The sequence below is a fragment of the Streptomyces sp. NPDC127190 genome, assembly GCF_042672505.1.
Classification (GTDB): Bacteria; Actinomycetota; Actinomycetes; order Streptomycetales; family Streptomycetaceae; genus Streptomyces.
The window spans coordinates 235,825-317,430 of sequence record NZ_JBHXVE010000002.1 but is presented as its reverse complement, the minus strand read 5'-3'; the positions used below and the strand labels follow the sequence as shown (position 1 = coordinate 317,430).

General features: G+C 71.4%; 60 protein-coding genes. 24 read left to right on the top strand and 36 right to left on the bottom strand.

Annotation, left to right across the window (positions count from 1 at the left end; translation table 11 throughout):
- Nucleotides 1-115 precede the first annotated feature (115 nt).
- Nucleotides 116-1,405, top strand: a complete 1,290-nt coding sequence (locus ACFVIU_RS04655; RefSeq protein WP_385840593.1) for a ribonuclease D — start codon at nt 116-118, stop codon at nt 1,403-1,405.
- Nucleotides 1,406-1,463: 58 nt separating this feature from the next.
- On the opposite strand, the gene ACFVIU_RS04650 is transcribed toward ACFVIU_RS04655, so the two are convergent.
- From ACFVIU_RS04650 to ACFVIU_RS04640, 3 genes are read right to left on the bottom strand one after another with little or no spacing between them, the layout of a single operon-like run.
- Entirely contained in the window at nt 1,464-2,294 is an 831-nt protein-coding gene (locus ACFVIU_RS04650) for a carbohydrate ABC transporter permease (RefSeq protein ID WP_385840591.1), read from the bottom strand.
- Entirely contained in the window at nt 2,291-3,154 is an 864-nt protein-coding gene (locus ACFVIU_RS04645) for a carbohydrate ABC transporter permease (protein ID WP_385840590.1), read from the bottom strand. The genes ACFVIU_RS04650 and ACFVIU_RS04645 overlap by 4 nt, the downstream gene beginning before the upstream one ends.
- The gene (locus tag ACFVIU_RS04640) at nt 3,154-4,473 is read right to left on the bottom strand and encodes an ABC transporter substrate-binding protein (RefSeq protein WP_385840588.1); all 1,320 of its coding nucleotides are present in this window, start codon (nt 4,471-4,473) and stop codon (nt 3,154-3,156) included. The genes ACFVIU_RS04645 and ACFVIU_RS04640 overlap by 1 nt, the downstream gene beginning before the upstream one ends.
- Before the next feature lie 156 nt (nt 4,474-4,629).
- Here ACFVIU_RS04640 and ACFVIU_RS04635 point away from each other — a divergent pair, with 156 nt between their 5' ends.
- The 4 genes from ACFVIU_RS04635 (at nt 4,630) to ACFVIU_RS04620 (ending at nt 11,517) form a co-directional block, all read left to right on the top strand.
- Nucleotides 4,630-7,014, top strand: a complete 2,385-nt coding sequence (locus tag ACFVIU_RS04635) for a glycoside hydrolase family 2 protein (protein WP_385840587.1) — start codon at nt 4,630-4,632, stop codon at nt 7,012-7,014.
- Entirely contained in the window at nt 7,014-8,072 is a 1,059-nt protein-coding gene (locus ACFVIU_RS04630) for a LacI family DNA-binding transcriptional regulator (RefSeq protein ID WP_385840586.1), read from the top strand. Before ACFVIU_RS04635 ends, ACFVIU_RS04630 begins: the two co-directional genes overlap by 1 nt.
- Before the next feature lie 101 nt (nt 8,073-8,173).
- Complete coding sequence (locus ACFVIU_RS04625) at nt 8,174-9,391, top strand: thiolase family protein (protein ID WP_385840585.1); 1,218 nt, start codon at nt 8,174-8,176, stop codon at nt 9,389-9,391.
- Nucleotides 9,388-11,517, top strand: a complete 2,130-nt coding sequence (locus ACFVIU_RS04620; RefSeq protein ID WP_385840583.1) for a 3-hydroxyacyl-CoA dehydrogenase NAD-binding domain-containing protein — start codon at nt 9,388-9,390, stop codon at nt 11,515-11,517. The genes ACFVIU_RS04625 and ACFVIU_RS04620 overlap by 4 nt, the downstream gene beginning before the upstream one ends.
- Nucleotides 11,518-11,580: 63 nt before the next feature.
- On the opposite strand, the gene ACFVIU_RS04615 is transcribed toward ACFVIU_RS04620, so the two are convergent.
- The 3 genes from ACFVIU_RS04615 to ACFVIU_RS04605 all read right to left on the bottom strand — a co-directional run bounded on the left by ACFVIU_RS04615 (nt 11,581) and on the right by ACFVIU_RS04605 (nt 15,225).
- Complete coding sequence (locus tag ACFVIU_RS04615) at nt 11,581-12,597, bottom strand: hypothetical protein (protein ID WP_385840582.1); 1,017 nt, start codon at nt 12,595-12,597, stop codon at nt 11,581-11,583.
- A 109-nt stretch (nt 12,598-12,706) separates the two neighbouring features.
- Nucleotides 12,707-14,110 carry a C4-dicarboxylate transporter DctA gene (dctA, locus tag ACFVIU_RS04610; RefSeq protein WP_385840581.1) on the bottom strand — a complete coding sequence of 468 codons (1,404 nt, stop codon included), beginning with the start codon at nt 14,108-14,110 and terminating at the stop codon, nt 12,707-12,709.
- Entirely contained in the window at nt 14,107-15,225 is a 1,119-nt protein-coding gene (locus ACFVIU_RS04605; RefSeq protein WP_385840580.1) for a PrpF domain-containing protein, read from the bottom strand. The genes dctA and ACFVIU_RS04605 overlap by 4 nt, the downstream gene beginning before the upstream one ends.
- A gap of 147 nt (nt 15,226-15,372) precedes the next feature.
- Between ACFVIU_RS04605 and ACFVIU_RS04600 the strand changes: the two genes are divergently transcribed.
- Nucleotides 15,373-16,278, top strand: a complete 906-nt coding sequence (locus tag ACFVIU_RS04600) for a LysR family transcriptional regulator (RefSeq protein ID WP_385840578.1) — start codon at nt 15,373-15,375, stop codon at nt 16,276-16,278.
- Nucleotides 16,279-16,293: 15 nt separating this feature from the next.
- Nucleotides 16,294-16,677, top strand: coding sequence for an NTP pyrophosphohydrolase (locus tag ACFVIU_RS04595; RefSeq protein ID WP_385840577.1), 384 nt, complete (start codon nt 16,294-16,296; stop codon nt 16,675-16,677).
- A 7-nt stretch (nt 16,678-16,684) separates the two neighbouring features.
- Here the strand turns inward: ACFVIU_RS04595 and ACFVIU_RS04590 are convergent, their stop codons facing one another.
- From ACFVIU_RS04590 to ngcE, 9 genes are all read right to left on the bottom strand, one after another.
- Entirely contained in the window at nt 16,685-18,208 is a 1,524-nt protein-coding gene (locus ACFVIU_RS04590) for an amino acid permease (protein WP_385840576.1), read from the bottom strand.
- A 121-nt stretch (nt 18,209-18,329) separates the two neighbouring features.
- Nucleotides 18,330-20,258: a 1-deoxy-D-xylulose-5-phosphate synthase gene (gene dxs, locus ACFVIU_RS04585; RefSeq protein WP_385840575.1), complete on the bottom strand. Its 1,929-nt coding sequence runs from the start codon at nt 20,256-20,258 to the stop codon at nt 18,330-18,332.
- A gap of 166 nt (nt 20,259-20,424) precedes the next feature.
- Nucleotides 20,425-21,747, bottom strand: a complete 1,323-nt coding sequence (locus ACFVIU_RS04580; RefSeq protein WP_385840574.1) for a sugar ABC transporter permease — start codon at nt 21,745-21,747, stop codon at nt 20,425-20,427.
- Complete coding sequence (locus ACFVIU_RS04575) at nt 21,744-22,535, bottom strand: ATP-binding cassette domain-containing protein (RefSeq protein ID WP_385840572.1); 792 nt, start codon at nt 22,533-22,535, stop codon at nt 21,744-21,746. Before ACFVIU_RS04575 ends, ACFVIU_RS04580 begins: the two co-directional genes overlap by 4 nt.
- 206 nt (nt 22,536-22,741) lie before the next feature.
- Nucleotides 22,742-23,839 (bottom strand): substrate-binding domain-containing protein, encoded by a 1,098-nt coding sequence (locus ACFVIU_RS04570; RefSeq protein WP_385840833.1) that lies wholly within the window; start codon nt 23,837-23,839, stop codon nt 22,742-22,744.
- 133 nt (nt 23,840-23,972) lie between these two features.
- Entirely contained in the window at nt 23,973-25,172 is a 1,200-nt protein-coding gene (locus ACFVIU_RS04565; protein ID WP_385840571.1) for an ROK family protein, read from the bottom strand.
- A gap of 204 nt (nt 25,173-25,376) precedes the next feature.
- Nucleotides 25,377-26,300 carry a carbohydrate ABC transporter permease gene (locus tag ACFVIU_RS04560; protein ID WP_385840570.1) on the bottom strand — a complete coding sequence of 308 codons (924 nt, stop codon included), beginning with the start codon at nt 26,298-26,300 and terminating at the stop codon, nt 25,377-25,379.
- Between the two features lie 4 nt (nt 26,301-26,304).
- Complete coding sequence (locus ACFVIU_RS04555) at nt 26,305-27,231, bottom strand: carbohydrate ABC transporter permease (RefSeq protein ID WP_385840569.1); 927 nt, start codon at nt 27,229-27,231, stop codon at nt 26,305-26,307.
- Between the two features lie 28 nt (nt 27,232-27,259).
- Nucleotides 27,260-28,705 carry an N-acetylglucosamine/diacetylchitobiose ABC transporter substrate-binding protein gene (gene ngcE, locus ACFVIU_RS04550; protein WP_385840567.1) on the bottom strand — a complete coding sequence of 482 codons (1,446 nt, stop codon included), beginning with the start codon at nt 28,703-28,705 and terminating at the stop codon, nt 27,260-27,262.
- Between the two features lie 371 nt (nt 28,706-29,076).
- On the opposite strand from ngcE, the gene ACFVIU_RS04545 reads away from it, so the two are divergent.
- The gene (locus ACFVIU_RS04545) at nt 29,077-32,880 is read left to right on the top strand and encodes a GH92 family glycosyl hydrolase (RefSeq protein ID WP_385840566.1); all 3,804 of its coding nucleotides are present in this window, start codon (nt 29,077-29,079) and stop codon (nt 32,878-32,880) included.
- Nucleotides 32,881-32,898: 18 nt separating this feature from the next.
- Here ACFVIU_RS04545 and ACFVIU_RS04540 read toward each other — a convergent pair whose 3' ends face one another.
- Both ACFVIU_RS04540 and ACFVIU_RS04535 read right to left on the bottom strand, forming a co-directional pair.
- A complete protein-coding gene (locus tag ACFVIU_RS04540) occupies nt 32,899-36,165 on the bottom strand; it encodes a GH92 family glycosyl hydrolase (RefSeq protein WP_385840565.1) in 3,267 nt (1,088 codons plus the stop codon).
- 133 nt (nt 36,166-36,298) lie between these two features.
- Entirely contained in the window at nt 36,299-37,390 is a 1,092-nt protein-coding gene (locus tag ACFVIU_RS04535; protein WP_385840564.1) for a lytic polysaccharide monooxygenase, read from the bottom strand.
- Between the two features lie 203 nt (nt 37,391-37,593).
- Here ACFVIU_RS04535 and ACFVIU_RS04530 point away from each other — a divergent pair, with 203 nt between their 5' ends.
- Complete coding sequence (locus ACFVIU_RS04530) at nt 37,594-37,959, top strand: hypothetical protein (RefSeq protein ID WP_385840563.1); 366 nt, start codon at nt 37,594-37,596, stop codon at nt 37,957-37,959.
- 74 nt (nt 37,960-38,033) lie between these two features.
- Here ACFVIU_RS04530 and acnA read toward each other — a convergent pair whose 3' ends face one another.
- Nucleotides 38,034-40,751, bottom strand: coding sequence for an aconitate hydratase AcnA (gene acnA, locus ACFVIU_RS04525; protein WP_385840562.1), 2,718 nt, complete (start codon nt 40,749-40,751; stop codon nt 38,034-38,036).
- Between the two features lie 218 nt (nt 40,752-40,969).
- Here acnA and ACFVIU_RS04520 point away from each other — a divergent pair, with 218 nt between their 5' ends.
- From ACFVIU_RS04520 to ACFVIU_RS04510, 3 genes are all read left to right on the top strand, one after another.
- Nucleotides 40,970-41,302 (top strand): hypothetical protein, encoded by a 333-nt coding sequence (locus ACFVIU_RS04520; RefSeq protein WP_385840561.1) that lies wholly within the window; start codon nt 40,970-40,972, stop codon nt 41,300-41,302.
- A gap of 148 nt (nt 41,303-41,450) precedes the next feature.
- A complete protein-coding gene (locus ACFVIU_RS04515) occupies nt 41,451-42,980 on the top strand; it encodes a helix-turn-helix domain-containing protein (protein WP_385840560.1) in 1,530 nt (509 codons plus the stop codon).
- Nucleotides 42,981-43,118: 138 nt separating this feature from the next.
- Nucleotides 43,119-44,822 (top strand): hypothetical protein, encoded by a 1,704-nt coding sequence (locus ACFVIU_RS04510; protein ID WP_385840559.1) that lies wholly within the window; start codon nt 43,119-43,121, stop codon nt 44,820-44,822.
- A 25-nt stretch (nt 44,823-44,847) separates the two neighbouring features.
- On the opposite strand, the gene ACFVIU_RS04505 is transcribed toward ACFVIU_RS04510, so the two are convergent.
- Entirely contained in the window at nt 44,848-46,377 is a 1,530-nt protein-coding gene (locus ACFVIU_RS04505; RefSeq protein WP_385840558.1) for a hypothetical protein, read from the bottom strand.
- 292 nt (nt 46,378-46,669) lie between these two features.
- Here ACFVIU_RS04505 and ACFVIU_RS04500 point away from each other — a divergent pair, with 292 nt between their 5' ends.
- A complete protein-coding gene (locus ACFVIU_RS04500) occupies nt 46,670-47,467 on the top strand; it encodes a GNAT family N-acetyltransferase (RefSeq protein WP_385840557.1) in 798 nt (265 codons plus the stop codon).
- A gap of 71 nt (nt 47,468-47,538) precedes the next feature.
- Nucleotides 47,539-47,763, top strand: coding sequence for a translation initiation factor IF-1 (gene infA, locus ACFVIU_RS04495; RefSeq protein WP_385840556.1), 225 nt, complete (start codon nt 47,539-47,541; stop codon nt 47,761-47,763).
- A gap of 76 nt (nt 47,764-47,839) precedes the next feature.
- On the opposite strand, the gene ACFVIU_RS04490 is transcribed toward infA, so the two are convergent.
- The gene (locus tag ACFVIU_RS04490; RefSeq protein WP_385840555.1) at nt 47,840-49,909 is read right to left on the bottom strand and encodes a putative Ig domain-containing protein; all 2,070 of its coding nucleotides are present in this window, start codon (nt 49,907-49,909) and stop codon (nt 47,840-47,842) included.
- Between the two features lie 388 nt (nt 49,910-50,297).
- Here ACFVIU_RS04490 and ACFVIU_RS04485 point away from each other — a divergent pair, with 388 nt between their 5' ends.
- The gene (locus ACFVIU_RS04485; protein WP_385840554.1) at nt 50,298-51,212 is read left to right on the top strand and encodes a hypothetical protein; all 915 of its coding nucleotides are present in this window, start codon (nt 50,298-50,300) and stop codon (nt 51,210-51,212) included.
- A 305-nt stretch (nt 51,213-51,517) separates the two neighbouring features.
- Here ACFVIU_RS04485 and ACFVIU_RS04480 read toward each other — a convergent pair whose 3' ends face one another.
- The 4 genes from ACFVIU_RS04480 to ACFVIU_RS04465 all read right to left on the bottom strand — a co-directional run bounded on the left by ACFVIU_RS04480 (nt 51,518) and on the right by ACFVIU_RS04465 (nt 56,232).
- Nucleotides 51,518-53,032: a glycoside hydrolase family 3 protein gene (locus ACFVIU_RS04480; protein WP_385840553.1), complete on the bottom strand. Its 1,515-nt coding sequence runs from the start codon at nt 53,030-53,032 to the stop codon at nt 51,518-51,520.
- Between the two features lie 8 nt (nt 53,033-53,040).
- Complete coding sequence (locus ACFVIU_RS04475; protein WP_385840552.1) at nt 53,041-53,871, bottom strand: carbohydrate ABC transporter permease; 831 nt, start codon at nt 53,869-53,871, stop codon at nt 53,041-53,043.
- On the bottom strand, nt 53,868-54,866 hold the full coding sequence (locus ACFVIU_RS04470) for a carbohydrate ABC transporter permease (RefSeq protein WP_385840551.1): 999 nt from the start codon (nt 54,864-54,866) through the stop codon (nt 53,868-53,870). The genes ACFVIU_RS04475 and ACFVIU_RS04470 overlap by 4 nt, the downstream gene beginning before the upstream one ends.
- 85 nt (nt 54,867-54,951) lie before the next feature.
- Nucleotides 54,952-56,232, bottom strand: a complete 1,281-nt coding sequence (locus ACFVIU_RS04465) for an extracellular solute-binding protein (protein ID WP_385840550.1) — start codon at nt 56,230-56,232, stop codon at nt 54,952-54,954.
- 293 nt (nt 56,233-56,525) lie between these two features.
- Between ACFVIU_RS04465 and ACFVIU_RS04460 the strand changes: the two genes are divergently transcribed.
- The gene (locus ACFVIU_RS04460; RefSeq protein ID WP_385840549.1) at nt 56,526-57,293 is read left to right on the top strand and encodes a GntR family transcriptional regulator; all 768 of its coding nucleotides are present in this window, start codon (nt 56,526-56,528) and stop codon (nt 57,291-57,293) included.
- A gap of 11 nt (nt 57,294-57,304) precedes the next feature.
- On the opposite strand, the gene ACFVIU_RS04455 is transcribed toward ACFVIU_RS04460, so the two are convergent.
- Together ACFVIU_RS04455 and ACFVIU_RS04450 are read right to left on the bottom strand one after the other, a co-directional pair.
- Nucleotides 57,305-59,596, bottom strand: a complete 2,292-nt coding sequence (locus tag ACFVIU_RS04455) for a Dyp-type peroxidase (RefSeq protein WP_385840548.1) — start codon at nt 59,594-59,596, stop codon at nt 57,305-57,307.
- Nucleotides 59,597-59,708: 112 nt separating this feature from the next.
- Nucleotides 59,709-61,604, bottom strand: coding sequence for a galactose oxidase-like domain-containing protein (locus tag ACFVIU_RS04450; RefSeq protein ID WP_385840547.1), 1,896 nt, complete (start codon nt 61,602-61,604; stop codon nt 59,709-59,711).
- 234 nt (nt 61,605-61,838) lie between these two features.
- Between ACFVIU_RS04450 and ACFVIU_RS04445 the strand changes: the two genes are divergently transcribed.
- Nucleotides 61,839-62,249, top strand: coding sequence for a hypothetical protein (locus tag ACFVIU_RS04445; RefSeq protein ID WP_385840546.1), 411 nt, complete (start codon nt 61,839-61,841; stop codon nt 62,247-62,249).
- 90 nt (nt 62,250-62,339) lie between these two features.
- Here ACFVIU_RS04445 and ACFVIU_RS04440 read toward each other — a convergent pair whose 3' ends face one another.
- The 3 genes from ACFVIU_RS04440 to ACFVIU_RS04430 form a co-directional block, all read right to left on the bottom strand.
- On the bottom strand, nt 62,340-62,765 hold the full coding sequence (locus ACFVIU_RS04440) for a DUF6299 family protein (protein WP_385840545.1): 426 nt from the start codon (nt 62,763-62,765) through the stop codon (nt 62,340-62,342).
- A gap of 109 nt (nt 62,766-62,874) precedes the next feature.
- Nucleotides 62,875-63,273, bottom strand: coding sequence for a RidA family protein (locus ACFVIU_RS04435; protein WP_385840544.1), 399 nt, complete (start codon nt 63,271-63,273; stop codon nt 62,875-62,877).
- Entirely contained in the window at nt 63,270-64,400 is a 1,131-nt protein-coding gene (locus ACFVIU_RS04430) for an acyl-CoA dehydrogenase family protein (RefSeq protein ID WP_385840543.1), read from the bottom strand. The genes ACFVIU_RS04435 and ACFVIU_RS04430 overlap by 4 nt, the downstream gene beginning before the upstream one ends.
- A gap of 65 nt (nt 64,401-64,465) precedes the next feature.
- On the opposite strand from ACFVIU_RS04430, the gene ACFVIU_RS04425 reads away from it, so the two are divergent.
- Nucleotides 64,466-66,157: an AMP-binding protein gene (locus ACFVIU_RS04425; protein ID WP_385840832.1), complete on the top strand. Its 1,692-nt coding sequence runs from the start codon at nt 64,466-64,468 to the stop codon at nt 66,155-66,157.
- A 15-nt stretch (nt 66,158-66,172) separates the two neighbouring features.
- Entirely contained in the window at nt 66,173-66,985 is an 813-nt protein-coding gene (locus ACFVIU_RS04420; RefSeq protein ID WP_385840542.1) for a PaaX family transcriptional regulator C-terminal domain-containing protein, read from the top strand.
- 290 nt (nt 66,986-67,275) lie between these two features.
- On the opposite strand, the gene ACFVIU_RS04415 is transcribed toward ACFVIU_RS04420, so the two are convergent.
- Together ACFVIU_RS04415 and ACFVIU_RS04410 are read right to left on the bottom strand one after the other, a co-directional pair.
- The gene (locus ACFVIU_RS04415) at nt 67,276-67,491 is read right to left on the bottom strand and encodes a hypothetical protein (RefSeq protein WP_385840541.1); all 216 of its coding nucleotides are present in this window, start codon (nt 67,489-67,491) and stop codon (nt 67,276-67,278) included.
- A 5-nt stretch (nt 67,492-67,496) separates the two neighbouring features.
- Nucleotides 67,497-68,930: a CoA transferase gene (locus ACFVIU_RS04410; protein WP_385840540.1), complete on the bottom strand. Its 1,434-nt coding sequence runs from the start codon at nt 68,928-68,930 to the stop codon at nt 67,497-67,499.
- Nucleotides 68,931-69,171: 241 nt separating this feature from the next.
- On the opposite strand from ACFVIU_RS04410, the gene ACFVIU_RS04405 reads away from it, so the two are divergent.
- From ACFVIU_RS04405 to ACFVIU_RS04390, 4 genes are all read left to right on the top strand, one after another.
- Nucleotides 69,172-70,347, top strand: coding sequence for a CaiB/BaiF CoA transferase family protein (locus ACFVIU_RS04405; protein ID WP_385840539.1), 1,176 nt, complete (start codon nt 69,172-69,174; stop codon nt 70,345-70,347).
- A 4-nt stretch (nt 70,348-70,351) separates the two neighbouring features.
- Entirely contained in the window at nt 70,352-71,485 is a 1,134-nt protein-coding gene (locus ACFVIU_RS04400; RefSeq protein WP_385840538.1) for an acyl-CoA dehydrogenase family protein, read from the top strand.
- Nucleotides 71,482-72,375, top strand: a complete 894-nt coding sequence (locus tag ACFVIU_RS04395; protein ID WP_385840537.1) for an acyl-CoA dehydrogenase family protein — start codon at nt 71,482-71,484, stop codon at nt 72,373-72,375. The genes ACFVIU_RS04400 and ACFVIU_RS04395 overlap by 4 nt, the downstream gene beginning before the upstream one ends.
- A gap of 83 nt (nt 72,376-72,458) precedes the next feature.
- Nucleotides 72,459-73,427 (top strand): LysR family transcriptional regulator, encoded by a 969-nt coding sequence (locus ACFVIU_RS04390; RefSeq protein WP_385840536.1) that lies wholly within the window; start codon nt 72,459-72,461, stop codon nt 73,425-73,427.
- Between the two features lie 292 nt (nt 73,428-73,719).
- On the opposite strand, the gene ACFVIU_RS04385 is transcribed toward ACFVIU_RS04390, so the two are convergent.
- Both ACFVIU_RS04385 and ACFVIU_RS04380 read right to left on the bottom strand, forming a co-directional pair.
- Nucleotides 73,720-75,990, bottom strand: coding sequence for a bifunctional salicylyl-CoA 5-hydroxylase/oxidoreductase (locus ACFVIU_RS04385; protein WP_385840535.1), 2,271 nt, complete (start codon nt 75,988-75,990; stop codon nt 73,720-73,722).
- A 6-nt stretch (nt 75,991-75,996) separates the two neighbouring features.
- The gene (locus ACFVIU_RS04380) at nt 75,997-76,824 is read right to left on the bottom strand and encodes an enoyl-CoA hydratase family protein (protein WP_385840534.1); all 828 of its coding nucleotides are present in this window, start codon (nt 76,822-76,824) and stop codon (nt 75,997-75,999) included.
- A gap of 294 nt (nt 76,825-77,118) precedes the next feature.
- On the opposite strand from ACFVIU_RS04380, the gene ACFVIU_RS04375 reads away from it, so the two are divergent.
- The gene (locus tag ACFVIU_RS04375) at nt 77,119-77,571 is read left to right on the top strand and encodes an ATP-binding protein (RefSeq protein WP_385840533.1); all 453 of its coding nucleotides are present in this window, start codon (nt 77,119-77,121) and stop codon (nt 77,569-77,571) included.
- On the opposite strand, the gene ACFVIU_RS04370 is transcribed toward ACFVIU_RS04375, so the two are convergent.
- The 3 genes from ACFVIU_RS04370 to ACFVIU_RS04360 form a co-directional block, all read right to left on the bottom strand.
- On the bottom strand, nt 77,531-78,979 hold the full coding sequence (locus ACFVIU_RS04370) for an amino acid permease (protein ID WP_385840532.1): 1,449 nt from the start codon (nt 78,977-78,979) through the stop codon (nt 77,531-77,533). The two genes, ACFVIU_RS04375 and ACFVIU_RS04370, sit on opposite strands and share 41 nt — an antisense overlap.
- Before the next feature lie 103 nt (nt 78,980-79,082).
- Nucleotides 79,083-80,090 carry an ornithine carbamoyltransferase gene (gene argF / locus ACFVIU_RS04365; protein WP_385840531.1) on the bottom strand — a complete coding sequence of 336 codons (1,008 nt, stop codon included), beginning with the start codon at nt 80,088-80,090 and terminating at the stop codon, nt 79,083-79,085.
- A 121-nt stretch (nt 80,091-80,211) separates the two neighbouring features.
- Entirely contained in the window at nt 80,212-81,435 is a 1,224-nt protein-coding gene (locus tag ACFVIU_RS04360) for an arginine deiminase (RefSeq protein ID WP_385840530.1), read from the bottom strand.
- Nucleotides 81,436-81,606: the final 171 nt, after the last annotated feature.

Sequence of the window (81,606 nt, the reverse complement as noted above, 5' to 3'; positions counted from 1 at the left end):
CCTCAGCGTCGCCGCCGCGGCCACCCGCCCCGCCCCCCCGCGCCGCGCGCCCGGCCTCGCCCGCGCCCGCGCGCCCCCCCCCCCCCCCCCGTCCGCGCACGGATACCCTTGACAGGTGACCGACGCCCAAGACACCGCAGCAGACAGCTCCCTGCGCATCACCGGAGGCACCCCTCCGGACGACGCCGGATCTTCTGTCGTGGGGGCGCCGACACCCTTGCTGGAGCCCCGTGAGGGCATTCCGCCGGTGGTCGCCGACGAGGCCACGCTGGCCGAGGTGATCGCCGCGTTCGAGGCGGGCTCCGGCCCGGTCGCCGTCGACGCCGAGCGCGCCTCCGGCTACCGCTACGGCCAGCGCGCCTACCTGGTCCAGCTGCGCCGCGAGGGCGCCGGCACCGCCCTGATCGACCCCGTCGCCTGCCCCGACCTGTCCGCTCTCGGCTCGGCGCTGTCCGGCGTCGAGTGGGTGCTGCACGCCGCCACCCAGGACCTGCCCTGCCTGCGGGAGATAGGCATGGTGCCGACGGGGCTGTTCGACACCGAGCTGGCCGGCCGGCTCGCCGGCTTCCCCCGGGTCGGCCTCGGCGCGATGGTCGAGAACGTCCTCGGATACGTCCTGGAGAAGGGCCACTCCGCCGTCGACTGGTCCACCCGGCCGCTGCCCGAGCCGTGGCTGCGCTACGCCGCCCTGGACGTCGAGCTGCTGGTCGACCTGCGCGACGCCCTGGAGAAGGAGCTGGACCGCCAGGGCAAGCTGGAGTGGGCGCTCCAGGAGTTCGACGCGATCGCGGCCGCGCCGCCGGCCGAGCCCCGCAAGGACCCCTGGCGGCGGACCTCCGGCATGCACAAGGTGCGCCGGCGCCGGCAGCTGGCGGTCGTACGGGAGCTGTGGGAGACCCGGGACCGGATAGCCCAGCGGCGGGACGTGTCGCCGGGCAAGGTGCTGAGCGACGCGGCCATCGTGGAGGCCGCGCTCGCCGTTCCGGCCAATGTGCACGCGCTGGCCGCGCTGAACGGCTTCGGGCACCGCATCGGGCGGCGCCAGCTGGAGCAGTGGCAGGCCGCGGTGGACCGGGCCAGGGCGCTGCCCGAGAGCGCGCTGCCGCAGCCCGGGCAGCCGGTGGCCGGTCCGCCGCCGCCGCGGGCCTGGGCCGACAAGGACCCGGCGGCCGCCGCCCGGCTGTCGGCCGCGCGCGCGGGCGTGACGGCCCTGGCCGAGCAGCTCGCCCTCCCCCAGGAGAACCTGGTCTCCCCGGACACCGTCCGGCGCCTGTGCTGGGAGCCGCCGAAGGCCGTGGACGCGGCCTCGGTGGGTGCCGCCCTCGCCGGATACGGGGCACGCCCGTGGCAGGTGGAGCTGGTCACCCCGGTACTGGTCGCCGCGCTGGCCAAGGAAAGCGCGTAACTCAACGGGCTTGCGTAGCCGCCGCAGCGCTGTCGCGCGTGCGGCGGCTGCGGCGCGGCTATCTCGTGGCTCCGCGCAGGAAGCCGTTGTAGATGAACCTCTGGAGCGCCAGGAAGACGATCAGGGTCGGCAGGATCACCAGGACCGTGCCGGCCGAGATGATCTCCCAGTGGGCGCCGTAGGGGCCGCGGAAGCGGAACAGTGACGTCGAGATCACGCCAAGATCCTGGGACGGCATGTACAGGAAGGGGATGTAGAAGTCGTTGTAGACGGCGATCCCCTTCACGATCACCACCGTGGCGATCGCCGGCTTCAGCAGGGGCAGGATGATCCGCCAGTAGACGGTGAACGCGTTGGCGCCGTCCAGGCGGGCCGCCTCGTCCAGGGAGACCGGGATCGAGCGGATGAATTGCAGGAAGATGTAGATCGAGACGATGTCCGTGCCCATGGAGAGCACGATCGGGGCCCACCGGGTGTCGAACAGGCCGAAGCTGTTGACGATCTGGAAGGTGGCCACCTGGGTGGTCACCCCCGGGACCAGCGCCGCCAGCAGGAACAGCGCCATCACCAGTTTCTTCAGGCGGAAGGTGAAGCGGTCGATGGCGTAGGCCGTCATCGAGCCGATCAGGACCGTGCCGCCGATGGCGAAGGCGCAGATGAACAGGGTGTTGCCGAACGCCTGGAGCATCCGGCCGTCCCGGAACGCCGTCACGTAGTTGTGGAAGTTCAGCAGGTCGTCGGGGAGGGTGAGGGCGCCGCTGTCGTTCGCCATCTCCGTGCCGGACTTCAGCGAGGTGAGCAGGACGACTCCGAGCGGGAGCAGGACGACGACGGTGGCGGCGACCAGGCTCGCGTAGACCAGGGCGCGGGCGGCGACGCGGCGGGTCATACGAGGTCCACCCGGTCGTCGGGGACGAGCCTGCGCTGCACCCAGGTCACCGCGAGGACGATCAGGAGCAGCACGATCGCCGCCGCCGAGGCCAGCCCGGTCTTGTTGTACTGGAAGGCCAGCTTCACCGTCTGGGTCACGAAGGTCTCGGTGCCGGTCGCGCCCCCGGTCATGATGTACGGCACCTCGAAGACCGACAGCGAGCCGGAGACGGAGAGGATCACGCTGAGGGTGACGACCGGTTTGATGCCGGGCGCGATGATGTGGCGGAACTGCTGCCAGCGGTTCGCGCCGTCCAGCTCGGCGGCCTCGTACAGCTCGCCCGGGATGGACTGGATCGCGCCGAGGAAGAGCACGAAGTTCAGGCCCGTGTAGCGCCAGACCGAGACCCCGGCGAGCGAGGTGTTGGCGGAGACGGGGGTGCCGAGCCAGGCGTGGTCGCTGTGCACGCCGGCCAGCCGCAGCACGGTGTCGAGGGTGCCGCCGTCCTGGAAGAAGTACAGGAAGACGAAGCCGATCGCGACACCGTTGATCAGGGACGGGAAGAACAGCACGCCCTTGAAGAAGTTCCGGAAGCGGACCTTGAAGCTGAGGATCGTCGCGAAGTACAGGGCGGCCACGATCTGGAGCACGGAGGCGGCGAGGTAGTACCCGCTGACGAAGAAGACCTCGAAGAGGTCCCGGCGGGTGAAGATCTCGCCGTAGTTGTGGGCGCCGGTGTAGTGGAGTTCGGGGCTGACGCCGTCCCAGTCGGTGAAGCTGTACGCGACCATGTTGACGATCGGCGCGTAGGTGAAGGTGATCAGCAGGGCGAGCGGGAGGAGCAGGAACAGCCAGGGGGTCAGGATGCGCCGGCTCATCAGGAGCCCACCCGCTGCTCGGCGTCGGTCCACTTCCTGCCGAGTCCGTCGAGGAAGGCGTCCAGGCTGCCGGAGCGGGCGCCGCGGGCCAGGTCGACGAGGTTCTGCCGGTAGTCGGGGGCGTTGATGCCGACCTCGGACTCGGAGTCGATGAGCTTGACCCGGGCGCCGTCGGTGTCGTCCAGCTCGATCAGCTTCACGCCCGCGTCCTGGTACGGCTTGAGGACGCTCGGCAGGGGTGCGTGGATGCGCGGGGAGATCGCCAGGTTGTCGCGGTCGTAGCCGGACTTGTCGGTGAACCAGTCGATCCAGGCGCGGGCCGCTTCCTTGTGGGCGGAGTGGATGTTGACCGCCTGGTTGTAGTCGGGGCCGACGACCGCGCAGAACGTCCCGCCGGCCTGGGCCGGGAAGGGCATGAAGCCGATGTCGTCGGGGCTCACCCCGGCCTTCTTCGCCGCGTCCCGGAACTGGATGACCGCCCAGGTGCCGAGCCACTCGGTGGCGATCTGTCCCTTCGCCAACCGGGCTTTGGACGCTTCCCAGTTGGTGGTCGTCGGGTCCTTCTCGGCCAGGCCCTGGTGGACGATGTCGTAGAGCAGCGTGTCACCGACGCGCAGGTCGGCGCCGGGCGCCCACGGGTTGCCGGTCGCGAGTTTCGTGGTGGCCCGGGTGTCGCAGTGCACCGAGCCGTTGACGAAGGTCCAGGCGGTCAGCGGCCACTGGGCGGCGAAGTTGGTGTAGTACGGGATCGCGCCGGTCTTCTGCTTGACGGCCTTCAGGGCGGCGAGGAACCCGGCGGGGGTGGTGGGCCACTCGGTGACGCCCGCCTGCCGCCAGACGCGCTTGTTGTAGACGAAGCCGGGGGTGACGCCGATCGGGCTCTGGCCGTACACCTTGCCGTCGACGGTGGTGAAGTCGGTGAAGCGGTACTTCCTGGACCGTTCGGCCCGGGTGCCGAGGGAGGCGAAGAACCTCGGGTAGTCGCTCTTCTTGATCACCCCGGGGATCATCAGGACGTCACCGTAGTTCTCGGTGTTCATCCGGATCTTGACTTCGGACTCGTAGTCGGTGAGGGCCTGGAACTTCACCTTCACCTTCGGGTACGTCCTGTTGAACTCGGCCGCGTACCGGTCCATCGTGCCGTCCTGCACGAGGTCGGTGCGCTGGGTGAGGACCGTGATGGTCCCGCTCACCTTCGCCGGGTCGGTGGGCGCGGCGGCGTCCTCGCCCCTGGTCGCGCCTCCGGTGCCGGTGCAGCCCGCGAGCAGCAGGGCGGCGGCCGCCAGGGCGGTGGCGAGGGCGGTCGTACGGCGGTTCATGTGCATCAGCTCCGTTCGCGAAATGACGGACGAGCACGTGCGGGGTTGGCTGGTTCGGCACTCTGACAGCGCTTTCCTCAACCGGTAAAGTCCCAATCCCGCCAAGGATGGCAGAACAACGTCCAGTGCTGGCATAGACCGGTTTAGGGAGTGTGCATGCTGGAGGTCACACCGCTCGGCGACGGCTGGATCCTGCGGCACGAGGGGGCGGAGCTGCCCGCCCGGGTGCCGGGGTGCGTGCACACCGATCTGCTCGCGGCCGGGGTGATCCCGGATCCCTTCCTCGGCACGAACGAGCGCGCGGTGGCCTGGGTCGGGCGGCGGGCGTGGACGTACGAGAGGGAGCTGCGCGCGGCCAGCGGCCACCAGCGGACCGATCTCGTCTTCGACGGGCTGGACACCGTCGCCCGGATCACCCTGGACGGCCGGCTCCTCGGCAGCGTACGGAACATGCACCGCTCGTACCGCATCCCCGTCACCGGCCTCACGGGCCGGCTGGCGGTGCGGTTCGAGTCCGCCTACGCCGAGGCGAAGGGGGTGCGCGACCGGCTGGGCGAGCGGCCCGCCGCCTATGCCGAGCCGTACCAGTACCTGCGCAAGATGGCCTGCTCCTTCGGCTGGGACTGGGGGCCCACGCTGGTGACGGCCGGAATCTGGCGCCCGGTGCGGCTGGAGCACTGGTCCACCGCCCGGATCAGCCGGGTCCGGCCGCTCGTGACCGTCGAAGAGGGCACGGGCGTGGTCGAGTTGCACATCGAGGTGGAGCGGACCGGCGTACCGGCCCGGCTCGCGGTCGAGGCCCGGGTGGCCGGCCGGACGGCGCGGGCCGACCTGGCCGGGACGGGCGCGACGGTGCGGGTCCGGGTGCCGGACGTACGGCTGTGGTGGCCGCGCGGGTACGGCGAACAGCCCCTGTACGACATGGAGGTGACGCTCCTGCACGAGGACGCGCCGCTCGATGTGTGGCGGCGCCGGATAGGTTTCCGGACGGTGGAGCTGGACCGCCGGCCGGACGCCCACGGCACCGGGTTCACCCTGGTCGTCAACGGGGAGCGGCTGTTCGCGCGGGGGGTCAACTGGATCCCGGACGACGTCTTCCCGTCCCGGGTCGGCCGCGAGCGGTACCGGGAGCGGCTCGGGCAGGCCGCCGCGGCGGGCGTGGACCTGGTCCGGGTCTGGGGCGGCGGGATCTACGAGAGCGAGGACTTCTACGACGCCTGCGACGAGCTGGGTCTGCTGGTCTGGCAGGACTTCCCGTTCGCCTGCGCGGCCTACCCGGAGGAGGAACCGCTGCGCGGGGAGGTGGAGGCGGAGGCCCGCGAGAACGTCGTACGGCTGATGCCGCATCCCTCACTGGTGCTGTGGAACGGCAACAACGAGAACCTGTGGGGCTTCCGGGACTGGGACTGGGAGCGGCGGCTGGCCGGCCGGTCCTGGGGCGAGGGGTACTACCTGGCGGTGCTGCCGCGCGTGGTGGCCGAGCTGGACCCCACCCGGCCGTACACGGCGGGCAGCCCGTGGTCCGGCTCCTGGGACCGGCACCCCAACGACCCGGCGCACGGCACCCACCACTCCTGGGAGGTGTGGAACCGCGCGGACTACGCCGACTACCGGCTGAGCGTGCCGCGGTTCGTCGCGGAGTTCGGCTGGCAGGCGCCGCCCGCCTACGCCACGCTGCGCCGGGCGCTGCCGGACGAGGCCCCGGCGGCGGACTCCCCCGGCATGCTGCACCACCAGAAGGCGGACGACGGCAACGGCAAGCTGGAGCGCGGGCTCGCCCGCCATTTCGCCACGCCGGTACGGGACTTCGACCGCTGGCACTACCTCACCCAGGTCAACCAGGCGCGGGCGGTGGCCGCCGGGATCGAGCACTGGCGCTCGCACTGGCCGGTGTGCGCGGGCACGGTCGTCTGGCAGCTCAACGACTGCTGGCCGGTGACCTCCTGGGCGGCGATCGACGGGGACGGACGGGAGAAACCGCTCTACCACGAGCTCAGGCGGCTGTACGCGGACCGGCTGCTGAGCCTGCGCGCGGCGGACGGTTCCGTGCAGCTGGCCGCGGTCAACCAGTCCGCCGACGGCTGGACGGGGTCGGTGCGGCTGCGCCGGATGACCGTCGACGGCGCGGTGCTCGGCGAGGCGGGCGTCGAACTGGCCGCCGCGGCGCGGTCGGTGGCGTGGACCGCCGTACCGCCGGAGCTGCTGCCCGCCGGGGCGAAGGAGTTCCTGGTCGCCGACACGGAGGGGCCGGGCGATGCCGAGGGGCTGCGTGCCCTGTACTTCCCCGTGCCGGACCGGGACATCCCGTATCCGCGGCCGGAGTTCGAGGTGGAGGTGGCGCCGGGGGCGGTGACGGTCACGGCCCGGACCCTGGTGCGGGACCTGCTGTTGCAGGCCGACCGGCTGGACCCGGCGGCGCGGGCCGACCGTGGCCTGATCACGCTGCTGCCCGGCGAACGGGTCACGATCGGGGTGTCCGGCTGGCAGACTCCGGATCCGTCCGCCGCCCGGTCCGCCCTGTACTGCATGGAGCCCGCCTGATGAGTCCGACACCGCCGCCCCGCGTCACGATCAAGGATGTCGCCGCGCGCGCCGGGGTGTCCAAGGGGGCCGTGTCGCTGGCGTTCAACCACAAGCCGGGCCTGTCCGAGGCGACCCGGGACCGGATCTTCGCGGCGGCCCGCGAGCTGGGCTGGGCGCCGAGCCACACGGCCCGGTCGCTGGCCGGGGCGCGGGTGGACGTGGTGGGCCTGGCCATCTGCCGGCCGGCCCGGATGCTGGGCCTGGAGCCCTTCTACATGGAGTTCGTGTCCGGGGTAGAGAGCGTGCTGAGCGAGCACTCCTGCTCGCTGCTGCTGCGGCTGGTGCGCAGTCCGGAGGAGGAGGCCGGGCTGCTGGAGTCGTGGTGGCGGGGACGGCACATCGGCGGCGCCATCCTGGTCGACCTGCGCGCGGACGACCCCCGGGTGCCGGTGGCCCGGCGGCTCGGGCTGCCCGCGGTCGCGGTCGGACACCCGTCCCTGACCGGCGGGCTCACCTCGGTGTGGACCGACGACACCACCGCCGTCACCGAGGCGGTGCGCTATCTCGCGGCGCTCGGGCACCGGCGGATCGCCCGGGTGGGCGGCGCGGCGGCCCTCGGCCACACCGGGATCCGGGCGGCGGCCTTCGACGAGGCCGGGCGGGCGCTGGAGCTGGCCGGGGCCTGGCAGGTGGCGACCGACTTCTCCGGCGAGTCGGGGGCGCGGGCCACCCGCTCGCTGCTGACGGCGCCGGCCCGGGACCGGCCGACGGCGATCGTCTACGACAACGACATCATGGCGGTGGCGGGGCTCGCGGTGGCCGCGGAGATGGGGCTGCGGGTGCCGGCCGATGTGTCGCTGCTGGCCTGGGACGACTCGCAGCTGTGCCGGCTGACCCACCCCACGCTGTCGGCGATGAGCCATGACGTGCACGGGTTCGGCGCGGAGGTGGCCAGGACCCTGTTCGGGGACATCGCGGGCGGCGGCCCCGGGTCGCATCCGGTGCCCACTCCGGTGCTGACGCCGAGGGGCTCCACGGCTCCGCCGGGGCCGCCGGTGTCCGCCATCGGGGTGTGACCTTCGCCGCTAAGGCGAACAGGACTGGGCAGCTACATTACTCGGCAGTAGCATGGGCTTAAGCAAGCGCTCAGCGTTCCGCACCCTGGAGGAGAGCCATCGTGCCTCGTACCGTCAGGGACGTCGTCTTCGTCGACGGCGTCCGTACCCCGTTCGGCAAGGCGGGCCCGAAGGGCATCTACCACGAGACCCGCGCCGACGACCTCGTCGTGAAGGCGATCCGGGAGCTGCTGCGCCGCAACCCCGGTCTGGACCCGAAGACGGTGGACGAGGTCGCCATCGCCGCGACCACCCAGATCGGCGACCAGGGGCTGACCATCGGCCGCACGGCCGGCATCCTCGCGGGCCTGCCGCAGTCGGTCCCCGGCTACTCCATCGACCGCATGTGCGCGGGCGCGCTGACGGCGGTCACCACGGTCTCCGGTTCCATCGCCTTCGGCGCGTACGACGTCGCCATCGCCGGCGGTGTCGAGCACATGGGCCGCCACCCGATGGGCGAGGGCGTGGACCCCAACCCGCGGTTCGTCTCCGAGAAGCTCGTCGACGAGTCCGCCCTGTTCATGGGCATGACCGCGGAGAACCTGCACGACCGCTACCCGCAGATCACCAAGCTGCGCGCCGACGAGTACGCGGTGCGCTCGCAGGAGAAGGCCGCCAAGGCGTACGCCAACGGCAAGATCCAGCAGGACCTGGTGCCGATCTCGGTGCGCCGTACCAACCCGGAGGCCGGCGAGACCGGCTGGGGCCTGGTCACCGCCGACGAGCCGATGCGCCCGGGCACGACCCTGGAGAACCTCTCCGGTCTGAAGACGCCGTTCCGCGTCCACGGCCGGGTCACCGCCGGTAACGCGGCCGGTCTGAACGACGGCGCCACCGCGTCGATCGTGGCGAGCGAGGAGTTCGCCCGCGAGCACGGCCTGCCGGTCAAGATGCGCCTGGTGTCGTACGCCTTCGCGGGCGTCGAGCCGGAGGTCATGGGCTACGGCCCAATCCCGGCCACGGAGAAGGCCCTCGCCAAGGCGGGCCTGTCCATCTCCGACATCGGCCTGTTCGAGATCAACGAGGCCTTCGCCGTCCAGGTCCTGGCCTTCCTCGACCACTACGGCATCGCCGACGACGACGCGCGGGTCAACCAGTACGGCGGCGCGATCGCCTTCGGTCACCCGCTCGCCTCCTCCGGCGTCCGTCTGATGACGCAGCTGGCCCGCCAGTTCGAGGAGCAGCCGCACGTCCGCTACGGCCTGACCACCATGTGCGTCGGCTTCGGCATGGGCGCGACGGTCATCTGGGAGAACCCGCACTTCGAGGGGGACAAGTGAGCACCACCGCCGAGCTTCTGAAGCAGGCCTCGGACCTGTTCCCCGACGAGGTCGTCACCAGTGCGCACGTGCGCCACTTCGACCTGCCGTTCGGCGCCGGCCGCTTCGCGCTGATCACGCTGGACAACGGCCTGGACCACACCAAGCCGACCACCTTCGGCCCGGCCTCGCTGGCGAACCTGAACACCGCCATCGACCAGGTCGAGAAGGAGGCCGCCGACGGCACCATCGTCGGTGTCGGCATCACCGGCAAGCCGTTCATCTTCGCGGTCGGCGCCGACCTCAAGGGCGTCGAGCTGCTGAAGGAGCACGAGCACGCGCTCGCCATCGGCAAGGGCGGCCACGACGTCTTCAAGCGCCTCGGCAAGCTGGCCGTGCCGACCTTCGCCTACTACAACGGCGCGGCGATGGGCGGCGGCGTCGAGGTCGGCCTGCACTGCACCTACCGGACCGTCTCCAAGGCGATCCCGGCGTTCTCGCTGCCCGAGGTCTTCCTCGGCCTGGTCCCCGGCTGGGGCGGCTGCACCCTGCTGCCGAACCTGATCGGCGCCGACAAGGCCGTCTCGGTCATCATCGAGAACTCGCTGAACCAGAACAAGCAGCTCAAGGGCGAGCAGGTCTTCGAGCTGGGCATCGCCGACGCGCTGTTCGAGGGCGCCGACTTCCTGGAGCAGTCGCTGCTGTGGACCGCCCAGGTCCTCAAGGGCGACATCCAGGTCGAGCGTCCGGTGATCGACCGCGGCGAGGCCTGGGACCAGGCCGTCGCGCGCGGCCGGTTCATCGCCGACGGCAAGGTGCACGGCGCGGCCCCGGCCGCCTACCGCGCCCTGGACATCATCGCCGCCGCCAAGAACGGCGACTTCCAGCAGGGTTACGACGCCGAGGACCAGGCGCTCGCCGACCTGATGATGGGCGGTGAACTGCGCTCCGGCATCTACGCGTTCAACCTGGTGCAGAAGCGCGGCAAGCGCCCGGCCGGCGCCCCGGACAAGAGCCTGGCCCGCCCGGTCACCAAGGTCGGTGTCGTCGGCGCCGGTCTGATGGCCAGCCAGCTCGCGCTGCTCTTCCTGCGCCGCCTGGAGGTGCCGGTCGTGCTGACCGACATCGACCAGGAGCGCGTCGACAAGGGTGTGGGCTACGTCCACGCCGAGATCGACAAGCTGCTCGGCAAGGGCCGTATCAACCAGGACAAGGCCAACCGCCTCAAGGCGCTGGTCACCGGTGTCCTGGACAAGGCCGAGGGCTTCGCGGACGCGGACTTCATCATCGAGGCCGTGTTCGAGGAGATGGGTGTCAAGCAGAAGGTGTTCGCGGAGGTCGAGGCGGTCGCCCCGGCGCACGCGATCCTCGCCACCAACACCTCCTCCCTCTCCGTCACGGAGATGGCCTCCAAGCTCCAGCACCCCGAGCGGGTCGTCGGCTTCCACTTCTTCAACCCGGTCGCGATCCTGCCGCTGCTGGAGATCGTCCGCGGTGAGCGCACCGACGACGCCTCGCTGGCGACCGCGTTCGCGGTGGCCAAGAAGCTGAAGAAGACCGCGGTCCTGGTCAAGGACGCCCCGGCGTTCGTCGTGAACCGCATCCTGACCCGCTTCATGGGCGAGATCCAGAACGTCATCGACGAGGGCACCCCGGTCGCCGTCGCCGAGAAGGCGATCGAGCCGCTGGGCCTGCCGATGTCGCCGCTGGTCCTGCTGGAGCTGGTCGGCCCCGCGATCGGCCTGCACGTCTCGGAGACCCTCAACAAGGCGTTCCCGGACCGCTTCACGGTCTCCCCGAACCTCAAGGCGGTCGTGGAGGCGGGCAAGCGCGGCTTCTACGTCTACGACAGCGGCAAGCCGGAGCTGGACCCGGAGGTCGTCGCGCTGCTGAAGCAGGGCGACAGCGTCCTGACCGAGGAGCAGGTGCGCGAGCGCGTGCTGAACGCGGTGACGCAGGAGATCGGGCTCATGCTCGACGAGGGCGTCGTCGCCGAGGCCCAGGACATCGACCTGTGCCTGATCACCGGCGCCGGCTGGCCCTTCCACCTGGGCGGCATCACGCCGTACCTGGACCGTGAGGGCGTCTCGGAGCGGGTGAACGGCAAGCGGTTCCTCGCCCCGGGCGTGGCGAGCGTCCCGGCGTAACACCGGTACGACAGCGAAGGGCCCCCGCCGCGGCGGGGGCCCTTTCCTGCTCTTTCCCTCTGCTCAGACCTGGCGCCACGCCTCCAGAGCCAGTCCCGGCTCGTCCTTGCGCCGGGTGAGCAGCAGCCGGCCGGTGGACGGCGACAGGGTCGCGGCCACCACCCGGTCGTCCGCGTCCTTGGTCAGGGCCACCAGCGCGTCGACGGGCAGCTGCGGGCCCGACTCCGTCCACCAGGCGCCCGCCGACTCCTGCTCCGAGGGATAGGCGGCGAAGGCGACCCGGCCGTTCTCCGAGCGCTGGGCGAGCACCGTGCAGTCGTAGCCGTCGAGTTCGCAGCGGACCGCGGCGACCGGGCCGGGGCCCGCCGCACGCACCAGGACCACCGGCTTGCCACCGGGACGCCAGGCGCACAGGTCGCCCGAGGGATCCGTGTAGAAGAGGGTCGTACGCTCGGCGGAGGTGGCCAGGGCGCGCAGCGTGCCCGGGCGGACCGGGGCCTTCAGCGGCTCCTGCATGACCGGCGTGGCGCCCGGCTTCTCCTGGCGCCAGTGCAGGACGCCGTCGGGGACGGCCGCGTACACCTCCACCAGGCCGGACTCGCCGGTCACCGCCGCCAGCCCGTCCTGGACCTTGCTGCCGCGCAGATCCCGCCAGGGTTCCCAGCCGCCCGTCTCCTTCTGGGCGACATGGTGCACTCCGGCGCCGTTGTTGCGGACGAACACATGGGCGCGGCCCTGGGCGTCGACCGTGACGGCGGGGGTGCCCGTCCGGTCGCCCTTCTTCTTCGGGTGCCCGATCGGGTTCCAGTCCAGGGGCGCGAGCAGCGGGCGGAAGTGCGTGGAGTGCACCAGGCCCGACTCGCCCTCGACCGTCGGCCGCCAGGCCACCAGGTGGGCATAGCCGTCGGCACCCCCGCCGACGCCCACCGAGGGGTGCAGCCGCTGATCGCCGCCCGCCCTGCGCGGGGCGGTCCAGGGGCCGCCGGGGATCTGCTCCGCCCTGGTGAGGACGGCATCGCCCGACAGCTGGTAGACAGTGAGTCGGCCGTCTCGGCCGCACAGAAGCCAGTCGCCGTTCACCGGTTCACTCTAACCGTGCTGCTCGAAGCGGCAGCGGGTGGGCCCGACGGCCCGTGGAGGGGGCGCCCGCTGCCGGCGGCCGGAAGCGGGAAGACCCGCGCACGTCCTGTCAGTTCGCGGCGGGGACCGGGTCGCGGGTGGGTCCGGGCACCGCCGCGGGGGCGGGCGTCTGCTGGGGATCGGGCTCGGCGGTCACCGTGGAGGGAGCGTAGGGGATCTCTCCGCGCAGGACGGCCTTGGCGCGGTCCGTGTCGAGCTCGCCCTCCCAGCGGGCGACGGCCAGGGTGGCGACGCCGTTGCCGACCAGGCTGGTCAGGGCGCGGGCCTCGGACATGAACCGGTCGACGCCGAAGATCAGCGCGAGGGCGGTGACCGGGACGTGCGGGACGGCGCTGAGAGTCGCGGCCAGGGCGATGAAGCCGGAGCCGGTGACGCCCGCGGCGCCCTTGGAGGTGAGCAGCATGACGGCGAGCATGGTCAGCTGCTGGGTGAGGGTGAGGTCGATACCGAGGGCCTGGGCGAGGAAGACCGAGCCCATGGTCAGGTAGATGGCGGTGCCGTCGAGGTTGAAGGAGTACCCGGCGGGCAGCGTGATGCCGACGACCGGTTTCGAGGCGCCCACGTGCTGGAGCTTGGCCATCATGCGCGGCAGGACGGGCTCGGTGGAGGAGGTGCCCAGGACGATCAGCAGTTCCTCCTTGATGTAGCGCAGGAAGGGCAGCAGCCGCAGCCCGTTCAGGCGCATCACGGTCCCGAGGACGACCAGGACGAAGAGGAGGGCGGTCAGCCAGAACGAGCCGACCAGCAGGGCCAGATGGCGCAGGGTGCCCAGGCCGTAGTGGCCGATGGTGAAGGCCATCGAGCCGAACGCGCCGAGGGGGGCGAGCCTCATGATCCAGCGGATGAGCGTGAACAGGACCGTGGAGAACTTCTCGATGCCCCGGGCGATGTTCAGGCCGGCCTCTCCGCTGGCGTGCAGGCCGAAGCCGAACAGCACGGACACCAGCAGCACCGGCAGGATCTGGTTGCCGCTCAGGGCACTGACCAGGGTGGCCGGGATGACGGACAGCAGGAACCCGGCGAAGCCCTCGTGGGCCGTGGTGGCCTCCGGCGGCAGGCCCTTGGCGGACAGGGTCGACGGGTCGATGTGCAGACCGCTGCCCGGCTTGACGACGTTGACGACGACCAGGCCGATCACCATGGCCACGGTGGTCAGCACCTCGAAGTAGACCAGAGCCTTCAGGCTCACGCGGCCGACCGCGCGGGCGTTGCCCATGGAGGCGATGCCGTGGACGACCGTGCAGAAGATGACCGGCGCGATGAACATCTTCACCAGCGCGATGAAACCGTCGCCGAGCGGCTTGAGGTCGGCGCCGACGGACGGCCACAGCCCGCCCACGGCGGCGCCGAGGAGGACGCCGATCAGACACTGGACGTAGAGGTGGGACAGCATCCGGCGGATGCGGCCGGGTGGTGCGGTGACGGTACCCGGGGCGGCGTCGTTGCGGCTCATGCGGGGCGTCCTTCCAGGACGGGAACGAGGAGTTCGGCTCGGGCGATACGCCGGGCGGCGCGGTGCAGCAGCACCGTGGGGGACGCGCCGTCCGGTGCGGGGACGGCTCGGGCGGCGATCACGCCGGCGGGGGTGCCCAGGCGCAGCGTGCCATCGGCGGTCTGCCGGGCGACGCGGTGGGCGAGGGTGCCGGGGGTGGCGGCGGCCGTGGTCAGGGCCACGGCGGAGGTCAGGCCGATCGCCGGGTGCGGGGCGTGCATGGAGACCATGCGTACGGCCAGGTCGTACTCGTCCTGGTTGACGAGTGTGCCGTGAGTGGTGCGGTAGGGGGCGGGGCGGGCGACGATGCCCACCTTCGGCACCGCGTGGCTGACCGGATCGCCCTCGCGGGCCAGGCCCATGGCCAGCGCCGCCTGGCGGCGCAGCAGGGTCAGCGCGGGCACTGCGGCGGCGAACGCGGTGAGGGATTCCGTGCCGTCGAGGCCGAACGCCTTGGCCTCGAACAGGGCGGCCGGCGCACCGGCGTCCACCAGGGTCGCCTCGACGGGACCGTCCGGGCCGGTCAGTTCGTCCAGTGCCCGGCCGGTCGGCAGAGCGCGGCCGGTCGTCGAGCCCGCCGGGTCCTCGAACCCGAGCAGGACCGGAACGCCCGGTGCCGAGGTGCCCGGCACCACGGCCGTGCCCTCCTCCGGGGCCAGGCCCCCAGGGGTGGGGATCGTGCCGGTGAGGCGGGCCCCGGTGTTGACGTTGAGCATGCGGACGGTGGTGGTGTCCGACGTGATCGGCACGAGGTCGTGGTGGACGGCGTACAGGGCCACGGCGGTGGCGCAGTTGCCGCAGTTGCTGGCCCACTCCACCCGCTCGTCGCCGATGCCGACCTGGGCGAAGGCGTACTCGACATCCACACCGGGCCGGGTCGACGCCTGGACGACGGCGGCCTTGGAGGTGGTGGAGGAAGCGCCGCCCACGCCGTCGATCTGGCGGGGGTCGGCGGCGTTGAAGGCGGCGAGCAGCAGGGCATCGACGTCCACGCCCGTGGCGGCCACGTCACGGTGGTCGAAGAGCCAGCACTTGCTGGTTCCACCCCGGATCATTTCGCCCTTCAGACGCAGCACAGCCGACTCCTCACAGACAGGGAAGGGGAAGCCCACCGACGGTCTCGCCGCGGCGTGGTGTCCTCCACGGTGGGTTACGGCAGCGTGAAGTACAATCTCGGAAATCTTTATGGCTATTAAGGTGAAGTGAACGCTGGAGGTGGCGGCATGCTCGACGTCCGGCGCATCCTGCTGTTCACGGAGGTCGCCCGGCGCGGCTCGGTGACAGCGACCGCGCGCGCCCTCAACTACACACCGTCAGCGGTGTCGCAGCAGATCAGCCGCCTGGAAGCGGAGGCGGGACAGCCCCTGCTGGAACGCCACGCCCGGGGCGTCACCGTCACCGACGCCGGACGGGCGCTGGCCGAACGGGGGGAACGGATCGAACGCGAACTGCGGGCCGCGGAAAACGAACTCGCCGACTTCGCCGGCCTGCGCGCGGGCACCCTGCGCATCGGCACCTTCCCCACCGTCGGCGCCTCGCTCCTCCCGCAGGCCGTGACCGCCTTCCGGGACGCCCACCCCGACGTACGGCTGACCGTCCGCAGCGCCCGCATCGCCGGACTCTGGACCATGCTGGAGAACCGGGAGATCGAGATGTCGCTGATGTGGGACTACGACTGGAGCCGCATCGACCGGGAGGACATCGTCATCACCCCCCTCCTCGATGACCCGCCGGCCCTTCTGGTCAGCGACCACCATCCCCTCGCCGGCCGTCACACCGCCTCACTCGCCGACTTCGCACACGACCCCTGGATCACCCGCGCCGACCATCACCCGGTGGCCGAGGCCCTGGTCCGCGGCTGCCGCGCCGCCGGCTTCGAACCGCACATCGCCTACGAGGCCCACGACTACCAGGAAGCCCAGGCCATGGTCGCCGCCGGCATCGGCGTCGCCCTCGCCCCCACCCTCGCTCTGGAGGGCATCCGACCCGGCGTCGACGTCCTGCCCCTGAAGCCGCCGGCCCCCATCCGCCGTATCCTCCTGGTCCGTATGGCCGACCACGCGCTCACCCCCGCCGCCCTGACCTTCGCCGGACTCCTCCGTGACGCCGCTGCGGCCCGAACCCCTTGATGACACCCTGACGCCATGACCGACGCCCTTCCCCTCCCCCTCCTCCTCGTCGACGGCGCCAATGTCGTCGGGTCCGTGCCCGACGGCTGGTGGCGGGACCGCCGGGCCGCCGCCGAGCGGCTGCGCGACCGGCTGGTGCCGTACGCGCGCTCCGGTGTGGCGGGGCTGGGCGGGCCGGTGGAGCTGGTGCTGGTCCTGGAGGGCGCGGCCCGGGGGGTGGCCGCCGTACCCGGGGTGCGGATCGAGGAGGCGTCCGGCAGCGGCGACGACCGGATCGTGGACCTCGCGGCGGCGGCCGGCGACCGCCCGTGCCTGGTCGTCACCGCCGACCGCGAGCTGCGCCGCCGGGTGACCGAGCTGGGCGCGGAGGTGACGGGACCGCGCGCGGTGCTCGGCTGAGGATGTCCTACGGCGCGTTTCCCGGGGGCGGCTGCGGGACTTCCCCGGCCGGGGTCTGCTCGCGCAGGGCGAGGCGGCTGTGGGTGCGGCCGTAGAAGAAGTAGACCGCGAAGCCGATGACCATCCAGATCGCGAACCGGAGCCAGGTCTCGGCCGGCAGGTTGAGCATCAGCCACAGCGAGGCGCACACCGACAGGATCGGGACGAACGGCACCCACGGGGTGCGGAAGGCGCGCGGCAGGTCGGGACGGGTCCGGCGGAGGATGATCACGCTGATCGCGACGACGACGAACGCGAACAGGGTGCCGATGTTGACCAGTTCGGCCAGCTGGCTGAGGCTGGTGAAGCCGGCCACGATCGCGATGATCACGCCGAGCAGGATGGTGGGCCGGTGCGGGGTCTTGAACCGGGGGTGGACGCGGGAGAAGAAGCGGGGCAGCAGGCCGTCCCGGCTCATCGCGAAGAAGACCCGGGTCTGGCCGAGGAGCAGGATCATGCAGACGGTGGTCAGACCGACGGCCGCGCCGAAGCTGATCACGCCCGCGTACCAGGGGTGGCCGATGGCCTTGAACGCGTCGGCCAGCGGCGCGGCCACCGACAGCCTGGTGTACTTCTCCATGCCGGTGACGACGATGGACACGGCGACGTAGAGCACCGTGCAGATGAGCAGGGAGCCGAGGATGCCGCGCGGCATGTCCCGCTGCGGGTTGCGGGTCTCCTCGGCGGCCGTGGCGACGATGTCGAAGCCGATGAAGGCGAAGAACACCACCGAGGCCGCGGTGAAGATGCCCATCACACCGAAGTTGGCGGGCGCCCAGCCGAACATCAGCTGGATCAGCGGGGCCTTGAGACTGCCGCCGGCCGGCACCGGCTGGGCCGGCGGGATGAACGGCGAGTAGTTGGCGGACTTGACGAAGAAGGCGCCGGCGACGATCACGATGAGGACGACGGCCACCTTGACGGCCACCACCAGCGAGGTGATCCGGGCCGACAGCTTCATGCCGAGGACCAGGATGGCGGTCAGCACCAGGACCAGGGCGGCGGCGAGGATGTCGAAGCCGAAGCCGGAGGCGTTGTCCCGGCCGGACAGATAGGCGGGCAGGTGCCAGCCGGCGTTGTCCAGCAGCGAGCGGATGTAGCCGGACCAGCCGACGGCCACCACCGCCGTGCCGAGCGCGAACTCCAGGACCAGGTCCCAGCCGATGATCCAGGCGGGCAGCTCGCCCAGCGAGGCGTAGCTGAAGGTGTACGCCGAACCGGCCACGGGGACCGTGGAAGCGAACTCGGCATAGCAGAGGGCGGCGAGCGCACAGACCACGCCGGCCGCGACGAAGGCCAGGGACACCGCCGGACCGGCGTTGTTCTTGGCGACCTGTCCGGTGAGGACGAAGATGCCGGTGCCGATGATGACACCGACGCCGAAGACGGTCAGGTCGAGCGCGGAGAGGGACTTCTTGAGTGAATGCTCCGGCTCCTCGGTGTCCCGGATGGACTGCTCGACGTTCTTCGTCCTGAACAGCGTGCTGCTCACGTACCTACCTCCCACGCAGAGGGTCGGGAAGCGTATGCCCGGCACTGGCAGGTTCACGCAAGCGGGCCGGTTCCGCCACCGCAGAAAGCGGCGCAACCGGCCCGGGAGGGTGCGTACGGCGTCAGTCGCGCGCCGGTTCGACGGAGTCGACGGCGTCCGCCGGACGGTCGAACCTGCCGTCGAGCTTGGCGACCAGCCCGGTGACCTGGCGGGCGATGTCGGGGGCGGTCAGCCCGATCTCGGCGAGCACCTCGGCACGGGAGGCGTGGTCCAGGAAGCGCGGCGGGATGCCGAAGTCACGCAGCGGTACGTCCACGCCCGCGTCCCGCAGGGCCTGGGCGATGGCGGAGCCGACACCGCCGACCCGGCTGTTGTCCTCGACGGTGACGACGACCCGGTGCCGCTCGGCCAGCGGGGCCATCGCCTCGTCGACGGGCTTGACCCAGCGCGGGTCGACCACGGTGGTGGAGATGCCCTGCCTGTCGAGCAGTGCGGCGACCTCCAGGCACATCGGGGCGAGGGCGCCGACCGAGACCAGCAGCACGTCCGGCTTGTCGGTGCCGGGCTCGCGCAGCACGTCCATGCCGCCGACCCGGCCCACGGCGGGTACCGCGGGGCCGACCGCGCCCTTGGAGAAGCGCACCACGGTCGGCGCGTCCTCGACGGCCACGGCCTCGCGCAGCTGGGCGCGGACCTGGTCGGCGTCGCGCGGGGCGGCCAGCCGCAGCCCGGGCACGACCTGGAGGATCGACATGTCCCACATGCCGTTGTGGGAGGCGCCGTCGGTGCCGGTGACGCCGGCCCGGTCCAGCACGAAGGTGACGCCGCACTTGTGCAGGGCCACGTCCATCAGCACCTGGTCGAAGGCGCGGTTGAGGAAGGTGGCGTACACCGCGAAGACCGGGTGCACCCCGGCGTAGGCGAGACCGGCGGCGGAGACGGCGCCGTGCTGCTCGGCGATGCCGACGTCGTACACGCGGTCGGGGAAGCGCTTGGCGAACTTGTCCAGGCCGACCGGCTGGAGCATGGCCGCCGTGATGGCGACGATGTCCTCCCGCTCCTCGCCCAGCTTCACCATCTCCTCGCCGAACACGGAGGTCCAGTCGGCGCCGGAGGTGGCGATCGGCAGACCGGTGTCCGGGTGGATCTTGCCGACGGCGTGGAAGCGGTCCGCCTCGTCCTGGAGGGCCGGCTGGTAGCCGCGGCCCTTCTCGGTCAGGCAGTGCACGATCACCGGGCCACCGAACCGCTTGGCGCGGGCCAGCGCCGACTCCAGCGCCTCGATGTCGTGGCCGTCGATCGGGCCGACGTACTTCAGGCCCAGGTCCTCGAACATGCCCTGCGGGGCGATGAAGTCCTTCAGGCCCTTCTTCGCGCCGTGCAGGGTCTCGTACAGCGGCTTGCCGACGACCGGGGTCTTCTCCAGCACCTCCCTGGTGCGGGCGAGGAACCGCTCGTAGCCGTCGGTGGTGCGCAGGGTCGCCAGGTGGTTGGCGAGGCCGCCGATGGTCGGCGCGTACGAGCGCTCGTTGTCGTTGACGACGATGACCAGGGGGCGGTCCTTGGCGTCGGCGATGTTGTTCAGCGCCTCCCAGGCCATACCGCCGGTGAGCGCGCCGTCACCGATGACCGCGACGACCCGGCTGTCCCGCTGCTTGAGCTGGTTGGCCTTGGCGATGCCGTCGGCCCAGCCGAGCACCGTGGAGGCGTGGCTGTTCTCGATGACGTCGTGCTCGGACTCGGCCTGCGCGGGGTAGCCGGACAGGCCGCCCTTCATCTTGAGCTTGGAGAAGTCCTGCCGGCCGGTGAGCAGCTTGTGCACGTAGGACTGGTGGCCGGTGTCCCAGAGCACCTTGTCCTTCGGGGAGTGGAAGACGCGGTGCAGGGCGATGGTCAGCTCGACCACACCGAGGTTGGGACCGAGGTGACCGCCGGTCTTCGAGACGGCCTCGACGAGGAAGCTCCGGATCTCCTCTGCCAGCTGGTCCAGCTCCTCCAGGCTGAGCCGGTCCAGATCGCGCGGTCCCCTGATGCGGGTCAGCAGCGGCACCCCGTGCCTCCTTGCAATAGAGCTGATCGAGCTTGTTACCGGACTCGCCAGAGTCTAATGTTCCGACTTTGCGGCACACGACAGCCCTGGCAATTTGCGGCTCCGGCAACACAAAAAGGGGCGTGGGGCTGTATCGGCCCCACGCCCGTTCGGTGAGACGGCGCTGTTACGCGCGTCCCGCCGTCTTCTGCGTCTTCCGGGTGATCGAGTCGATCACGACGGTGGTCAGCAGCACCGCGGCGGTGATCATGTACTTCACCGGCTCGGCGATGGACTCCAGCTGGAGGCCGTACTGGATCGAGACGATCACCAGCACACCCAGCAGCGCGTTCCAGGTGCGGCCGCGGCCGCCGAACAGCGAGGTACCGCCGATCACCGCGGCGGCGATCGCGTTCATCAGCAGGTCACCGGTACCGGCGCTCTGGTTGGCCGACGCGATCTTCGAGGCCAGGAACAGACCGCCGATCGCCGCGAAGCCACCGGAGATCGCGAACACGGAGATCCGCACCGCGGTGACGTTGATGCCCGCGCGCCGCGAGGCCTCGACGCTGCCGCCGAGAGCGAAGATCTTGCGGCCGTAGGCGGTACGGCGCAGCAGGAAGTCCGTGCCGACCAGGAAGGCCAGGAAGACGACCGTGGCCAGCGGCAGGCCCTTCCACTGGTTGTACATGTAGGCGGCGGCGAAGGCGATCACGGCCAGCAGCGCGGTGCGCAGCAGGGTGTCGCTGAGCGGCCGGGACGGGACGCCCACGGCCTCCCGGCGCCGGTTGCTCAGGAAGGAGGTGAGGAAGAACACCGCGACCACGACGACCGCGAGCCCGTAGGCGGCGGCGACGTCGGAGAAGTAGTACGTGGTGAGTTTGCCGACCAGACCGTTGGGGTCGAGGTTGATCGTGCCGTCCGCGCCCAGCACCTTCAGCATGAAGCCGAGCCAGAACAGCAGACCGGCCAGCGTCACGGCGAAGGCGGGGGCGCCGAGCACCGCGAAGAAGAAGCCGTGCAGCGCGCCGATGGCGACACCGGCGGCGACGGCGACCAGCACGGCCGCCCACTCGGGCCAGCCCTGGTTCACCGCGAGGACACCGGCGAGGGCGCTGGCCGCGCCGCTGACCGAGCCGACCGACAGGTCGATCTCGCCGAGCAGCAGCACGAACACGATGCCGACCGAGATCATGCCCGTGCCGACCATCGTGATGGTGATGTCGTTGATGTTCTGCGCGGACAGGAAGTTCGAGTTCAGGACCTGGAAGATCACACAGATGATCGCGAGGCCCACGACGACCGGCAGGGAGCCCAGCTCGCCGGCCTTCATCTTGCGCTTGAACTCGTCCCAGTAGCCGAGGATGCCTTCCTGGCGGACCAGCAGCCGGGGGTCGACCGCGGCGACGGAGGGCACCGCGGCCTCGGGGTTCTCCACCGCCTGCGCCGTCTCGGCGCTCTTGTCGAGGCTCGCCTTGTCGGCGTTCGCGGAGGTCTTGTCGATGCTCACTTGGAAACCTCCCCGGTCGTGCGCGCCGCACGGCGGGTCACGGCGTTGTCGGTGGCGCCCGTGATGGCGGAGATGATCTCCTCCTGGGAGGTCGTCTTGACCTCGAAGACGCCGTTGTTGCGGCCGAGGCGCAGGACGGCGACCTTGTCGGCCACCGCCTTCACGTCCGCCATGTTGTGGCTGATGAGGATGACGGCGAGGCCGCGCTCACGCAGCCGCTCGACCAGGTCGAGGACCTGGGCGGTCTGCTCCACGCCGAGGGCGGCGGTGGGCTCGTCGAGGATCACCAGCTTGGGGTCGCCGAGCATGGAGCGGGCGATGGCCACGGTCTGGCGCTGACCGCCGGAGAGCGAGGCGATCGGGATGCGGACGCTGGGGATGCGGATCGAGAGCGTGGTGAGCAGCTCGCGGGAGCGGCGCTCCATCTCGACCTCGTCCAGGACGCCCCACTTCTTCAGCTCTCGGCCGAGGAAGAGGTTGCCGACGACATCGATGTTGTCGCACAGCGCGAGGTCCTGGTAGACCGTCGCGATGCCCAGGGCCTGGGCGTCGTGCGGACGGGCGATGGTGACGGGCTTGCCGTCCCACTCGATGGCACCCTCGTCGATCGGGTGCACGCCGGCGATCGTCTTGACCAGCGTGGACTTTCCGGCGCCGTTGTCGCCGACCAGGGCGACCACCTCACCGGCGTGGACCTCAAGCTCTACGTCGGTGAGCGCCTGAACGGCACCGAATCGCTTGGAGACCCCGCGCAACGCCAGCACGGGCGTAGCGGACACGTGAACCATCTCCTTCGCCGCCTGACCCGGCGGGAGGTTGTGCAGAAAGTTTGGGGGGTAGTTCCGTCCGGCGCCCCGCGCCGAGCTTGCGGGGCTGTATGAGTGCGCGGGGCACCGGAGGAGCTTGGGCGGCCGGCCGTGTTCCCCAGGGGCATTCAAGAGCGGATGCCCGTTTCAGGGAAGGGACCGGGCCGGGTGACCGAAGGTCGGTCCGCCTACTGGAGGCCGATCTTCTTGCAGGCGTCCTTGTAGTCGGCGGTGCAGATCTCGTTGACCGTGTACACGCCGTCCTTGACGACGGTGTCCTTGATGTTCGCCTGGGTCAGCGAGGTGACCGGGACGAGCACCGAGGGGACGTCCTTCTGGGAGGTGCTGGAGACCTTGTCCTTGGCGACGGAGTCCAGCGACTTGCCCTGGGCGAGCGCGACGGCCATCTCGGCGGCGGCGTCGGCCTCGGGGGCGTACGGCTTGTAGACGCTCATGTACTGGGTACCGGCGACGATGCGCTGCACACCGGCCAGCTCGGCGTCCTGGCCGGTGACCGGGACCTTGATGCCCGCGGCGTTCAGGGCGGTGATGATACCGCCGGCCATGCCGTCGTTGGCGGAGTAGACGCCCGCGATCTTGTCCTTGCCGACCGCGGAGATCGCCGCCTCCATCTCGGAGTTGGCGTTGTCCGGCGACCACTCCTTGGTGTCGTACTCCTTGGCGATGGTCACCTTGCCGTCGAGGACGGAGTGCGCGCCCTTCTTGAACTGGGCGGCGTTCGGGTCGGTGATCGAGCCGTTGATCATGACGATCTTGGAGGACTTGGTGGCCTTGCTGCCCATGGCCTTCAGCAGGGCCTGGCCCTGGGTCTTGCCGACCTCCTCGTTGTCGAACGAGGTGTAGGCGCTGATCGGGCCCTCGGCGAGGCGGTCGTAGGCGACGACCTTGATGCCGGCGTCCACGGCCTTCTGCACGGAGTTCTGGATGGCCTTGGCGTCGACGGCGTCCACGATCAGGACGTCCACCTTGTTGGTGACCATCGTGTCGACCTGCTGGGCCTGAAGGTTCGCGTCCTGGCGGGCGTTGTTGTACTGAATGGTCGCCTTGCCGTGCGTCAGCTCGCTGATCTTCTTCTCGATCAGCGGGCGGTCGAACTTCTCGTAACGCGCGGTCTTGTTCTCCGGAAGCAGGAGACCGACCTTGATGTTGTCGCCCTTCGGGGCCGACGAGGAAGAGGTGCCGCCCTTCGACTCCTTGGCACTGCCACAGGCGGCCAGCGAGACGGCCATGGCACCCGCGGCAACGGCAACGGCGGCACGACGCATACGTGCGTTCACTTCAGAAACCTCCCTGACGAGGCCGCGTCGTTGCGGCCGAGGTGGCTGGAAGTCAACTCGGCCACACGTGCGACGTCAAGAAGTAAATCCTTAACGAGATGGCAACGGTGCCATCCGTTCTCTAAGTGAAGGCAGGGGTGGCGACCGGCGGAGTGCCGTCCAAAAGGGTTGAATCACCCATCTCGCTGAGGGCGAGGGCGAGCGCCCCCAGCACCTCCGCGCGACCACCAAGTGCCCCGGGGAGAACGGACAGTTGGCGCGCCGCGCTGGGGATGGCGTAGCGGCCGACGGACTCCCTGATCGGCCCGAGCACCAGCTCACCGGCCTCGGCGAGATCACCGCCGAGCACCACGCGGCTCGGGTTCAGCAGATTGCAGAGATTGGCCACTCCACTGCCGATGTGGCGGCCGACGTCGGCGATCACCCGACGGCAGCCCGGGTCACCGTCCCTGGCCAGCCGTACGACGCCCTCCATGGTGAGGTCGGGGCCGTGACTGGGCTGGAGCAGCGGCAGCACATAGCGCGCGGCCGCGAAGGTCTCCAGGCAGCCGCGGTTTCCGCAACGGCAGACCGGACCGGATTCATCGAGTGTAATATGTCCTATTTCGCCCGCAGTGCCACCCGGGCCGCGGTAGATCTTCCCGTCGATGACCAGACCGGCGCCGACACCGCTCGCGACCTTGATGTACGCGAGGTCGCGCACCCCCCGGCCGGCGCCCCAGACCAGCTCGCCGAGGGCGCCGAGGTTGGCGTCGTTGTCCACGTGCACCGGCACGCCGAGCCGCTCGCGCAGCTCCTCGGCGGGCTTGGTGCCGCCCCAGCCCGGCAGGATCGCGGTCGAGCCCAGGGTCCCCGACTCCACGTCGATCGGGCCCGGCACGCCGAGCCCCACCCCGGCCACCTTGGACCGGTCCACGCCCGTTGCTGCGATCAGGCGACTGACCAGCTCCTCGGCCCGGTCGAAGCCCTGCGCGGCGGAGGCGTCGACGTCCAGCGGCTCGGACTCCTCGGCCAGCACCTGGTGGGCGAGGTTGCCGATCGCGACGCGCAGATGGGTATGCCCGAAATCGACGCCGATGACGATGCCGGCGTCCCCGCTCAGACTGACGCTGCGGGCGCGCCGCCCGCCCGCCGAGGTGGGCGTGACCTCGACGGTTCCGCCGTCCTTCAGCTCCCGCACGATATTGGAGACGGTCGCGGCGGACAGACCGGTCGTCCGCGCGATCTCCGCCTGCGTGAGGGACCCGGCCAGCCGTACGGCCCGGACCACCCGCTCCAGGTTGGCTCGGTGCAGCGACGACTGCGACCCTGGAGTCTCCACGACGACCTCCTGAGCGCGGGGCCGCTTCGGCGAGGCCCCGCGTATGTCCAACTAGTGAACTCTAAGCTGAGCTGTTCGGGTCGCCTTCCGTCAAGAGGTTGAACCGTTTCCGGGGACCCGGACATACGCGTGCACGCCGCCCCCGAAGGGAAGCGGCGTGCGTACGAGCGGTCGCGCGGCGTCACCGCACAGCGGCCCCCGGGGCTACTTCAGCGCCCCCGCGGTCAGCCCCTGGACCACCTGGCGCTGGAAGACGATGTACGCCCCGAGCACCGGCAGCATGGCCATCACCAGGCCCGCGAACAGGCCGGACCAGTCACCCTTGTAGCCCTGGCTGACCGCCAGCTGGACCAGACCCTGGGTGAGGACGTGCTTGTCGGGGTCCGTGTTGAGCACCGTAGGCAGCATGTACTGGTTCCACTGGCCGAGGAAGTTGAAGATCCCCACGCTGATCAGGCCGGGCTTGGCCATCGGGAGCATGATCTGGAAGAACGTTCGCGTATGCGAAGCTCCGTCCACGAAGGCGGCCTCCGCCACCGAGGTGGGCAGCGTACGGAAGAAGGCCGTCAGGAAGAACACCGTGAACGGCAGCGAATACGCGATGTAGACCAGGATCAGGCCGTGGAGCGTGTTCAGCAGGCCCATGTTGTTGACCACGAAGAACAGCGGCACCAGCGCCAGCATGATCGGGAAGCTCATGCCGCCGACGAACAGGAAGTAGATGAACCGGTTGCCCGGGAAGTCGAAGCGGGCCAGGACATAGGCCGCCATCGAGCCGAGCACCAGCGTGCCGACGAGCGAGCCGCCCACCACCAGGACGGTGTTGAGGAAGTAGTCGCTCATGTTGGCGTCGGTCCAGGCCCTGGCCCAGTTGTCGAAGTGCAGCGTGTGCGGCAGGGCCCAGGGCGAGCTGAAGATCGAGCGGTCGTCCTTGAAGGAGGTCATCACCGCCCACAGCAGCGGCATCACCACCATGATCGCCCAGATGACCAGCACCCCGTGGGAGAAGGCGTTGAGGACACCGCCCTCCCGCTGCGGACGGGCGGGCCGCGGCGGCGGGACGTCGGCCTTGGAGACGGTCGCGCCGGACTCGGCCGGCAGCGGGGCGGGGGTCTCGGTCGTCTTCATCGCTTCAGAACTCCAGCCGCTCGCGACGGCCCAGCTTCATCACGATCGCCGCGAAGGCGAGCGTGACCACGAGCAGGGCGACGCCGATGGTGGTGGCGTAGGCGGCCTGACCGTCCCGGAACGCCTTCTGGTACACGTACAGGACCAACACGGTGGTCGAGTAGTCGGGCCCGCCCGGTCCGGTCGTCATGATCTGCACGACCGCGAAGGACTCGGCGCCGAGCGCGAGGATGCCCATGTACACCCAGCCGGACTGCACGGTGTCCCACAGCAGCGGCAGGGTGAGCCGGAAGAACGTGGTGGCCCGGCTCGCCCCGTCCAGCAGCGCCGCCTCGTACAGCTCGGCCGGGATCGAGGCCATGCCCGCGGAGAACAGGACCACGAAGAACCCGACCGTGGACCAGACGAGCACCGCCATCACACACCACAGTGCGAGATCGGGGTCGCCCAGCCAGAGCGGCTGGACGGAGCCGAGGCCGATCCCCCGCAGGACGGAGTTGACCGCGCCGCTGTCCGGGTTGTACGCGAACTGGAACAGCAGCGCCACGATCGCGATGGACAGTACCTGCGGAAAGAAATACACGATCTTGTAGAAGGCGGAACCCCGCACGCCCGAGATCACGGGGCCGCCCCGTCTCCGCCGTCCGCCCACATTGATCATGAAGGCGAAGAACAGCGCCAGACCGATCGTCACCAGGGGCAGCACCAGAGCGAACAGCAGACTGTGCTCCAGCGACTTCCAGAAGATGTCGTCGTCGAGCATTCTCGAGTAGTTCTGGAAGCCGACCATCTTGAATTCGGGGCTCAGGCCGGTCCAGTCCGTGAACGAGTAGTAGATGGACTGGATGAACGGCCACACCACGAAGAGCGCGTACAGTCCCAGGGGCACTGCCAGAAACCCCACGATGAACCGGTACTTGCCGTGCTGCATCGCCACTCCGGTGCGGTTGCTGGGGCGCTTACTGGTGCTTGTAGTGCTTGATCGAGCTGTCCTTGGCCGCTTCGTCGGCGAAACCCTGGATCTTCTTGATCGCCTCGGCCGGGGTGAGCCGGCCCGCCATCATCTCGCCGAGACCGGCCACCCCGATCTTCTCCTTCTGCAACTGCACGTACCAGTCCTGGAGCCGCGGATTCACCACGTTGGAGCCGGCCAGCCGGAGGGCCGCCACGCCCGACTTCAGGCCCGGGGTGAGGGTGATGCCGCTGGTGCCGCCGTTGTAGGCGGTCAGCGACTTCACCTTGGCGGTGAAGTTCTTCGAGGATGCCTCCGACAGCATGATGCGCAGCTGCTCCATGCCGCCCTCGGGGTTCGCGGCCTTGGCCGGGACGACGAACGGCTCGCCGCCGGACGCCCAGATGGTGCCGAACGGCAGCTTGTCGGAGCTGTCGATGCCGGAGGGCGCCGAGACCGCGAGGTCGAAGTCCTTCGGGATGACGTTGGCCGACTCGTTCTCCACCCAGGAGCCGTTCGGGATGAACAGCGCCTTGCCCTCGGCCCAGGCGGTCTGCGACTGGATGTGGTCCAGGCCCGGGGTCCCCCGGAGGATGTACCCCTTCTTGTACAGCTCGTAGTACGCCTCGAAGCAGGCCTTGACCGCCGGGTGCTTCCAGGCTCCCGGCTCCAGGTTGTCGATGGCGTCGAGCACCTCGCGCCCGCCGACCTTGCCGATCATCGGGTAGAGCGAGAAGGGGATGTAGTACGGGTACTTGCCCGCGTAGGTCCAGCCCGCCATGCCCTTCTTCTTGGCCTTCTCGCAGACCTTCAGCATCTCGTCCCAGGTCTGCGGGTACTTCTCGTCGAGCGAGTCGAGGGCCTTCTGCGAGTACCAGACGCCGTAGACCGTGTAGGCGTAGTAGAGGACCCACACCGGCTTGCCGTCGAACTGCCCCATCTCCACGATGCCGGGGCGCAGCGTGTCACGGACCTTCTTGTTCGGGTCGTCGTACGACGGCGCGTCCAGCAGCGGGGTGAGGTCCGCCAGCTGGTTCTTGCCGACGAGCACCCCCATGTCCATCTGCTCGGCGCCGGAGTTGTCGATGAGGTCCGGCGGGTTGCCCTGGTTGAAGCGGGGCTGGAGGGTGGACTGGATCTTCTGGGTGGCGGCGAACTTCACCGTGGCCTTGGGGAAGTCCTTCTCGTAGATCTTCACCGCGTCCTCGGCGTATTCCTTGCCGAAGCCGCCGTCGAAGAGGACGAACTCCATCTTGGCGCTGTCGTTGACGCCCAGCGGGTTCTTGGCGGTCTTCTCGCCGGCCTTGGCCTTGCTCTGGCCGCCGCCCCCGCTGCTGGCGCACGCGGACAGCAGGCCCATGCCCGGTGCCGCGACCAGGCCGAGCGCCGCAGACCGCTTGATCAGTTCGCGCCGTCCGACACCCTCGACGCCGTGCTCGGAAGTGGATCCCATGCTCAAGTCCTCGCCTTCTCCAGGACTCAGGCGGTGAACCGGATCCTCCCCGGCACCGCGGGCTGGTCGTGCTGGGTAGTGCAGGGTCATGCAGGAGCGTGCAGGGTCGTGCTGGAAACGCCGACAGGTATAGTCCATTTCCGGTCGGCTGAGCAAGATCGAATGCAGTACGGGCGCCGGGTCTTTTCCGAGTTGAGACCTCGCGGAAATCTGGCACCCCCAGGGCCGGCCGGGTGGAAAAACTCGCGACACAAGTCCCTGAATGCCACACCCAACGCCCTTGACATCAACGGCCACTTGACCACCTACTGGTTTCCGTGCCCCGAAGCTGACAACGTTGTCTCAAGGGGGCACAGGAGGGGAATCCGTAGATGCAGCGGAGAACTCGGCACAGACACGGTCCGGCGGTCGTCCTCACGGCCGCCTTTGTCATGGCGGCCGGCGCCCAGGGCGCCGCGGTCGCGCTGCCCGCCAAGGACCCGGTCCCCGACCGCGAGTTCGCATCCTCGTTCGAGACGGGCGATCCGGCACCCGACTGGCTCAACACCGTCGACACCGGCCCCGACGGCGGCAAACGCGCCTCCGGCGTGGACGGCGGCTACAGCACCGGCATCCCGGGCAATGTCACCGACCATGTCACCGACATCCGGGCGAGCGGCGAGAACAAGGGCGCGGGCGAGGTCAAGGAGAACCTCGCCGACGGCGAGCCCGGCACCAAGTGGCTGACCTTCGAGTCCACCGGATGGGTGGAGTTCGACCTCGACAAACCGGTCAAACTGGTGACCTACGCGCTCACCTCGGCCAACGACTACGCCGAACGCGACCCACGCGACTGGACGCTGCTCGGCTCCACCGACGGCAAGGACTGGAAGACCGTCGACACCCGCTCCGACGAGACCTTCGACGAGCGGTACCAGACGAAGTCGTACGACCTCGACCAGCCGGCCGAGTACCAGCACTTCCGTCTGGAGGTGACCCGCAACAACGGCGCCACCGGCATCCTCCAACTCGCCGACGTGCAGTTCTCCACCGGCGGCGGGGGCGGCCCGGTGCCGCAGGACATGCTGACCCTGGTCGGCAAGGGCCCGACCGGCTCCCCCACGGCCAAGGCCCGCGCCGGGTTCACCGGAAAGCGGGCCCTGCGTTACGCCGGACGGCACACCGCGGGCGGCCGCGCCTACTCGTACAACAAGGTGTTCGACGTGAACGTGAAGGTCGGCGGCGACACCCAGCTGGCGTACCGGATCTTCCCGTCGATGGCCGACGGCGACCGCGACTACGACGCCACGAACGTCTCCGTGGACCTGGCCTTCACCGACGGCAGCTATCTGAGCGACCTGGGCGCGCTCGACCAGCACGGGTTCCCGCTGTCGCCGCGCGGGCAGGGCGCCTCGAAGTCGCTGTACGTCAACCAGTGGAACAACGTGGTCTCCCGGATCGGCTCGGTGGCGGCCGGCCGGACGGTCGACCGGATCCTGGTGGCGTACGACTCCCCCGACGGCCCGGCGAAGTTCCGCGGCTGGATCGACGACATCGCGCTGCGTCCCGTACCGCCCCAGCCGCCGAAGGCACACCTCTCGGACTATGCGCTGACCACCCGCGGCACCAACTCCAGCGGCAGCTTCTCGCGCGGCAACGACTTCCCGGCGACGGCCCTGCCGCACGGCTTCAACTTCTGGACGCCGGTGACCAACGCGTCCTCGCTGAGCTGGCTGTACGAATACGCACGTGCGAACAACGCCGACAACCTGCCGACCATCCAGGCGTTCAGCGCGAGCCATGAGCCGAGCCCGTGGATGGGCGACCGGCAGACCTTCCAGGTGATGCCCTCGGCCGCGCACGGCACCCCCGCCACCGGCCGGACGGCGCGCGCGCTGCCGTTCCGGCACGAGAACGAGACCGCGCGGCCGTACTACTACGGCGTCCGCTTCGAGAACGGACTCAAGGCCGAGCTGGCCCCGACCGACCACGCGGCCGTCCTGCGCTTCACCTATCCCGGTGACGACGCGAGCGTGCTCTTCGACAATGTCACCGAGCAGGCGGGCCTGACCCTGGACCAGGAGCACGGGGTCGTCACCGGCTACTCGGACGTGAAGTCGGGCCTGTCCACGGGCGCGACCCGGCTGTTCCTGTACGGCGTCTTCGACAAGCCGGTCACGGACGGCGGCTCCAGCGGGGTGAAGGGCTATCTGCGGTTCGCCGCGGGCGCCGACCACACCGTCACGCTGCGCCTGGCGACCTCGCTCATCAGCGTCGACCAGGCGGAGGACAACCTGCGCCAGGAGATCCCGGACGGCACCTCCTTCGACACGGTCCGGGACCGCGCGCAGCGCACCTGGGACCGGCTGCTGGGCAGGGTCGAGGTGGAGGGCGCGAGCCCGGACCAGCTGACCACGCTGTACTCCAGCATGTACCGGCTGTTCCTCTATCCGAACTCCGGCTTCGAGAAGGTGGGCGGGGCCTACGCGTACGCCTCGCCCTTCTCCCCCATGCCGGCCCAGGACACCCCGACGCACACCGGCGCGAAGATCGTCGAGGGGAAGGTGTACGTCAACAACGGCTTCTGGGACACCTACCGGACCACCTGGCCGGCCTACTCGCTGCTCACCCCCGGCCAGGCGGGCGAGATGGTGGACGGGTTCATACAGCAGTACAAGGACGGCGGCTGGACCTCCCGCTGGTCCTCCCCCGGCTACGCCGACCTGATGACCGGCACCTCCTCGGACGTGGCCTTCGCCGACGCCTACGTCAAGGGCGTGAAGTTCGACGCGCGGGCCGCGTATGAGGCGGCCCTGAAGAACGCCACCGTCGTCCCGCCGATGTCCGGGGTGGGCCGCAAGGGCATGGCCACCTCCCCCTTCCTCGGCTACACCAGCACCGCCACCGGCGAGGGCCTGTCCTGGGCGATGGAGGGGTATGTCAACGACTACGGCATCGCCCGGATGGGCCAGGAGCTGTACCGCAGGACGGGCGAGAGCCACTACCGGGAGGAGTCCGCGTACTTCCTCAACCGCGCCCGGGACTATGTGCGGCTGTTCGACCCCAGGGCGGGCTTCTTCCAGGGCCGCGACCCGGACGGCGGCCGGCGGGTCGACTCCGCGTCGTACGACCCGCGCGTGTGGGGCTACGACTACACGGAGACCAACGGCTGGGGCTACGCCTTCAGCGTCCCGCAGGACAGCCGGGGCCTGGCCAACCTGTACGGCGGCCGGCAGGGCCTCGCGGACAAGCTCGACGCGTTCTTCGCCACCCCGGAGACGGCCTCGCCGGACTTCGTCGGCTCCTACGGCGGCGTCATCCACGAGATGACCGAGGCGCGGGACGTCCGGATGGGCATGCTCGGTCAGTCCAACCAGCCCGCGCACCACATCGCCTACATGTACGACGCGGCCGACGAGCCCTGGAAGACGCAGGCGACGGTCCGCGAGATCCTCTCCCGGCTCTACCTCGGCAGCGAGATCGGGCAGGGCTACCACGGCGACGAGGACAACGGCGAGCAGTCCGGCTGGTACCTCTTCTCCGCGCTCGGCTTCTACCCCCTGGTCATGGGCAGCGGCGACTACACCATCGGCTCCCCGCTGTTCAAGAAGGCCACCGTGCACCTGGAGAACGGCCACGACCTGGTCGTCAAGGCCCCGGCCAACAGCGCGCGGAACGTCTACGTCCAGGGCGTCACCTTCAACGGCCGCCCGTGGACCTCCACATCGCTGCCCCACTCGCTGCTGGCCCAGGGTGGGGTGCTGGAGTTCCGCATGGGCGCCGAGCCGTCCACCTGGGGCACCGGGGAGGACGCGGCGCCCGTCTCCGTCACCCAGGACGACAAGGTGCCGGCCCCGCGCGCCGACGTGCTGAAGGGGGACGGCGCCCTGTTCGACAACACCTCGGCGACCGACGCGACGGTCACCTCGGTGGACCTGCCGGTCGGAGAGGCCACCCGGGCCGTCCAGTACACCCTGACCTCCTCGACGGACCGCGGCACGGCGCCGACCGGCTGGACCCTCCAGGGCTCGACGGACGGCAGCACCTGGCAGACCCTGGACCACCGCTCCGGCGAAACGTTCACCTGGGACCGGCAGACCAGGGCCTTCACCATCGCCGAGCCGGGCCTCTGGACGAAGTACCGGCTGGTCCTGGACGGCGCGTCGACGCTGGCGGAGGTGGAGCTGCTGGCCTGAGCCGCCTGGTGCGGGCACTCAGCCGGTGGCCAGGGCGAACACACGCAGGCCCGCGTCGTCCGGCAGCCGTACGCTCCTGAGCGTCCTGCCGGGCGGCGCCCGGTACGGCGTCGTGGCCAGGACGTACGTGGTCACCGGGTCCCGCCCGGAGCCCGCGGCATTGCGGTACGGCGTCCTGGCGACCACCTCGTTGCCGTACCGGACGGTGCCGCTGCCGCCGTCGGCCGTCCAGTCGGTGAAGGACAGATCGGCGGTGCCGGTGCTGCCGTCGCTGTAGGTGACGGTCGCGGCGGCCCGCCGGTCGCCGTCGACCGCACCGCCGACGAAGGCCAACGCCCCTGTCCCGGGCGGGAGTTCGATGGTCTGGCCGTGGGCCGAGGCGTTGTCGGGACGGCCGGCGGGCGAGTCCGGCCAGACGAACCCGAGCCCGCCGGCCGTGCCGTGTGCACCGGCCCGCAGACCGGCTTCGGCGAGGGCCTGCCGGGAGTAGCTGAAGCCATCGCCGTCGAAGTCGGCCTCGGTGTGGTCGCCGGTGTCGTCGGACACGCCCGTCGAGTCGTAGGCGGCGAGCAGGGTGCCCGGCGCGGCCACGGTCAGTGCGACGGGCTGCGTGTACGACGTGCCCCCCGCGGTGAGGGTGACCCGCACGTCGGCGAAGCCCTGGGCGGCGCCCTCGGCCGCGGTGAGCGTGATCTCCCGGCTGCCGCCGGTCACCGTGCCCTCGGTGGGGGTGGCCGTGACACCGGCCGGGGCCGTCACCCGGAAGCGCACCCCGGGCCCGGCGCCGCCGCGCAGCGCCAGCGCGCGCACGGCGATCCTGGTCCTGCCGCCGGGTGCCAGGGTGGCGGTGGTGGGGCCCACCGCGAACTGGTACGGCTGCTCGCCCGCCCGGAAGGACGGCGGCGGGGCGTCCGCGCCCCAGGTGCGGTCGGGGGTGGCGGACAGCGTGTAGTCGAGCCGACCGCCGTCCCGGACGAAGGACGCAGGCAGCCACGGGCGCCGGGAGACGCGACCGTCGACCTTCAGGGACCGAATGCAGGGCGCGTCGGCCGCCGCCCGCGGGGCGCGGACGGAGATGTCGTTGCCGTACGGGCGGTGGATCTCGATCCGCGGGAACAGCGGTGAGGCGAGGACCAGTTCGGCCCGGGAGGGCACCTGGGGGTACATGCCGAGGGCGGCGAAGACGTACCAGGAGGACATGGCGCCGAGGTCGTCGTTGCCCGGGATGCCGCCGGGTGCGGCCGACCACAGCAGCCGCATCGCCGCGCGCACGGTCTGCTGCGTGCGGTACGGGGCCCCGGCGTAGTCGTACAGGTAGGGGACGTTGATCGACGGCTCGTTGTCCAGCTCGGCCCGGGTGCCGCCGCTGCCGGTGAAGGCCCAGCCGCCGTCGGGGGCGTGGAAGAAGGCGTCGAGCCGGGCGAGGGCCTTCCCGCGGCCGCCCATCGCGGCGAACAGCCCGGCCGGGTTGTGCGGGACCATCCAGGTGTACTGCGCCGCCGTGCCCTCCACGAAGCCGGCGCCGGTGGCGGGGGTGAAGCCGGTGACCCAGCCGCCGTCGGCCCTGCGGTCGGCGATGTAGCCGCCGCCGGGGTCGGCGGCGATGTCGAAGGTGTTCTGCCACCACTGGGCGCGCCGGGCGAAGGCGGCTGCCGTGTCCGGCCGGCCCGCGGCCGCGGCGAGCCGCGAGAGGGAGAAGTCGGCCGTGGACATCTCCAGGGTCTCGGCGGCACCGCCCCAGGCGTTGGAGGCGCTGGGCATGTAGTGCAGGGCGAGGTACCGGTCGAGCGAGGGCCGCTGGCCGACGGAGAGCACCGGCCGCCCGGCGGCGGACAGGTCCTGCGGTGTGGGTACGGTCGCCGCCCGCACCAGAGAGTCCAGCGCGCCCTTCAGATCGAAGTCGGTGCCGCCGAAGGCGTGGATCCCGGCCAGCGCGGTCGGCGCGGGGTCGCCGTTCATGACATGGGTGCCGCTCGCGCCGTGCAGCCAGCGGTCCCAGGTGCCGCCGTTCTGCCGGGCGAGGGTGTACAGCGACTGGGCGATGTCGGAGCCGGTGCGGGGGTCGAGGAGGGTGAGCAGCTGGAGCTGGTCGCGGTAGACGTCCCAGCCGGAGAAGGTGCCGTACTGGGCGCGGTGGCCGGGGCCCACCGGGTGCACCTCGCCGTCGCTGCCGCGGTATCTGCGGTCGGCGTCGCTGATGACGCCGGGATGCAGCAGCGCGTGGTACAGCGCGGTGTAGAAGGTGGTCCGCTCGGCGTCCGTGCCGCCGCCGACGCGGATGGCGGCGAGGCGGTCCCGCCAGGCGCGGCGGGCCGCCTCCCGGACGGCGTCGAAGGAGCGGCCGGGCGGGTTCTCCGCGGCGAGGTTGGCCTCGGCCGCGGCCGGACCGACGTAGGAGATGCCGACCTTGACGTGCACCGCCGTGGTGCCGGGCGCGAACGTCACGTATCCGCCGGCGCCCTTGCCCGGGACCGGCCGTCCGCCGTGGGCGAAGCCGCCGGTGCCGCCGGAGGTCTGGCGGGTGCCGGGGGCGAGCGTGCCGTCCTTCCAGGTGCCGGTGGTGGTGAAGGGGCGGTCGAAGTGCGCGGTGAAGTACAGGGTGTAGTAGGCGCGCCGGCCCTCCGGGTCGAGGTAGCCGCAGAAGTTGCCGGAGGTGACGGAGCCGGAGACGGTGCGGCCGGCGGGGTCGATCCGGACGGTCGAGTCGGCCGAGCCCACTTCGGAGTCGGCGGTGCGGACGAGCAGTGCGGCGGGCCTGCCGGCCGGGAAGGTGAAGCGGCCGGAGCCGGTGCGTGCGGTGGCGGTGAGGTCGGCGCCGGCTCCGGAGGCGAGGCGGACCGCGTAGTGGCCGGGCTCGGCCCGCTCGTCGCCGTGGCGGAAGTCGGAGGCGTAGACGGCGTTGCCGGTGTCGCTCGCCGGGGAGGAGGTGACCTCGCCGGCGTGCGGGTAGAAGGGGATGTCGCCACTGCCGCCGGCGCAGCCGGTGCCGGACAGGTGGGTGAGGCTGAAGCCGCGGATGCGGGTGGCGTCGTACTGGTAGCCACCGGGGGCGGCGGTCCGGGTGGCGTCGCCGCGGGTGTTCTCCGGGCTCCAGGAGAGCATGCCGAAGGGCACGACGGCGCCGGGGAAGACGTTGCCGCCGTTGCGGGTGCCGATCAGTGGATCGACGTACGCCGTGGGGTCGGCGACGAGCGCGGGCCGGGCCGCGGTCGCCGCCGGGGCGGGGGTGGTGGCACCGGCCGTGAGGAGCGCGGCCAGCAGCAGGGACACGGGTCTGAGACGCACGTGCGCCACCGGTACCGGCGGCGGGGCGTCCGGCCGCGCAGGCACGCCGGTGGGCTCACTCGGGCGGCCGTCCCGGGGCGCGGTGGGCACGGAGGTGCGGGCTCGCCGGTCCTTCCCGCACCTCCGCCGCCGGTCAGCCGACCTGGCAGGGCAGGGTCGTGGTGCCGTCCCCGCCGTCGCCCTGGACGACATAGCCGAAGGTCGTGCTCTGCCCCGGACTCAGGGCGCCGTCGTAGTCCGCGTTGTGGACCATCACGTCCTGTCCGGAGTAGGTGGCGTTGCCGTTCCAGACACTGGCCACGGACTGGCCGGAGGGCAGGGTCCAGCCGACCATCCAGCCGAGCATGGGGACGTCACCGGTGTTGGTGACGGTCACCTGGGACTGGTAGCCGCCGGGCCAGCTGCCGGTGGTGGTGCGGGTGGCGGTGCAGGTGCCGGGCGGCGGTTCGGTGGGGTGGCCGGGGTCGTGGACGCCGGTGACCTCGCCGTTGCCGCCGTCGAAGACCACGTCGGAGCAGGAGTAGAAGGTCTCGGTGCTGTCCGAGCGCTGCCAGACCATGTAGATGATGTGCCGTCCGGACTTGTCGCGGGGCAGCGTGCCGGTCCAGGAGTAGTGGCCGTCGACGGTGCCGGGGGTGCCTTGGAGCGGCGGGTGGTCGACGGTGAGGAAGGGCTGGTCCTCCATGTCGTCCCAGGTGAGCGGCTTGGTCGGGTCGTAGGTGTCCTTGGTGATGTAGACGCGGAACCAACCGGGGTGGGCCGCCCAGGCGTTGTAGGAGAAGTCGATGGTGGCGCCGGCGGTCAGATGGGTCACCGGCCAGTCGTCGCGGGCGAGGTCGAAGCCGGCGAAGGCGGGGTTGCCGCCGCTGCACAGCCGGCCGTCCGGGACGAAGCCGCGGGTGCGGCCGGCGCCGTCGGAGCGCAGCACCGAGAACCAGTTGTAGAAGGGCGTGGTGCCGCCGGTCTGCTGGGCCGCCCGGCAGGCCGGGTTCACGCTCTTGATCTCGCCGGTGCCGGTGAGCGCGTCCTGCCAGCACAGGAAGGTCCGGCTGCCGGGCTTCATCGGCGTGCCGTGGGCGGAGGCCGGGGTGCCGGCGGCGACGACGAGGCCGAGGGCGGGCAGGGCGGTGAGCAGGGCCAGCAGGACGAGGAGCAGGGGTGTGCGGCGGGTCGGGCGGGTGCGGCGCGGTAATCGCGCACCCGGGATCATGATTGTCGCGAGCATGACATACCAGCCTTTGGTGTCGAGGTCGCGTACGGAAAAGGGAGGCCGTGGGGTGGGCCGCCTCCAGGCGCGGCGGGTTCCGGTCCACCGGGCGATGGGAGCGCTCCCACCCCACTGCTTGGGAAGCTAGCGCCGACGGCCTCCGGTGTAAACGGCCGTGCACCGGTTGGACGGCGGAAACTGGAGAGGAGGGAGGTTCTGCCATGGCACGGCTGCTCGTCGAGGACGGCGGACTGGTGCTGCGGCTGTCCTGGAGCGAACGGCTCCGGGCGCGGCGCGGCACGATCCGGCTGCCCTGGACGGTGGTGGAGGCCGCGCGGATCGAGCCCGACTGGTGGCGGACGCTGCGCGGAACGCCGGTGAAGGGCAGCCACCGTCCGGCACACTGCCTGGGCGAGCGCCGTCATCCCGCCGGACGGGACTTCGTGGCGGTGCGCAGCGGCGGACCGGCCGTCCTGGTCGGCCTCCGGCCCGGCGCCCCCTTCGCCCGCATCGCCGTGACGGTGCCGCAGGCCGAGGCGGAGGAGACGGTGCGGGCGGTGCGGCGGCATCGGACGCCGCACCGTTAGGTGTGCGCGGGGTACGGCGAAGGGCCGCATCCCCGGTGTCGGGGATGCGGCCCTGGACCGCTGTGCCGTGCCGCTTACTTGCGGATCAGGCTGCGCAGCACGTACTGCATGATGCCGCCGTTGCGGTAGTAGTCGGCCTCGCCGGGGGTGTCGATGCGGACGACCGCGTCGAACTCGACACCGGTGTCGGTGGTGACCTTGACCGTGCGCGGCGTGGTGCCGTTGTTCAGCTCGGTGACGCCGGAGATGGAGAAGGTCTCCTCGCCGGTCAGGCCGAGGGACTCGGCCGAGGCGCCCTCCGGGAACTGGAGCGGGAGCACGCCCATGCCGATGAGGTTCGAGCGGTGGATGCGCTCGTACGACTCGGCGATGACGGCCTTGACGCCGAGGAGCGCGGTGCCCTTGGCCGCCCAGTCGCGGGACGAGCCGGAGCCGTACTCCTTGCCGGCCAGGACGACCAGCGGGATACCGGCGGCCTGGTAGTTCTGCGAGGCGTCGTAGATGAACGACACCGGCGCGTCGGGCTGGGTGAAGTCGCGGGTGTAGCCGCCCTCGGTGCCCGGCGCGATCTGGTTGCGCAGGCGGATGTTGGCGAACGTACCGCGGATCATGACCTCGTGGTTGCCACGGCGGGAGCCGTAGGAGTTGAAGTCACGACGCTCCACACCGTGCTCGGTGAGGTACTTGCCGGCCGGGGTGTCGGCCTTGATGGCGCCGGCGGGCGAGATGTGGTCCGTCGTCACCGAGTCGCCGAGCTTGGCCAGGACGCGGGCGCCGGCGATGTCCTCGACCGGGGCCGGCTCCATGCCCATGCCCTCGAAGTACGGGGGCTTGCGGACGTAGGTGGACTCCGGGTCCCACTCGAAGGTGTTGCCGGTCGGGACCGGGAGGGACTGCCACTGCGCGTCGCCCGCGAAGACGTCCTGGTAGGACTTGGAGAACATGTCCTCGCCGATGGCGGCGGCCACGACCTCGTTGACCTCGGCCTCGGTCGGCCAGATGTCCTTCAGGTAGACCGGGTTGCCGTCCTGGTCGGTGCCCAGGGCGTCACGGGTGATGTCCACCTTCATGGAGCCCGCGATGGCGTACGCGACGACCAGCGGCGGGGACGCCAGGTAGTTCATCTTGACGTCGGGGTTGATCCGGCCCTCGAAGTTGCGGTTGCCGGACAGCACCGAGGTGACGGCGAGGTCGTGGTCGTTGACGGCCTTGGAGACCTCCTCCGGCAGCGGGCCGGAGTTGCCGATGCAGGTGGTGCAGCCGTAGCCGACGAGGTTGAAGCCCAGCTTGTCCAGGTACGGGGTGAGGCCGGCCTTCTCGAAGTAGTCGGTGACGACCTTCGAGCCCGGGGCGAGGGTGGTCTTGACCCACGGCTTGCGGGTCAGGCCCTTCTCGACCGCCTTCTTGGCGACCAGGGCGGCGCCGATCATGACGTACGGGTTGGAGGTGTTGGTGCAGGAGGTGATGGCCGCGACCGTCACCGCACCGTGGTCCAGCTCGTAGGTCGTGCCGTCGGGGGCGGTGACCTGGCACGGGTTGGACGGGAAGCCGTTGGGGTGGGCGGCCGGGGCGTCGGAGGCCGGGAAGGACTCCTTGCCCGCCTCGTCGACGTCGTCGACGTAGTTGCGGACGTCCAGCTTGAACTGCTCGGCGGCGTTGGCGAGGACGATGCGGTCCTGCGGGCGCTTCGGGCCGGCGATGGACGGGACGACCGTGGACAGGTCCAGCTCGAGCTTCTCGGAGAAGTCCGGCTCGGCCTTCGGGTCCAGCCAGAGGCCCTGCTCCTTGGCGTAGGCCTCGACCAGCGCGACCTGCTGCTCGGAACGGCCGGTCAGGCGCAGGTAGTTCAGGGTCTCGTCGTCGATCGGGAAGATCGCGGCGGTGGAGCCGAACTCCGGCGACATGTTGCCGATGGTGGCGCGGTTGGCCAGGGAGGTGGCGGCCACACCCTCGCCGTAGAACTCGACGAACTTGCCGACCACACCGTGCTTGCGCAGCATCTCGGTGATGGTGAGGACGAGGTCGGTGGCGGTGGTGCCGGGCTGGAGCTCGCCGGTCAGCTTGAAGCCGACGACGCGCGGGATCAGCATGGAGACCGGCTGGCCGAGCATGGCGGCCTCGGCCTCGATGCCGCCGACGCCCCAGCCGAGGACGCCGAGGCCGTTGACCATGGTGGTGTGCGAGTCGGTGCCGACCAGGGTGTCCGGGTAGGCCTTGCCGTCGCGGACCATCACGACACGGGCCAGGTGCTCGATGTTCACCTGGTGGACGATGCCGGTGCCCGGCGGGACGACCTTGAACTCGTCGAAGGCGGTCTGGCCCCAGCGCAGGAACTGGTAGCGCTCCTTGTTGCGGCCGTACTCCAGCTCGACGTTCTGCTTGAAGGCGTCGTTGGTGCCGAACTTGTCGGCGATGACCGAGTGGTCGATGACCAGCTCGGCGGGGGCCAGCGGGTTGATCTTGGCGGGGTCGCCGCCCAGTTCCTTCACGGCCTCACGCATGGTCGCGAGGTCCACGACGCACGGCACGCCGGTGAAGTCCTGCATGATCACGCGGGCCGGCGTGAACTGGATCTCCTGGCTGGGCTGGGCCTGGGAGTCCCAGCCGCCGAGGGCACGGATGTGGTCGGCGGTGATGTTCGCGCCGTCCTCCGTGCGGAGCAGGTTCTCCAGCAGGACCTTGAGGCTGTACGGCAGGCGGGCCGAGCCCTCCACCTTGTCCAGCCGGAAGATCTCGTACGACTCGTCGCCCACGTGCAGCGTGCTGCGGGCGTCGAAGCTGTTCGCCGACACGACAGTCTCCTTCATTGATGTGCGCGTACCACCGTCAATCCTGCCGCCACGCCGGCTGGGCCGATCCGCTAAGGTAAGGCTAAGTTAGGCGACCCTTACTGGGGTGGCGGCTGCGGTGCGCCTCGGCAGATATCTCGATGTCGAGATAACTCTAGTACATGGGCGCCCGATGGTCATGCCCGGACACCCCCGCACCCCGGTCGGGGAATCATGAAGCCATGCATCTCGACACCGCACTGATCGGCCGCTGGGACAGCTCCCCCTTCGACGTCGGCGTCATGGAGGCCTCGGAGCTGGAGTTCCGCGAGGACGGCCGGGGCAGCGGGACGATGGCCAACGCGCTGAGCGAGGACACCGAGGAGTTCTCGTGGCACTGCCCGGAACCGGGCGTGGTGGAGATACGCGAGGACTCCGGCGGAACCGAGCGGTTCCAGTACACGGTCGGCGTCGCCACACCGCCCTACGAGTCCGGCGCCGTACCGGCCGTCACCTTCGAACCGCATCTGCTCTTCACTCAGCAGTACGCGCGCGTGCACCCATCTTCCGCCTGATAACCCCCGGAAGCAATACGATCCGGATGTACCGGACATCGGCCGAAGTGTCCGGTACCTCCCGCATCACCGCAGGCCACTGACGTGTCGTCACCCGAATGGACCCCCCGATCGGGCACCATCTCATATCTGAGATAGCCTCAACCTCATGGCAGACGACTACCTCGTACGCATCGGCAAGCTCATCCGTGACGCCCGGCAACACCGGGGCTGGACACAGACGCAGCTCGCGGAGGCCCTCGGCACCAGCCAGAGCGCGGTCAACCGCATCGAGCGGGGCAACCAGAACATCAGCCTTGAGATGATCGCCCGCATCGGTGAGGCCCTGGACAGCGAGATCGTGTCGCTCGGCTACGCGGGCCCGATGCACCTGCGGGTCGTGGGCGGCCGCCGGCTGTCCGGCGCCATCGACGTGAAGACGAGCAAGAACGCCTGCGTGGCGCTGCTGTGCGCCTCCCTGCTCAACAAGGGCCGTACGGTGCTGCGCCGGGTCGCGCGGATCGAGGAGGTCTACCGCCTGCTGGAGGTGCTCAACTCCATCGGCGTGCGCACCCGCTGGATCAACGACGGCGTGGACCTGGAGCTGGTACCGCCGGCCGAGCTGGAGATGGCGGCGATCGACGCGGAGGCCGCCGTCCGCACCCGCTCCATCATCATGTTCCTGGGCCCACTGCTGCACCGCATGGACCACTTCAAGCTGCCCTACGCGGGCGGCTGCGACCTCGGCACCCGGACCATCGAGCCGCACATGATCGCGCTGCGCCGGTTCGGCCTGGACATCGCGGCCACCGAGGGCCAGTACCACGCTCAGGTCGACCACACGGTCCGTCCCGACCGCCCGATCGTCCTGACCGAGCGCGGCGACACGGTGACCGAGAACGCGCTGCTGGCCGCCGCCCGGCACGACGGCGTGACGGTCATCCGCAACGCCTCCTCCAACTACATGGTCCAGGACCTGTGCTTCTTCCTGGAGGCCCTCGGCGTCAAGGTCGAGGGCATCGGCACCACCACGCTGACCGTGCACGGCGTGCCGAACATCGACGTCGACGTCGACTACTCCCCCTCCGAGGACCCGGTCGAGGCGATGAGCCTGCTGGCCGCCGCCGTGGTGACCGAGTCCGAACTGACCGTGCGCCGCGTCCCCATCGAGTTCCTGGAGATCGAGCTGGCGGTCCTGGAGGAGATGGGCCTCGACCACGACCGGTCGCCCGAGTACTTCGCGGACAACGGCCGCACCCGCCTGGTCGACCTGACGGTCCGCCCCTCCAAGCTCGAGGCGCCGATCGACAAGATCCACCCCATGCCCTTCCCGGGCCTGAACATCGACAACGTCCCGTTCTTCGCGGCGATCGCGGCCACCGCGCAGGGCAAGACCCTCATCCACGACTGGGTCTACGACAACCGCGCGATCTACCTCACCGACCTCAACCGCCTCGGCGGCCGCCTCCAGCTGCTGGACCCGCACCGGGTCCTGGTCGAGGGCCCGACCCGCTGGCGCGCCGCGGAGATGATGTGCCCGCCCGCACTGCGCCCGGCCGTGGTCGTCCTGCTGGCGATGATGGCCGCCGAGGGCACCTCGGTGCTGCGCAACGTCTATGTCATCAACCGCGGTTACGAGGACCTCGCCGAGCGTCTGAACTCCGTGGGGGCGCAGATCGAGATCTTCCGGGACATCTGACCGCTACGGCGGCCACCGGGGCGGAGATCGCTGGAACCGGTGGCCGCGCGCGGCCGCGATGGACGCCCGGTCGTGTCCGCCTCCGCGGGGTGCTCGTTGACTCCCGGGGGGCGGGCACACACCGGGAGGAAGAGCGGGATGACGCAGGCCGCGGTGAGCGAGCTGGAGGAGCGGGTACCGGGACGTCGGTGGACGGTGCGGATGGACCCCGTGGGGCGGGGCAGTGCGACGGTGCGCGTCTCGTGCAGCCGTCCCGCGTGCGCCGAGCAGCGTCTGCCGTCCGCGGCGGCCGGCCGTGCGGCCGCCGCCGCCCACCTCAGGGCCCACCTTCGCGCCGCCCCCGCCCCCAGGGCCGGGGCGTACTGCGCGTGCAGGGCCGAGGGATGCCGCGCCCATCTGTCCGACGCCGGCCGGCATCCGCGTGCCGAACCCTGGCGGTGCGGCGGACCGGTCGTCCTGGCCGTGCTCAGCGACAAGGAGGGACGCTGGTGGCAGGCCCTGGAGTGCTGCTCGCGGTGCGCGGCCGCCACCCCCGGAGCACGGACCGCGGCCGTCTCCGGGGCGCCCGGCCCGCGGACCGGTGACCGCCCGGCCGCCCCGACCACGAGTCCGGGCGCGGGTCCGACCACGGGTCCGGGCGCGGGGCCGGGGGCGGGTCCGACCACGGGTGCGGGCGCGGGTCCGACCACGGGTCCGGGCGCGGGGCCGGGGGCGGGTCCGACCACGGGTGCGGGCGCGGGTCCGACCACGGGTGCGGGCGCGGGTCCAACCACGGGTCCGGGGGCGGGCGTGCCGCAGTTCTCCGACCGTCAGGCCGTCGCCGGGGCGAGGGCTCCCGCTCCCCGCTCCGCACCCGCCCGGCGCCGCCCCGCGCAGGCGAAGATCTCCCAGCGGGTCATCCCGCACGACCTGCGGCCCGTCGCCCTGCGGGACGAACTCATCGAACTGGGCGGTCTCTTCCGCGCCTACCAGCAGCGCGCCGAACCCGACCTGGAGCTGCTCGCCGGCCTCCAGGAACGCAAGGCCCGCGCCTTCACCGCCTGGGCCGATGCCACCGGCGACGGCGCTCTGCGGTGGGAGGCCCAGCGTGCCGAGCGGGCCGCGGCCACCATCCGGCTCCAGCACCAGTACCGCACCGGCGGCATCGCCGGAGTCGACGGTCCGGCCGTGCCGCGGCTGCTGACCGTGCCGACGCAGTGGGAGCACGTGCGCTCCGTCCTCGCGTACGTGGTCGGCCACAGCCCGCTGCCCGGACCGGAGGCACGACTGCTGGTGCTGATGGTGACGTTGCGCACCGCGCACACCGGTACCGGCAACCTCGTCGGGCGGGATCTCACCGGGCTGGGCCTGACCGATCCGGAGGGCCTGGTCGAGCAGCTGACCGGCTGTGGCTGGCTCACTCTGCCGGGCACCGCCGGAGAGCTGGTCGCCTCCCGGCCGGAGGACCCCGTCCCGGTCACCGTCCCCTCCCTGGTCCCCCGGGCGGACGGCACGGGCCCGTTCACGTTCGGCAGGAAGATGCGGCCCAGACTCTCCGGATGGGCCCAGAAGGTCGTCTCGGACAAGAAGCTCCGCAAGGCCAAGGCCGGCGCCGGCACCCGGCTGCTCGCCCTGACGCTGGCCACCCGGACCGATGCCTCGGGACGCCTCGGTCCCGGCGGTGAGGGCATCCCCCACGGCGCTCTCGCCTCCTGGGTCCCGGTCGGCACCGGCGAGTTGCGGCACCTGGTCGACCAGCTGACCGCGGCGGACTGGCTCACCGACGCCGCCCTCACCGACACCCACCTCACCGGCCGGCTGACCGAACGCGTCCTCCCGCTCACCTGTCCCCTCCAGCCTTGAGGCACCCGTTGGGACGCACGGCCGATCAGCCGGGGCCCGGGAGGGGACTGCTGCTGGTCTCTGGTACGTGTGCGGCGGGCGACACATAGATCCGCAGGCCTTCCCGCCGGAAGGACGTCCAGGCGCGGGCGTAGGAGGGCGGGGCGCTGCTGCCGTCGGTCAGGACCGCGACCGGTATCCGCCGGGCCGTCCGGGTGAGGGCGGCCGCCGTGGTGTTCGCGTTGTGACCGCTGATGTCGACGGAGGAACAGCCGGCGTAGAAGGCGATCGGGACGTTGTCGCCGCCGGTCACCAGGCACGGCGCCCGCACTCCCAGACGGTGCAGCGCCCGGGCCGTGCGCGCCCAGCCGCGGTGCCCGGCGGTGGCCCCGTCGACCGTGCGCTCCAGCACCACGAACTGCACCGCCAGATGCCCGGCGAGCCCGAGCGCCACCGCCGTCACGGCCACCGGACGCCAGGTGCGCGGCGCCGCGGTGACCAGGTGCGCCAGGGCGTCGGCAACCGGAATCGCCAACAGCGCGTAGGCCGGGAGCAGGAAGCGGGGAGCGGCGTAGCCGATCAGGAACAGGTACGGGAAGGCGGCCGTGGCGGCGCAGGCCAGCGGCGTCAGCGTGGCGGCCGTACGCCCGCCGCGGACCGCGACGACCAGCGCGAGCGCCGCGAGGACCGGGAGCGCGAACCACCAGGCGGACACCGCCGGATCCGGCAGCGCGCCGCCGCACGGACGGCACAGCGTACGGCCGGCCAGGCTCCGCAGCTGGTCGTCCACGGCGAGGTTCCAGCCGAGCCCGCCCTGGATGCGGGAACCGTCGGCCAGCCGCCGGGCGAGACCGCCGTACCCGGTGTACGCCTCGACGACCCATTCGGCCGCCCCGGCCACCAGTCCTCCCACGAGCGCGGCCGGCGGCTTCCAGTGCCGCCACCGCCGTACGACGACCGGCGCGGCGAGCAGCGGCAGGCAGGCCCAGACCGCGTCCGTCGGGCGCATCAACGCCATCAGTGCCGCGCTCGCCGCCAGGCCCCACACAGGAGCGCGCCGCGCCCGGTCCTGCTGGGCACACAGGAAGCAGCCGGTACCGGCGAGGGCTCCGATCGCCACCCAGAGGTTGGGCATGGCCTGGGGGCCGTAGTACAGCGTCACCCACAGCGACGCGAAGAGCGCGCCGCCGAGAGCGAGGACCCGGGCGGGGAACAGGCCGCGCCAGGCGCGCAGCGCGAGGAACAGTGCCAGTCCCGACAGCACGGCCAGGTAGCTGCGCAGCAGCGTGGTGGACGACGACCAGGAGGCGACCGGTGCCACCAGCAGCGAGACGCCCCGGGCGCGCGGCGCGCTGAAGAACGCCGCGGGGACATGCGCGCTGACCTGGCTGACGTACACCGTCTCGTCCCAGCCCAGCCCCATGCCGGGCCGGACAAGGGCGAGTTGGGCGAGGGTGAAGGCCACCGCGACCGCGGCCGGCCAGCCGTCCCGGCGCCGGTCCCACCAGGTGTCCGCGAGGGGTTGCGGTCCGCTGCGGGCCGGGTGCCCACGCTCCGTGTTCACGGTTCTGGTCATGCACGACCTCCGCCCCTGCGGCCCGGAGGACAGGGGGTGAGCGCGAGGGATCGGAACAGGGTCAAGCTAACCCGCGCCTCCCCGGCCCGCAGCGCGAGGCGCCGGGCTCCGTTAAATGAGTTGGCCCGGCGCGACTTCGCTGCTAGCGTCTGAGCAGCCGTGAGAGAGCGAGGAGGTGAGACCCGTGAAGGCTGTTTTCGTGCGGGTGCTCCCCCTTGTCGTCACGGTGGGCGGTTGACATAGGTGTCGCCGGGAGCGCCCCTGACAAGGCACTCCTGTGAGAGGTACACCTGTGAACCCTGTGCGTTCCATTCCCGGCGCGGACAGCCATCCGGTCGTGGTCACGCGGGTCGCCGACACGCAGTGGCACGCCCTGGAGGACGACCGGACCGTCGGCCGCGGCCACGCCTCGCGCCGGCCCGACGGACGGCTCTTCATCAGTGTCGACGCGTGGCACGGCGCGGTCTTCGACCGTCTCGCCGACGCGATGTCGACGGACCTTCCGGCGCCCCTGTACACCGTCGTCGACGAGACCGACCACGACACCAGGTCCGCCTGGGAGCGGGCCGGCTTCGCCGTCGCCCGCCACGAGCGGGGCTGTGTCGTGCCCACCGACCCGCGGATCACCGGGCTCGGCTCGGTGCGGCCCCCGTCCGGGGTGACCGTCGTGCCCGCCGGCGAGGCGGAGGAAGGCCCGCTGCGCGCCCTGGACCGCCTGGTCCGCGACGAGGTCGAGGCGACCGTCGGCTGGCGGACGATGCCGGCCGAGGTGCTGCCCCGCCCGGCGGGGACCACCGTGCTCGACCCGTCGAAGTACGCCGTGGCGCGGCAGGGCGACGCGTACGTGGGGCTGCTCCGTATGGGGCCGCTGACCCGGCAGCCGCGGATCGGGCTGGTTGCCGTCCGGTCGGACAGCCGGCGCCGCGGCATCGCCCGGGCGCTGCTGGCCCATGCGCTGGATGCGCTGCACCGCTCCGGTACCGCCTCGGCATGGGCCGAGGTGGACGAGTCCAACGCGGCGGCCATCGCCCTGTTCAAGAGCATCGGTGCCCGGCGCGCGCCCGGCACCCTGGAGCTGGTCCTGCGCTGACGCTCCCAGCCGCACCGCACCACAGCACACCACACCGAGACCCCGTCGCCGTACGGGAGAAGTGAGAGACCATGACGAAGACATCAGGGGGCGTGGAAGTCGAGGGCACCGTCACCGAGTGCCTGCGCAACGCCACCTTCAGGGTGGAACTGGAGAACGGGCACACGGTGCTCGCCCACATCAGCGGGAAGATCCGGAAGAACTACATCAAGATCCTGCCGTACGACCGCGTGCTCGTGGAGCTCAGCCCCTACGACCTGAGCCGCGGCCGGATCCGGTACCGCTACCGGTCGTAGCGCGAGGCACGCGTGTCCCGCACACGGACGGATTCCGTGTGCGGGACCGGGTGTTCAGCCCGCGCCGGTCAGCCGGTCAGCTGGTCGTCAGGGAGGTGTCGTCCACGACGAAGCTGGTCTGGAGGGAGGAGTCCTCCACGCCGTTGAACTTCAGGGTGACCGTCTGGCCCGCCAGCGAGGACAGGTCGAAGGTCTTCTGCACATAGCCGGATGCGGCGTTGACGTTCGAGTACGTCGCCAGGGTGGTCGAACCGGCGGTCACGGTCAGCTTGTCGTACGCGGTGCTGCCCGTCTCGGCGGTGTCGATGTGCAGGTAGAAGCTCAGCGTGGCCTTGCAACCGGCCGGGATGGTCACCGACTGGGACAGCGTGTCGGTGTGCGAGGAGCCGTAGCCGTCCAGCCAGGCCTTGTAGGAGCCGCCGTGCGCCGCCTCACCGGTGTCGTTGGTGATGACCCCGCTCGTCGCGGTCCAGCCGGTGCTGCCCGACTCGAACCCGGGGTTGGCCAGCAACTGGGTGGAGGTGCAGCCGCCGCCACCGCCGGAGCCGACGGTCCAGGTGAAGGAGGTCGAGCCGGTCGCGCCGGTGGAGTCCTTCGCGGTGACCGTCACCTGGTAGGTGCCCGCGGTGGACGCGGTGCCGGAGATCAGGCCGCTGGAGCTGTTGATGGACAGCCCGGTCGGCAGGCCGGTGGCGCTGTAGGTCAGGGCCGCGCCCGCGCTGTCGGTGGCCTTGATCTGGAGGCTGACCGAGCCGCCGGTCGTGGTGGACTGGCTGCCCGGGTTGGTGACCGTCACCGTGTTGCCGCCGGTGGAGCCGGAGGTGAAGGCGGCGGTGCCGTTCGGGGTGCCCCAGCCGGTCGGACCGTCATAGCCGGTGCCCGCGGTGCAGAAGTACGACGGGGAGCAGCTGCCGTTGTTGCCGCTGGTGACGTCGTACAGGTTGCCGGTGTGCTGGTAGGGGTACTTCGCCGGGTAGTCGGCCGAGCCCGGGGTGCCCGCCAGGGCGTAGACACCGGCGACGATCGGCGCGGAGGCGCTGGTGCCGCCGTAGACCGCCCAGCCGGAGCCGCCGTACGTGTCGTAGACCGCCACACCGGTGGCCGGGTCGGCGACCGCGGAGACGTCGGCCTCCATCCGCTTGGAGCAGCCGGTGTCGGTCTGCCAGCTCGGCTTCGCGTCGTACGCGGAGCAGCCGGAGCCGGTGCCCTCGGTGGAGCTGGTCTTCCAGACGGACTCGCTCCAGCCACGCGAGTTGGACGAGGTGGTGAGGGCGGTGCCGCCGACAGCGGTCACATACTGCGAGGTCGCCGGGTACTCGGCGCCGTAGGCGGAGTCACCGGAGGAGACGGTGATGGCCACGCCCGGGTGCTTGAAGTACTGGGTGTCCTCGCTGGTCTGCGTGGAGGACTCGGAGCCGCCCCAGCTGTTGGAGACGACCTTGGCGCCGAGCGCAACGGCCTCGTTCTCGGCGATGCCGAGGTCGGAGTCGGTCGCGGAGTTGGCCTCGACCAGGATGATGTTGCAGTTCGGGCAGGTGGCGCTGACCATGTCGATGTCCAGCGCTTCCTCGCCGGCCCAGCCGCTGTCGTTGGTCGGCAGCGAGGTGGTGGAACCGGTCTGGCTGACCTGCTTGAAGCAGCCGTTGGCCTTGGTGCAGGCGGACAGGCCGTAGGTGGAGCGGTAGGTGGCCAGGTCCGACTCGGCGTTCGGGTCGTTGTACGCGTCGACGATGGCGACCGTCATGCCCGAACCGCCCGTGGTGGGCAGGTTGTAGGCGCTGTGCAGGTTGGCCGGGGAGAGGCCGGAGGGCGCGGCGGCCGCGAGGGCGGCGGCGAGGCGCTGCTTGATGTCGGTGCGGCGCTGCGCGAAGCAGGACGCGTGACCCGGCTCGGCGGTGGCGCACAGGTGCTGGGTGGGCACCTTCTGGCCGGCCCTGCCGGTCGAGTGGTAGGTCTGCCGCTCGGGTGCGGTCAGCGCCTTGTTGTTCTGCGTGACCTTGGAGGTGTGCGGGTGGGCCGCGGCGGGCTGGGCGCCGGCGGTCGGCGCCGCGACGAGCCCGGCGACGGTGAGGGCGAGCGCAGGGAAGGAGACGGCGAGGAGCCTTCGCAGACTCCGTCTCCGCTTGCTCAGGCGTGACTCACGCATGGGGTGCTGCCTCCGGTTGACGTGGGGATTCGCACTGGATGGGCAGGCCCGTGACGCGCGTAGCGGCGGTGGAACCGCGCAGTCAAGAGCGTCGTACGCGACCCCGGATGGCGATGAACATGACATGGCGGGGCGCGAGAGGACCATAGTTCCGTGCCGCGCGAACCGGCAGGGCCGGAGGGATTTCTTTGCGGCTCCATAGGAGGGGGTTGGCTACTCCATTGGAGTGACTTCACCCTCCGCGGCACGGGTTGTGCGCGCAACTCGCCCTGTTTTCATGGCGCTTCATCGCCGTATGGCGCGAATTCGGTCTGCTGCGGCACTAAGATCTGCGCACCGAGTACAGGGGGGCAGTGTGATCACCGAGGTAGTCGACACCGTCAGGCTTGTGAGCACGAACCGGCAACGGCACAGGCGTCTGCTCGAGCTCGAGGAGGAACTCGACCGGCGGGCCGCCGAGCAGAACGCCGCCCTGCTGGAGGCGCGGCAGACGCTCCACGACGAGGCCCTCGTCCCGTTCCGGGACGTCTATCAGCGTCTCCGGCACGCCGATCCGGCCGAACTCACCCCGGTCGAGAGCCCGGCCCTCGGCGACCCGGCGGGCAGCGCGTCTTCCCAGCCGCGCGGGTTCACCGTGCCACCCGCCGTCCGGGTGCTGGCAGGCACCGCGATGCTGGTCGTCGTCCCGGTGGTCGTCGGGCACGCCGCCAAGGCAGGCCCCTATCACGCGGTGCAGGCATTCGGCTCCGCCTCCACCGGCAAGGCGATCAGGACACTGGGCGGGGCAGCGGCCCGCAACGCCACGGAAGCGTGGTTCGGCCTCGGATCCCTCGCCTCGGGGGGAGGTGGGAGGGAGGCCGGGAAAAGGATGCTGGCCGGAATCCAGACGTTGTCGGCCGACCTCACGCGGGGAGCCATCGCGGCGTGGCAGGTCCATGCGTTCGAGGACAGCCAGCAGAAGAAGGCGCGAGACCTGGAGCGGCGCGAGGCGAGGACGCAGCAGCGGCAGGACGAGGCGCCCGCGCTGCTGGAGCGCAGCACGGACATGCAGCGCGTCCTGGAGGGACTCAGGTCCGAGCTGGTGAGTCGGCTGCCGTCCGTCACCGCGCTGGTGGAGGCGTGCGACGACTTCACCCGGTACGACTCCCGTGGGCGTGCGGAGGTGGCGGCGATGGTTGCCCTCGACGGCCTCGCCGTCCGGGTCATGACGTGCCCGGTCACCGACGCGGACGGACGGCTGACCGAGGACTCGGAGCGGGTCGTCGCCGAGGCCGAGGCCCTGCTCCGGGCGCAGCAGGCCTGAGCTGCGCGTCCGGACTGCCGTACGGCTTCAGGAGTCGACCCGGGCAGCGGCCTGCGGTTCCGGAAAGGGCCGCCGTGTCCGCGGCCAGGCCGATCAGCGCGGGGCCGACGACAAGGGACAGGCGGCGGGATCCGAGGCGCCGCATCCCCACCCTGACCAGCGGGAAGGCGGCCGCTGCTGCTGCACCGCAGGCCATCGGCAGCACGCCCGCCTGCCCCGCGCCCAGATCAGATCTCCCCCGGGGAAGGGGAATGCGGGGCCGCCCGCGCCGGTGTCGGCCGGTGCGCGGGCGGGTCGGTGTGCGGTCAGCCCGCCACGACGGCCTCCGCCGCCGCCACTCCGCAGACGCGGGCCGCGCCGTATGTCGCGATGTGCAGGGCGCCGCGGGGCGGGGCCTGGGGCAGGCCCATCTCGACCACAATGGTGTCGGGGCGGGCGGTGAGCAGGGTGTCGAGGGCGGCGCCCATCCAGGGGTGCCGGTGCTCGTCGCGGACCACGGCGACGATCCGGCGACCGGCGGCCGCGGCGAGGGCGGCGCTGCCCGCGCCGTCGCCCGTGAAGGAGCCGGCGGTGGTGCCCGGCAGCAGCCGGCGCAGTTCGGCGGCCGGGCCCCATGGGGTCTCGTCGCCGACGGCGATGTTGGGCTCCGGGTCGAACCGGGCGACGTACACCGGTTCGGTCAGCGGGGCGGGGACGCCGGACCCGGCCCGGGTGACGGTCAGGGCGCGGCGGGCGGCGATGAGGCCGACCGCGGGGTCGGGGGCGGCCTCGGCGGCGGCGCCGCGCGCGCCGGCGGTCCAGCGGGCCAGGTCGCGGACCCGGGCGGCGGCGTCGGCCAGCCGTTCCTCGGGGAGTTCGCCGGAGCGTACGGCGGCCACGAGCGCGTCGCGCAGCTTCAGCACGGTGCCCTCGTCGCAGAGTCCGCCGCCGACGCAGATGGCGTCGGCGCCGGCGGCGATGGCGAGGACGACGCCGTTCTCCAGCCCGTAGGTGCCGGAGATGGCGCGCATCTCCATGCCGTCGGTGACGATCAGGCCCTGGTAGCCGAGTTCGCCGCGCAGCAGCTCGGTGAGGATGTGGGCGGAGAGGGTGCCGGGGCGGTCCGGGTCGAGGGCCGGGACGAGGATGTGCGCGCTCATGATGGCCCGGGTGCCGGCCGCGATGGCCGCGCGGAACGGGGGCAGTTCGCGGGCGAGGAGGGTGTCGGCGTCGGCGTCGATGCGGGGCACGGCGTGGTGGGAGTCGACGTTGGTGTCGCCGTGGCCGGGGAAGTGCTTGGTACAGGCGGCGACGCCGGTGGACTGGAGGCCCTCGACCCAGGCGGCGGTGTGCCGGGCGGCCAGGTCCGGGGAGGCGCCGAAGGAGCGTACGCCGATGACGGGGTTGTCGGGGTTGGCGTTGACGTCGGCGGAGGGCGCCCAGTCGAAGTTGACGCCGCAGGCGGCGAGGCGGCGGCCGAGTTCGCGGGAGACGGCGCGGGTGAGGGCGGGGTCGTCGACGGCGCCGAGGGCGTGGTTGCCGGGGAAGGCGGAGCCGGTGCGGACGTCGAGGCGGGTGACGTCGCCGCTCTCCTCGTCGATGGCGACCAGCAGGTCGTCCCGTTCGGCGCGCAACTGGGCGGTGAGCGCGGTGACTTGGGCCTCGCTATGGACGTTGCGGCCGAACAGGGCGACGGAGGCGAGGCCCTCGCCGATGCGGCGGCGCACCCAGTCGGGCGCGGTGGTGCCGTCGAACCCGGGCTGGAGCACCGCGAGGGCGTCCCGGGCGAGGGTGTCGCCCGCGGCGGAGCCGCTGCCGGACGCGGTGGCGAGTGTGGTCATCGGCGGTGTCATCCCTTCACGGCGCCGTCGGTCAGACCGCTGACAGCCTTGCGTTGCAGGAAGATGAAGAGGACCAGGATGGGCAGCGCGAACAGGGACGAGGCGGCCATGGTGGCGCCCCAGTCGTCGCCGAAGGCGGTCTGGAACTGGGACAGCCACAGTGGCAGGGTCTGCTTCTCGATGTCCTTGTTGAGGATCAGGACCAGCGGGAACTCGTTCCAGGCGGTGATGAAGCCGAACAGCGAGGTGGCCATCAGGCCGGGCGCGAGCAGCGGGAAGATCACCTTGGCGAAGGCCTGGACGCGGGTGCAGCCGTCGACCATCGCGGACTCCTCCAGCTCCTTGGGCACGGCGGCGACGTAGCCGCGGAGCGTCAGGATGGTCAGCGGGAGCACCATCATCGTGTAGAAGACGGTGAGCGGGATCAGGCTGTCCAGCATGTCGTCGTCGCGGACGATCATGTAGATGGCGATGATCATGACCTCCCAGGGGGCCATCTGCGCCAGCATGAAGGTCACGATGAGCCCGCGCCGCCCCCGGAACCGCACGCGGGCCAGGGCGAAGGCCGCGAACAGGGCGATGACGAGCGAGAACAGCACCGAACAGAGGGTCACGGTCACGGAGTTGGCGACCAGGGTCCAGAAGTGGTCGGCGTGCACGGCCTTCTTGAAGTGGCCGAGGGTGACGTCGGTCGGGAACCACACCGGGTTCTCGGCGATGATGTCGCCGGTCGGTTTGAAGGCCGTGGCGAACATCCAGTACACGGGGAACACGAAGCCGGCGAAGAGGACGACGGCGGTCGCGTTGGGCCAGATCCGGCCGAAGAGCGAGCGCTTCACAGCTCGTCCTCCTCTTGCTTGAGCACCATACGCAGGTAGTACGAGGTGAGGACGAGCAGCACCAGGATGGTCAGGAAGGAGATCGCCGCGCCGACCCCGAAGTGCTGGTTGCCGACGCCCTCGACATAGGCGTAGACCGGCAGGGTCTCGGTGAGGCGGTCCGGGCCGCCCTCGTTCATCGCGAAGAGCTGCGGGAACGCCTTGAAGATCCAGATGACCTCGAGGAAGGTCGTGGAGTACAGGAACGGCCTGAGGAAGGGCAGGGTCACGGACGTGAAGCTCTGCCAGGCGCCGGCGCCGTCGAGGGCGGCCGCCTCGTACAGCTCCTTGGGGATGGTGGTGGTCGCCGCGTACAGGTTGATCGCGACGAACGGGACCGAGCCCCAGACGAGGAGCAGGGTGATCACGGAGAAGGTGGAGAGCTGGGTGCCGAGCCAGTTGTAGTCGGCCATGGAGTGCCAGCCCAGCTTGTCCAGCACCCAGTTGACGACGCCGAAGCGCTGGGCGAACAGCCACTGGTAGACGGTGGTGGCCGCGATGACGGGCATCGCCCAGGCGAGGACCAGGCCCGCCATGAGGGTGAGGCGCATCCTCTTGCCGAGGCGGGTGAGGAGCAGCCCGATCAGGGTGCCGGCCAGCATGATCAGGGCGACGTTGACGGCGGTGAAGAGCACCGAGCGCTCGACGACCTTCCAGAAATCCCCTCCGGTGAGGACCTCCGTGTAGTTGTCGACGCCGTTCCACTCGGTGAGGTGCTGGATGAGCTGCCGCGGGTTGAGGTTCTGGAACGACAGCATGCCGTTCTTGACCAGGGGCCAGCCGAGCAGCACCAGGGTGGCCAGCAGGGCGGGCAGCAGGAGGAGGTAGGGGGCGGTGGCACCGCGGCGGGACCGGGGCCCGGTCGCGCGGTCCGCACCCCTCGGCGGCCCGGGTATCCGGGGCTTGCGGACAGCGGGCTCCCCGGCCGTGTCCGTGCCTTGGGTCTGCACTGACATGAGTTGCCATCTCTTCCGTGGCCGTACGAACGACACATCGGCACCGGCCGGGGGCGTGCCCACACGGCACGCCCCCGGCATGGGTCTAGTTCTTCTGGGCCAGGCGCTTGTCGATCTCGCCCTGGACGTCCTTGGCGGCGGCCGCCGGGGACTTGCCGTTCAGGACGGCCGTCATGTACGACTTGATCGGGTTCGGGGTGTTCTCCACCGCGGCCCACTCGGGGATCAGCGGGGTGGTGCCGCCGGCCGCGGCGCCGGGCGCGGCCGCCTCGGCGGCGCCGTTGCCCTTGAGGTTGCTCTCCAGGGACTGCTTGTTCGGGATGACGCCGTTGAGCTTGGCCAGTTCGCCCTCGTACTGGTCGGACAGGGCGATCTTCAGGAACTCCTTGGCCAGCGACTGCTTCTGGCTGTTCTGGGCGACGGCCAGGTTGGAGCCGCCGAGGAAGACGCCCTCGGGCTTGTCGGCGGTGGCGCCGGGGATGGTGAAGTAGCCGAGGTCCTTCTCGATGGCCTTGTTGGCCTGGATCGCGGTGCCGGCCTCCCAGCCCATGCCGATGAACGCGCCGGTCTTGCCCTTGGCGAAGATGGTCGCCTGCTGCGGGGTGGCCTCGTCCTTGTCCTTGGGGGCCTTGGAGTAGGAGGCGTACTTCTTGTACAGCTCCATGGCGGCGGAGACCTTGGGGTCGGCCAGGTTGGAGACGTACTTATCGCCCTGCTTCTTCACCAGGTCGCCGCCCTGGCCGATGATCAGGCCGTCCAGGAAGTACCAGTTCTGGCCGGGCAGGTAGAGCGGCTCGGCGTCGGTCTTCTTGCCGATGGTGTCGAGGTCCTTGAAGAACTCGTCCCGGGTCTTCGGGGTGTCCTTGATGCCGGCCTGCGCCCAGATCTTCTTGTTGTAGATGACCACGCGGTTGGCGAAGTACCAGGGGGCGCCGTACTGCTTGCCGTCGTAGACGGAGGACTGGGAGACCGAGGGCGACCAGTCGGCGCCGATCGCCTTCTTCACGTCGCCCAGGTCGGCGAGGCCGCCGGTGGCCGCGTAGGCGGGGGTCTGGGTGTTGCCGACCTCCAGGACGTCCGGCGGGTTGGACTCGGAGAGGGCGGTGGTGATCTTCTGCTGGATCCCGTCCCACTTCTGGATCTCGAACTTCAGCTTGGCGCCGGTCTTCTTCTCGAAGGCGGCCTGGACGTCCTTGGACCACTGCGGCGGCGCCGAGCCGTCCATGGTCCAGACCGTCAGGGTCTGCCCCTTCCAGCTGTCCGGTCCCGCGTCCTTGCCGCTGTCGCCGCCCTTGCCCCCGCCACACGCCGCAACGGAGACCATCATGCCCGCGATCACGATCGCGGCCGCAAGCTTGCGCTTCACGCCACCCTCCTCAGGGATGCCACTAACCCCCCACGCCCTCGGCGGTGACCTGCGTACGACGCTGTTGCACGTAGGGCTCGGGACCTGGCCACTAATGGTGTAGACCAGTACGGTGGAGCTTGGCCTAGACCTTTCGGGGTGTCAAGGGTCGTTCCGCAAGCCGGGGATGGCCGTTACGCGATAGACACCGGAGCGCGTCCATCCCCTTTCGCCGGGCTTCTCCCGTTGGACTAGACCAATACGCGGGAGATCGCTATAACGGGAGACCACCCACACAGCCGGGAAGGCAGGGCATGACCACCGACGTCAGCGGCGCCCAGCAGCTCAGCGGGTCGTCCGGCCGCACCGCGCGCGTGCCGAAGTACTACCGGATCAAACAGCAGGTGCTGGCCATGGCCGACGTACTGGAGCCCGGCTCGGCCATGCCGGCGGAGCGGCTGCTGGCGGTGCGCTTCAACACCTCCCGGACCACCGTGCGGCAGGCGCTCCAGGAGCTGGTCGGCGAGGGCCGGCTGGACCGGATCCAGGGCAAGGGCACCTTCGTCGCCCAGCCCAAGCTGTACCGCACGCTCCAGCTGACCTCGCACACCGAGGACATGCGCGCCCAGGGCCTCACGCCCGCCTCGCAGACACTGGACATCGGCGAGATCCCGGCGGACCAGCGGCTGGCGGGCCTGCTCGGCATCGCGATCGGCGAGCGGGTGCTGCGCATCGAGCGGCTGCGGCTGGCCAGTGGCGCCCCCATGGCGATCGAGACGACGCATCTGTCCGTACGGCGCTTCCCCGGCCTGCGCGAGTCGCTGGCCGGCCGCCCCTCGCTGTACACGGCGCTCGCCGAGGTGTACGGCGTCCGGCTGGCGGAGGCCGACGAGACGATCGAGACCTCGCTGTCCACCCCGCGCGAGGCGCAGTTGCTCGGCACCGACGTGGGGCTGCCGATGCTGCTGCTGTCCCGGCACTCGCGGGACGCGGCGGGCACCCCGGTGGAATGGGTGCGCTCGGTGTACCGGGGTTCCCGGTACAAGTTCGTGGCCGCCCTGCGCCGGCCGGCGCAGGGCTGACCCCTCACGGCTCAGCCCCGGCGGTGCCAGGGCGAGTTCGGCCGGGAGTCCCGGACCAGGTCGTCCTGGTGGCCGGAGCCGTCGGCGATGGAGATGGTGCGGTACTTTCCGCCATCGTGCTGGACCCAGCACAGGGTCCTGCCGCCGGACCGCTCACGGCCGGGGACGAACCGGAACGCGTCCACCGCGGTGACGCCGTTCAGCGACCTCCAGCGGCCCAGGTCGCGGTCGCTGCGGTCGAGGCTGTCCGGGTGGCCCGGCGCCTCGGCGACCGAGACCAGCCGGTACCGCTGGCCCTGCGCGGTGCTGTGGAACAGCCAGTACTGCGACTTGCCGCCGACGTGCTGCATGTCCGGGACGGGCAGCACGGCGTCGACCCGGGTGACGTCGCCGAGGGTGTTCCAGTTGCCTGCGAGGGGCCTGTCGCCGCCGCTGATGCGGCTGGTGTTGCGGCTGTTGTGGGCGATGTGGATGGACCGGTAGACCTGGCTGCCGTCCTTCCTGGTGTGGAAGAGCCAGTAGCGGCTCTCGCCGTTCAGGTCCTGCTCGTCCGGCACCGGCCAGATGGCGTCGACCCGCTCCACGTCCTGGAGCGCGGGCCAGGTGTCCAGGCCGACGGCGTCGCCGAGGCCGATGCCCAGGCCGTCGTCGGAGCCGGTGGTCAGCGGCTCCACCTCCGGGTCGCCGATGCTGACGACGCGGACCGTGCGGCCGGAGAAGACCCAGTACTGGCCGGGCACGCCGGGCCGCGGCAGGATCTCGTCGACGGGGCCGGGCTGCACCGCCGGCTGCCGCTGTCCGCCCGAGGTGGTCTGCTGGGCGGTGCTCTGGCCGGTGCCGCCGGACACCGCCGCGCCGTCCAGCCGGCCCTCGCCGAGCTTGCGCAGGGTGGACAGCGAGGGGGTGAAGGCGTAGACCGAGCCCTCGGTGTTCACGAAGGGCTGGAAGTTCAGCGTGGTGGTCTTGCGCCCCAGTGCGTTGTCCGTCTCGAAGGCGACGTCGCCGTCCCCGATCTTGCTCAGCTTGCCGGCGACCATCGGGTCCGGGCCGGGCATCGGGTCGCGGTTGGGCGGGAAGTCGGGGGTGTTGACCCAGTTGCGCTGCATGAACTCGAACTGCCGGACCAGGTCGGCCTGGTAGCAGACGAAGACCAGACCGCGGGACTCGTCGGGGCCGCCCTGCGGGGAGGTGGGGTCGAACGGGGCGCCGTAGGGGATGCCACGGCGGATGATGCGCCGCGGGTCGAGCTGCTCCTCCTTGATCGGCACCTCGTCGATGAGCCCGTCGCGCGGATTGGTCTTGCGCAGATGGGAGAAGAGCGGGGTGATCACCCCGTCGGGGTCGTTCTTGTAGCTGATGACGTTGTCCGGCTCGATGTTCGGGTCTTCCCTCAGCTCCGGGTGGTTGGCGACCGAGGCACCGCACCGCCACCGCCCGACCAGGCGGGAGGCGAGCCACTCGCTCTTGGTGTCGGCCGGCACCGCCTTGGCGTCCTTCAGCCGCCGCAGCTCGGCGCCGACCTGCGCCCACCAGCCGGGCACGTCCTGGCCGAGCCGCCGTACCACCTGGAAGGAGCCGTTGCGCATCCACTCGGGCACCCCCTCCGGCAGCGGCCCGCCGCTCGCGCCGAGGACGAACAGGTCGGCCGGGATGAGCCGGGCGCCCTCCTCCGGGTGCTCGTCGAAGTCGGCCACGGACGGTTCGCTGACGCCGTCCTTGAAGCCGAAGTGCTCCCGGCCGCGGCGCGGGCGGGGCAGCGTGTTCCCGGGCTGGGCGTGGGAGATGCTGATCCCGGCCTGGGAGGCGGCGTCCAGCTGGCGGTTCAGCTCCTGGCTCAGGTCGCTCTCCCGGTCGGCGGCGACGGTGAGCACGGCGTGCGTGACCTGGTTGTGGTCGGCGCCGAACAGCCAGCGGTCGGGGGCGTTGTCGTCGACGTCGCCGAGGACGTCCGCGCGGAAGGCGGCGCCCTGGACATAGGCGCCGATCGTGCCCCGGCCCCTGTTCTCGCCCAGCAGGTCCTGCTTGCCGGTGAGGACCGTCAGCCCCGGGTAGGTGAGGCTGAGGCCCAGCCAGGTGGCGGTGAGGTTCGCGGGGTCGTCGCCCATGGAGTTCTGGCGGGCCGCGCTGAACCTGGCGTTGAAGGCGGCGACCTCCTGGGTGGTGGCCAGGTTGGGGACCAGGTTCGCCAGCCAGCTCCGGGCGGCGGCGGGGTCGCCGAACCGGAGGAACAGCAGGGTCATGTGGTCCTTCTTGAAGCCGGCGAGGATGTCGCCCTGGATCTCGGTGCTGTCGCGTAGCGACACGAGGGTCTCCCTTGGCATGTGCGGGGACGGGACGGGGATGACCGGACGGGTCCCGGGCGGCCCGTGGGCGGGGCCGCCCGGAGACCCGGCGGCAGGGGACGGCCTTGGGGGGTCAGGCTCCGGGGCGCAGCTGCACCCACTTGGCGATGCTGGGCACACCCCGGTCGTCGAGCAGGAAGAGCAGGTAGTACCCGGGCGGGGCGTCCTTGGCGGACTGCGGAGACCGCAGCCGCAGGGTGCTGCCGGCCCGCTTGGTGATCTCCAGCTCGATGCGGCGCTGGCTGGTGTCCACCGAGTGGGTGGAGGTGATGGGCGCCATCAGCACGGCCTTGTCGATCCGGTCCGGCGTGAAGGAGTCGACGTCGAAGGTGTCGTCGTAGCCCACCGCGCCGCGCGGCACATGGGCCAGGTCGGGCCGGGTGCCGCCCTGGTGCAGATAGGGCGGCTCGTAGATCTCGATGGTGCCGTTCTGCCCGGACTTGATGTCGGGGTTGTTGGCGATCTCCTGGAGCTCGTCGCCGGTGATCATGATGCGGCCGTCGGGCAGGATCACCGCGTTCGAGTGGTAGCCGCGCGGCAGCCGCTGCTGCGGGCCGAGCCGCCAGGAGCCGTCGGCGCCGCGGATCTCGGTGTCCCGCCACTTGTCATCGGCGTTGGGGTTGTACTGGCCGTTGCCGTAGTCGCGGATGTCGAAGCCGCCGTTGACGGTGAAGAGCCGTCCGTCGGGGAAGATCAGGGTGTCGTCCTGGGTGCGGCCCATGTGGCGTGCGCTCTGCTCGGTCCACTGCCCGCCGGAGAACTTGTACGTCTTGGGGTTGTTGCGGTCGCCGCCGAGGATCAGCACCGAGTCGGGACCCTGGCCGGGGGCGGGGTTGGGCAGGGCCACCGCGGAGCCGTAGTTGCGCATGCCGCCGTCGGGGCGGCTGCGCAGCGGCTGGCTGGTCTCGTTCACCGGGTCGAAGGAGAACTGCTCGTCGTAGTTGCGCCCGAAGCCGTAGATCCTGCCGTCCCGCAGCGAGAACAGATGCGGGTAGTCCGTCGAGTAGTCGGCGCTGATCGGCCACTTGTCGAGCGAGCGGTTCTCCGGGGCGTCGTTCTTGTCGTAGGACACCGCGGAGTTCTTGGCGGGGAAGCGCTCGATGGACTTGGACAGCTTGCCCCAGCCGAGGTCGCCGTGGCCGGAGGTGATGAACTGCCGGCCGTCGGCGCCGGTCACCACGGACGGGTACCAGCGGCCCTCGGCCATGTCCTGCTGGCTGTGCCAGGTCTCGGTCCAGGGGTCGAAGACGAGCGCGAGATGGGCGCCGGTGCCGTGGTTGCCGCCGAGGTTGCCGCCGAAGATGCCGACCATGCCGTTGGGCAGATAGGCGTGGCCCGCGCAGAAGATCGGCGCGGGCCGGGGCTCGTCCAGACCGTCGTCCATGGTGACCACGGGCGGCGGTACGGCCTTGAAGGTGCCGGTGCCCTTGTCGTCCGTGGGCGGGGTCCAGACATAGGCGCGGCCCGCGTTGTCCCGGCCGATGACCTCGGTGGGCGCGGTCTCCTTGTTCGGGCTGTCCTCGACGGACTCGAAGGAGAAGAGCAGCACCTTGCCGGTGGGCAGCAGGGCGACGTGGTCGCCGAAGTCGGGGCTGGAGATGTACTGGGCGAACTTGCCCGACTGGCTGGCCGCGAAGGCCGCGTTGTGCGTGGCCTGCGAGTCGGTGTGCTCCTTCAGGCTGCGGTTGCGCAGCGGCTGGGGGTAGCCGCGGTCGACGGCGGCCAGGCCGATGCGGTCCCGGGCCAGCTGCTCGGCGCGGGCCCGGCCGAAGGCCCTCACCTCGTCCGGGCGCACCTCCTTGGCGAGCTGGGCGCGGCTGATGGGCACCCCGCCGGGGTAGGGGTCGAAGCCGCGGTTCCCGTGCGGTGTGGAGCCGAGTGCGGCGGGCGCGGTGACGGACAGGACGAGCGCGGCGCAGCCGGCCGCGAACGTCCATCTTCTGCTGCGGGGGATCCCTCTGCGGGACATGGGACTCCTCGGGGGAACACGGGGGCGCCGGGCGGCACGGAGCAGCGAGGGGCGACCACGTAGAGTGACGGAATAGCCGCAGTTAATCACACACCGTAGCGAACGGCATTCATCATCTCGAAAGATTGACCGTTTTACCCCGATAGGCCGTAACGCTGCGTGTCCGGCGTGGCGGGCGTCGGAAGACGCGGATCCAATGGTCGGGCCCTGTCCCTTCCTTCGAGGAGTCCCCGCATGACCGCACCACGCGCCTCACTCGCCGCCGCGGCGGCGTTCGCCCTGCTCGGCTGTGCCGCCGCCCCGGCCCTGGCCGCGGACCCGCCGCAGCCGCCGCGGGAGATCACCGGCCCGGTCCTGCGTGGCGGCGCCGACGGCACCCGGCACGAGCTGTTCTGCCCCGCCATGCAGCACGTCTACGGCGGCGGCTACTCGCTCAGCGCGTCCAAGCCGGACACCACGCTGTCCGACGAGCCCGCCGACGTGCTGGAGAACCGGCCGAACGACACCGCCACCGGCTGGATCGTCGCCGTGCACAAGACGACCTGGTGGCACCCGCGGCGCGCCGGCGCGAAGCACGAGGCGGGCCCGGCCGACCTGACGCTCCACATCACCTGCTCGGACGATGTGATGACCCACGGCGCCTGACGGCCGCGCCCTGCGCGCAGCTCCCCCGTGTGCACGCCGAGCGGCCACGCCCGGGCCGCTCGGCCGCAGTCCGTCCGGCGCCGGCGCGCCTCACGCCTGGGTGAGGGTGATGTCCTGGTCCTGGACCGCGTGGAAGGCCGGCAGCACCACGATGCCCGAGGGGCGCAGCTCCATCAGGGTGGCCTGGACATGGGCGGCGCCCGCCTTGAGCGCCTCGGAGGTGACCTTGCCGCTGTTCTCCCAGCGGTGCTCGGCGCCGTCGCACTGGGCGGTGCTGCCGCCGACGCCGTGCTTGACGCGCGCGTCGCTCTGACTGACCGAGGAGCTGACGAACACCACGGAGGTGCCGGGCAGACAGCGGTAGCTGCCGGACAGGGTGACCGTGCCGTCGGCGGCGATCCGGCCGGTGGGGTCGACGGTGATCGTCTCGCCGGTGTCGGCGGCGGCCGGGCCGACGGCGGCGCACAGCAGGGCGGCCGCGCCGAGGGCCGAGGCGAGAGCGGGGCGAACGGACATGGGATGCCTCCCGGTTCCAGGGGATCGAGTGCTCCACTGGTACCGGGCGTCCGGTCCGCCGGGCGTGACCGTCACCCCTTCGGTGGCGCGTCACGCGGCCGCGGCCGGCTCACGGCAGCACGGCGAACCCGTCCAGCTCCACCAGCGCCTGCTCGTCCCACAGCCGTACGACCTGGACGACGGCCATCGCCGGATAGTCGCGGCCGGCCAGCTCCCGCCAGCGGCGGCCCAGTTCCGGGGCGTGGGCGCGGTAGTCGGCCACGTCGGTGGCGTAGACGGTGACCCGGGCCAGGTCGGCGGGGGTGCCGCCGGCCGCGCGCAGGGCGGCCAGCAGATTGCCGAGCGCCCGCTCGAACTGCTCGGGCAGCGTGCCGCCGGTGATCTTGCCGTCCGCGTCGAGCGCGGTCTGCCCGGCCAGGAACACCACCCGGCTGCCGGTGGCGACGACGGCGTGCGAGAACCCCGTGGGCGGGGACAGCTCGGGCGGGTTGACGCGCTCGGCGCTCATCGGGCCTCCTCCTCGGCGCGGGCGTACAGCTCCTTGGCGATGATGCCGCGCTGGACCTCGCTGGCACCCTCGTAGATGCGCGGTGCGCGGACCTCCCGGTAGAGGTGCTCCAGGAGGTGGCCCCGGCGCAGGGCGCGGGCGCCGTGCAGCTGGACGGCGGCGTCGACCACGTACTGCGCGGTCTCGGTGGCGAGCAGCTTGGCCATCGCCGCGCGCCGCGGCACATCGGCCGCGCCCGCGTCGTACGCCGTCGCCGCCGCGTACACCAGCAGCCGGGCCGCCTCGGTGCGCAGCGCCATCTCGGCGACCTGGTGGGAGACGGCCTGAAGGTCCATCAGCCGGCCCTGGAACGCCTCTCGCCGCCGGGTGTGGTCGACGGTGGCGTCGAGCGCCGCCTGGGCCATGCCCACCGCGAAGGCGCCGACGCTGGGGCGGAAGAGGTTGAGGGTGCCCATGGCGACGGCGAAGCCGCGGTCGGGCGTGCCGAGCAGGTCGTCGGCGGTCACCGGTACGGCGTCGAAGTCGAGAGCGCCGATGGGGTGTGGCGAGAGCATCTCCAGTGCGCTGCCGGTGAGTCCGGGCCGGTCGGCGGGGACCAGGAAGGCGGTGACCCCGCGGGCCCCGGCGCCGGGCGTGGTGCGCGCGAAGACGGTGTACACGTCGGCCTCGGGGGCGTTGGAGATCCAGCACTTGGCGCCGGTGAGCCGCCAGCCGGTGCCGTCCGGCTCGGCCGTGAGGGCGAGCGCCGCCGCGTCCGAACCGGCCCCCGGCTCGCTCAGCGCGAAGGCGGCGACCGCGCTGCCGTCGGCGACCCGGGGCAGCCAGCGCTCGCGCTGGGCCTCGGTGCCGTGGGCGTGCACCGGGTGGGCGCCCAGGCCCTGGAGGGCGAGGGCGGTCTCGGCCTCGGTACAGGCCCGGGCGAGCGACTCGCGCATCAGACAGAGGTCGAGCGCGCCGGAGGTGAACAGCCGGGCGAGCAGCCCGAGCCGCCCCAGCTCGGCGAGGAGCGGCCGGTTGACGCGGCCCGGTTCGCCCTTGTCGGCGAGCGGGCGCAGGCGTTCGGCGGCGAGCGAGCGCAGCTCGGCACACCAGGCGAGCTGTTCCGGGTCGAGCGAGAATGCGGGCACTGCCGGTCCTCCCTCCGGACGGGCCGTCCGTCACGACACCCCTCGACGTTATCGCGCACAGTTGACTGCCGTCACCAAGACGATACGCTCGAACGGCGAGCCCGCCAGAAAGCCCGTCCAGAGCCCGCGTACGGACGCTTGCCACGGCAAGGGGGCGAACCGCCATGCATCTCTCGGCCCATGTCGACACCTTCGCGCGCGACCATCTGCCCCCGCCGGACGAATGGCCCGAGCTGCGGTTCGACCTGCCCGAGCTGCACTACCCCGACCGGCTGAACTGCGCGGCGGAACTGCTCGACCACACCGATCCGGCCCGCCCGGTCTTCCGGACCCCGGCCGGGCCGGTCTGGACCTACGGCGAGCTGCGCACCCGGGTCGACCGGATCGCGCATCTGCTCACCGGCGAGCTGGGCGTCGTGCCGGGCAACCGGGTGCTGCTGCGCGGCCCCACCACGCCCTGGCTCGCCGCCTGCTGGCTGGCGGTGCTGAAGGCGGGCGCGGTCGCGGTCACCGTGCTGGCCCAGCAGCGCCCGCACGAGCTGACCACGATCTGCGAGATCGCCCGGGTGCGGCACGCGCTGTGCGACATCCGCTCGGTGGACGACCTGGCGAAGGCGGAGATCCCCGGGCTGCGCATCACGACGTACGGCGGTGACGCCCCCGACGACCTGCTCCGCCGCCCCGCGCCGGACACCCCCTACCCGGCGGTCGACACGGCGTCCGACGACGTCGCCCTGATCGCGTTCACCTCGGGCACCACGGGTCGCCCGAAAGGGTGCATGCACTTCCACCGGGACGTGCTGGCCATAGCGGACACCTTCGCCGCCCATGTGCTGCGCCCCCGGCCGGACGACGTCTTCACCGGCTCTCCCCCGCTGGGCTTCACCTTCGGCCTCGGCGGACTGGTGGTCTTCCCGATGCGGGCCGGCGCCAGCTCCCTGCTGCTGGAGCAGGCCGGACCCCGGCAGCTGCTGCCCGCCATCGCCGCACACCGGGTCACGGTCCTGTTCACCGCCCCGACCGCCTATCGCACGATGCTGGCCGGGCTGGACGGGTACGACGTCTCCTCGCTGCGGCGCTGTGTGTCGGCCGGGGAGAACCTGCCGGCGGGCACCTGGCGGGCCTGGCACGAGCGCACCGGTGTGCGGATCATCAACGGCATCGGCGCGACCGAGCTGCTGCACATCTTCGTCTCGGCCGCCGACGAGCGGATCAGACCGGGCACCACCGGGGTGCCGGTGCCGGGCTGGCAGGCGCGGGTGCAGGACGCGCACGGCGCACCGGTGCCGGACGGCGAGCCCGGTCTGCTGGCCGTGCGCGGCCCGGTCGGCTGCCGCTATCTCGCCGACCCGCGCCAGCGGGAGTACGTGCGGGACGGCTGGAACATCACCGGCGACACCTATGTCCGCGAGCCGGACGGCTACTTCCGCTATGTGGCCCGCGCCGACGACATGATCATCTCGGCCGGGTACAACATCGCCGGGCCGGAGGTGGAGGACGCGCTGCTGCGCCATCCGGACGTGGTGGAGGCGGCGGTCGTGGGCCGGCCCGACGAGGCGCGCGGGCAGGTGGCGGTGGCGTACACGGTGTTGCGGGACGGCGCCCCGCGCGACCCGGAGGCCCTGCGCGCCTTCCTCGTCGCCGAACTGGCCCCCTACAAGTGCCCGCGCGCGTTCGTCTTCCTGGCCGCGCTGCCCCGCACGGCCACCGGAAAGCTCCAGCGGTTCCGGCTGCGCAGCGAAGGCGACCGGCAGTGACACCGGCGACCTAAAATGATCAACGTGTCCGAGCAGCACGCCCCCCGGTCCCTCATCGTCACGCTCTACGGCGCCTACGGCCGCTTCATGCCCGGTCCGATGCCCGTGGCCGAGCTGATCCGGCTGCTGGCCGCGGTCGGGGTGGACGCGCCCTCCGTGCGGTCCTCGGTGTCCCGGCTCAAACGGCGCGGCCTGCTGCTGCCGGCCCGCACCGCGGCCGGCGCCGCCGGGTACGAACTCTCCGCGGAGGCCCGGCAGTTGCTGGAGGACGGCGACCGCCGCATCTACACCGAGGCCGCGCCCCGGGAGGAGGGCTGGGTGCTCGCGGTGTTCTCGGTGCCCGAGTCGGAGCGGCAGAAGCGGCATGTGCTGCGCTCCCGGCTGGCCGGTCTGGGCTTCGGTACGGCCGCCCCCGGGGTGTGGATCGCCCCGGCGCGGCTGTACGAGGAGGCGCGGCACACCCTGTGCCGGCTCCGGCTGGACCCGTACGTCGACTTCTTCCGCGGGGAGCACCTGGGCTTCGCGGCCACGGCCGAGGCGGTGGCCCGCTGGTGGGACCTGGCCGCGATCGCCAAGGAGCACGAGCGCTTCCTGGACGCGCACGGGCCCGTCCTGAGCGCCTGGGAGCGGCGCGCGGACACCCCGCCCGAGGAGGCCTACCGCGACTACCTCCTCGCCCTGGACTCCTGGCGCCACCTGCCGTACACCGACCCGGGCCTGCCCACCCGGCTGCTGCCCGCCGGCTGGCCGGGCGTCCGCTCCGCGGAGGTGTTCCACGGCCTGCACACCAGGCTGCGGGACGCGGGCGCGCGCTTCGCGGGCGTCTGACACGGCCCCGGAGGAAGGCCCCCGTGCGCGATGGCCCGGGTCGCCGAAGAGGCGACCCGGACATGGGGGCGCCCGTGCTCCCGGCCGCCCCCCCCGGCTGCCCGCCCCGGCCCTCCAGCCAGGCCAGGGCCTCCTGATGTGCTCAAGGTCTCTACAACCCGAGCCGCACCAGAGGCCCTGTCTTCATGCCCGGCGAGCGACAAGATCGCCCGACCGGGTTCCTTCAGCCGAAGCCGTGTCCACCAAGATCGGTACGGCAACGGCTTCTCCATGCCCGTCGCAGGCAGGCGTCATGCCTCTTGCCGGTGGCGGCGGGGGCCGGCCGTGGGCTCCCGCTCGGGGCGGGAGGACCCGAGAGGGAGGAGGACACGGCGGTAGGCGCCCGGGGTTGGGGAGAGGTGGATCTGGTCGGTGGCGCCCTGGCAGCCGCCGAGCGGGGTGTGGGCGGTGAAGGTCTCGGGGCCGAGACAGGCGTGGGGAGTGGTGAGCAGGTGTGTCGGGTCCATCGGGGTCACCAGGCCAGGGGGGAGGCGCCGAGCGGCTCGGCGGTGCGGTCGAGGCGTGGGCGCAGGGTCGAGTACGCGATGCGCGTGGGCAGGTAACTGACCTCGCCGAACGGCCCGTGCACGGTGGCCAGTTCATGTGCGGCGTGCATCGGGTCGGGGGCGGGCAGCGCGGCGACGTCGGAGCGGGGGAACAGTCCGAGGTCCTGCACCCACATGCAGACCTTCGCCAGGTCGATGTGGACCCGCCAGCTGCCGCCCTCGCTCGCCCGGCGGCGCAGTGCCTCGATCACCCCGGCCGCGCCGAGGATCGCCGCCAGGTAGTCGTTGAGGAGGTAGGTCGGCGGCAGTCGGGGCCCATCGAAGGTTCCCTCCTCGACGGAGAATCCGCTGGCCGCGCAAGCGAGTTGGTCGAAGCCGCCGCGCCGTGACCAGGGGCCGGTCGTGCCCCAACCGTGGTAGTCGAGGATCACCAGTCCGGGCCGCTGCTCGAACAGGACCTCGGGACCGAAGCCCTTGGTGTCCAGGTTGAGGTAGTTGTTGACGTACACGTCCGCCTCGGTGAGCACCTGCCGGAAGGCCGTGGCCTGTGCGGGGTCGAGCAGGTCGCAGAAGGCGGCGCGCTTGCCGATCCCGGTCTCGATGATCATCCCGTTGGGGTCGGGGTGCGTGGGCGAGGAGATGTGCAGGACGTCGGCGCCCAGTTCCGCGGAGATCCGCGCGGCCATCGGGCCCGCGATGACATGCGAGTTGTCCAGTACCCGCAGCCCGGTCAGCGGCAGGGCGGGCGGCAGCTTTCCGGTGGCGGGGAAGGGCTCGGGGGCGCTCTCGCCCACCTTCTCCAGATGGATCAGGGGCTGGCCGTCCAGCAGTTGCCCCTGTGGGTGGGTCCGCCACTCCTGCTGCGTGCGCACGGCGATGGCGGTGCCGCCGCGTGAGCAGATCGCCTCTTCGAGATCGAAAGCGTCCCAGTGTGCGATGGCGTCGGCCATCCGCTGTCGGTCGGGCGGGCAGTCCAGCACCTCGCAGGCGATGTCGCGCAACTGCGGGTAGGAGAGCAGGACGTAGACGTAGCGGCCGTCGCCGGCGCGGTAGAAGTCGCTGTTGCCCAGCAGGTTGGGATCCTCCCCCAGCTCACTCACGGGCACACCGCCCATCCGGGTGAGGAAGACCGCCATCAGCTGGTGGATCGCGGACTCGACGGAGACGGTCACGTCCTGCCCGTCCCCGCCCCGGTCCCGCCACAGCGCCGACGCCTCGGTGCCGAGCGCCGCGAGAGCGGCGGCGCAGGCGTCGCCGATGCGGTGCACGGAGGGGGTCAGCGGGTCGGCGCCGATGATGGTCACCTTGCCGCCGGCCTGTTCACCGGCGATCCCGAGCTGGTGGTAGAGGTCCCGCAGTGCGTCGTAGGAGGTCGTGTTCCCGGTTGCGCTCCCGGTCATGGCATTCGTCCTTCCGTGGTGGCCGTCCTCGCATTTCCATGACAGCAGCGAGAGGGGGAGGGAATCCAATACCAATGGCAGTGGGAAGCGATATGCGATGCCCTATACATCTGCTCTGACCTGCTGTCATATCCGTTCTGTTATCGACCTCTCGGGCAGTCGGTATTGGACACGGCCTGCGGTTCGGGAATTTCCTTGATGGTGTCGCAACGACCGAGATGAATACCACGAGAGGAATGCCATGAAAGGAATGCTCTCCGGGGTCCGAGTCGTCGAACTGGGCAGCGTGATCATGGTCCCGTACGCTGCCCAGCAACTCGGTGACCTGGGCGCGGACGTCATCAAGGTCGAGCCTCCGACCGGAGACATGACCCGCTACTACCCACCCGCGCGTCACCCCGGAATGGGCGGCGTCGGCCTCAATCTCAACCGCAACAAGCGCAGCGCGGTCATCGACCTCAAGGCGCCGAGCGGCCGCGACGCGCTGCTCGCCCTGATCCGTACGGCGGACGTGTTCCTGACCAACGTCCGCCCGCAGGCCCTGGCCCGGCTCCGGCTCGGGTACGAGGAGCTGCGGGCCGTCAACCCCGGTGTGGTGTACGTCAACGCGCAGGGCTTCCGCTCGGACTCCCCGCTCGGCACCCACGCCGCGTACGACGACATCATCCAGGCCGTCTCCGGTCTGGTGTGGCTCAACGAGCAGGCGGGCGGGGAGCCACGGTTCGTGCCCAGCCTGATCGCCGACAAGGTCTGCGGACTGCAGATCAGCCAGTCCGTGCTCGCCGCCTTGCTGCACCGCGCGCGCGGCGGCAGCGGTCAGCACATCGAGGTGCCGATGGCCGACACCATGCTCGCCTTCAATCTGGTGGAGCACCTGGCCGGGGCGGTCATGGACGGCGAGTTCGGTGCGCCGCGCTCGGTCAGCCGCACCCGTCGGGCGCAGCGTACGGCGGACGGGTGGATGTGCGTCCTGCCGCACAGCGACCGCAACTGGCGGGACTTGTGCACCTTCGCCGGCCGCCCCGGGCTCGTCGCCGATCCGCGGTTCGCCGACCGCGCGTCGCGGGCCCGCAACGCCGACGCGATGTACCCGGTGCTGGAGGAGATGACACTGACGCGTACCTGTGCCGAGTGGCAGGAGTTCTGCGACGGTGCCGGCATCCCCGCCTCTCCCGTGCACAGCCTGGAGTCGGCCGTCGCCACCGCCTACGCCCGCGAGGGCGGGCTACTGGCCGAGGCCGAGCACCCCACCGAGGGCACGTACCGCTCCATCGCCCGTCCGGTGCGCTACTCCGCCGATCCCGTACCGGCCCTGCGCCCCTGCCCCGCCCTCGGCGAGCACACCGATGAAGTGCTCCGCGAGGCCGGTTTCGACCCCGCCCTGCTGACCAAGCAGAGCAACCTGGACAAGGAGTAGTTCCGTGATCACGACCACCGACACCCTGCAACTGCGCAGGGAGGTACGGGACTTCCTCGCCGAGGAGCGCGCCCGCGGCACGGTGCTCGGCCGTCCCGACTCCTGGCTGACCGGCTGGGAACCGGAGTTCAGCCGCCGGCTCGCCGAGCGCGGCTGGGTCGGCATGGCGCTGCCGCCCGAGTACGGGGGCGGCGGGCGCGGGTTCGCCGCCCGCGTCGTCGTGATCGAGGAGCTGCTCGCCGCCGGGGCTCCCGTCTCTGCGCACTGGGTCGCCGACCGCCAGGCCGGGCCCTCGATCCTGGCTCATGGCACCGAGGAGCAGAAGCGGCGGTTCCTGCCCGCCATAGCCGCCGGGCGCTGCTTCTTCTCCATCGGCATGAGCGAGCAGGAGGCCGGCTCCGACCTCGCCCATGTGCAGACCCGCGCCGAACGAGTGCCCGGCGGCTGGCGGCTGACGGGCATGAAGAAGTGGACCGGCGGCGCACACGTCAACGATTACGCGATCGTGCTGGCCCGTACCAGCGAGCATGAGGACCGGCACCAGGGGCTCAGCCAGTTCATCGTGGACCTGCGCGCCCCCGGCGTACGCACGGAGCCGATCCGTCTGCTCACCGGCGAGCACACCTTCAACTGGTTCCACCTCGACGGCGTCGAGGTTCCCGACGGCATGCTGCTCGGCCATGAGGGCGACGGCTGGAAGCAGGTCACCGGCGAGCTGGCCTTCGAACGCAGCGGGCCCGAGCGCTACCTGTCCACCTTCCCGCTGCTGGTCTCGCTGGCCCGCGAACTGCGCCGGGGCGCAGCCACCCCCGACCAGCAGGCCCGGCTCGGCGCTCTGCTCGCCCGGATCTTCGCGGTACGGCAGCTCTCGCTCGGCGTCGCCGACGCGCTGGACGCGGGCCGCCCTGCCGACGTACAGGCCGCGCTGGTCAAGGACCTGGGTACGCGCCTGGAAGGCGAACTCGTCCACGAGGCACGGCGCATCCTGCCCGTCACCGCCGACACCGGGGCCACCCCCGGCTCCTACCCCCACCACCTCGCCTACGCGCTGCTGCACAGCCCCGGCTACACCCTGCGCGGCGGCACCAACGAGATCCTTCGCGGCGTCATCACCCGCGGTCTGGAGCAGCAGTCATGACCACCGCCCTTGCCAACCGCGTCGCCGCCCTGCGTGAAGCGGGCCGCCTCGCCGAGCCCGGCCCGTTCGCCGAGACCGTGCTCGGGCACCTCGAACCCGCCTTCCCCGCCACCGCGTTGACGGTCGCGCTCGCCAACGGCCTCACCCTCGCCTACGCCCACCCCGCCGTCACCCAGGTCGGCCCGGTCGGAACCTCGGGCGAGGACGCGGCCCTGCGCGTCTCGGGCACCCTGCCCCGGGTGCCGTACGGCGCCACGTCCACCGCCGTCGTCTTGAGCGAAGGGCCGGGCGGGCCCGTGCTGTTCCCGGTCGACCCGGCCCGGACCACCGTCACCGTGGTCGGCGGCACCAATCTCGCCGGTGAGCCCCGCGACACCCTCCACCTGCACGACTACGCCGTGGCCGCCGACGACGTCCACCCCCTCTCCCCGGCCGAGCTCGCCGAAGCCCGGCTCCGGGCCGCCCTTGCCCGCGCCGCGCTCATCTCGGGCGCCGCCGAGCGCTGCGTCGAGCTGACCGTCCGGCACACCACCACCCGCATGCAGTTCGGCCGCCCGCTCAGCCGCTTCCAGGCTGTCAAGCAAGAGGAGGCCCGCCTGATCGAGGAGTCCGCGCTGGTCCGCGCCGCGGTGGACGCTGCCGCCCGCGACCTGTCGCCGGTCGGTGTGGCCGCCGCCAAGGCGCAGGCCTCGGCATCGGTCGCCGAGATCGCCCGCATCGCCCACCAGCTGCACGGCGCCGTCGGCTTCACCGAACTGAGCGAACTGCGCCACGCCACCACCCGGTTGTGGTCCTGGCGCGACGAGGACGGCGACGAGTCGTACTGGGCCGCACGGCTGGGCCGCGAGGCGCTCGCCGCGGACGACGTCTGGGCGCTGCTCGCCGGGTGACGCGCGCGTACCCCGGGCCCCCGGCCGGCCGGGGGCCCGCGCATCCGCCCCCTACCGCCCACCACACGATCTACGCTCACCGCATGGATCTCACGCCCCGCCTGCTGGAACAGTTCACCGTACTGGCCGAGGAGAAGCATTTCGGCCGCGCGGCAAGCCGTTTGATGATGAGCCAGCCCCCGCTCAGTCAGGCGGTCCAGCGCCTGGAGCGGATCATCGGCACCCGCCTGCTCGACCGGAGCAGCCAGGGCGTCAGCCTCACCGCCGCCGGTGAGGCGTTCGCGGCCGACGCCAGACGGATATTGGAGGCGCAGGAGTCCGCCCTCGCCCGCGCGCGCCGGATCGCCTCCGGCGAGGAGGGCGAGGTGCACGTCGGCTTCGTCACCAGCCTCAGCTACTGGCACCTGCCGCGCCTGCTCGCCGACGCCGCCGAACAACTGCCGGGCCTGCGCCTGCACCTGCGGCAGGGATCCAGCGGAGCACTGACCGAACTCGTCCGCAGCGGCACCGTGGACCTCGCGCTGGTACGCCAGCCCGAACTCGACGACAACGAGCTGACCGCCCGCCGGCTCACCGAGGAACGCCTCGTCGTCGCCCTACCCGCAACTGACCCGCTCGCCGGGGCCGCGCGCCTCGCGCTGGCCGACCTGAGCGGCCACCACTTCGCCCGCCTCGGCGACGGGCCACTACAGCAACTGGCACAGCGCGTGCTGCGGGCCTGCGAACGCGCGGGATTCGTCCCCACCTTCCGGGCCCGCGCCGACGACCTGCCGGGCCTGCTCAGCTACGTCGCCTCCGGCCTGTGCGTCGCCCTCGTACCCGAGCACACCGCCGCGCTCTCCTTCCCCGGCGTCCGCTTCCTCCCGCTCACCGACGACACTCCCGAGCTCACCACCACCATCGCGGTCCTGCACCGGCCCCGCACCGACCCGGCCGTACGCTCGCTGCTCGCCCTCGCGACCGCCTCGCTCGCGGGTCAGGCCGTGGGCGGATCACCGCAAAGTGAACAACGGGGTGCTGTTCCGGGCCAGGACCGGGGTGCCCTGGCCTGACCTGCCGAACGGTACGGCCCCTGGCAGACCGTCTGTGGGCGTCATCGCCGCCGGGCGGACCGGCAGGAACGGGCCGTGAACATCGATCCGACGTGCTGCCGGGCGCATCAGCACGCGGCCGGGGCGCCCCGCAAGCCTCCGGACTGCATCCTCAACGGCACCCTGACCGTCACCGCGGTCGTCATCCGGCTCCGCGACACCGTCCCAGAGCCATCAGAAACGGCCTAGGTGTGCGGGTCGTACAGATACGGCCGGCCGGCACCGGTGGGTTCGCGTCGTCCGGAGGCCGACCTCAGCCGCCGAGGGTCAGCCGGGGCTTGGGGGCGTCCGTGCGGCCGGTCTGCGGGCGGCGGCTGCCCGCCCGGTAGGGCGCGGGCCACACCGCACCGGGGCCCTCGTACCCCTGCTCGGCGGCCGCGTGCAGGGTCCAGTGCGGGTCGTACAGATGCGGCCGGGCGAGCGCGCACAGGTCGGTGCGGCCGGCCAGGATCAGCGAGTTCACGTCGTCCCAGGAGGAGATCGCGCCGACCGCGATGACCGGCACCCGCACCTCGTGCCGGATCCGGTCGGCGAACGGCGTCTGGTACGACCGCCCGAACTCCGGCGCCTCCTCGGCCACCACCTGTCCGGTGGAGACGTCGATCGCGTCGGCGCCGTGCGCGGCGAAGGCGCGGGCGATCTCCACGGCGTCCTCGGCGGTCGTGCCGCCCGCGGCCCAGTCGGTGGCGGAGATCCGGACCGTCATCGGCCGCTCGGCCGGCCACACCGCGCGGACGGCGTCGAAGACCTCCAGCGGGAACCTGAGCCGCTTCTCCAGTGAACCGCCGTAGGCGTCGGTGCGCCGGTTGGTGAGCGGGGAGAGGAAGCCGGAGAGCAGATAGCCGTGCGCGCAGTGCAGTTCCAGCAGGTCGAAGCCGGCCCGGGCGGCCCGCCGCGCCGCCGCGGTGAACTGCTCGCGGAGGTCGGTGAGCTGGGCCCGGTGCAGCTCCCGCGGGGTCTGGCTGCCCGGCTTGTACGGCAGCGGGGAGGCGGCCACCAGCGGCCAGTTGCCCTCGGGCAGCGGTTCGTCGATGCCCTCCCACATCAGCCGGGTCGAGCCCTTGCGGCCGGAGTGCCCGAGCTGCACCCCGATCGCGGTGCCCGGCGCCCGGGTGTGCACGAAGTCGGTGATGCGCCGCCAGGCCTTGGCCTGCCGGCCGGTGTAGAGGCCGGCGCAGCCCGGGGTGATCCGGCCCTCCGGGCTCACGCACACCATCTCGGTCATCACCAGCCCGGCCCCGCCGAGCGCCCGCGCGCCCAGATGGACGAGATGGAAGTCGCCGGGGACTCCGTCGGTGGCCGAGTACATGTCCATCGGGGACACCACGACCCGGTTGCGCAGCGCCAGCCCGCGCAGCCGAAACGGGGTGAACATCGGCGGCGTACCGGGCGGGCAGCCGAACTCGCGCTCCACGGCGTCGGTGAACCGGCGGTCGCGCAGCCGGAGGTTGTCATGGGTGACCCGGCGGCTGCGGGTGAGCAGGTTGAAGGCGAACTGGCGGGGCGGCTGGCCGAGATGGAACCGAAGGTTCTCGAACCACTCCAGGCTGGCGCGGGCGGCCCGCTGGGTGGAGGCGACGACGGGCTTGCGCTCGGCCTCGTAGGCGGCCAGCGCGCCGGGCACGTCCGGCTGCTCCTGAAGGCACGCGGCGAGGGCCAGGGCGTCCTCGACGGCGAGCTTGGTGCCGGAGCCGATGGAGAAGTGCGCGGTGTGGGCGGCGTCGCCGAGGAGCACCACATTGCCGTGCGACCAGTGCTCGTTGACCACCGTGCGGAAGGTCGTCCACGCCGACTTGTTGGAGTGCAGGGGGCGGCCGTCCAGGGCGTCGGCGAAGATCTTGGCGCAGCGCTCGATGGACTCCTGCGGGGTGTCGGCGTCGAACCCGGCCGCCCGCCAGACCTCCTCGCGCATCTCCACGATCACGGTGGAGGCGCCGGGCGCGTACGGGTAGCCGTGCAGCTGCATCACGCCGTGCTCGGTCTCGGCGATCTCGAAGCGGAACGCGTCGAAGGCGAACTCGGCGGCGAGCCAGATGTACCGGCAGCGGTGTGACGCCACCCGGGGGCCGAAGGCGTGGGCGTAGGCCTCGCGGGTGGCACTGTGCACCCCGTCGGCGGCGATGACGAGGTCGTACTCCCGGGACAGGGTGTCCACAGGCGGGGCCTCGGTACGGAAGCGGAGCCGCACGCCGAGGGAGCGGCACCGCTCGTGCAGGATCTTCAGCAGGGTCCGTCTGCGGACGGCGGCGAACCCGTGCCCGCCGGAGCGCTGGAGGGTGCCGCGGTGGACGATGTCGATGTCGTCCCAGCGGACGAAGCGCTGCCGCAGCGCCTCGTAGACCACGGGGTCGGCGTGTTCGATGCCGCCGAGGGTCTCGTCGGAGAGGACCACGCCGAAGCCGAAGGTCTCATCGGGGGCGTTGCGCTCCCAGACGGTCACGTCCCGGGCGGGGTCGAGGCGTTTCAGGAGGGCTGCCGCATAGAGGCCGCCGGGACCGCCGCCGATGATCGCCACGCGGAGCACGCGCGCTCACCTCCCCCGCCACTTCGGCGGCCGCTTCTCCATGAAGGCCGCGTGGAACTCGGCGTAGTCCTCGCCGTTCATCAGCAGGGCCTGGGTCGCCGCGTCCAGTTCCACCGCGGCCGCCAGCGGCATGTCCAGCTCCGCGGTGAGCAGCGCCTTCGTCTGGGCGTGGGCCAGTGCGGGTCCGTCGGCCAGCCGGCGGGCCAGGGCCTGGGCCGCCTCCTCCACACCGCCCTCCTCCACCAGTTCGCTGATGAGGCCGATCCGCTCCGCCTCCGGGGCCCGGACCGGTTCGCCGAGCATCAGCAGCCGGGTGGCGTGGCCGAGGCCGACGACGCGGGGCAGCAGATAGGCCGCGCCCATGTCGCCGCCGGACAGGCCGACGCGGGTGAAGAGGAAGGCGAACCGGGCCGTGGGGTCCGCGACGCGGAAGTCGGCGGCCAGGGCGAGGACCGCTCCGGCGCCTGCCGCCACCCCGTGCACCGCGGCGATCACCGGGAACGGGCACTCGCGGATCGCCCGCACCACCTGGCCGGTCATCCGGTTGAAGTCGAGGAGCTGGGCGGTGTCCAGGGACAGGGTGGCGCCGATGATCTCGTCGACGTCGCCGCCGGAGCAGAAGCCGCGCCCCTCGCCGGCCAGGACCAGGGCGCGGACGGCCCGCTCCCGGGACAGCTCGGCGAGCAGATCGCGCAGGTCGGCGTAGGCGCCGAAGGTGAGGGCGTTGAGCTTTTCGGGGCGGGCGAGGGTGACGGTGGCGACCCCGTCGGCGATGTGGACCCGCAGATGCTCCCAGTCGGCGGTGCGGACGGCGGAGCCGGTGAAGGGACTCATGGTGGGCGGCCTCCTAGGGCGGTGGTGCCGTAGGTTGCACTGTCCCATGAAGTTATCACTCGTTTTTGACTGTCGTCACGAGTGCGCGACACACCTCAGTCGATTGGCCGAGTCCGGTCACGTCCGTCACCGATCATCGACAGCGCCGTAACAGTGGGCCCGCACGGGCGAGGCAGGCCACCGGCCTGGGTAGGCCGCCGGTACCGGGGCCGAGGGTCCCGGCGAAGCCCGACGACGGTCTGTAGTGGCCGGGCCCGTACCATTCCTACAGTCGAAAGCAGGACAGCCTGCTCCATGAACGGACTCGCCTTGCACGAACGCCCCACCGAATCGGCCTCCTGGCGCATCGCGCTGCCGCACACCGCCGCCGCGGTGCCCGTGGCCCGCGCCCTGGTGCGTACGGCGCTCGCCGAGGTGGAGCACACCGCGGACAGCGACACGGCGGAACTGCTCACGGCCGAGCTGGTGGCCAACGCGGTGGAGCACACCGCGGGGCGCGGCCCGATAGAGCTGGTGGTGGAGCTGCTGCCGGGCGGCTGCCAGGTCGAGGTGCACGACCCCGACCCCGCGCCACCAGGGCATCTGACCCGTCCGGTGATCGAGAAACCGGACGTCTGGCAGGAGGGCGGGCGCGGGCTGCTGCTGATCCGCGCCCTCAGCTCCTCCTGCGGTCACCGCCCCACCCCGTCGGGCAAGGCGGTGTGGTTCACACTGCCTGCTGTTCCCGCACAGCGTCGTCGGCCGTGACCTCCGCGGCCGGGGCCTGGGCCAGGGTGGAGTGCCGGCGGCCGTACACGGCGTAGAGCACCGCGCCCACCGCGAGGAACACCGCGAACTGGACCCAGGTCTGCCAGCCCGTCTCGTACATCAGGTAGAGGCAGAAGGCGACGCCGAGCAGCGGGACCACCGGGTACAGCGGCACCCGGAAGCTGCGGGTGAGGCCCGGTTCGCGGCGGCGCAGGGCGATCACCGCGATGTTGACGACGGCCATGATCGCGAGGGTGCCGATGGTGCACAGGTTCATCACGGCGTCCAGGGAGGCGAAGGCCGCGGGGAGCGCGAAGACGACGGCGACGATCAGCGTGCCGGCCACCGGGGTGGAGGTCTTCGGGTTCACCTTCTCGAAGACGCGCGGGATCAGGCCGTCCCGGGACATCGACATCAGGATGCGGGTCTGGCCGTACATCACCGCGAGGACCACGGAGGCGATGGCGACGACCGCGCCGAAGGCGATGACCCCGCCGCCGACGGTGGAGCCGGTGACCTCGTTGACGACGTAGGACAGGGCCGCCGGGCGGCCGGCCACCTGCTTGCCGCCGATGGCGCCGATCGCGGCGAGCGCGACCGCGCAGTACAGCAGGGTCACGATGCCCATGCAGACCATGATCGCGACCGGGATGTCCCGGCGCGGGTTCTTGGCCTCCTCGCCGGCAGTGGTGATCGCGTCGAAGCCGATGTACGAGAAGAACGCGGCGGTGGTGCCCGCGCCGATGCCGCCGAGGCCGGCCGGGGAGAACGGGGTGAGGTTGCCGTGCTTGAAGGCGCTGTAGCCGATGACGCAGAAGGCGAGCAGGATCGCGAGCTTCACCGCGGCCATGGCGGCGGTGGCCCGGGCGCTCTCCCGCACCCCGCGCACCAGCAGCACCGAGGCCATGGCGATGACGATCACCGCGGGGAGGTTGACGACGCCGCCGTCACCGGGGCCCGCGGACAGCGCGGCCGGGAGCTGGAGGCCGGTGAGGCTGTGCAGCAGCTCGTTGACGTACTGGCTCCAGCCGACGGCGACCGCCGAGATGGAGATGCCGTACTCCAGCAGCAGGCACCAGCCGACCAGGAAGGCGGTGGACTCGCCGAGGCCGGCGTAGGCGAAGGAGTACGAGGAACCGGAGACCGGGATCGCACCGCCCAGCTCGGCGAAGGAGAAGGCGGTGAAGACGCAGGTGATCGCGGCGAGGACGAAGGAGACGACGACGGCCGGGCCGGCCTGCGCGACGGAGTCGGACAGGCCCACGAAGATGCCGGTGCCGACGATGGCGCCGACACCGAAGCAGATCAGCTGGAACAGGCCCATCGTGCGCTGGAGGCCGTGGCCCTCGCGGTCGGCGCCGGATTCGGCGACGAGCAGGTGCGGGGACTTGATGCGTGGAGCGGGCATACGGGTGGTGCTCGTTTCTGATGGTGCGGGCGACTGTCGTACAGCCGCGGCGGTGGCCCGGGGAAGGGGTGGCTCCCTGGGCCGCCGGTCAGGATAAGGCCCCTCAGGCGAGGGTGGCGACCAGCAGCGCCTTGATGGTGTGCAGGCGGTTCTCGGCCTCGTCGAAGACGACCGAGTGGGCGGACTCGAAGACCTCGTCGGTGACCTCCAGCGAGGTCAGGCCGTGGTTCTCGTACACCTCGCGGCCGACGCCGGTGCCGAGGTCGTGGAAGGCCGGCAGGCAGTGCAGGAACTTCACGTCCGGGTTGCCGGTGGCGCGCAGGACCTCCATGGTCACGGCGTAGGGGGCGAGGGCGGTGATCCGCTCGGCCCAGACCTCCTTGGGCTCGCCCATGGAGACCCAGACGTCGGTGACGACGAAGTCGGCGCCCGCGACCCCGTCCGCGATCTCCTCGGTGAGGGTGATCCGGGCGCCGCTGGTGGCGGCCAGCTGCTGGGCGCGGTCCACGACGTCCTGCGCGGGCCAGTAGGCCTTGGGCGCGACGATCCGCACGTCCATGCCGAGCAGCGCGCCGGTGACCAGGTAGGAGTTGCCCATGTTGAAGCGGGCGTCGCCGAGGTAGGCGTAGCCGATCCGGTGCAGCGGCTTGGCGCTGTGCTCGACCATGGTGAGCACGTCGGCGAGCATCTGGGTGGGGTGCCAGTCGTCGGTGAGGCCGTTGTAGACGGGCACGCCGGCATGCGCGGCCAGCTCCTCGACCTTGGCCTGGCTGTCGCCCCGGTACTGGATGGCGTCGAACATCCGGCCGAGGACCCGGGCGGTGTCCTTGACCGACTCCTTGTGGCCGATCTGCGAGCCGGAGGGGTCCAGGTAGGTGGTGTGGGCGCCCTGGTCGGCGGCGGCGACCTCGAACGCGCAGCGGGTGCGCGTCGAGGTCTTCTCGAAGATCATCGCGATGTTCCGGCCGCGCAGGTACTGGGTCTCGGTCCCGGCCTTCTTGGCGGCCTTCAGCTCGGCGGCCAGCTCGACCAGACCGCGGAACTCCTCCTCGGTGAAGTCCAGCTCCTTGAGGAAGTGGCGGCCGGCGAGGGCGGTCGGGACTGTCGCCATGGGGGCGCTCCAGGGATGCGGGTGGCACGGACTTTTGGAATTCTATACGACGGTCGACATTTCTATACAGTCGCGCCCTCGTTGCGCACCTCACGTCCGCCAGGTGGACGGCGCCCGCCGGTCAGACGGCGTCCCGCTGCACCGGGCAGCTCATACAGCGCGGCCCGCCCCGGCCCCGCCCCAGCTCGCTGCCCGGGATCTCGATCACCTCGATGCCCTGCTTGCGCAGATGGGTGTTGGTGGTGGAGTTGCGCTCGTAGGCGACGACCACGCCGGGCTCGACGGCGAGCACGTTGCAGCCGTCGTCCCACTGCTCGCGCTCGGCCGCGTGCACGTCCTGGGTGGCGGTGAGCACCCGGATCTCACCGAGGCCGAGGGCGGCGGCGATGGCCCGGTGCATGTGCTCCGGCGGATGGTCGGTGACCTTCAGCTCGCGTTCGCCGACGCCCGGCTCGATGGTGTACGAGCGGAGCATGCCGAGCCCGGCGTACTGCGTGAAGGTGTCACCGTCGACCATGGTCATCACCGTGTCGAGGTGCATGAACGCCCGCCGCTTGGGCATGTCGAGCGCGACGATCGTATGCGCCGAGCCGGCCGCGAACAGCTTGTGCGCGAGCATCTCCACGGCCTGCGGGGTGGTGCGCTCGCTCATCCCGATGAGGACGGCGCCGTTGCCGATCACCAGCACGTCACCGCCCTCGATGGTGGAGGGGAAGTCGGCCTGCCCCCGGGACCAGACACGGAAGGCCTCGTCCCTGAAGAGCGGGTGATGGCGGTAGATCGCCTCGAAGTGCACGGTCTCGCGCTGCCGGGCGGGCCAGCGCATGGCGTTGATGGAGACACCGTCGTAGATCCACGCCGAGGTGTCGCGGGTGAAGAGGTGGTTGGGCAGCGGGGGGAGCAGGAAGTCGTCCAGCTCCATGACGTGGAAGCGGACCGAGGCGGGCTCCTCGTACAGCTCCAGGAACTCCCGCTTGGTCATGCCGCCCACCAGGACCTGGGCCAGCGCGTCCGGGGGCGTGCGGTCGAAGGCGGCGCGCAGATGGCCGGTGGCCAGGGGGCCGTACTCCTTCTCGTCGAAGACCCGGTCCAGGACGAGGGTGCGGGCCTCGGGGACCTGGAGGGTCTCGGCGAGCAGGTCGCCGAAGAGGTGCACGGCGACCCCGCGGTCGCGCAGCACGTCGGCGAACCCGTCGTGCTCGGCGCGGGCCCGGCGCACCCAGAGCACGTCGTCGAAGAGGAGGGCGTCCTTGTTGCTGGGGGTGAGCCTTTTGAGCTCGAGATCGGGCCGGTGCAGGATGACGCGGCGCAGCCGCCCGGCCTCGGAGTCGACATGGAATGCCATGCCTCCATCCTGACCACCGGGGCCCGGATTCACCCGCAACCGAGCAGATTCCCCGAACACCAGTTTTGGGGGGGGGGGGGGGGGCGGGGGGGCGCGCGCGCGCCGCGAGACACGGATGAGAGGGTCGAGAAAGTCAGGGGCGGGCGCAGACGAGGAGGAGCGGCAGCGAGC

Excerpts from the sequence above, each read along its gene's own strand:
- ACFVIU_RS04650 (WP_385840591.1), bottom strand. The coding sequence starts at position 2,294 with ATGACCCGCCGCGTCGCCGCCCGCGCCCTGGTCTACGCGAGCCTGGTC.
- ACFVIU_RS04645 (WP_385840590.1), bottom strand. The coding sequence starts at position 3,154 with ATGAGCCGGCGCATCCTGACCCCCTGGCTGTTCCTGCTCCTCCCGCTC.
- ACFVIU_RS04640 (WP_385840588.1), bottom strand. The coding sequence starts at position 4,473 with ATGAACCGCCGTACGACCGCCCTCGCCACCGCCCTGGCGGCCGCCGCC.
- ACFVIU_RS04635 (WP_385840587.1), top strand. The coding sequence starts at position 4,630 with ATGCTGGAGGTCACACCGCTCGGCGACGGCTGGATCCTGCGGCACGAG.
- ACFVIU_RS04630 (WP_385840586.1), top strand. The coding sequence starts at position 7,014 with ATGAGTCCGACACCGCCGCCCCGCGTCACGATCAAGGATGTCGCCGCG.
- dctA (WP_385840581.1), bottom strand. The coding sequence starts at position 14,110 with ATGAGCCGCAACGACGCCGCCCCGGGTACCGTCACCGCACCACCCGGC.
- ACFVIU_RS04600 (WP_385840578.1), top strand. The coding sequence starts at position 15,373 with ATGCTCGACGTCCGGCGCATCCTGCTGTTCACGGAGGTCGCCCGGCGC.
- ACFVIU_RS04595 (WP_385840577.1), top strand. The coding sequence starts at position 16,294 with ATGACCGACGCCCTTCCCCTCCCCCTCCTCCTCGTCGACGGCGCCAAT.
- ACFVIU_RS04575 (WP_385840572.1), bottom strand. The coding sequence starts at position 22,535 with ATGGTTCACGTGTCCGCTACGCCCGTGCTGGCGTTGCGCGGGGTCTCC.
- ACFVIU_RS04570 (WP_385840833.1), bottom strand. The coding sequence starts at position 23,839 with ATGCGTCGTGCCGCCGTTGCCGTTGCCGCGGGTGCCATGGCCGTCTCG.
- ACFVIU_RS04560 (WP_385840570.1), bottom strand. The coding sequence starts at position 26,300 with ATGAAGACGACCGAGACCCCCGCCCCGCTGCCGGCCGAGTCCGGCGCG.
- ACFVIU_RS04555 (WP_385840569.1), bottom strand. The coding sequence starts at position 27,231 with ATGCAGCACGGCAAGTACCGGTTCATCGTGGGGTTTCTGGCAGTGCCC.
- ngcE (WP_385840567.1), bottom strand. The coding sequence starts at position 28,705 with ATGGGATCCACTTCCGAGCACGGCGTCGAGGGTGTCGGACGGCGCGAA.
- ACFVIU_RS04545 (WP_385840566.1), top strand. The coding sequence starts at position 29,077 with ATGCAGCGGAGAACTCGGCACAGACACGGTCCGGCGGTCGTCCTCACG.
- ACFVIU_RS04535 (WP_385840564.1), bottom strand. The coding sequence starts at position 37,390 with ATGCTCGCGACAATCATGATCCCGGGTGCGCGATTACCGCGCCGCACC.
- ACFVIU_RS04530 (WP_385840563.1), top strand. The coding sequence starts at position 37,594 with ATGGCACGGCTGCTCGTCGAGGACGGCGGACTGGTGCTGCGGCTGTCC.
- ACFVIU_RS04520 (WP_385840561.1), top strand. The coding sequence starts at position 40,970 with ATGCATCTCGACACCGCACTGATCGGCCGCTGGGACAGCTCCCCCTTC.
- ACFVIU_RS04515 (WP_385840560.1), top strand. The coding sequence starts at position 41,451 with ATGGCAGACGACTACCTCGTACGCATCGGCAAGCTCATCCGTGACGCC.
- ACFVIU_RS04510 (WP_385840559.1), top strand. The coding sequence starts at position 43,119 with ATGACGCAGGCCGCGGTGAGCGAGCTGGAGGAGCGGGTACCGGGACGT.
- ACFVIU_RS04505 (WP_385840558.1), bottom strand. The coding sequence starts at position 46,377 with ATGACCAGAACCGTGAACACGGAGCGTGGGCACCCGGCCCGCAGCGGA.
- infA (WP_385840556.1), top strand. The coding sequence starts at position 47,539 with ATGACGAAGACATCAGGGGGCGTGGAAGTCGAGGGCACCGTCACCGAG.
- ACFVIU_RS04490 (WP_385840555.1), bottom strand. The coding sequence starts at position 49,909 with ATGCGTGAGTCACGCCTGAGCAAGCGGAGACGGAGTCTGCGAAGGCTC.
- ACFVIU_RS04480 (WP_385840553.1), bottom strand. The coding sequence starts at position 53,032 with ATGACCACACTCGCCACCGCGTCCGGCAGCGGCTCCGCCGCGGGCGAC.
- ACFVIU_RS04470 (WP_385840551.1), bottom strand. The coding sequence starts at position 54,866 with ATGTCAGTGCAGACCCAAGGCACGGACACGGCCGGGGAGCCCGCTGTC.
- ACFVIU_RS04460 (WP_385840549.1), top strand. The coding sequence starts at position 56,526 with ATGACCACCGACGTCAGCGGCGCCCAGCAGCTCAGCGGGTCGTCCGGC.
- ACFVIU_RS04450 (WP_385840547.1), bottom strand. The coding sequence starts at position 61,604 with ATGTCCCGCAGAGGGATCCCCCGCAGCAGAAGATGGACGTTCGCGGCC.
- ACFVIU_RS04445 (WP_385840546.1), top strand. The coding sequence starts at position 61,839 with ATGACCGCACCACGCGCCTCACTCGCCGCCGCGGCGGCGTTCGCCCTG.
- ACFVIU_RS04440 (WP_385840545.1), bottom strand. The coding sequence starts at position 62,765 with ATGTCCGTTCGCCCCGCTCTCGCCTCGGCCCTCGGCGCGGCCGCCCTG.
- ACFVIU_RS04435 (WP_385840544.1), bottom strand. The coding sequence starts at position 63,273 with ATGAGCGCCGAGCGCGTCAACCCGCCCGAGCTGTCCCCGCCCACGGGG.
- ACFVIU_RS04420 (WP_385840542.1), top strand. The coding sequence starts at position 66,173 with ATGATCAACGTGTCCGAGCAGCACGCCCCCCGGTCCCTCATCGTCACG.
- ACFVIU_RS04415 (WP_385840541.1), bottom strand. The coding sequence starts at position 67,491 with ATGGACCCGACACACCTGCTCACCACTCCCCACGCCTGTCTCGGCCCC.
- ACFVIU_RS04410 (WP_385840540.1), bottom strand. The coding sequence starts at position 68,930 with ATGACCGGGAGCGCAACCGGGAACACGACCTCCTACGACGCACTGCGG.
- ACFVIU_RS04405 (WP_385840539.1), top strand. The coding sequence starts at position 69,172 with ATGAAAGGAATGCTCTCCGGGGTCCGAGTCGTCGAACTGGGCAGCGTG.
- ACFVIU_RS04395 (WP_385840537.1), top strand. The coding sequence starts at position 71,482 with ATGACCACCGCCCTTGCCAACCGCGTCGCCGCCCTGCGTGAAGCGGGC.
- ACFVIU_RS04390 (WP_385840536.1), top strand. The coding sequence starts at position 72,459 with ATGGATCTCACGCCCCGCCTGCTGGAACAGTTCACCGTACTGGCCGAG.
- ACFVIU_RS04380 (WP_385840534.1), bottom strand. The coding sequence starts at position 76,824 with ATGAGTCCCTTCACCGGCTCCGCCGTCCGCACCGCCGACTGGGAGCAT.
- ACFVIU_RS04375 (WP_385840533.1), top strand. The coding sequence starts at position 77,119 with ATGAACGGACTCGCCTTGCACGAACGCCCCACCGAATCGGCCTCCTGG.
- ACFVIU_RS04370 (WP_385840532.1), bottom strand. The coding sequence starts at position 78,979 with ATGCCCGCTCCACGCATCAAGTCCCCGCACCTGCTCGTCGCCGAATCC.
- argF (WP_385840531.1), bottom strand. The coding sequence starts at position 80,090 with ATGGCGACAGTCCCGACCGCCCTCGCCGGCCGCCACTTCCTCAAGGAG.
- ACFVIU_RS04360 (WP_385840530.1), bottom strand. The coding sequence starts at position 81,435 with ATGGCATTCCATGTCGACTCCGAGGCCGGGCGGCTGCGCCGCGTCATC.